This window comes from [Mycobacterium] stephanolepidis, assembly GCF_002356335.1.
Lineage (GTDB): Bacteria > Actinomycetota > Actinomycetes > Mycobacteriales > Mycobacteriaceae > Mycobacterium > Mycobacterium stephanolepidis.
The window spans coordinates 4517476-4630436 of sequence record NZ_AP018165.1 but is presented as its reverse complement, the minus strand read 5'-3'; the positions used below and the strand labels follow the sequence as shown (position 1 = coordinate 4630436).

Sequence of the window (112961 nt, the reverse complement as noted above, 5' to 3'; positions counted from 1 at the left end):
GCGCGTAACCAGCCGGCCCAGCCGTAGACCTCGTTGGGGTTGTCCTTCTGAAGCTGGTCGAAGTGGTCGATGACCTTCTTCTGGAAAGCGGGATCGTCGACCGTCTTACCCTCGGGGGCTGCGATGACGGCGACGACGTGGGTGGTTCGGTCGCGTCCGAGCGCGTCGTCGGCCATCACGGAGGCCTTCACCGACTCGCTGTTGTCCGCGAAGAAGCCACTCTGCGTCACGTGGTCGCCGAGCGTTATCCCGAAAAGCCCGGAACCCAGGCATATCGTGACGAACGCGGCAACGACGATGAACCGATACCGGTACACCATTCGGCCCCACCAGGCGAACACAGAATCTCCTAACTAGCGTCTCTCACGCGCCGGTTTTCATGTCCTGGACGTCAGCAACGCCGACAAGGGTCGGAATGGCTGCAACCAGGCGCCTTCGTCGGGGAGCGAATCTAGACCCACCCGCGGTAAGGCTCGGGGGAAAACTCCGGGTATGTCCTCGAGATCGACGAACTCCAGAGTATCCGAGGTTAGCGCCCAACTCGCATGTTCGCGAAATCCCAGCACACTGACGGGCACCCCGTCACCGGCGATTTTCTCCATCGGTTCCCGGAAAGCCTGACCATCCGCCGAGGCCACAAGTACCCCGGCCAGGCCTTCATCGGACCGCAGCTCGATATGAGCAAGCATGTCGACGTCGACGTCGCTGTCTTCGTCGATCTTGGGTTTGGCAAATACCGCAAACCCAACATTGCGCAGCGCCTCGACCCATGGGCGCACTACGTCGGCACTTCCCGGCGCGATATTGGTAAACACTGTGGCCTCGGGTTCGACGAGGCAATCGGGATGATCCGCCGAGTAAGCGGCCGTGCGTTCGAGCAGCCAACGGCCCAGAGCGTCGAATCGGGGCCGGTTCTCCGCAGAGGGGCGCCCGCCGATGATGGCGCCCAGGCCCATGTCGAGGTTGGGTGCGTCCCACACCAGCAGTACTCGCAGCACCTGGCGTCGGTGGGCCGTTTCGTCCACTGTGTTGGGGCGCTCCAAGTCCTCGGCGAGGCTCACAATCGCTCCCAGACGAAGTCGTTGATCGCACTGCCGACCGTGTGCGCTTTCCCCTCGAACTTAGTGGTGGGCCGGTTCACGGAGACGGGAATGCGGGAATCGTCGAGCTCAAGGCGCCGCAGCGTGGATTCGTTATCGCCCACCTCGGCGATGTGCTGGGCGTAATTCGCGTGGTCGGTGGCCACATGCAGGGTGCCGCCCGGCCGGAGGCGGTCCGAGAGTAGTGCCACGGTGCCTGGTTGGAGCAGTCGCCGCTTGTGGTGGCGGGCCTTGGGCCAGGGGTCTGGGAAGAACACCCGCGCCGCGGTCAGCGATCCCGAGGGCAGCAGGTACTCCAGCACGTCCAGGGCATCGCCGCGGATCAGCCGGATGTTCTCGATGCCCTCACGATCGATCGCCGACAGCAACTGTGCCAGGCCCTTGCGGTATACCTCCACCGCAAGCACGTCGAACTGCGGTTCTTCTAGTGCCATCGCGGCGGTGGATGTTCCTGTGCCGCAGCCGATTTCAAGAATCAGGGGTGCGGTGCGGCCAAACCAGGCCGCAGGTTCCAGCGGTGGGCAGGTGCCGTCGGCTTCCCGGGCGACGCGGCCGAAGGTTGGCCAGGATTTGTCCCAGGCCTTCTGCTGTCCGTCGGACAGCGATGATCCGCGTGAACGGAAGCTGGACACGCGACGGGGGTGATGGTCGCGGCCATCCGTACCGGCAGTGGAATCGACACCGCCGGTCCCAGGGAGCTCGTCGGTGGCTGTTTCAGATGCCACACAGCCCCGCTCCTGGCCGTCACAACGCATCTTCCCATGGTCACTCATGGGCGGCAGATCCCATAATCCCAGCGCATATTGATACTCAACAGTTGCCTACCAGGGTGGAACCCTCCATCGGATCAGGTGACAATGTGAGCATTTCCGTACGAGCGATGAGATTGGGTCTGCAAAGCAATGACGCGGGGGTTTGAGATCTTCCGGGGAGCGCTCGACCGGTTCGTCACGCGTCCTGAGGTCCGCCAGGTGCACGGAGGCCAGCGGATTCACGATCTCGCGGTGCGGTCGGGAGACCCCCTTCGGGTGACCGTCCGGGGCCGGGCCGGTGTGGGCGTCACCAGCGTGATCGGCGCGTTGGGACGCACCCTGCCGGCAGCGGACGGGCCCGGGCATGCGCTCATCGAAGTGCCGATCCCGTCGGAACCGATCACCGCGGACGTCGATGTGGTGGTGTTCGCAGAGGCGCTCAAGCCCGAGGACCGCGCCGTACTGGAGGCGTCCAACGCACCCAAAGTGCTGATTCTCAACAAGGCAGATCTGACCGATCCCGGCGCCGCTCGCGGCCCCTGGACCGCTGCGGTGGAGCGCTGCGCCCAGTACCGCGTCGAGACGCGGGTGCCGACACTGCCCTTATCGGCGCACGTTCCGTTGGCGGATATCGACGAGGGCATGGTCGAGGCCCTCAAACTGATGGTCGGTGACCCCGCGGACACCAGTTCCGTCGATGCCTTCGTCACCGGCCCACACCAGGTGCCGGTGCCGATGAGGCAGCGGTTGCTCCATGAGCTGGACCTGTACCCGATGGGGTGTGCGATCGGGGCGCTTCGGCAGGTTCCCACCCTGGCGGCCCCGGGACTCGCCGCACTACTGCGCGACCTGTCGGGCGTCGATGCGGTGGTGAACGCGATTCGCGCGGCCATTGCCCAGGGCTGGTACCGCCGCATGCGCTCGGTGCTCGCCGAACTCCGCAGGATCGGCGTGACGGGTGTGCTTCCGGTGCAGATCGACGCCTTTTTGACCAGTGACGACGTGGTGGTCGCCGCGATGCAATGCGCGGTGGACGCCGCCACGGCGGCGGGCCTGACGGTGGAGCTGAGCGATCATCCAGAAGATCACCGCTACCGCGCCGAACACTGGCAGCGGTTCGCCGCGGGACCGGTGAACGCCACATACGCCGCGATGGGTACGGACATTGTGCGGGGATCGCTGCGCTTGTGGCGGCTGGCCGGGGGCCGGGCGTGACAACTCCTACGGACAAGCTGGTCGACGAATTGGTGCTGGCGGTGGATCCCACGCTGGGTCCGCTCGGCGTGCAGGTGCACGACGCCGTGATGGTGACCGGCAGCTGGCTGGCAGGCGCGAGCACCCTGGCCACCGAGCTGTCCTCACGCATATCGGGAGTGCGCATCGTCGAGCCCGAGGAGCTGCAACACGGGCAGGCGCCCTCGGCGGTGGTTTTCGTATGCAGCGGGACCGCGCCGCTGACCCCGTCGGACTGCGGTTTGATTCAGCTGGCCGCTGCCAACACCGATGCCCTGGTCGCGGTGGTGTCCAAGATCGATGTGCACCAGTCCTGGCGCGAGGTCATGAACCGGAATCGGGAGATCCTGGCCGAGCACGACTCCCGGTTCAGCGGTGTCACCTGGCTGGGGGTCTCGACGCGTGGCACGGCGGCGGGACTCGACGACTTGGTGCGGGCGGTGCGCAAGGTTCGTGGGGAACCTGCCCTGGCTGAGCGAAACCGGTTGCGTGCCTGGGCGACTCGTCTGCAGGGGATGCTGAACGTACCGCCGGAAGCGGGTGAGGGTGCACGCGCGGACGAGCTGCGCAATCAGCGGCAGGCGGCGGTACGGCGGACGCGTTCGGGCAAGTCCGAACGGACCTTGGCGTTGCGCAACCGCATCGCGCAGGCGCGCATGACGCTGCTGTACTTCGCGCGCAAGCGAGTGGGCTCGGTGGCAGGCGAGCTGCGCGAGGACATCGCAGAACTGAAGCGCCGTGATGTGCCCGGCTTCGGTGATCGGGTGCGACGCCGGGCGGCCGAGGTGGTGGCCGAAGTAGAGCAGGGTACCGAGGAGCATCTGGCCGAGATCTCGGCCGAGGTGACCCAACGCTGGGTGGCGCCGCGCCCCAGCACGAATCGTCCGGTGTCGCCGGAAGCGGCCGATCCGTCGGTGCGATCACGTCGGCTGGAGACCCGGATGATGGCGCTGTTCGGGGTGTTCTTCGGTCTGGGTGCGGCATTGACGGTGTCCCGGTTGGTGGCATACGCCCGTCCCGGCCTGGCTCCGGCTGGATTGGCGGTGGGTCTCATCGCCGGCGCCTGTATCGCTGTGTGGTTGGTCGCGGTGCGGGGGCTCTTGCACGACCGGACGGTGCTGGACCGGTGGTTGGGAGACACCACGGGAGAGCTGCGCGCGTACTTGGAGCAGTGGGTCGCAGCGCGGGTGCTGGAGGTAGAGACCAGGCTCAACGCAGATCTGGTCGAGATCGACGAACGCGAGAACGACAAGCTGGCCGCCCGGGTCGGGCAAATCGACTCCGAGCTGCGCGAGGCCGCCATGAACACCGCACGCGCAACGGCGCTGCGCAAGCGCGACCTGCCCTCCGTACATAAAGCGTTAACGAAGGTCACCGAACGGCTGGACGCGATCGCGGGGACGGCCGAGAATGGATCGATAGGCCGCGTGCGCGAGGGTTAGGCAGAGACATGATCGATGGTTTTGACCAGGGTTTCCATGTGGGCCTTGGGGGGCCAGGTGAAGGAGTGCACGAGCCCGGCCATGCCCTCAGTCCCGACCTGCACGTCGATCACCACCTGTACCTGCCCACTGACGGTGGTCTGGTGGACCTCGGAACAGACCTCATCGACACCGACCATGACGGTATCGATGACACCGTCACTCTGCATGAACCCGACGGGTTATCGGTGGTGTCCGACGTCGACGAGGACGGTATCGCCGACAAAGTGACCACGTTCGGGGCGGACGGCACGTATGAGACCTGGGCCCGCGGTGCGGGTGCGCACTGGGAGCTCATCGAGCACGGTCGCGTTGGCGGTAAGTAAATGGGCTGGGGTTGTACCGCGGGGAGTACTGGCCGAAGCTCGCTTGTTATTGATGGATACGTACCAACCCCGTTTCACGCTGAATAGCGCCAGCGCTAACCTCATATATCTAGGTTCCGACCAGCGCCGGTGCGGCAACTGCGTACCTCACCCGGCTCAACGAGGAGATGCTCTCGATGACAGCAGCGACCATTCCCGGTCTTGACAACGCTCCGACGAAACACGCCGGATTGCTCGCTTGGGTCCGCGAGGTCGCTGAGCTGACACAACCTGATCGGGTCGTGTTCGCTGATGGTTCCGATGAGGAGTTCGAGCGCGTTTCTCAGCAACTGGTGGACGCCGGCACCTTCCAGCGGCTCAACTCCGAGAAGCACCCCAACTCGTTCCTGGCGCTGTCGGACCCGTCGGACGTCGCCCGGGTGGAATCGCGGACGTACATCTGCTCCGAGCGTGAAGAGGACGCCGGTCCCACCAACAACTGGGTGGACCCCACCGAGATGCGCGAGACCATGACCGAGCTGTTCCGGGGCAGCATGCGCGGACGGACCATGTGGGTGGTGCCGTTCTGCATGGGCCCGCTCGGTGCCGAGGACCCCAAGCTGGGTGTGGAGCTCACCGATTCGGAGTACGTCGTTGCCTCCATGCGGGTGATGACCCGTATGGGTGCCGCCGCTCTGGAGAAGCTGGGCGACGACGGATTCTTCGTCAAGGCGCTGCACTCGATCGGTGCGCCCCTGGAGCCCGGCCAGGAAGACGTGCCGTGGCCGTGCAACGACACCAAATACATCACCCACTTCCCCGAATCCCGTGAAATCTGGTCGTACGGTTCGGGTTACGGCGGTAACGCGCTGCTGGGCAAGAAGTGCTACTCGCTGCGTATCGCCTCGGCGATGGCCCATGACGAGGGCTGGCTCGCCGAGCACATGCTGATCCTCAAGCTCATCTCGCCGGAGAACAAGGCCTACTACGTGGCCGCCGCCTTCCCGTCGGCCTGCGGCAAGACGAACCTCGCCATGATTCAGCCGACCATCCCCGGGTGGCGCGCAGAGACTTTGGGTGACGACATCGCCTGGATGCGCTTCGGCAAGGACGGCCGCCTGTACGCCGTCAACCCGGAGTTCGGCTTCTTCGGTGTGGCACCCGGTACCAACTGGAGCTCGAACCCCAACGCCATGAAGACCATCGAGGCCGGTAACACCGTCTTCACCAACGTCGCGCGTACCGACGACAACGACGTGTGGTGGGAAGGTCTGGAGGGAGAGCCGGAGCACCTGATCGATTGGAAGGGTCAGGACTGGATTCTGCGCGAGACCGAGACCAAAGCGGCGCACCCGAATTCGCGTTACTGCACCCCGATGTCGCAGTGCCCCATCCTGGCTCCCGAGTGGGACGACCCGCAGGGCGTGCCGATCTCGGCCATCCTGTTCGGCGGCCGACGCAAGACGACCGTGCCGCTGGTGACCGAGGCCCGCGACTGGCAGCACGGTGTGTTCATCGGCGGCACACTGGGTTCGGAGCAGACCGCGGCCGCCGAGGGCAAGGTCGGCACCGTGCGCCGCGACCCGATGGCGATGCTGCCGTTCATGGGCTACCACGTGGGTGACTACCTGAACCACTGGATCAACGTGGGCAAGCAGGCCGACGAGTCCAAGCTGCCCAAGGTGTTCTTCGTGAACTGGTTCCGTCGTGGCGATGACGGCCGTTTCCTGTGGCCCGGATTCGGCGAGAACAGCCGGGTGCTCAAGTGGATCGTCGACCGGATCGAGCACCGTGCCAACGGTGTGTCCACCCCGATCGGAACCGTCCCGGGCGTCGAGGACCTGGACCTGGCCGGGCTGGACGTCGAGGAGGCCGACGTGGCCGAGGCGCTCGCGGTCCACAACGACGAGTGGCAGGCCGAACTGCCGCTCATCGAGGAGTGGTTCGAGTTCATCGGCGACAAGCTGCCCACCGGCGTCAAGGATGAGTTCGACGCTCTCAAGCAGCGGCTGGGATAGTTCGTATCTGGTCGACACTCCAGGTGAATCCTGCATAGGGTTGTGCAATGCGCTTCGCATTCAAGACATCTCCGCAGAACACCACCTGGGACGACATGCTGGCCATCTGGAAGGTGGCCGACGAGATCGACGTCTTCGAGTCCGGCTGGACCTTTGATCACTTCTATCCGATCTTCTCGGATTCCACCGGGCCGTGCCTGGAGGGCTGGATAACCCTCACCGCACTTGCGCAGGCCACCCGGCGGTTACGCGTCGGGGTGCTGGTGACCGGTATCCACTATCGGCATCCGGCCGTGCTGGCCAATATGGCCTCGGCGTTGGACATCGTGTCCGGTGGTCGCCTCGAACTCGGTATCGGCGCGGGCTGGAACGAGGAAGAATCCGGCGCCTACGGCATTGAACTGGGCAGCATCAAGGAGCGATTCGACCGGTTCGAAGAGGCCTGTGAGGTACTCACCGGTCTGCTGAGCCAGGAGACGACGAGCTTTGACGGCACGTTCTATCAGCTCAAAGACGCTCGCAACGAGCCCAAGGGGCCGCAGAAGCCGCACCCGCCCATCTGCATAGGCGGCAGCGGCGAGAAGCGGACGTTGCGGATCACCGCCAAGTACGCCCAGCACTGGAACTTCGTGGGCGGACCGCCCGAGGAGTTCGCGCGTAAGCGCGATGTGCTGGCCGCGCACTGCGCCGACATCGGCCGGGATCCGGCCGAGATCACGCTCTCGGCCCACATCCGGCTCGGCGAGGATCGCGATTACGCGAAGGTTGTCGATGAGGCAGCCGCGCTAGGGGCCGAAGGGCTCGACGTGGCGATCATCTACCTGCCCCCGCCGTATGACACAGCGGTGCTGGAGCCGTTGGCGGAGGCGCTACGCGGCTGACGACGAGAAGGCATCCACGTAGCCGCGGGCGTTCGTAGATGCCTTCTCGGTCAACGGTTTAACCGGTCTTGCTCTCCAAAGCAGCCAGCGCGGCAGCGACTGCGATGTACTTGTTGGTGCCCAGCTCGCGCACGGTCGAGATGTTCAGGGCTTCCTTGAGTGCGGCGTCATGCTTCTCGGTGAGGCCGGCGAGAGCAGACGGGGGAGCGTCGAGCACGTCCTTGAGGTCCTTGTTCTCATAGGCCTTGTCGAGTGCCTTCTCGAGATTGACGGATACAGCCATCAGTTCGTACCTTTCTTGCCGTGTTTCCCCGGCCCCGTCGCGCACCCTAGCTACCAAAGCTGTGAACCAATGCCGTTTGGCTAGCGGCGATCCGAACTGCCGATGAACGCCTGGTTCGATACCCGGATGGCCAGTTCATTCAAATATGCGCATAATATAATCAATGAATGATCCGAGGTGGTTCAGCGGGCTGACCACCATCCCCGCCGAGCCGCCGACAGTCTGGTCGCTGTTCGCCTGGAACCCGCCCGCCATTCCGGTGCTTCCCGTTGTCGCGGCGCTGCTGGCCGGGTGGTACCTGCTGAGCGTGCTCCGGCTACGCCGGATGGGCCGCAGCTGGCCGTGGTGGTCAACCGCATGCTTCCTGTCCGGATGCCTGATTCTGGGCGCGGTCATGGGATTGTCGATAGACCGCTACGGATTTCGATTGTTCAGCGCATTCATGTTCCAGCAGCTGACGCTGTCGATCCTGGTGCCGCCGTTGTTGGTGCTGGGCTCACCGGGGCGGCTGCTGTTGCGGTCGACGCCGCACCACGGGCCCGGCAGGTGGGTACTGGTGGCTGCGCTCGCCGGATTGCGCAGCCGCGCGGCCGCGCTGCTATTACATCCCGCCGTCACCATTCCGCTGTTTCTGTTCAGCTATTACGGCCTGTATTTATCCCAGCTGTTCGACACCATTGCCGTTACCTGGTTGGGGCATAACGGGTTAGAGATCTTCTTCTTGGCCAGCGGCCTGCTCTTCGTCATCCCTATCCTGTCCACCGACCCACTGCCGATCCGGCAGACCAACCTCGGCAGGATGTTCGACATCTTCGTGGAAATGCCGTTGCATGTGTTCATCGGCGTCATCCTCATGATGGCGCCCAGGCCGTTGATCGGCATCTTCGCCAATCCGCCCGCCGCGTGGTCCGTCGACCCGGTGAAGGACCAGGCGGTGGCGGGCGCGCTGGCCTGGTCCTACGGTGAGCCGATAGCACTCGCGACTACCTTGATCTTCGCCATCCGGTGGCGGCGTGAGGAACAGGTCGAAACCGAGGCGCGCGAGGCCGATGATGCCCGGCAAGAAGACGAATTGGCTTCGTACAACCGGTTTTTACAGCAATTACATGAAGAGCGGCCGGGTCACGGCTCGTAACCGCGCGCCGACCCGTCGGGTGTCGCGTACTTGACGATCAGCGAGCAGTCCTTGCCGCCCAGGCCCTCGTCGATGAGCTGTTGGAACTGCTCGGTCACCATGGTCGCGGCGGGCAGCTTCACGCCGGTGGCCTCGCCCGCGGCCAACGCCAGGCGTGCATCCTTGTGCGCCAGGTCGACCGTGAAGGTGGCATCGAAGTTCCGGTTTGCGGCGGCGGATTCGATGATGTCCGGCACCGGGTACCAGGTCTGCTGCGCCCATGATCGCGCCGAGGACACCGAGCAGATCTCCCAAAAAACCTTGGGATCCAGGCCGAGTCGCTCGGCCAGCTGTGAACCTTCCGAATTGGCCATCATGTCGATGAACAGCATCATGTTGTTGCAGATCTTCGCGGCCACGCCGGCGCCACCGTCTCCGGCGTGGATCACCCGACCGGCCATCGGCTTTATGTAATCGGTTGCCGCACCCGAGTTTTCCAAATCACCACCCAGCATGAAGCACAGCGTGCCGGCCTGCGCACCGCTGATTCCGCCGGACACCGGGGCGTCGACGAACCGGAACCCCCGGCGCTCCGATTCGGCGTGACAGTACCGGGAGGTTTCGATGTCGACGGTCGAGCTGTCTACCAGAAGCGTTGATGGCGAGGCGTTTTCCCAGATGCCGTAGGGGCCCTCGAACACCGAGCGGACATGCTCACCCTTGGGCAGCATGGTGAACACGACCTCGGCGCCCGCCAGCACCTCGGCGATCTCTTCCACCGCTGTCACACCGTTGGCCGCAGCGGCGGCCAGTGCATCACCCGAGAGATCGAAACCGCGCACCGTGTGCCCGGCAGCCACCAGATTCGCGGCCATCGGGCCGCCCATGTTCCCCAAACCGATCCAGCCATAGGTCGCCATGGGTCCAACCTAGCGTCAGGCGCGTGCCCTGTCGGCAGCATCCAGTGCATGCAGCGAGCTGCCCTTGGTCTCCGGCAGTGCCCAGACCGCAATGAGCGTGATGGGAGCAACGACGGCCAGGTAGATGGCCACCGGTACCCAGCTGTGGTACTTGCTCAGCAGTGCGGTGCCGATGACCGGGGCCAGTGATCCGGCGAAGATCGAGGTCACCTGGTAGCCCACCGAAACCCCGGAGTAGCGCATGCGGGTGGGGAACATCTCCGCCATGATGGCCGGCTGCCCCGCGAACATCAGCGAGTGCACCAGCAGACCGATCACGATGGCCGCCAGGATCACCCATTCGTCTCGGGTGTTGAACATCGGGAACGCGATGAAGCCCCACCCCGCTGCCAGCAGGGCCCCCAATGCGTACGGCGCACGTCGTCCCACGATGTCGGTGTACCGGCCCACGATCGGCAGGGCGATCGCCTGAACCGCGTGGGCAATTAAGAGCAGTAACAGGATTCGTCTGGTGTCCATGTGCAGCTCGATCTTGAGATAGGTGATCGAGAAGGTGACCACCATGTAGTAGAGGATGTTCTCGGCCACCCGCAGCCCCATGGCGGTGAAGACCCCGCGCGGATACCGGCGGAACACCTCGACGACGCCGTATGAGCCGGCCTTGTTCTCCTCGATCTCCTTGCGGGCCTCCTGGAAGATCGGCGCATCGGATATCCGGGTGCGGATGTAGTAGCCGATGGCCACGATGATGACCGACAGCCAGAATCCGACACGCCAGCCCCAGGCCAGGAAGGCCGCATCGGAGAGGGTCCACGACAACGTGAGCAGCACCAGGGTGGCCAGCAGATTGCCCAGCGGTACCGCCGCCTGCGGCCAGCTCGACCAGAACCCGCGTTGCGCATCGGGGGAGTGTTCGGCCACCAGCAGCACGGCGCCGCCCCATTCGCCGCCTACCGCGAAACCCTGCAGGAATCGCAGCGCCACCAGCAGGATCGGGGCCCCGTAGCCGATCTGCGCAAAGGTCGGCAGGCAGCCCATGAGGAAGGTGGACACGCCGACCAGCACGATCGCGATCTGCAGGAGGTGCTTGCGCCCGTAGCGATCCCCGAAGTGCCCGAACACGATTCCGCCGATGGGCCGGGCGACGAAACCGACCGCGTAGGTGAGGAACGCCTTGATGATGTTGTCGAGGTCGTTGCCCCCGGCCTGTACGGCGGGGAAGAAGACCTTGTTGAAGACGAGGGTGGCGGCGGTGGCGTAAAGGAAGAACTCGTACCACTCGACGACGGTGCCCGCCATTGACGCGGCGACCACCTTGCGCAGACCCGTTGGAGCAGCGTCGGCCTCGGCGGTGGTGGACACCGTCGAACCCTAGCGTCGAGTGCGAGCCTCACGCGGTTTTCAAGCAAGATTTCCGCGTGAGACTCGCACTCGATGGCTAGATCGATTCCAGGGTGTACCCCATCGGCAGCAGCACACTCTTGAGCTCGCAGTACTCCTCGATGCCCTCGGGCCCGTTCTCCCGGCCGATGCCGGACTGCTTGTAGCCGCCGAACGGGCAGCTGGGGTCGAAGGCGTACCAGTTGATGCCGTAGGTGCCGGTGCGGATCTGCGCGGCGACCTCCAGGCCCTTGGGCACGTCGGTGGTCCACACACTGCCGGCCAGACCGTAGTTGGAGTCGTTGGCGATCTTGATGGCCTCGTCCACGGAGTCATAGGCGATGATCGACAGCACGGGACCGAAGATCTCCTCCTGCGCGATGGTCATCGAGTTGTCGACATCGGCGAAAATCGTTGGCTGGACGAAGTATCCGCCGTCCAGACCCTCGGGACGCTTGCCGCCGTAAGCAAGCCGCGCGCCCTCTTCGATGCCCTTGGCGATGTAGCCCTCGACACGGGCGCGCTGCTTCTCGGTGATCAGCGGGCCCACCTGCGTGGCGGGATCGTCGGGCAGGCCCACGCCCATCAGCGAGACCATCCCCACAATGCCGTCGACAACCTCGTCGTACCGTGAGCGCGGTGCCAGCACCCGGGTCTGGTTGACGCAGCCCTGGCCCGCGTTCATCAGGCCCGCGAACACCAGCATCGGCAAGGCCGCCGCCAGGTCGGCATCCTCCAGCACGATGGCCGCCGACTTACCGCCCAGCTCAAGGGTGACCTTCTTGAGGTTCTTGGCCGCGATCTCGGCGATCTCCTTACCGACGGCGGTGCTGCCGGTGAAACTGAACACGTCGATGTCGGGGTTGTTGGTCAGCGCCCGACCGGTTTCGGCCCCGCCGGGCACCACTGACAGCACGCCCTCGGGCACGCCCGCGTCGGCGAACACCTCGGCCAGGATGAAGCTCGACAGCGGAGTCTCGGCAGCGGGTTTGAGTACCACCGTGCACCCCGCGAGGAACGCCGGGCCGATCTTGTTGAGCGCCAGGAACAGCGGCACATTCCAGGCTGCGATGGCGGCCACCACACCGGCGGGCTCCCGAGTCACCACCGTCTGACCGTAGGCGCCGTTGCGCAGTTCCTTCCACTTCACCGCGTCCGCCGCATTGGCGTAGTACTGGATGGCACCGAAACCGCCCAACCACTGCAATGTTTCGATGACCATGGGGGGAGCGCCGGTCTCGTCGGCGATGGCCTTGCAGATCTCGTCCTTACGGGCCTCCAGCCCGGCAACTGCCTTCTGCAATATCGCCTGGCGCTCGTGCGGAGTCAGCTTGGGCCACGGGCCGTCGTCAAAGGCGCGGCGGGCAGCACTTACCGCGGCCTCGACGTCGGCGGGGGACGCCAGCGGACACTGGCCCACCTTCTGCCCGGTGGCGGGCGAGATGACCTCGATCACCTGGTCGGTGGCAGGCTCGGTCCACACGCCGCCGATGAAGAGCTTGTCGTAATTCGTCATGAATCGCTGTCTCTTTCCTGATGTGTATCAACGAACCCGGTAAAACCGGAGGGTTTATGTGGGCCTATGGGCCCGAACTCGAACAGTCCACTGCCGAGGGCCTCCACGCCGTTCTCGACCAGGCGGAACGTTGCGAGATTGTCTACGGGGCATAGCAGTTTGAGCGTGGCGTCCAGTTCCGCGGTTTTGTACCGCTTGCCCTGCACGACGAGGTCGCCCTGCCACATGCCGTGGCGCCAGTCCGAATCCAGGCCGTATCCGGTGCCGAAGCCGAAGTAGTGCGGCAGCACGATCTCGGCGGTGATGGTGATGTCACCCAACGTGATGACCGCGGAACTCGCCTCGCGGGTGCCGGGAACCAAGGTGATGTCATGCGTGATGGGGCCGAGTTCCTCGATTCCCTTCGCCGGATCGCGCCATACCCGGCGAGCACCGCTGACCACCTTGGTGCCGTGCTCGTCCTCCTGGTTGATGAACACAATCGAGTATTCGGGGAACGAGATCACGTTGTAGAGCCAGAAGAAGCCGCCCGCAAGGGTGGCACGCCGCCCGGCGGGCTCGCCCTCGCCGACAGGCCGGATTCCCCAGGAGCGGTCCCGGTTGCCCGACCAGTTGACGCCGTCGAGTTCGTGGGTGGTGCCGTCGACCGTCAATTGACCTGCCCAGGTGCCGGTTTGGGCAAATCGCGAGGTATCGAACATGACACGGCCGAGCTGGCGCTGGTAGTGGCCCGGCTCCAGGGAGGCCGGTATCTCGCCGGTATAGGTGATGTCGAAGGCGAGGTCGTAGTCGTCGCCGGGTTCCAGGATCACCCGCACCTTCTTCAGGCCCTCGACAACCTCGATGCGGTACGGCCCGACCCTCAGATCGGCACGGTCGTCTCCCAGCGCGCGCGATGCGCGAAACACCACGACGTCCTCACCATTGCGTACCGATGCGAATGCATCGGTGACACCCAGGTTCGGGTAGACGCCCAAGCCGGTGATCAGATATGGCAGGTCGGCGCGTCCGCCGTGGCAACCGAAGTAATAGCGGTCGTAGAAGTTTCGGTCCGAGGTGCCGACATGGCGGACCACATCGGCGATCTGATGGATCGGGTAATCGTCGAAGGGAGACAGGCTCACGCGGAAACCTCGCTCCAGTACTTTCCGTCCAGCATTTTCTCCAGAGTGACCCTGTGCAGGATCAGGTCATCGGGGTCATTCGGCATCTCTGCCATACCAAAGGCCATGGCACGCATCTGAATGCGCACCATGATCACGGCGTGTTGCAATGCCGCATAGGTGGTGTAGAAGTCCAGATCGCTGGCATGGTGCCCGGTGAGGGCGGCGTACTCGGCGGCGATGTCTTCGCGCCGGCAGAAGCTGGGCAGCCCGGCGAGGCCCGCGATCTCGGCCAGGTCCTGGAAGAACCTGTGCAGGAAGATGATCCATCCCAGATCGAGCTCGCGCGGTCCGATGGTGGCCATCTCCCAGTCGAGCAGCGCCACCGGTTCGAAATCCTGGTAGATGACGTTTCCCGGGCGCGAATCTCCCCAGCTGACCGTGTCGGCCGCGCGCAGAGATTCGGTCGGCCAATTCGCCTGTAACCACTCGAATCCGCGGTCGATAAGCGGGATGGCGGGGCCGTCACCGCGTACCCACTCGTAGAGGTCTCGGGTCCGGCGTACATGGGCATCGAGGCCCGTCTCGCCCTCGCGGGCGTCATTGAGGAACGCGAACTCCTCGACGGGGGCGGAGTGAACCCGGGCGATCTGGTCGATGGTGAGCCGTTGCATCTTGCGGCGGTCGGCGTCGGAGGCCTCGGTCACCCAGGATCCGAACGTGTAGGGCATGCGGTCAGGTGGGACCTCCCCATCGACGCGCTTCATGACGAAGAACTCTCCGCCGAGCACCGAGGGGTCATCGCAATACCAGAGCACCGGGGGCACCACGGCGCTGGTGTGTTGGCCGAGCTTATCCATCACATCGAACTGGCGACGCATGTCATAGGTGGGAAACACGGGGCTCGAATCGGGCTGCGGTGCCGTCCTGATCACCAGGCGATGTGCGGCCCGCTCACCGTTCTCGGTCCACTGCGCATCGGCCAGAATCGTCTCGCTGGACATGCCGTTGGCGCTGGGCAGCTCCGCGTGGTCCACGCTCAGTGCGGCATCAGACGGCAATTGGGCCGAAATCCAACCGGCCAGGGCGCCGCGCAGGGTTTCCGGGTCCCGCTGTGATTCGGCGGGGCGTGCAACGTCCTCATGCGTCGCTGTCTGCTCAGTCAAGGTGTCGTGACTTCCGTTTCATGTCCGCCTCGTTGCGTGACGTACGCAACACTACCGGGCAGTCAAGGGAAGTGGAACCTGTTGCAATTCCTGATTCAGTGGGGGCGCAGCACAACCACCAAATTGCTCACCAGAACCTCCCGCACAGCGGGAACTTTGGTGATCCACCATGCCCATTTTGGGTGGTAGCGGGGAAATGCGGCGACCAGCGCGCCCGTCCCGTGGGCCCATTCGAGACCGTCGCGCACCGATACCGGAAAAAGTGACGACCCGTAGTTGTTCTTGGGTGGATGACCGTGTCTGCGGGTGTACCACCGGGCGGCCCGGGCGCCCCCGAAGTAGTGCGTCAGGCCCATTTCGTGGCCACCGAACGGGCCGAGCCAGACGGTGTAGGACAAGACGGCCAGCCCGCCCGGCCGGGTGACTCGCAACATCTCAGCGCCGAGCCGCCAGGGCTCAGGTACATGCTCGGCGACGTTCGAGGACAGGCAGATGTCGACGCTGTCGTCGGCTATCGGTAGAGCCATTCCGGACGCGCGCAGATAGGCCGCTCGTGGATCGTGGATACCCGCGGTTCCCTCGGGAGCCGAGTGCATCTCACGGGGGTCGGGTTCGACGCCGACGTACCGTGCTCCGGCGTCGGCAAAGGCCGAGGCGAAGTAGCCCGGTCCGCCTCCGACGTCCAGCACCGTGCGGCCCTGCAGCCCGATGTTCGTCGCCTGTCGCCACAAGTCGGTGATCAGGTGAACTGTGTCCTGCGCCACCGTGCCGTAAAACCTCTCTGGCGCACTCTGCTCAAAGCGAAAAGACGATAATAAGCTGGCAGAACGACGCAGATTCGCCCTTCGGGCAAATAGATCGGTGATTTCCGGCACTTGTTCTCGTTCTGCTCGGTCTCCTTATTAAGGGAGACGGAATTTCTGGAGGCCCACCCTAACGGCCTAGGGTGCATAACGGTGTTTAGCGAAGTGTCAGATCAGCCGGGCCTCCCACGGGAGGTCCTCATGTTGTGTTGGCGCGATACCGACCATCCGCAGGGCGGCGGCAGCGAAACCTATCTGCAGCGCATCGGCGCCGAACTGGCCGCATCCGGCGTGAAGGTGACGCTGCGATGCGCCGCCTACCCGGGCGCCCCCCGCCGCGAGGTGGTCAACGGAGTGCACATCTCGCGCGGTGGCGGGCGTTTCACGGTGTACCCGCGGGCACTGCTGTCGCTGCTGGCCAGCCGCTTGGGCCTGGGGGCATTGCGTGACGTGCGGCCCGATGTCGTCATCGACACCCAGAATGGCATCCCGTTTTTCGCAAGCACCGTGGTCAGTGCGCCCGTTGTAGTACTTGTCCATCACTGTCACCGCGAGCAGTGGCCCGTGGCAGGGCAGCTCATCGGCAGGCTGGGCTGGTGGCTGGAATCGCGGTTGTCTCCGCGGATGCATCGGCGCAACCAATATTTGACGGTCTCGCAACCGTCCGCGTCGGACCTGGTGTCGCTCGGTGTAGCGCCCGGGCGGATTGCGGTGGTACGCAACGGTATCGATGAGATTCCGGGCCTGCCCGTAATTGGCGCGCTGGACGGCGTGCGCAGTGAAACGCCCCGGGTCGTGGTGCTCTCGCGTCTGGTGCCGCATAAGCAGATCGAGCATGCGCTGACCACTCTTGCGCTGCTGCGCGATCACGTGTCCGATGTGCACCTCGATGTCGTCGGGGATGGCTGGTGGATGGATCCATTGGTGGAACATGCGGCCCGGCTGGGTATTTCCGACTCGGTGACATTCCACGGCTACCTCGGCGAGGAGGCCAAGCATCGGGTACTGCAACGCGCTTGGGTGCACCTGATGCCATCGCGCAAGGAGGGCTGGGGCCTGGCGGTCACCGAGGCCGCGCAGCACGGCGTACCCACGATCGGCTACCGCTCCTCCGGTGGGCTCACCGATTCGGTCACCGATGGCATCACCGGTCTGCTGGCACGCGATCAGGATGAGTTTGTTCGGCACACCGCGACTCTTTTGGCGGACAACAAACTTCGATACCGAATGGGCGAGGCGGCGCGGGCTCGTTGTGCCGATCTCTCGTGGCAGCGCAGCGCATCCGGTGTGTGGACCGTGCTCAAGGCTGCAGTGGTCGGCGTACCGATATCGGGGATCATCGGCGATGAACCGGTGGCGGCTCCGCAGGTTGAAATCCCCGCCTGATTACGGCGAGCGCCGTCGCCCACGCAGCCAACTGATCGCGGGGGCACTGCCCGCGGCCAGCAGCACAACCCACATCAGGTGCGCCGCGATGACGGTGACGCGTCGACCGGGCGACGCTCCGATGGATGACCACGGCCCGGGTACACGATAGAGCGCGATATCACCGTCACGGTAGACGGGCTCGAGCTGCGTCAGTGTTGCCGACGAAATATCTTGTTCGCCTGGAGTATTCGCCTGCACCACCACCCATCCGATGCCCTGCGCCGCGAGCTCGCGCGGTGTGGCCCCGGTGCGTAGCAGTTCCGCGACATGGCGTCCCCGGGTGCCGTCTCCGCGTACGTCGCGCCCGTCGACGCGCAGATCTCCACTGCTGACCGTGTCACCGCGGATCCAGCGCGGAAACGGATCCAGTACCGGGATCGCCGACGGGGTCCAGGGGAATTGCCGCACGGTTTCCGCGGGCAGCACCGCCACCGGATGCGGTTCGGCATTGATGCCGGCCGCGACGGCCGCCCATCCGGCCGGGTAGGTGACCGATTCGACGCGACCGCCGACTCCCCATGCCAGGTCTGGAAGTGTGAATATTAGTGCTGTGCAAGCTAATCCGGCAGCCACAAGTTGTGAGGAACGTTCGCGCAGCACGGTGACGGCCGCGGCGCCGGCCACCGCGTACCCCGGCACCGCCAATGCCACCCATTTCTGGCCGTCGCGCAGAATGCCCAGACCGGGCACTTCGGTGATGAGCCAGGTGGTCAGCGTCAACCCCGGACCAGTCGCCAGCAGTGCCGGAATGACCACGGCGGCACCGGCGATGCCGAGTAGCCCGAGCGCTGCCCGGGTGCGCCACAGCGCCACCACACCGACGGCCACCACGACGAGTAGTACCGCCGAGAAGGCCAACGCGAACAGTGTCGTCCGTGAGGCCGGTACCGCGGACGCGTTCCACATACCACCCAGCGAGGCCAGGCTTCCGAGTGTGCCCAATCCCGGTTCGGCGCGCGCCGCGAAGGCGTGGACCCCCGCCTCGTCTCCGGCAGGTATGGCGGTTCCCAGCCCCGAGGCCACCAGCCACGGCATCGCGGCCAGTACTGAGATCGTCAGTACGCCAAGCCGTGACCGCAGACCCGGTGCCACCGCAAGCCCGACGATCAGTGCGAGGACCGTTCCGGTGGGCGTCAATCCGGCCAAAGCGATCCAGAATGCGAGCGTGCACCAGGTGTCGATACCGGACGCCGAGCGTAGCCGGATTGTCGTCAGCGCGATCCACGGCAGGCAGCCATAGCCGACCAGCAGGCTCCAATGTCCTTGCAGAAGTCGTTCGGCCACATAGGGATTCCAGATTGCGATGGTGGCCGCTACCAGCTGACCGGGAGTACCGGCAGTGGGAACCAGGTGGGCGGCCAGGCGCGCCGCCCCCCATCCGGCAAGCCATAAACCCACTGCGAGAAGCATCTTGACGAGGAATCCGCCGTCGACAAGCGTTGTCACGGCAGCGATGAAGAAGTCCTGCGGTACGGCGCGCGGAGCTGCCTCACCGACCCCCAGGGCCGCGTCGGTCAGGTACGAGCGCGGTGTCGAGACGGCGTCGCGGATGAGCAGATAGCCGGGTGCGGCAAGTGGCGCGGTAATCGCCGCCGCCAAGCCCAGTGCGTACAGCGGCGCAATAAGGCCTGTGCGGCGCAAGACGTCCCGGCTAGAGGTGGTTTCGAGGCGACGGGAACTTGTCGGTGTCGGCCTCGCTGGCGGAGGGTTTCTCCGGGCTTCGGCGGCCGAAGAATCCGTGATCCACCGTGTCCAGACCGGGATCGATCAGTGCGGACTCGGCCCGCAGGCTGAACGAGCCCAGGAGGCCGCCGCCGACGAGCGCCACGACGCCCAGGGCCGCAAATGTGATGGGCAGGATGTTCGACCAGATGGAAAGGCTGTCGCGGGTATCGCGGGCCGCCTTCACCTGCTTCTCCACGGTCTCGTCGTTCGACTGCACGGTGTAGTCGACCATCGGAACCTCGGGCTTGAGCGCGTCACGCGAGTAGTAATGCAGCGCATGCTGTTTGCTCTTGACGATGATGCCGCTGACCGGGTCCACCCAGAACTCGCGCTGTGCCGCGTAGTAGCGAGTCATGGTGATCTCTTCGTCCTCGTGCTCGGCTTCCACACCCCACTGCACGGCGCGGGCCGTCACCTTGGAGTCCTCGTCCTTGTCGTACAGCGAGGGGTACGCGACCGGTTCCACCAGCTTGCCGTTGGCGTCGTAGCCCACGTTCTGGGTGAAGTGATAAGCGGTGAGGCCGTTGACATCTTCTTCGCCGGTGTAGTTGGCGTCGAAGGCGCGCTGGGCGACCACGTCGAAGTACTGATACGTCTTCTTCTCGGTGTCGAAGGGGAACCGGTAGCTCAACCCCTCGTGCTTGAGAGCGATAGTCGTCGGGGGCGTCTCGTCCTCGATGGCGCGCGGCTTCTGCACGCTGCCACCGGGGTTGTCTTCACTGGAGATCGCCTCGGCGGAGTGGCGGTCCACGGTGACGGTGTCGACGGTGGCCAGGACCAATCCGGCGTCGCCTTGCTTGTCGGTGCGCCGAAGAGTGATGCCGGCCTGCAGGCCGACCTTCGTGGCATCGGCGGGGCTGACGGTGGTGATCTGCTCCTGCAGCGCCAGCGGCTTATCCGGATCGGTAATGAACTTCTGTCCGGACAGCGACGCCGGGTCCAGGGCGCGGCCCTTGCCCTCGCTCACCAATGTGGCGTCCCAGTCGAGCGGAATCTTCGCAAGCCGGTTGCTGGTGTACGTACTGAGCAACAGCGCGGCGATGATAAGAGCCGAGCCGAGCCCCAGCAGTCCGCACGCTGCGATACGCATCATGACCCCGCGGTTCACAGTCGCCGAACCCTCCTTAACGTGCGGTAACCCTGGTCCCGGCGGTGGCCGGAGGACACTGCATGCCCAGGGCAAATCTGTCTGACCCTAACAGCCGCTGCCATCAGGTGGTCATTCGGCGATGTTACGGATTCACCGGTCTCGTTCTGGTCAAACGCCGCCGGATCGACTTAGAACCGTACCCTCGGCGGGGTGACAGCAGCGCAGGTATCGGCTCCGGCCGTCCATGCACGGGGCTTCGTCCCGGCATTGGAGGGCATGCGCGCGTGTGCCGCGATGGGGGTAGTCGTCACACATACCGCATTCCAAACCGGCCACAACGGTGGCGTCGATGGCCGCATTCTGGGCCGCTTTGACCTGGCAGTGGCAGTCTTCTTCGCGCTATCGGGATTCCTACTGTGGCGGCCACATGCGTTGGCGGCACACGGCGGGCCCGCGCCGCAGCCCACCGGGCGCTACTTCGCGTCGCGGTTCGTCCGCATCGTCCCGGCCTACCTGGCCGCCGTCTTCGTCATCCTGTTGCTGTTACCGGACGCCGCGGGGGCCGACTGGGTGGTCTGGGCCGCCAATCTGACGCTCACACAGCTGTACGTTCCGCTAACACTGACGGCGGGACTGACACAGATGTGGAGCCTGGCGGTGGAGGTCGCTTTCTACATCGCGCTGCCTGCCATCGCGCTCATCATGCGGCGGGCACCGCTGCGCCGGCGTGCCCCGGTGCTGGTGGTTGCCGCAGCCGCCAGTTTCGGGTGGGCGTTCATCCCTTTTCACACCACGGTCGGCATCAATCCGTTGACATGGCCGCCGGCCTTCTTCTCGTGGTTCGTGGCGGGCATGCTGCTCGCCGAGTGGAGTGCCGCGCCGCCCGCCTGGACGCTGCGCCTGGCGCGCCGACGGGTGCTGCTGGCCGTGGTGGCCCTCAGCGCATTCGCAGTGGCCGCTTCCCCGCTGGCCGGCCCGGAGGGCCTGACGCAGGCACCACCGCATCAGTACGCCGTCAAGATCGCGATGGGTGCCACGCTGGCGTGGGCACTGCTGCTCCCGTTGACGCTGGACAGCCCGGGCACGCCGCACCGGATACTGGGCAGCCCGCTGATGGTGACGCTCGGGCGGTGGTCCTACGGCCTGTTCATCTGGCATCTGGCGGCGCTGAACATGGTCTTCACCGTGATTGGTCACTTTCCGTTCAGCGGTCACTTCCCACTGGTACTGATTCTGACGTTGATATTCGGCTTCGCGATGGCCGCCGTCAGTTATGCGCTGGTGGAATCCCCGTCACGTGAGGCATTACGACGCTTCCAGGAACGGCGCACCAGTGCCCGGGAAGGGAGCCGTACCGCGGCGAGCGCCACCGTGGCTACGGAGATCAGCGCCAACAGCTGAATCCACCATGAGTGGCCGGTGTATCCGCCCACCGATCGCCACGGATGCCGTGAGAGAGCCGCCCCGGCCAGGAGAAGCGAGCCGCCCGATATGTATGCGCCGGCTGCCGTGAGCGCGCGCAGCGGCCACCGTGTTCCTACCTTGAACGCCAGTGTGGTCAGGCCCACCACGGCTCCGGTGATGCCGCTGATGGCCGTGAGGGCGGCCAGCACCGCGACACCCGCGACCGGGCCGGAACCCCAGGGGACCACCTGGGGCAGTTCGGTTTTTCGCCGCGCGGGGATGAGGGCCACAAGCGCCAGGACGGGAAGCAGCGCCAGCCCGCCGAAGAGCCCCGCGCGGTACCAGGTGTCGAGGCCGAAGGTCAGTGTGATCGGGCCGCCGACGCCGGCCGGAAGCACCCAGCCCTGCTGCCATCCGTTCACCCGTATCGGGTTGAGCGTGTGTCCTTGTCCGTCGCGGGCCACCCACCCGGGGTTGATGCTTTCGGGAACCACGAGCACCCGGTCCCGTGGTGCCGGATCCGCGGAGAGCTCGCGTCGTGCCGCGTCCCATCTGCCCTTGACTGCCGCTGTCGCGGTGGCGGCGGCCGGTGTCGTGCCCGGTGCGGTGAGCTGGACACCGTCGACGATGAACTGCTGGCGTGGGTTGACGGTGACGTCCTGAGGCCCTGCGCCCGTTTCGATAGGTGTTCTATCGCACGGAGTGGCCTGGATGGGACTGCCGTCCAATAGTTTCCGCACCGTGGTGGTTATGGACATGGGGATGAAGCGCCCGGCCAGCGCCAGCACCGGCCCATCAGCGCATCCGATCCTGATCACGCGGTTGTCGTTGGCGTTTGCGTCGGCGGGAGCGATCGGCCGACCGCTGGTGTCCAGTGCGACGAGCTCGGCAATACCGGGTGGTTTGTTCTGATCGGTTCCCAGCGCGGTCCGGTCGATGATGTCGGTCCAGTTCATCACCGTGACGGTGATGGTGTCGGTGACTCGCGGGTGCAAAGACAGCGTGGAGGTATCGGCCTTGGGGTCGATGGAGCGCACCTGCGGGCCGTCCCCGAGATCGATCGCTACCTGTTTGGGGTGTGCGGGGACCTCGGTGCTACTGGGGCGCAATCGAATACCCCCGACGGTGACCGGTTTGGGGAGTTTGATCACAAGAGAGGGAAGGTGCTCGCGAAGTACCGAGTTCTGTGGTGCCGTCCAGGCGGTGCCCGGATCGCCGTCGGTGGCCGCATAGGACGAGCCCCGCAGGTCGATCAGATCGGCACTGCCGGAGGCCGTGGTGGTGCCGGGCTGCGTGATCAAATCGCGCAGCTGCGGTCCGGAGCGGGCCCGTACCCAGAGCTCTGGTGTGAGTGAAAGAGGTTGGGGCACAGTCAGTGTACGGATGAAGGTGCCGGGTTCCTCGGGGGAGAGTGAGAGCGTCCCCGCGCAGCGCAGTCTTTCCGGCGACGGCATGCAGCCGGGCCGCCCCTCCAGCGGTGATCCCAGGTCCCAGCCAAGCACCGTGGTGCCCGCCGGAGGGGCGGGAATGATTGCGCTGTGGCGCAAATCGACGGAGTGGGCGTATCCGGCGGCATCGTATTGAGTGAGGGACAGCTCGGTGATCCCGAACTGCACGCCGGAGGTGCCGTCTTCGGTTCCGGTGGCCGTCACCTTGATCCAGTTGGTTTCCCCGGGCCGCAGTGCTATGTCCAGGGGTTTGCCCGGCTCATCGAACCGTACCGACGTGGTGCCGTTGTCGGTCTCGACCTCCAGCCGCCGCACCTGTGCTCCCAATGCGGTGGCGCTCGGTGTCACGGTGAGGATCGCATTGGTGATAGGCCGATCCAGATCCACTCGAATCCATTGCCCAAGAGCAGCTTCCAGTGAGCTGCTGACCCAGCTTGTCGCGTTGTCGCGATCGATGACGGCCGCCGTGCTGGTGCCGGGTGCCACATTGGGCAGTGCCGTGGAATCCGAGGCGGAACTGGACGCGGTGATGGTTCCGCCCGCCCACGTTCCGTTCACGAGGGGAACCCCGGTGGCGGGGTAGTCGGGCACCCGATTGAAGGTGCGGCGTTTGTCACCGGGTGCGCGGATGGCCGAGGAATGGTCGTCCACGCGCCCGTAGTCGGTCTCACGGGCCAGTGGAGTGTCGGTGACCATCGCCGGCCCGGGACGCACACCAGCTTGCGCCGCATCGGTGGCCAACAGGGACGGGCCCAGCGGTGGCTGGTTCAGCTGGCGACGTCGCTCACCCAAGCGCAGCAGGGCCTCGGGCCCGCCCGCCACCCGGGGCATGCTGTCTGTATCCGCGAAATACGGATCTCCGTAGGCCTTTTGTCGGCCCACCGCATAGATCTCGACCGCTGGATACTTTGGGCGTAGGTCACTGTCGGCGACAAAGCCCTCCACCGTCCCGGCCCCGACGGGGTCGCCGAACTGGGCGACCTTGGTCAGTCCGGGGGACCCTTCAATGGCGTGGTGCACCAGGATCGGACGGGCGGAACGGGACGTGTCGGGATCGAGGTCGTTGCGCACCACCAGGTACGAGATGCCCTGCTGCTCCAGGGTGTCGGCCAGCCCGTCCGAGGGACGGCCGGCGGCGAACAGCTGCTGCACGGAGTCGATGGCGCGAATGGTTTCCGGCGGTGTAAGCGGGATGGAATCGCGTACCCCCCAGGGAGTCTGGCCCAGCGCCTGCAGGGGTTCATCGCGGGTGAGGCCCCAGGTCTGGATCGCGAACGGGGCTCCCGGCACCACGAGCGCCCGTCCGCCGTCGTCATGATCGGCCAACCAGTGCGCCGTGTCCTGCCAGTAGCCGGGGATGGCATCGAAGCCGCCGCGGGGCACCAGCCGGCCCGTCCAGGCCAGCGAGGTGCTCGCGGCGAGTGCCACGAACAGTGCGATCCCCAAAGCGACCGCCCGATTGCGCTCCGGGCGCGCCAGCGCGCCGAGCCACTCCCGTACGGGCACGCTCGCGGGCAGTGGTATCCGCGACAAGGCATGTGCCAGGCCAAGAATCAGCGGTAGACGAATCAGCGGCTCGAGCTTGTGCACATTGCGCAGCGGCGTGCCGCCGTCGTCCAAGAAGAATTGAATCTGCTGGCCCACAGGCGATCCGAGTGCTCCGGTGTATCCGGCCGTCAGCAACACCAGGCCCACCAGAAGTATCGCGACCAGCCGTCCGCGAGCGGGCATGCCCCGCATGGCCAACCCCACCATGCCGGCGGCGGCGATCATCGCGGTGGCTATGACCATGGCCGACTGGGTGACCAGCGAGGATCCCGCTGTCGCGGTCGGGGCCACGAACGGTGTCCAGCTGTCGGTTCCGCGCAGCACCTCGGTGAGTGAGGTCCACTGCGTGGTGACACCGGAGGATTCGATGAAGTCGAGGAAACGCGGGCTGATCTTGCCGAAGATGAGCAGGGCTGCGATCCACCACGTGGTGGCCAGCGCCAGACAGGGAATCCACCATGCCGTGAATCGCCACCAGGTCCGGTTCGGTCTGTGGGCCAGCCACCAGATGAAGGCCACCCCGCAGGCCAGGGCGGTGGCGACGGCATTCACCGCACCCATCAACGCGACAGCGACGGCCGACAGTGCTGCGGCCCGGCGCGGTGACATCCGGCCCTGGAACACCAGGATGACGGGTAACAGCACCCACGGGGCCAGCATCATCGGCAGCGTTTCGGATGAGATAGCGCCCAGGGTCGTCAGCACCCGAGGGGACAGTGCGAACGCGACCGCCGCGATGATCCGGGAGCCGCGGGTGCCGATACCCAGCGCCTCGGCGACCCGGATGACTCCCCAGAACCCGGCCACGATGAGCAGTGCCCACCACAGCCGTTGCGTCACCCAGGCCGGCACCCCGAGCAGGTGACCGACCGAGAAGAAGGCGCCGTGGGGGAAGAGGTACCCGTACGCCTGGTTCTGTGCCTGCCCGAACGGCAGATCGCTGCTCCACAGGTTCAGGGCCCGCGCGGCGAACCGCAGCGGATTGATGGCCAGATCCAGCTTGGTATCCGGAGATATTTGTCCGGGTGATTGGGCGAAGGTCAGCAGTAGGGCGAGTGCCGATGCGACCGCGAGCCACCGCCGGCTCAGCGGGGAAGAGTCAAGGCGGTGCGTCACGGTTCAGGAAATGCGGCGCGGCGCTGCCGGGAGCCGCGCGATGTCAGCTCCGGTTGCCGTAATCGGGACGGTTGAGGATTGCCGTCGACGGATCGATACCGGTCACGACGGGCTTCTTGTCCTGTTCAACCGACAGCGTCAGACCGAACACGGCCGCGGCGCCCAGCAGCAGCCCGATCAGCACGCTCGCGGCGGCCGGCACCACAAATCTGGTCATCGGAGCTCCTCTGGGTCATGCAGATACCAGCGGCCAAACTAGCACGTCCGAAGATGCTGACGATTCTCCGGCGGACCACGCGGCGGGCCTGCGGATACTCGATCGGGGCGAGTGGGGAACATGGAGAACCATGAATAGACCGGCATGGCGGGTGGCTACCTGTGGTCCCCGACGCCCCTTCGTGCGGAATAATGGCCGCCCATGACCGGTCCATACAACTACGGACCGGCGCCGGACTACGACGCGGAGTTCGCCGCCGCGCACAACCCGGCGCTACCGCAGGATCAACTGCTGCGGCTGTGGCACACCCGCCCCGATCTGCGTGAGGCCCTGGCGCAGTTGCCCGTGTGCCCTCCCGCGCTGGCCGCGCAGGTGCAGTTCTCCGATCCGTGGCGTGATCCCAATGCGCGATCGCATCGCGGGATCATCATGGCCTTCGCGATGCTTGCGGGTCTGCTCGTGATCGTCGGGCTTGGCTACGTCGGATACATGGCGGTGCGCGGCGATGGATCCACCCAGCAGCAGACGCACGGAATGCTGCCGCCGAATGACCCGAAGGTGACGAGTAGCGCTGCGGCGCCCACCTCGACGGCGCCACCTGCTGCGCCCTCGAGTGCAGTTAAGCCGGTGGACGTGTCCACCAATTGCGTCCAGGCCGAGGACGGCACCGACAGCAACGGGGTGAAATACGTCTACGACCCCGCCAAGGCGTTCGATAACGACCCACTCACCGCGTGGCGGTGCCAGTGGAAGGAACAAGACGGTCAGTCGATCACGGCCAAGTTCGATCATCCGACACTCATCACCTCGGTTGGTTTGATTCCCGGATACGCCAAGACCGATATCGACGGGTCCGACCGCTTCGCCCAGAACCGCAAGATCACCCGGGTGCGTTGGGAATTCAGCGACGGCAGCTCGGTCAAGCAGCAGGTTCCGGTGAGTCGTGCGCTGGCGAGTATCAAGGTGAATGTGGTGACCGATTCGGTGACCATGGTCATCGAGGCCACCGAACCGGGGGTGTCGATCGTGAACAAGAGCGGCCAACGGCAGGACGCGTTCAACGGTCTGGTGTCGGTGAGCGAGATCGAGATCATGGGTACCCAGCCCCCGGCAGCCCCTGCGCCGACACCCGCTCCGGCACCGGCGCCCCTTGCGCCGCCACGTAGTTCGAATGCCGTTCCCGGCGCTCCCGCGGTTACGGCGCCGGCGACCCCGCCGCCGTCGGCGCCCGGCGCTCCCGCGCAGCCGTAGCGCGTCGTACCCAAAACTGGCAGGGTTCTTCACCGTTCATTGTCAGGAATTGCGGTTACGTTGGATTCATGGCCGAGCTCAATCGCAGAACAGTGCTTACCACCGGGGCAGTCGCGGCGGGTGCCGCCGCCGTAGGCTTCGGGGGATATGAACTACTCCGCAAGCCGGGGCGTACTGATTCGCCGACGGCAGGCGGGAACAAGCCGAACATCTTGGTGATCATCGTGGATCAGATGAGGGCCCCGCAGTGGTTCCCCGATATCCAGAAACTCACCAACCTCCTGCCGAGTCTTAGCCGATTACAAAGGGAAAGCGTTACTTTCGCATCGCACTACACCGCATCGAACATGTGCACCCCATCGCGAGGAGCCATGACGACGGGGCTGTACTCGCACCAGACCGGCTGCCTGTTCACCGGCGAAGGGCCCAGCGAATCGAGTCTGGCTCCGCAGTTCCCCACCTGGGGCACCATGCTGAGACAGCAGGGTTATCGCACCTGGTGGTGGGGTAAGTGGCATCTCGGAGACTGGAGCGATACCAATCCTGAAGGTCTTGATGCACACGGTTTCTCGGGTGGAACGTTCCCTTCGCCCAATGGGGCTCCCAACCAGGGTTTACAGAAGGACCCCGGGATCGTCGACCAGTTCGCGGGATGGTTCGACGCGGATGCGGGAAAGGGGCCCTGGTGCACCACGGTGTCGCTGGTCAATCCGCATGACATCTGCTGGTGGCCGAGAAACCCTCTTCCGGAAGATGTTCCGCACTGGTTCGATAACGTTCCCGCCAATTTTCAGACGCCCGATGAGCTGCGTCAGCATCGCAAGCCGCAGCTGCAGATCGATTACGCCAATTTCATGTCGCCGATCATGACCGGCGCGGTGCCCTATTCGGGTCCGGATATGGCCCGGCAATGGGCCCGCTGCCTGGACATGTACCTGTGGCTGCAACAGCAGGTGGACGCTCAGATCGGGCGGGTTCTCGACAAGCTGGCATCGCGTCCGGACGTCGACCGCAACACGGTGGTCGTCTTCACCTCCGATCACGGCGAATACGGGGGCTCTCACGGGTTGCGCGGTAAGGGGGCCACCGCGTACGAGGAGTCGATCCGGGTTCCCCTGTACATCCGCGATCCACACGGGGTGCTCACCCCGAAGCCGGGGGATACGCGCACGCAGCTGACCTCCAGCGTCGACCTGGCTCCGCTGCTGCTGACCATCGGCTCCGGCGGCAACGGGTGGCGTACCGACCCGCGTTTCTCCTACCTGGCTGCCCGCGCCGATATCGCCGATATCGCCAAAAACAATGCGGCAGGACGCAAGTGGATTGCACACGTCACCGATGACATGTCGGTGGAGGAGATGACCACGCTGATGAAATCTCCATACACGCAGAAGTTGATGGGCGAGATCGCAGCACCCAGCGAGATTCCCACCTCGGCGCCCAGCCACATCGTGGCGGTCCGCACCGCGGAAGCCAAGCTGACCAACTACTCGTACTGGAAACCCGGCGGCATGCAGGTCGACAGCACGCGGCCGTCTGATCGCGAATTCTACGATTATTCAACGCTTTCCGGGCAGCAAGAAATCGAGAACCAAGCCGGCCACGGCGGTAAAGAGGCCGAGCTGCAAGGTCTCATCGACAACGAGGTGCTACCCGAAGTGCAGGCCCCGCTGCCGACATTCCTGGGGCAGGCGCAGGAGCAGGGCCTGGCGGACATGCAGAAGCTGATGGTGCTGCGCGGCGGATAGCGGCCGGTGCGGCTACTTGGGTGGCAGTGAGCCGGCGTAGAGCAGAGCGCGCTTCACCCACGGCTCCAGCTGCCGCCGGGTGCGCACGCCCTCGGCCTCGATACTCAGCCAGCCGGCCATCTCGCGCCCGCCCATCACCATCCGGCTGACGTGGGTCTTGGCCAGCAGAGCTTCGGTCTCCGTGGGATCGCAGCGCGCCAATAGGCCGCCTTCGCGTTTCGCGGCGACGGTCATGTGCCCGTCGACCAGAAACGCGAGGCCGCCGAACATCCGTTTCTCGGTGACACCCTTGGTCGTGGCGATCACTTCACGGATGCGCTCCACCAGGTCCTCGTCGTAGGCCATGGGCCAATTGTGGCGCGCTGTCGATTTCGGCGCGACTCGTTCGCTTGTATCAACTTCTCCCAAAGGGGTTTTGATTGAAGCGTTCGTAATGGGCGTCCTCGTCATCGAGCGCTGCGTAGCGCTGTGGAGGTTGTTGCGTTGGGTAAACGACAGGCGGCTTTGCGGGAGGGCAATGGCTTGGTGATGGGGAAGAGTGCGGGGCCGGCAGGTGGCTGCTGAACATCTGACGGGCCTCAGGATGGATTGCCTCTGCTGCCTGCTGAAGTTCAGCGCGTGTCGCGAGAAGGCCCTCGAAAAATTGATGGGCAGCATCAGAGGCCCGATACGCCGCGGCCTGGGCGGTCTCGGCGATCAGCGTCCCAAGTCGCCCACGATCCATGCGCGCTGTCGCTTGGTGAAGCTGGATGCCGAGGACCATTCCGTTTGCGTTCACTCGGACACGGACCATCCGATCCATGGATTCGGCCTCGGCTTCTATCGCGTCGATCCTGCTCATCTGCGATTCCAGCTCCGCCACCTGGGCGCGCACACGCTCTGCGATTTCTTTGAGGTGATCGGGCTCGTCAGTCATTGGGTAGTCGTTCCATAGCGCGTCGGGCTGCCTTTCGAACCAGCGTATCCGGGTCGTGGACAAGAGGTTCGATGAGATGGCGAATGCCGGGCGCCTTCGCTTGAACGAGTGCTTTGATTGCGAATTCGCGTGCCGGCCCGTTGAGATATCTGATTAGCAATTGATGAGAGTCGCGTGTTTTCACTTTTCCTAGATATTGAATGACCGGAATGATTGGCGTACCCGCAGGCAGGTCGGGAATTAACGCAACGATCTTTGAGAAATCTTTTGGTCCGCAGGTTAGTTTGAGGCCACCGAGTGCCCAATCTATCTGCCGCAATGGTAGGGGTGGCTGATGTTGGACCTGGCTGATGAGTAGGTCAATTACCTGCTGATTTCCGCGTGCTGCTGGGTCGATGAGGTTGCGAATTAAACCGGAACGGATAATCGAGCGGTGACCATGATCTGGTTCCGGCCCGGGTATGCGTTCCTCTAAATGAGACAGCCAGTCTATGAAAACAGGAATGGCCTCAGGAATCGTTGCGGGGCCGTTGGCAAGCGCATCTAGTGTGTAAGCACGCACCCCAACCTCTGCCAGATCGTGCATTATGCGTGCATCAAACCCACGTTCTCCATGAACATACTGAGAGGGAATATTGTCCATCCAGTCGTCGCCCTGCGGCATGCCGATGTAATTAGAAGTATGCGTCATCAAGTTCCTTTCTAACTACTTGAATCTGCCCGTTGCTGACCATTTCTTGGATCTTCGGATCATTGATCACGGTGCGATGGTCGACGACAAGGGTCATCGTGTAGCCGTTCTGTCGCGCCCACTCGGCCTCCGCGAGAATCTGCACTCGATCAGGTCTGATCTCGTTGGTATTCTTAACCTCAATGACCTGTCGGTTTACGTCATCAATCCGATCAGGGACTACCTCGCGTCCCACGGGCCCGGAGCCGGTGTCGACGATGACTCGCACCTCTCGCTTGGGTGCCCTGGGATCGATTCCTGCCCGCCGCTCCCCTTCGTCGCCAGCGGCCTCATTTTCTTCTTTCGTGCGATTGCGAATGGGGTCCGTTTGCCTGGGAATTCTGTCCAGGAGATTTGACAGAAACTTGGCATCCGTTGTCGCAAGGTTGTTGATACCTTCGTTGGATTCGGCTGCTTGGTCTACCTTTTGGTTGATCGACTCCATGAGTTTGTCATTGGCTTTGGCGTATTCCCTTTTGTTGAATTCAATTAATCGATCGATACCTTTTCTTATCCGATCGCCAAAAGGAAGTCTGCGCGCCAGTACCTTGTCCACTTCATACGATAGGATAATGTAGTGCAGTATCGTAAGGGATTGCTGACCTAATTTCTTCATCTCGTCGGCCTTTGAGCCTACGGCCTCGCAGGCGACGCCCAGGTCAGAAGCGACCTCCCCCTTGAGTGCGCCACATACGTTGGCGATTTCAGTGACCATTTCATTGATCTCTGGATAGCCTTTTTGTCGATCATCAGTGAAGATCGCCGTGCAGGCGTTCCAGAGATCGGTTGCTTGCTTCTGGCTGTCTGTGCCGAAGGAACTGAAGGCGGATCCGGCCGCACGAATTCGACTCTCGTCGCAATCAGCCCATTCCTTTTTTACATAGTCGGCAATGAGAGACCAATGGTCTGGTTTGGAGTTGTTTCCGCCGACGGACAGCTGGCTGGGGTGCATGGCGTGGTTGATCTTGCTCCCCGAGGGCGGTGACGGAGTGCGTTCTTGAGGGCCCGTTGGACTCGACTCGTTCTCCGCTCTGGCCTCGTTGAGCCCTGCTTCGTGTACCAACTTTGAGAGGACCGTGGCTGCCATCACCCCAAGGGAGCCGACTTCGAACACATCGGACGCGGATTGGTCATAGCTGGAGCTCCAGCGCGGTCCACCGGTTGCGTAGCCACCCGCTGATCGAGAGACATTCAACTTCTGGTCAAGTGCGGTGAAGCGGGCTTCGAAGGAAGTGGCCGCCTCTGCAAGTTTGGTGGCGACGGAGTAGAACCATTCTGGATCGGCCTTTGTCATGAATACGCCCCCGGGAACATTTCGCGGTTCTTCGTCCTCGCATCGAGGTAGTTGCCGTGAGTGATCTTGATTCTGTCGCGCAGTGCCCCAAGTGATTCAAGATGCTGTGTGAATTTGGTTCGCCACTCAGCGTTTGCTTCCATGAACTTTTCTGCGCCTTGTCCCTCGTACTGAGACAGGACGCCCTCAGCTGTACGCTCAATATCTTTCGCCTGCTCGGTGAGCGATTCCATTTGTGCGGTCAGGAAGTCGATGTGTTCCTGCATCGCATCCAAGTCATACGAGCGTTCAGACATATCGGCTCCCGCTACATATCCGTTGAGGCGATGGCCTGCGTAGTCAGCTGTTCCTGATCACTGTGGAGCTTCGCGGTTTTCAACAGCAGCTCGGCATGCTCGGACAACACGTTCAGATGGGATGTGAGTGTCTTGCGAAGATCGTCCCATGCCGTTGCCGCGTCGTTTGCAGCTGAGCCAGTCCATACGCCCTGAAGTGTTTGAGCCCGCCGATGGATTTCGGCAACAGACGTCTCGATCATGCGATGATGCTGACGTAGCTCGCGTGCCCCTTGCTCGAGCGCGGTTGTCGACACACGCAGTCGTTGGTCTGCCATGAATCCCCTCCCTGCCCAACCCGCCAACAGCTCAAAGGATGTCCAATGGAATGGAGATCAACAGCATCGCCGCAAGCACAAGACGATGTGGACAAGCTGTTTGGTGATGCTATCAAGTTCGTCGCGGTAGAGCTTGCGCATGCCGATGACTTCGCACCATTCATGATGGTCATTGGACTGGCCGGTGATGTATCAGTCCGGCGGTCCGCGATAGCTGCAACGCCGCAGGATGAGTCTGGGATCATTGATGGACTGGAACTGCCCAGCGACAGGCAGCAGCTGCGAGCGCGGGCCGCAGTGCTGGACGTGACAGCCTTGGTTCCGGTTGCGGGAGATGCCATCAAGATCAAACTTGAGCATTCCGAGGGAGTTGCCATCGACATGCTTGTGCCCTACCGAATCGATTCGGAGGGTGCAACGATTGATGTTCATGCCGCCAACGCGGCCCGGGTCGACCCTGTGTTATGGAGTCCCGAGACCCCTGGAGCCGGTTAGCAGGTACTCCAGGCTACGAGCCGATCTGGAATCCTTGGAACATGACGTCGATATCGGCGCTGAACAAAGGCACATCGCCGATGCTCATCTGGTTGCGTAGCTGCACGGGGTAGTAGTCGTCGCCCACGTGGTAGACGATGTTGAGATAGTCGTACTGTTGAGCGCGCTCTCCTGCTGTGGCAATCAGCCGCGTTGCTCGGATACCGCAGATCTCAATGGTCTCATCATGAGTGATCTTCACCGGCCCGACGATCTTGGTAAGGCCGTCCAATTGCTCCGCCGCCTGCTCGTTGCTAGAGGCAGGATCCAAGGACATCAGCATGGTGAGGCTCCTGCTGATTCCGATCGTCTTAACGACCGCGAGCTTGTTATCTGTGCGTGCTGTCGCGGCCGGTTCCCAACCTGGGAGCTTGGGGATGGAAACGGTGAACGGTTCCTTGGGCGTACTTGCCCGCGTATAGATCTCGCCTGTCACTGCCTGTGCTTGGCATGAATAGGACGTCGGATGTTCCGCCGTGGGGGTGCCGGATCCTGGCTGCGAACACCCGGCGAGTATGAGTGCACCAGAAGTCATGGCACGGAAGATGTTCCGACGGAAGTCGTTGCGCATAGGCCGACTCTACGGTCCGATCTGCACGTTTCGGAAAATCACCTCGACGTCGGCACCGAACAGAGGAACATCGCCCGCGCCCATCTGATTGCGGAGTTGGACAGGATAGAAGACCCCGTTGGCCGGGTACGTGAGGTTCAGATAGTCGAACCGCAGGTCTCGATTTTCGGCAATGCCAACGAGTCTTGATGCCTTTAGGCTACAAACATTCACCGTCTCTTCTTGAATGATCGACACTGACGGGTCGAACCTAGTCAACATGCTCAGTTGCGCGGAAGCTTTGTCGCGATCCGGCTCCGGCCGCAGAATTGACAGCGCAACATAACTTTGGGTTGTCCCGATCGTTTTCGTAAGGGCGAGTTGGTTTTCCCTCAATGCAGTCGGAGCTGACCGCCAGCCGGGGAGTTCGGGGATAGAGACGGATAACGGCTGACCATTTGGGCGGAATTGGGTGTAGGCCCGCCCCGTTACGGATCGTGCCTGGCAGGAATACGTGGCGGCCGAGGTTGGTGTGCCTGGAACCTGATCCGTGCATGCCGCGAGCACGAGTGAACCAGCGACGCTCGCATACGCCGCGTATCGCCGCATACTGCCTCTCACGAATCGACAGTACGGGCGCGCGCTGTCGATTTCGGCGCGGCTCGTTCGTGGTGTCTGTACGGCACCCGACACCGGAGAGGCACCATTGACCCGTGGCGCACGACGAGATCAGCCGCATCTTCCGCGAGGAGTACGGCCGTACCGTGGCGACGTTGATCCGCTACTTCGGCAGCATCGACCTCGCCGAGGACGCCGTACAGGAGGCGTTCGAGGTGGCCATCGCGAAATGGCCGCGGGACGGTGTTCCGCCGAATCCGGGTGCGTGGATCACCACCACGGCCCGCAACCGCGGCGTCGACAAATTGCGGCGCGACCAGCGGCGCGACGAGTTGTCCAGAGAGGCAAACGCTCTGGAGGAGGAGCAGCCGGAGCCGCAGGAGGTGGGTCCGGTGCGGGATGATCGCCTGCGGCTCATCTTCACCTGCTGCCACCCGGCGCTGGCGCCGGAGGCGCAGGTCGCGCTGACGCTGCGCCTGCTCGGGGGGCTCACCACGGCGGAGATCGCCAACGCGTATCTGGTATCCGAATCGACCATGGCCGCACGCATCACGCGTGCCAAGAAGAAGATCGCGTCGGCAGGCATCCCGTACCGGGTGCCGGGGGACCACGATCTACCGGACCGGCTGTCGTCGGTGCTGGCCGCGCTCTACCTCGTCTACAACGAGGGTTATGCGGCGTCCTCGGGCGCCGAGCTCACCCGCGCGGACCTGTCCGCCGAGGCGATCAGACTGGCGCGGGTGCTTGCAGATCTCATGCCCGACGAGCCCGAGGTGCTCGGGCTGCTGGCATTGGTGTTGCTCACCGAGGCGCGCCCACCCGCCCGTACCGATGCCGGCGGAGCGCTGGTGCTGCTCGCCGATCAGGACCGCGCTCAGTGGAATCACGAGATGATCGGCGAGGGGCACCAGCTGGTGCGGCGGTGTCTGAGACGCAACGTCCCCGGGCCGTATCAGATCCAGGCCGCCATCAATGCCGTGCATGACGACGCGCCCTCGGCAGCACATACCGACTGGGGCCAGATCGTCGCGCTATACGACCAGCTGACGGTGTTCAGCCCCACTGCCGTGGTCGCGCTCAATCGCGCGGTGGCCATTGGCGAGCGCGACGGTGCGCAGGCCGGACTGGATGCCATCGAGCCGTTGCGGGAGGACCTCGACGCGTACTACCCGCTGCACGCGGCGCGCGCCGATCTGCTCACCAGACTCAGCCGGAATCGGGAAGCCGCGAATGCCTACCGAAAAGCGTTGGTATCCACGGACAATGAGGTGTTCCGTAGGTACCTCGGCGACCGGCTGGCCCGGCTGGACACCGGCGCATGACACGATGGCCTCATGAGAATGCGTGCAGGGGCAGTACTGACCGGTCTCGTTGTGGTGGCGCTGTCCGCCTGCGGTGGCAACACCTCGGAGCCGTCCAAGGAACCCTCGCCGTCGTCCTCGGGAAAGGCTCCCGTCACCGCTGCGCCCGCCGCTGACCTGGCCTGCCTGAGTACCCGTGACAGGTTGGCGCAGCTGCTCATGGTGGGTGTGAAAGACGCCGACGATGCCCGTGCGCTGGTGCGCGACCACCACGTCGGCGGCATCTTTGTCGGCAGCTGGACCAAGAAGGAGATGCTGACCGACGGCTCCCTGCACGATGTCGTCACCGCCGGACCGATCCCGGCGGCGGTGAGCGTCGATGAGGAGGGAGGGCGAGTGTCTCGCCTCAAAGACCTCATCGGTCCGTCCCCGTCCGCGCGGGAACTGGCCGCAACGCAGACTCCCGAACAGGTGCAGGCGCTCAGCCAGGAGCGTGGTCAGAAGATGAAGGACCTCGGCATCACCATCGACTTCGCCCCCGATGCCGACGTGACGGACGGCGATCCGGATGGCGCCATCGGGGACCGCTCGTACAGCGGCGACCCGCAGAAGGTTGCCGAGTACGCCGAGGCAGCGGTGCGGGGATATCAAGCCAGTGGTGTGCGCGCTGTGGTGAAGCACTTCCCGGGCCATGGCCACGCGTCGGGTGACTCTCATACCAATGGCGTGGTAACCCCGCCGTTGGAGCAGCTGAAGGACAACGATTTGGTGCCGTATCGATCGCTGGTAACCAGCGGTGCCGCCGTGATGATCGGCCACATGCAGGTCCCCGGACTGACCGGCGACGACCCATCCAGTCTGAGTCCCGCCGCAGTCGACTTGCTACGCAAGGGAACCGGCTACGGGGCGCCCGCCTATGACGGAGTGATCTTCACCGACGACCTGTCCTCGATGGCCGCCATCACCGACCGTTTCCCGATCGAGGAGGCGGTGCTGAAGTCGATCAAGGCCGGTGTCGACTGGGCGCTCTGGGTGAGCACCGAAAAGGTTGGCTCAGTCCTGGACCGCCTCGAATCGGCCTACAACGCAGGCGAACTGAACGGCGACGCGATCAATGCCTCGGTGCGCCGGGTGCTGGCCTTCAAGGGCGTCCCCGCCTGCGGCTAACGTCCCAGCGTCACGGGCAGGCTGCGCAGCCCGTGAATACCCATCCCGTCGAAGTACTTAGGGTCGCCGGCCAGCGCTAATCGTGGGAAGCGTTCGACGAGCGATTGCAACGCGATATGCAGCTCGACGCGCGCCAGCACCTGGCCCAGGCACACGTGAATTCCGGTGCCCAGCGTGATGTTTTCGCGCGCATTGGGCCGGGTGATATCGAAGATGTCAGGGTTCTCGAACACGGCAGGGTCGCGATTGGCTCCGCCGAGAAGTAGCAGAGCCGACTGACCTGCCTCGATGGTGTGTCCCTCGATCTCGACGGTTTCGGTGGCGACGCGGGCCGACCATTGGTTCGAGGTGTCGTAGCGCATGAGTTCCTCGACGGCGTTGGGCCACAGGCTCGGATCGGCACGCAGCGCCGCCAGCTGCTCGGGGTGGCGCAGCAGCGCGAGGATCGCCTTGCCCATCAGGTGTGTGGTGGTGACGAATCCCGCGCCCAGGAACACCGCGAAGAACATCTTGAGCTCGAAATGAGTCAGATCGCTGTTGAGAAGTCCTGTGGCCAGCTCACTTTCGGTGCCTTCACGGCGAAGACGGGCGACGTGTTTCTCAAGGTATTCGTCTATTTCCCGTAAAGCCGCTGTGCCGTCTTGATATTGGCGCCAGGACGGGGCCGTGGTCGCGATCAGCTGGATCGCGCGATTCATCGCGGTGTAGAGCAGCGAGTAATCCTGCGGCGGCACCGCGATCATCTCGCCGATCACGGCGATGGGGATTTTCGCGGTGAAATCGGGGATCAGATCCGGGTGCGGACGCTGTTCGAGCGCGTCCAGATGGCCGTTCGTCACGTCCTGGATGCGTCCGCGCAGGGCCTCGATGGCGCGGGGGGTGAACGGGGCGGCGACGAGACGTCGCAGCCGCCCGTGGTCGGGCGGATCGGTGATCAGAATGGATGGCGGCTCGGCGGGATTGAGCAGCTGCGGGTCGCTCCACGCCGCCAGGCGCTGAATGATCGGTGAGGAGGACCGGTGTTCAGGTTTGAAGGTGACGAACCGGTTGTCGCGGAAGATCGTTCGGACGATCTGCGCGTCGGCGGTGATCCAGCCGTCGCCCGCCTGCGAGATCCTTCCGCGGCCACGGATCTTGTCGATGATTCCGTAGATGCCTGCAGCCTGGGCGGTGTCGATTCCCAGCTGTGCGACGGGCTCACCGCGGCGGGCAGCCACTTTTAGGTATGCACGGGCTATTCCGTGCGTCACCGCCCAATGGGTGCGCTGTTTGATCCGGTCGTGCATCCGTCCGATCCCCGTGTCGGCTCGCTCGATGCCGAACGGACATCGCGCAACCTCGAGATTAACTGCTGGCTCGCACCCGGGCGCGGCCGAGGTTCACTGGCAGGCTTCCGAAGCCATGCAGATTGACATGCTTGCCGGGGGTGGGATCGGCTGCCAGCGCGAGCTCGGGGAAGCGTTCGAACAATGACTGCAGCGCCACCACACCTTCCATCCGCGCCAGGCTCGCGCCCAGGCAGACGTGGACGCCGCTGCCGAATGCCACGTGTTCGCGTGCGTTGGCGCGGCTCACGTCGAAGACGTCGGGCTCATCGAAAACGGCCGGGTCGCGGTTGGCTCCGCCGAGCAGTAGCACCGCCATCGATCCGGCAGGCAGTGTGTGGCCGTCGAATTCGACGGTTTCGGTGGCCACCCGGCCGGTGACCTGAACAGGGGAGTCGTACCGCAGGATCTCCTCGACGGCGTTCGGCCAGCCTTCCGGATTCTCCCGCAGGTACGCCAGCTGTTCGGAGTGACGTAGCAGGGCCACGATGCCATTCCCGATGAGGTTGACCGTCGTTTCGAATCCGGCGCCGAGCAGCAGTGCCATGGTGGCCTTGAGTTCGCGGTCGTTCAGATCGCCGTCGCGCACGATGCTCGCCAGGATGCCCTCGATGGTGGGGTCCTGCGCAAGCTCGCGGCGCAGCCGGATCAGGTGAGCGTCGAAGTAGCGGTCGATCTCGATGAGCGCCTGGGTGGCATCTCGATACGCAGACCAGGTCATGCCGATATCCAGCAGCGCCGCGCCGTGATTGCCCCATTCCAGGAGGAATGGAGCGTCTTCGCGTGGAACACCGAGCATCTCGGCGATGATCGCCACCGGCAATTGCGACGCATAGTCCTCGAGCAGGTCGGCTCGCTCCTTGCGCTCCAGGTTGTCGAGCAGCTCGAGTGTCACCTCACGGACGCGGTCCTCCAGCTTGTTCACCGCGCGTGGTGTGAACGCCCTCGACACCAGCTTGCGAAACCGGGTGTGTTCGGGTGGATCGACGGCCAGCATGGCGGGCGGCTCTACCGGGTTGGGTAGACCGGGCTCGGTCTTGTCGAAGATCCATCGGCTGAGCCCCTGGGGTAGCACGGGGGAGGGAATGTTGTTGGGTGCCATGGTGATGAATCGGTGGTCCCGCAGGATCTCGCGCGTCTGGGCCAGGCCGGTGAAGACGAGGCCGGTGGCACGGGCCGGAGCAATGGGGCCGACTGACCGGATCTCTTCGATGTACCGGTAGTGGTTGTCGGCGCGATCCGGGCTGAGGAACAACGCTGCCAGGGGCATCTTGCGTACCTGGGTGAGTAGTCCGACGCGGCTGATGCCGTGCATGGTCACCCACCGCGACCAGTACTTGATCAGATCCCTGGACCGCATATTCGCCTCCGACGCTGGATGCTATTTGTCACGAGTCTAATAGTGACTCGGCGGGAAGGGAATGCCCGAAAAGGTTCGGTTTCCCTGCGAACACGGAGTGGGCAACGGCGCATGTCTGGCCCAGTCCCGTCGTACCCGTCACATCGCCAGGGTGGGGTGTCAAAGCACACAGTGAACAATGTGCTTTCGGGCCTTTTTAGACACGGCGTCTGAGTGGGACTTCGAGTACCGTTTGCTACTGGTACGTCACGTACCATCTACGTTCGGTCGGGACCGTAGCAAAGCGTGATGGCTATTCGTTGCTGCTTGTTGTCGTCCGGCTGTCGTAGTTACGGCTACGCGGAGGTTGCGATGAGTGCGCTGGTGTCAGGGTTGCGTGTCGAGGAGTACCTGGACGAGACGGGCGCAATCTCCTTACCGGACGGCTACACCGTCAACCGTTATTTGGAGTGTGCCGTCGATGGCGAGCACGACACTTTTGCCTACCGCTATGTCGATTTCAGCAGCGACCCGGATGGCGCTCCGTCCGATCTGAACTGGCCCCAGCTGCGGGCTCGTTCTCGCGCGGTCGCGGCGAGGCTTCAGCAGGTGACCAAGCCCGGTGATCGGGTCGCGATCTTGGCGCCACAGGGCCTTGATTACGTCATCGGCTTCTTCGCCGCCATCGAGGCCGGGGCCATCGCGGTGCCTCTTTTCGCCCCGGAACTTCCGGGTCACGCCGAGCGGCTCGATGCGGTGCTTACCGATGCCCAACCGACGGTGGTGCTCACCAACGAGGCGGCCGCCGAATCTGTCAGCGGCTTCGTCCGAAGACTGCCGCGCGAGCGCCGGCCCCGAGTATTGGCCGTCGACGGCGTGCCCGACTCGGTAGGCGCGACGTATGTGAGGGTGACACCGGATACCGATGACATCGCTTATCTGCAATACACATCGGGGTCGACGAGGGTGCCCGCCGGTGTCGAGATCACCCACCGTGCGGTGATGACCAACGTGCTGCAGATGGTCATTTCCGTTGGTCTGGACGTGGATGTCCGCGGAGCGAGCTGGCTGCCGCTGTACCACGATATGGGCCTGCTCATGCTCATGTTCCCGCTGTGCGGGGGTCGGATGACGCTCATGTCGCCGATGTCGTTCGTGCGTCGGCCCGGCCGCTGGATCAAGGAACTCGCGGCCGCGTCTCACGTGGGCCGCACCTTTGGCGCCGCCCCCAACTTCGCCTTCGAGCTGGCCGCCGAGCGAGGCCTGCCGAAGGATGGTGAAGCCCTGGACCTGAGCAAGGTGGCGGGGCTGATCAATGGTTCCGAGCCGGTCAGCATCGCGTCGATCCGCAAGTTCAACGAGGCCTTCGGCCCTCACGGATTACCGTCCAACGCCATCAAACCGTCCTACGGCATGGCCGAGGCCACGCTGTTCGTCTCGTCGATCGCCCCCGAAGCGGAGCCGTCCGTCATCTATGTGGATCGCGAACAGCTGGGTGCCGGATATGCGGTGCGGGTGGATGCCGCCCATGAGAAGGCGGTGCCACAGGTCTCCTGCGGTCAGATCGCCCGCAGTCAGTGGGCGGTGATTGTCGACCCGGCTGCCGAGGGGGAGCTGCCAGACGGGCAGGTGGGTGAGATCTGGTTGCACGGCAACAACATCGGCCGCGGATACTGGGGCCGGCCCGAGGAGACGGACTTCTCCTTCCGCAACACGCTGCGGGTGCGCCTGGGAGAGGGCAGTCATGCCACCGGCGCCGAACCGGCGGCCGCCTGGTTCCGCACAGGCGATCTCGGCGTCTATCTTGACGGTGAGCTGTACATCACCGGTCGGGTCAAGGATCTGGTGATCGTCGACGGCCGCAACCACTACCCGCACGACATCGAGGCCACCGTCGAGGACGCCTCTCCGGTGGTGCGGCGCGGGTTCGTGGCGGCCTTCTCAGTGCCCACCAACGAACTGCCCGGGGGTGTCGACGCGGGTGAGGGTGCCGGAGAGAGGTTGGTCATCGTCGCCGAACGCGCGGCGGGAGCCGGACGGGCCGAACCCGGCCCCATCGTCGAAGCGATCCGGGCCGCTGTCTCTCGTCGGCACGCCCTGCCCATCGCCGATGTTCAGCTGGTTCAGGCCGGTGCGATCCCGCGTACCAGTAGCGGAAAGATCGCGCGCCGAGCCTGCCGCCAGGAGTACCTGGACAACAAGTTCGGGACGCACGGCTCATAGTTCGGCTGCCCCCGGCGAGATCCTCCGCGATTTCTTTCCGATTTACGCGATGAGGTGTCGATTTCGGGCAGGTCTATTCGTAGTGAGGTTGAAGGGAAGCCCGCCGGGCGTCCCGATCGCCAGAAGCGGATAGAAAGGACGACCATGAAGCAGTACCTACTCTCGGTCCACAGCTATGCGGAGAACGCGGCCGACTGGAGTGATGAGGATGTGCAGCGGCTGTACGCCCAGACCGGTGCGCTCAACGAGAGGATGAAAGAGGCCGGCGTCTGGGTGTTCGCGAACGGTCTGACCGAACCATCGGATGCGACCGTGGTCCGCAGTGCGGACGGCAAGGTCACCACCACGGACGGCCCCTATCTGGAGACCAAGGAACACCTCGGCGGTTTCTGGATCATCAACGCGCCCGATCTCGACGCGGCGTTGACATGGGCTGCCGAGGGGTCGGCGGCGTGCGAGGAGCCCGTCGAGGTGCGCCCCTTCCAGGACGAGGAGGCATGACATGAGCCGCTACCTGCTCTCGATTGTCTACCCGCCGGATGCGGTGCAGCCCGACGATGCCGCATTGGAAACCATCGGTGCCGATGTGCAGGCGGTCACCCGCCGCATGCACGACGCGGGGGTGTGGCTCTTCGCCGCCGGACTGCAGCCCGCCGCTACCGCGACCATGGTGAGTGCCAACGCCTCTGGGCATACCACCACCGACGGGCCGTACACCGAGACCAAGGAACAGCTCGGCGGCTTCAGCATCATCGAGGTGCCGACTCTGGCCGAAGCCCAGCAGTGGGCCGCCGAGGTATCCCGTGCGGTGTGGTGCCCCATCGAGGTTCGTGGCCTGGACCGGGGTTGCGGCGAGGTCGACTGAGGCTAGGCCGATGAGGCCGGGCGGTTGCGTTCCAGCACTGCCTCGGCCTCGTCGGCCTGTTGCAGCAGAATCGGGTCGACGGTGTCATCGAGAGCCCGTGCCAACAGTCGCGATGCCAGCGTGACGGTCAATTGTTTTGCCTTCGAGGCATTTTCAGCGATCTTGCCCCAGTCCTCGGACGCATAGCCGGACTCGACGAAGGGCTGCCACACGTCGGCCACGTAGGCGCCGAGCAACAGCTGCGCGATCTGATGTTGCAGCCGGTCGACTTCGCGCAGAGTCTCGGTGACGCGGGACATGGACATGCCCGCGGCGATCAGCAGCTCGATTGCGTCGAGGGTTTCGCAGTCGCGGACCGAGATCGTTTTCGCATCGACGTCAGATACCAGCCCCAGCTCGGTCAGTGCCGCGTCGGCACCCTCGCCGATGCGCGTGATGAGCTCGGCGCGCGGCATTACCACCGGGTCTCCCGTGGCGAATGGGCTGAGGGCTTCGGCCACCATCTTGCGGACGCTGTCCTCGGAGCCGCCGCCTGAGTCGATGACCCGGCGAATGACATCCAGCGGAAACCCCTGGGATTTCAAGTTCTTGACGTGATTGATGATCGCGACGTGGTCATCGGAGTAGATGCCGACGCGTCCCCGCTTCTCGGGTGGGGGTACCAGCCCGAGTGTCTGCCACTCGCGGATGTTGCGCGCCGTCATGGCTACGCGCTGTGCCAGCTGGTCGATAGTCAGGTCCATTAACCGTGAACTTTACTCCCTTGTCCGTTACGGAAGTCTCCGTTACGGTTATTTACGGAACTCAATGACGAGCGAGAGGTAGTTCGATGGTGGCGACCGCCGAGATTACGTATCCGAAGACGCGACGAATCCAATTCGGATTCGGAGAGACGCCCTCCGGGCCCAAGCACTTCGCGCAGGACGACATCGTTTTCAGCCACACCGTGGCCTTCCTGTCGGCCATATTTCCGCCGGGGGAGGACATCTTCGTGCGATCGGTGCGCCGGTACCGGGACAAGATCACCGATCCCGATCTCAAGAAAAGAGTAGCCGGGTTCATCGGTCAGGAGATGACGCACGGATTGCAGCATCGTGAGCTCAACGAGCAGCTTGCCGAAATGGGTTACCCCACAGCGTGGTTTGAATACCTGTTGCAGAGCACCGAGCGTATGGAGAAGTTTCTCGACAAGCAGTACCCCGATCCGGAGCGGTTGACCCGGCTGCGGCACCTATTCCTGGCGTTCACGGTGGGAGCCGAGCACTTCACCGCCGTGTTCGCGGAGAATGTCCTGGGGCGGCCGGATATCCAGAAATTGTTGTCCGACCCCGAAATCCGGAACATGCTCAATTGGCACGCGCTGGAAGAGCTGGAACACAAGTCGGTGGCCTTCGACGTCTATCGCGATATCGGCGCGTCCGAGCAGCTGCGCATCCGCATGATGCGGCTCCTCTCCACCATCGCGGTGCCGGCGATCGTGGCCTCGTCCTGGGTGTCCATCGTCACCACGGATCCGGTGGGTCGGCGCCAGCCGTTGCGGCTGCTGCGAGAGACCTTCGGGATGGTGCGCGGGCCGCTGTTCCGGGGCATCTATCGGGAGATGAAGCCGTTCATGCGCAAGGGATTCCACCCGGATGACATCGACACCAGTGCCCTCATGGTCGAATGGCAGGAAAGGCTCTTCGGCACCGAGGGTGAACTTGTCGGGCATCTGAAATGACCCTCAAACATGATGCACGGCTGGTCTACACCACCACCAAACCCGTTGTTCGGTCACTGATCACCAACGCGGCCACCGAGATGCGAGCCAAGGTTTCCGGCCGCCGATTTCCAGGCGTGCAGGAGACCGTTTTCGATCCGATGGACCCGGAGACCGCCGCCAATCCATACCCCGGATATCGCGCACTGCTGGCGGGTGGCCGGGTGCATTACAACCGAAAACGCAACGCCTTCATCCTATGTCGCTATGAGGATGTGCGCGCGGCAGCTCGTAATGACGCGCTGCTGTCCAACCGCGACGGCGTCGTACGGGCACGGTTCGAAGTTCCGGTGCTGCTGAACATGGACCGACCGCGACACACCGAACTGCGCCGTAAGGCGCTGCCCGGGTTCACCCGTGGAGCCCTGGAGGGTTGGGCGCCGACGGTCGACCGGATGGCCGCCGAGTTGGTGACGGGACTCCCGGGTGGCGTTGTTATGGGGTGCGGCCAACCGTGATCCGCGCGAGTTCGATGACCCGGATCGTTTTCTCGCGACTCGCCCGGTGACCCAGCACGTGGCGTTCGGTTCCGGTGTACATCTGTGCCTGGGGGCAGGGCTGGCCCGCATGGAAGGGCAGGCGGTGCTGCGAGAACTGGTTAACCGAGTGCAACGCGTCGAGGTCGAGGGCGCACCGAGGTGGACCACCAACAGCTCACTGCGTGGTCTTGAGGAGCTGCGGGTTCGGCTCGTGCCGCGTTAGCCGAGTCCGGCCGGGGTATCGCCGCCCTCGCCCGTCACGGGCTTTCGGGATAATCCGACCGAACCTGCGTCCGGACTCGTCGAGGTGGCCGCGGCAATCGCCACGGACTCGTCCACACCGGGGTAGCTGGGACGTAGGGCAACGGGACGCTGAGTCGTGTTGTCCTGTCGGGCCTTACGCGCGGCGGCCATCAGATTGAGGGCCTCGACCAGGATGGCGAACGCCATCGGGCCGTAGATCATCGCCTTGTCGATCTTGATACCGAAGCCGTCGGCGATGAGGAACACCCCGATGAGCAGCAGGAAGGACAGCGCGAGCATCTTGACGGTGGGATGGCGGTTGACGAAGGCGAAGACGAAGCGCGATGCGAAGAGCATGATCGCGAAGGACAGCACCACGACGGTGACGATGATGATCATATTGCTGGTCATGCCCACCGCCGTGATCACCGAGTCGAGCGAGAACACCAGGTCCAGCAGCAGGATCTGCACCAGCACGGATTTGAATGTCGTTACACCCGTGGAAGTTCCGCTTTCTTCGCCGGTGCCTTCGAGCTTGAGATGTATTTCGTGGACAGCCTTGTAGACCAGGAATAGCCCGCCGGCGATCAGGATGAAGTCCTTGATCGAGAACCCCTGGCCGAACAGTTCGAGAACGTCCTCTTTGAGCGTGATGATCCAGCCGGCCAAGAAGACCAACCCCACGCGCATCACCATTGCCAGGGTCAGCCCCAGATTGCGGGCCCGGGCCTGCTGCGCGCTGGGCAGCTTGCTGGCCAGGATGGAGATGAAGATGACGTTGTCGATGCCCAGGACCACCTCCAGCACGAACAGGGTCAGAAAGACGGCCACCAGGTCGGGGGTCAGCGCAAGGGTGAAGTCCACGTCGCGCATGGTACGGGGTGGGGGTATCGGGTGAGTGACGTTTGCGCGCCACCCCTGAGTCGGGCAGATAAACTCTCTTTGGACCCGCAGTTCTGGGGTGTGTGCAATAGTCGAACCACTCGGTAGCTTACTCTGGAGTAAGTTCGTGTTGACGTCCCAACCTCGGAGGCATCCATGGCCGGTGGTACCAAGCGGCTGCCCCGTGCTGTTCGGGAGCAGCAGATGCTGGACGCCGCCGTGGAGGAGTTCGCGCTCAACGGCTTCCGGGACACCTCGATGGACGCCATCGCCGCGGCGGCCAAGATTTCCAAGCCGATGCTCTATCTGTATTACGGCTCCAAGGAAGACCTCTTTGTCGCCTGCTTACGCCGCGAACTCGGCAGGTTCGTCGAGGCGGTGCGTGGCGATATCGACCTCACGAAATCGCCGCGAGACGTGTTGAGCACCACCGTCGTATCGTTTCTCAACTACGTCGACACCCACCGGGCTTCGTGGATCGTGATCTACGGACAGGCCACGAGTACGCAGCTGTTCGCCAAGCAAGTACGCGAGGGGCGCGACCGCATCATCGAACTGGTCGCACGGCTGATCAAGGCCGCTTCACCGGAGATCGACCCCGACACCGACTACGACGCGATGGCCGTCGCCCTCGTCGGCGGTGGCGAGGCCGTCGCCTCCCGGGTTGCGACAGGCGACATCAAGGTCGAAAGCGCCAAGGACACGCTGCTCAACCTCGGCTGGCGCGGTCTGCGTGGTCGTCCGCGCGATGAGCCGGTGGCCAAACGCGCCTAAGTCCTCACACCAGGTAGTAAAGCTTTTCCTGGTGTGCCGCCGGGTCCGAAGGTGTTTCGGCCAACCGCGTCTGCGCGTATCGCACAGCCTTCAGCGTCGCCGAGAATTCGCGGTCTTCCTCGGGGAACACCTGCTCGGCGGGGAGCCAATCGGTGAAGCCGACGTTGTGCAGCAGCGCGAGGGAATCTGGCCGCACTCCGGCGAGCAGGACGGTGACGCCCAGCTCTTGTTGCTCTCGAATGAAGTGCTCCAGGCGCTCGATGCAGACCACGTCGGGATGACGTACCCGCTTCAATCTCAGGATCACGACCTTCAGATTCTCGTCGCGGATCCGGGTGTGCAGCGCCTCGAGATAGCGGTCGAGTTCGGGTGCCGCGCCGAAGAACAGCTCGCCCTCCAGGTCGTAGATGACGGGGGACGACGCGCGTACCGAGCCGGCGGTGTCGGCGGGGTTGTCCTGGGGGTCCGCTCACGGATCACGCCCTCGTCGGTGACGATGAGCTCGGCAGCCTTGAGTTTGGCCGCACGCGGTACGAACAGCAGGATGGAGAGCACCACACCGACCAGCACCGCGGTGTCCAGGTTCAGGGCCACGCCGACCACCGCCGTGATGATGACCAGTCCGGCGTCGTACCGCGAGGCCTTCAGCGCGTACGAGAGGCGCCGGAAGTCCACCAGCCGCACCGCGGTGACCAACAACAGGCCGGCCAGTGCCGCCTGCGGGATATACCGGAGCAGGGGGGCGAACAGTAGTAGCGCGATGGTTACCGTTGCCGCACTGACGATTCCGGAGAATCTGGTTGCCGCGCCGGACTGGTAGTTGATGGCCGATCGGGACAATGAACCCGACCCGGGAAGGCTCTGGAAGAAGCCGCCGGTGAGGTTGGCCAGACCCTCGGCGAGGATCTGCCGGTTGTAATCGATCTGCTGTCCGGTGTGGTGTGCGATGGCCTTCGCAATCGACAACGCCTCGATCAGACCGATGAACGCAATGGCCAATGCGCCGTGCGATAGCTCGCCGAGGGTGCTCACCTGAACCTCGGGGATGTGGAATTCCGGAAGGCTCGCGGGGATCTTGCCGGAGATCTTCACATCGGTATGCCCGGTGCCGTCCGGCACCGACCAGCCGTAGGCGTACGCGATGACCGCCGTCACGATGAGCACCAGCAGCATGTCGATCTGCGGCAGGCCATAGCGTTGAACCAGGCGGCGCAGGAGTATCGCCAACACCACCGCCGTGACGCTCAGGACCAACGCGCGGTAGTTCACGGCATCGCCATGGAACAGCGTGAGCCAGGCGCGCTGCAGCACCTGCATGTGCCCATCTCCCTTGTCCCGCACGCCAATAGCATTGGCCAGCTGGCCAATGGCAAGCAGCAGAGCGGCACTTGCCATGAATCCGATGACGACGGACTCGGAGATGTACCGGGTGAGGTCGCCGAGCTTGAAGACGGCGATGAGGATCTGGAAGGCACCGACCAGCACACCCAGCAGGAACAGGGCTTCGAACAGTCCGGTGCGGTTCTCCGGATCCAGGAATGCCAGCGAGCTGAACACCAGCAGTGAGATGGCGCTTGTGGGTCCGTTGATCAGATGCGACGAGGACCCGAAGATCGACGCGATGGCCGTGACCACGATCGCGGAGTAGACACCGTACTTCGGGTCGACCCCGGCGATGAGCGCATAGGCCATGGCTTGGGGTAGGGATATCGCCGCCACCGTCAGGCCGGCGACGATGTCGCGACGGGCCTTGAGCGCGTCGTAGTTCTCGAATACTCCCAGTGCCGAGGGCATCTAGCGTCCTTGTCTGTCGGAGGCGAAGGTGGTGGTGCCCCGGTCGGTGGTGCGCGGGATGGTCTCGTAGATCCCGTTGTCCGAGAAGAACTTCTGTCGTGCGTCGTCCCAGCTGGTCGCGATTGCCGTGATGGGGAACAGATTTATCGCGGGCAGCGTATTGCTGTGGCGAGCAAGGATTTCGGGCTTGATCGGACGGTAGCCGCGCTGGGCGGCGACCTCCTGCGCCTCATCGGTGAACAGATACTCCAGATACGCCTTGGCGATCGGGGCGCGCTTGGTGTCGTGCAAGTTGGCGTCCACCCAGGCGACTGCGGGCTCTGCGCGGATGCTCACCGGCGGATAGATGATCTCGAGTTCGCCCTTGTTGGCGTTCACCTCGTTGATCGCCTCGTTCTCCCACGTCAGGTGCACGTCTCCGAGCCGTTGAACCGAGAATGTGTTGGTGGCACCTCGCGCTCCGCTGTCGAGCGCGGCCACGTTGCGGAACAGCGCCGTGAGGTAGGAACGTGCGTCCGCTTCGGTGCCTCCGCGCGTCACCACCGAGCCCCATGCCGCGAGCACGGAGAGCTGCCCGTTGCCGGAGGTGCGGGGGTTCGGCGTGATGACGGCGACGTTTTCCTTGGCGAGGTCGGGCCAGTCGTGGATATCGCGCGGGTTGCCCTTGCGCACGACGAACACGATGGTCGAGGTGTAGGGGATGGAGTTGTTGGGCAGCCGTTGACGCCAGTTGGGCGCGATCAGCCCGCGCAGGCTCAGCGTGTCCACATCGCTCACGGATGCCAGCGACACCACGTCGGCGCGCTGACTGCCGTCCAGGACACTGCGGGCTTGGCGCCCCGATCCGCCGTTGGTGCGCTTGATCTCAATCGTCTTGCCGGTCTTGTCCTTGTACTGCTTGGTGAAGGTGCCGTCGAGGACGTTGTAGAGCTCACGCGTCGGGTCATACGACACGTTGAGTAGCTGGTCGGTGCTGTGGTCGGGAAGATTCTTGACCACCACCAGGGTGGTCGCCACGAGGACGGCGACGACGCCGAGGATGTTCAACAAAGGGAGCTGTCGCAGCAGTGCGCGCCAGTCGACGGATGGCGCTTCTTGGTGATCCTCGTCCGCTGGCACCACGTACTCCTCGAATTTGCTGCATGAAATGACGAGCGATCGTAACGAGCGGTTCGCCGAAGTGCAGCTGTCGAGATCAGCGTGAGTATTACCCAAGGGGTCCGGCGAACGCAGAAGGCCCGCGACCGGATTTACCGGTCGCGGGCCTTCAACGAGGTGCTATCAGAGCGGGGTGATGGTTCCGTTCAGGTGCGGATCACCCTTCTTGGGATTGCGAACGGCGATGTCCCAGCCCTTGCCGTCCTTCTCGATCCACACGCCCACCGAGGCGGGCAGCAGAATAGGCTTGCCGAACTTGACGTCGTAACGCACAGCGTCGGGGATCTCGCCCTGAATGTTCCCCAGAACTGCTGCGGCGGTGAACATTCCGTGAGCGATTGCCTTCGGGAAGCCCAGCGCCTTCGCGCCGATCGACGAGGTGTGGATCGGGTTGTGATCCCCACCCACCGATGCGTACCGACGGATCTGTCCACCGCTGATCCGCAGTGTCGAGTTCGGCGGCGGCAGTTTGACTGCCTTGGGCGGTTCGGACTTGGGCCCGTCGGACAGGCTGGTGCGCTGCTGACGCAGGAACGTCATGGTCTGCTGCCACACGGTGTCGGTGCCGATCGTGATATCGGTCAGGACGTCCACCAGCAGGCCCTTGCGATGCTCGCGCAGGTTCTCGGTGCGCACCTCGATGTCGACGGTGTCGGTCGCGGTGATGGCGCGGTGCTGGGTGATGTGGTTCTCCAGGTGCACGGTGCCGATGGCCGGGAATGGGAAATCCAATCCCGTCACCAGTGCCATGACCGAGGGGAACTGCAGCGCGAACGGATAGGTCACCGGCACCTTGTCGGTGAAGCTCAAGCCGGTCACCTTGGCGTAGGCGGCGACGTGTGCGGGGTCGATTTGTACACCGTGGGTCCGAACAACCCTGCTGGGCAGGGTGGACGGACGGGGGATGAACGGCAGTGCACCCACTGCCGCCATCACCATGTTCTGGAGCCCGGACGGCTGAGCCATGGTTACGCCCCCAGCCAGGACTGGCCGCAGACCCGAACCACGTTGCCGGTCACCGCGTTCGAGGCGGGGCTGGCGAAGTAGGCGATGGTCTCGGCGACATCCACCGGCTCTCCACCCTGGTTCAGGGAGTTGATGCGGCGGCCGACCTCGCGGTTGGCCAGCGGGATGGCGGCGGTCATCTTGGTCTCGATGAAGCCCGGTGCGACGGCGTTGATGGTGATGCCCTTCTCGGCCAGCGACGGGGCCAGCGCCTGGGTGATGCCGATCATGCCGGCCTTGGTGGCGCCGTAGTTGGTCTGGCCGCGGTTACCGGCGATACCGGCGATGGAGGCCAGGCCGATGATGCGTCCGCCCTCTCCGATGGTGCCGTTGGCGATGAGGCCCTCGGTAAGACGCTGCGGGGCAAGCAGGTTCACTGCGATGACGGAGTCCCAGCGGGCGTCGTCCATGTTGGCCAGCAGCTTGTCGCGGGTGATGCCGGCGTTGTTGACCAGGATGTCGGCCTTGCCGCCGTGGTGCTCCTTGAGGTGCGCGGTGATCTGATCGATGGCGTCGGCCGCGGTGACGTCCAGGGCCAGCGAGGTGCCGCCGACCTTCTGGGCGACGGCGGTCAGGTCATCCGAGGGCATGTCGATCGCGACGACGGCGGCGCCGTCACGGGCGAACACCTCGGCGATGGTCTCGCCGATACCGCGGGCGGCGCCGGTGACGATGGCGACCTTCCCGGCCAGCGGCTTGTCCCAGTCGGCAGGCGGGGTGGAGTCCTCGGCGCCCACGTAGAACACCTGGCCGTCCACGTAGGTCGACTTGGACGACAGGATGAAGCGGACGGTCGACTCCAGGCCGGTGGCGGCGGTCTTGGCATCGGGATGCACGTAGACCAGCTGCACGGTGGCGCCGTTGCCGAACTCCTTGGCCAGCGAGCGGGTGAAGCCTTCCAGGGCGCGCTGGGCGATGCGCTCGTCGGTGGTGGCTGCCTTGTCCGGGGTGGTGCCGATGACCAGCAGACGGCCCGACTTGCCGACATTGCGCAGCAGTGGGGTGAAGAACTCGTGCAGTCCCTTGAGCTCGACCGGTGTGGTGATGCCGGTGGCGTCGAAGACCAGGGCGCCGAACTTGTCGGCCCAGCGACCGCCGAGGTTGTTGGACACCAGGTCGTAGTCCTCGGCCAGCGCGGCGCGCAGCGGCTCGGCGAGGCGGCCCTCGCCGCCGATCAGCACGGGCCCGGCCAGTGCGGGCTGGCTCTTCTTGTAGCGGCGCAGGTTCTCGGGCTGCGGGATACCCAGGCGGCCGGCGAGCAGGTTGCCGGGCCCGGAGTTGACCAGCAGCGCGTAGAGGTCGTCAGTGAGCTTGGGGGACATGTGCCGTTCCTTAGTGGTTGTCCGTGATTGGTCTAGGGTGAATTCGACAAAGAACTTACTCCAGAGTAAGAATGCTCGGTAATCCTGCCCCCTCAACAGTGGAGAGACAAGTGGCAACTAGCTCGGCACGCAAGTCAGACGCTTCGCAAGGTCGCCGCCGCGTCGCGGTTCTCGGTGGTAACCGCATCCCCTTCGCACGTTCGGACGGCGCCTATGCGAACGCCTCCAACCAGGACATGTTGACCGCCGCCATCACCGGCGCGTCCGATCGCTTCAACCTCAAGGGCGAGCGCCTGGGCGCCGTCATCGCCGGTGCGGTGCTCAAACTGAGCCGTGATTTCAATCTCACCCGTGAATCGGTGCTGGGTAGCCCGCTCTCTCCGTACTCGCAGGCGTTCGACCTGCAGCAGGCCTGTGGCACGGGTCTGCAGGCGGCCATCGTGGGTGCCGACGGCATTGCGCTGGGCCGTTACGAGTCGGTGCTGGCCGGCGGTGTGGACACCACCTCCGATGCGCCCATCAACTTCGGTGATGATCTTCGCCACACCCTGCTGGCGATCCGTCGCGCCAAGGACAACGTGACCCGGCTGAAGCTGCTGGGCAAGCTGCCCGCTGCGCTCGGTGTGGACATTCCGCAGAACGGCGAGCCCCGCACCGGGCTGTCCATGGGCGAGCATGCCGCCATCACCGCCAAGCAGATGGGTGTCAAGCGCACCGATCAGGACGCGCTGGCTGCCGCCAGCCACCAGAAGATGGCCGCTGCCTACGACCGTGGTTTCTTCGACGACCTGATCAGCCCGTTCCTGGGGCTGTACCGCGACGACAACCTGCGCCCGAAGTCGAGCGTGGAGAAGCTGGCGACGTTGAAGCCGGTGTTCGGTGTGAAGCACGGCGACGCCACCATGACCGCGGGTAACTCCACCCCGTTGACCGATGGCGCGTCGGTGGCGCTGCTGTCCAGCGAGGAGTGGGCCGCCGAGCGCGGTATCCCCGTGCTGGCCTACTTCGTCGACGGCGAGACCGCGGCGGTGGATTACATCAACGGTCCCGATGGTCTGCTGATGGCGCCGACCTATGCGGTGCCGCGTCTGCTGGCCCGCAACGGCCTGACCTTGCAGGACTTCGACTTCTACGAGATCCACGAGGCCTTCGCCTCGGTGGTGCTCGCGACACTGCAGGCGTGGGAGTCGGCGGATTACTGCAAGGAGCGACTCGGCCTCGATAAGCCACTGGGTGCCATCGACCGCTCCAAGCTCAACGTCAACGGCTCGTCGTTGGCGGCGGGGCACCCGTTCGCGGCCACCGGAGGCCGCATCGTGGCCCAGCTGGCCAAGCAGCTCGCCGAGAAGAAGAAGGAGAACGGCGGGACCGGCACGTACCGCGGACTCATCTCGGTCTGCGCCGCGGGCGGCCAGGGCGTGACCGCAATCCTGGAAGCCTGAGTGGCTTAAGCACTCATCGAGACCCCCGGTCATCGGCTCCATGCCTTTGACCGGGGGTTTGTCATTCTCGGAATCTGGTCAAAAAAAGTTTCAAGATTTTTCGGAGAGGCTGTAACGCTCTGGAAGTAGGTGTCGATACATGGGTAGCCTCGCGCCACCGTCCGACCCCCCGACCCGACGGCGGCGCGGGGCTACCTAATTTTTTGGGAGCCCTCCGGCACGGCTACGAAGTCAGCAGACCGTATGCCATTCGTGTGAGGCCCATCCGCAGTTGTTGGAGATCGATCGGACTGCGGTCGGTCTGGAAGAACATCAGCGTGGTGGTGATCGCCGAGTTGATGAAGAGCCACGCGATGGTCTCCGCTTCAAGATCGGCGTGGTACTGATCGCGATACTGCTGAACATGCAGGGTCATCATCGTCTGCATCAGTACCGGCATATTCGAGCTGGCCTCGACCTCCCGCGCGAACTCGGGATTCTCGTTGAGATAGCGCAGGGTCGGGGCGTTGTCGGTGGTGAATGCGATCAACATGTCGATCGCTGAGTCCATCATCTGATGTGGTGGCGTCAATGCGTTGGCCGCCAGCGCCGACCGGACACCCGGAAGCTGTCGGTCAGCGGCATCCCGGATCGCGGCCATGATGATGTCGTCTTTGGTGCTGAAGTACTGATAGATCGAGCCCTTGCCGATACCCGTGATGGCGGCAATGCGGTTGGTGGTGATGGCCTCGGGGCCTTCGGTGCGCAGCAGCTGGCCGGTCGCCGCCACGATTTTTGCGACCAGTTCCCGCGATCGCTGCTGCTGTGGCGCCTTGCGTAGCCGTGAACTGCGATTTTCCGATGCCATGACGTCTCCCAGATGAGACTTATATGCGACCTGGTGTTCACGTTAGCTTTTCGGGTAACGACACAAGGAGGTTTCGTTGTGACTGCACTGGTGGAGTCCCCGGCAACGCAGGACTCGGTATCGCGAGATTGGGCGCAGCCGGTGCCCGAGCTGTTCGATCCCCTCGGTCTGACCGCGTCCCTGGGCGGGCAATGGCTGTATCTGCCCGCGGTAGGTGCGGCTTTCATCATGCAGGGCATGCATCCGGTGATCGGGGACGTGACCGATCGGTATTCGGTGGCAGATCGAGACCCGGCGGGCCGGGCGATCCGTTCCTTCGATGCGGTACAGCAGTGGATCTTCGGGGGCAAGGCCGCGATCGAACAGGGCTATTGGTTGCGCACGATGCATAAGCCGCTGCAGATGCAGGGTGAGAGCGGCAGTAGGAGGGGCAAGCACATCAGCGCACTCGACCCCGAGGCGTACGCCTGGGTGATCGCGACGGCGTATGTGGCGGGCCGTCGGGTGACACCGCGATTCCTGGGACGGGACCTGACCGACGAGGAAGACGAGCAGCTCTTTCAGGACAATCGCCTACTGGCCCGCATCACTCAGGTGCCCGAGCGTGGGTATCCCAGGACCCGCGTGGAGTTCTGGGAGTACTACGACCGCATGGTCGAGCAGGCTCTGATCAATCATCCTGCGGTCGCGGAGAATCTGGGGAAGCTGGTTGATCCCTTGAGCGGCATCGAGGATTCACCGCTGGTGCGCCGGCTCCCGCGTTGGGTTCCCTCGAGTCTCGTGGTCGCGGCGTTAAAGCCCGTGCTGGCACCGATTTCCCGTGTCTTCTTCGTCCTGACCTTTGGGGCCATGGATCAGCGCGTGCGTGACATTCTCGGCGTCGCATGGACCCAGCGGGACGAGCGTCTGCTGCGTAGGTTCTTCACCGCTTATCGCGCCGCCGCTCGGGTGCTGCCCGAGCGTGTCACCTATTCGCCGCTTGCCTACCATGCCCGCGAACATCAGCGAGTGATCAACCGGATGCGCGGCCGTGAACTGGCCAACTTCGCGGCGCACGACAAGGGCGAACCGTCTGCCGTTCGGCGTGCCCAGCGGGCGAATGCATGACATCCTATCGTCGTTCGCATGCCTCGGTGATACGTAGCGTCCCAGGGGAATTCGAGCCCTGTGTGGTAGAGGTGGAAGATCCGCGGCCCGGCGAGATCATGGTCCGGATGGCGGCCGTCGGTCTGTGTCATTCTGACGATCACATCGCCACCGGAGACTTCCCGGTCGAGATGCTGCCGATGTGCGGAGGTCATGAGGGCGCCGGCGTTGTGGAGAAGGTCGGCGATGGCACAACACAATTCACCGTCGGAGACCATGTGGTGCTGACGTTTCTGCCCGCCTGCGGCCGCTGCCTGTGGTGTTCGCGCGGCATGCAGCAGCTCTGCGATGCCGGTGCCTATGCCCTCACCGGATCCAGATTCGACGACCCCACCAGTTACCGGCTGCGTCTCGACGGGCAGCCGTGTGGGCAGCAGTTGGGGCTCTCGGCGTTCAGCGAGTACACCACCGTCTCTGTTCAGTCCGCGTACAAGGTTCCCAAGGAGCTTCCGTTGAATCGGTTGTGTCTGTTGGGATGTGCGATGGGCACCGGATGGGGCACCGCCGTCAACGCCGCCGCGGTCAGGCCCGGGCAGACGGTGATCGTCATGGGATTGGGCGGAGTCGGTGCCGCTGCCGTCCAGGGGGCCGCGCACTCCGGAGCGGCGAATGTTCTCCTGGTCGACCCGGTCCCGTATAAACGTGAGGCGGCAAAAACATTCGGCGCGACCGAGGTGTTCGCGTCGATGGAGGAGGCCGCCGATCGGGCCCGCTCCTACACCAACGGTCAGGGCGCGGACGCCACCATGATCACGGTGGGCCGGATGGAGCCGGGCGATCTCAGCGCCGCCGTGGACTCCATCCGTAAGGGCGGCACGGTGGCGATGACCAGCATGGGCGCCTTCCGCCCCGAGGATGTGTCACTGGATCTGAGCATGGTCACGCTGATGCAGAAGACGATCAAGGGCGTCATCTACGGGAACTGGAGTCCGTTTGAGGCGGTGCCCACCATGTTGGCGCTCTATGCCGGCGGTGAACTCAGGACGGACGAGATGGTGACCCGCACCTATGCCCTTGACGAGATCGCTCAGGGATATCGGGACATGAAGCAGGGTAAGAATATTCGTAGCATTGTGGAGTTCGGGTAGTCAGGCCGCCACCGTCACAAGCCGTTTCGGATATCCCGCCGCCCCATCGGGTACGGGGGACGCGATCTGATCGGTCTGCACCGCTCCGGTGCCGTCGGTGGCGCGTGCGGTGATGATGTGTTCGCCCGGTGTCGCCTGCCAACCGAACCACCATTGCCGCCAGGTGTCGACCGAGTACTCGGGGGCAAGCGTTGCGGACTGCCAGGGGCCGTCATCGATCTGTACTTCCACCTTGGTGATGCCCCGGTGCTGCGCCCACGCCGTGCCCGCCACGATCTGGGTGCCTGTGCCCAGGCGGCCGCCCGTTCGGGGCGTGTCGATGCGACAGCCCGTTTTGATGGGACCCCGCGCCGACCAGCCGCGAACGGTCCAGTACGCCCGCGCGGTGTCGAATCGGGTGATCTCCCAGTCGACAACCCACTTGGTCGCGGACACGTAGCCGTACAGCCCGGGCACCACCTGCCGGACCGGGTATCCGTGCTCGACGGGAAGTGGTGTCCCGTTCATCGCAATGGCCAGGATGGCGTCGCGTCCGTCGGTGAGCACATCGAGGGGGGTGCCGGCCGTCCAGCCGTCGGCGCTTTTTGACAACAGCATGTCCGCATCACCGTGTACTCCAACGGATTCCAGGATCGCCTTGATGGGAAAGCCCGTCCACATCGCGTTGCCGATCAAGTCCCCGCCGATCTCGTTGGAGACGCAGGTCAAGGTGACGGCGCGTTCCGTTGCCGCCATGGCGTTCAGGTCGGCCCATGTCAGGGTGCGCGGACGGTCGACCATGCCGTGAATGTTCAGCTGCCACTCGGCGGTGGTCAGCTGGGGCACCCGCAGTGCCGTGTCGATGCGATAGAAGTCCGCGTTGCCGGTGATGTAAGGGGCCGCACCTTTGACGTCGATGCCGTCGGGCAGCGGCGGAGCGGGTGCGACGGGTGCGGGCAGTACGGCGTCTCGGCGTTCCTCGGCGACGACGGCACCTTTGCTCCAGCGGTTGCCGAGCCAGTAGGTCCCCGCTGATCCGAGGGCGAAAACCGCCGCTGCCCCGAAGAATTTGCGTCGGTCCGGCGCGTCCTGGTCATCGACACGGCCCACCAGGGCGCGCAGCACGAGCACTCCCGCCACGGCCGCGATCACCGATGGCCAGATCCAGGTGAAGGCTCCTGTCGGCCGGGTTGCGGCGGCCAATGCACCGATGACACCGAGCGCCGCGATGAGCGCCGAGCCATAGCGTCGTTCTCGCTCCACGAGACCGGCCGTGGCCGCGAGTAGGGCGATGATCGCGGACAGGCACGCGAACAACACCGCCTTGTCGGAGGTGCCGAAGACCCCGATCACCCATTCGCGTACGGCTGCCGGGGTGTGGTCGACGACCATGTTTCCGACCGCGAAGAAGGGTGCGGAGTCCGGTGCAATGGCCGCGGCTGTGAGTTGTCCGGCCGCCAGCGCGGCGCCCGCGGCGATAACGCCCGCGATGATTCGTCGTGCTGCCTGTTCCATCGTCACCTCCGTTGGGGTCCACTCTTCTCCTGCTTTCAACGAGCCGCCACCGCATATGGTTCAGATGTGGCGCGGGTGTTGGTGACGGGCATGTCGGGAACAGGGAAGAGCACGCTGCTCGCGGAGCTCGCGTGTCGCGGATTTCGGACAGTCGACACCGATTACGACGGCTGGACGCTGCCCGATGGCGGCTGGGACGCCGTCAGGATGGTGGCGCTGCTGAACCGGTATCCGGATGTCGTCGTGTCCGGAACCGTGGACAACCAGGTGGACTTTTACGACAGCTTCGGCCACGTGGTGCTGCTCAGAGTGCCGCTACAGGTTGCCATCGCGCGTGTGAGCTCTCGTACCAACAACCCGTACGGCCGAACCGAAATCGAGCGGGCCGAGATCGCGCGGTACACCGAAGAGGTGGAGCCGCTGCTGCGTCAGAGCGCTACCGTGGAATTGGATGGGCGCCTTTCCGTGGCCGAATTGGCCGAACGCGTCGGGGCACTGGCGCGGTGATGTGTGAAACAGGCCCGAAAGGCCGTTAGACGGGCACCTTTGCGGTATCTGTTGGCACCGAGTCCCTTTCGGAACTCTCTTCGGGAGCCGATAGCGACCACACGGTCAGGTAGGCCAGCCCGAAGAACGCGGCGACTGCCACGGCCACACCGGTGTGGGCCACAAACGCGAACGGCGCGCTGACCCATTCCAGGGTGCTCGCGGCGACGGCACCGGGACGGTGAGTCAAGTCCCAGGAGTTCCAGCGCTGGAAGCGGCCGATCACCACTCCGACGGCGCACAGCCCGACCGAGACGACGACGACTATCCACCCGGTGACAATGCCGAAATCACGCTGAATTCGCCGGTGCACCAATCGCAGTGAGACCACGCCGAGGATGATCCCGGTCCAGGCCGCGACGCCGTACTGCAGCACATGACGCCAGAACGCGATGCCGTCGATGAGGTGCACGAGATCGGTGACCAGATACGGGGCGTTGGGCAAGAACGCGAGCCATACCACCCCAATCGGTATCAGCCAGATCTTGTGCCGGACGGCAGAGAATGCCAGTGCCGCGAAGACGGGCAGCCACGCCAGGAACAGATTCCAGATGAGGAACCGGGTGGGGTAGAACAGGGGAGCCGCCGGATCGGTGACCCCGAGCAGGAAGGTCAACAGGCTGGTTGCGACCAGTGAGAGAACCAGCACGGCACGTCGGGCTTCGGTCATACGTCAAGTTTGCCCGAAGATCGACTGAAGTGGTCAGCCCGCGACGGCGCGGATGAATCCGACCGCCGCATCCTCCAGTTGCTTCAGTCCAGGATCCTCCAGCGGATAGTGCCCGGCCTGTTCTAGCGGCACCACGGTCACCGGAACCTTGGTGATGGGGTCCAGTACCGGCCGACTGAATTCGTAAGGGGTCCATCGGTCTTCGTCGGGCTGGGTGAGGATGATGGGGCAGACATCGAAATCGGCGGGCTCGATGGCGGGTGCGTAGCTCATGTACTCGGCCAGGAACTTCACGCTGACCCAGTTGGCGGCGGACGTGCGGTCCTTCATGAAGACCTTCATCGCTGCCCGGCTGTTGGCCAGTGTGCTCATCTTCGCGGCCAGCCACATGGGGTAGCGCACCCGCCGGGCCGGTGTCTTGGCGGCGAGCCGTAGAAAAGGCACCCCGACGCGTGCGGTGAGCAGGTCGTGGGCGGTGCCGTCGGCCACCTCACGCACTCGCTGATCCAGGAACGTCATGCCGATGATTCCGCGTACCGTGTCGCGCGGCGCCTTGGCCGCGACGTGGTAGGCGAGCATCCCTCCGGCGCTCAGCCCGTACAGCACGATGGGACGCACGTCGCGGCGGCGTTCGTATTCCAGATAGTCGACAACCAGGTCCACCCAGTCGCCGTATCCCGGTACCGAACCCGGTGCCACATCAGTGAGCCCATAGCCGAGGTTGTCGATCGCGATGGTCTCGAAGCCCCTGCCTGCCAAAGGCGCACCGAGGATCAGTGACATCTGACGGCCGTTGGTACCGACGCCGTGCAGCAGCACCACCTTCACCGGTGCCGCGGGATTGGGGTACCGGTCCAGGTGTACCTGGTTGCCGCGCCAGTCCCAGAACTCCTCGTGCGGTGCCGTCGACTCGTCGAGGCGCAGCCGCTCGGGAAGGAGCATCTGGAGGTCTTTCCACGCGTGCTGGTCACGGTAGTAACGAGGCATTCGACAACCTTAGGCTGGGTCTGATCACGGCGGTACCCCGGAATGCGGGAAGCCCTGCTTCCAGCGCCTCCCGACCCGACGGCAATGCGAGGACCTGATTTTCTGAGGAGCGAATCCGTGCGGGCGCCGACGGATACGATCTTGCGTGTGCTTGCCGCGCTATCCCGCGTGATCATCAGAGCGCCCAAGCGGGTGCTACTCGGCGTTGTCTTGTTGACCGTGCTCGCCGCGGGGTTCGGCGCCAACGTTGCCGAACATCTCGGTACCGCCGGCTTCCAAGACCCGCATTCTTCCTCCGCGCGCGGAATGAAGCTGCTCACCGAAAAGTTCGGTCAAGGCGATATGGACCTGATGCTCGTGGTCCGTGTCCCCGGCGATGTCCGGGACCCGGCGGTCGCGGCGGCGGGCGCGAACCTGGTGCGCACCGTGCGGGATTCCCCGCATATCGCCGCGGTCTTATCTCCCTGGGACACCTCGCCGCAGGCCGAGAGCTTGATCAGTGGGGACGGAAAGACGGCGTTGGTAGTCGCGCAGGTCCTTGGCGGGGAGAACAGCGCGCCGAAGTATGGAAATGCGGTGGCCCAGGAAGTTGTCGGTGAGCACGACGGTCTCACGGTGTTGGCCGGCGGCACGGCGATGGTGGCCTCGGAGATCAACGAGCAGTCGGAGAAGGACCTGGTCACGGCCGAGGCCATTGCCCTGCCATTGTCGTTCCTCGCACTCATCTGGGTGTTCGGTGGTCTGTTTGCCGCGCTGCTGCCGCTCGTCGTGGGTGTCATGGCAATCCTGAGCACCTTTGGATTGCTCAGGGGGATAACAATTTTCGCCGATGTATCCGTCTTTGCGCTCGAACTCACCACGGCCATGGGCTTGGCCCTTGCGATCGACTACACGTTGCTGCTCGTGAGTCGGTATCGAGAGGAACACATCCGGCTCGGGGATCGCGACGAAGCCTTACGCAACGCGGTGGCCACGGCCGGGCGCACGATCCTGTTTTCGGCCTGCACGGTTTTCCTCGCGGTGGGTGCGTTGGCGGTCTTCCCGATGTACTTCCTGCGGTCGATGGCGTATGCGGGCTGCGGTGTGGTTGCCCTTGCGGGCCTCTACGCTGTCGTCGTGGCGCCGACGTTGATCAAGCTCCTCGGTGACCGAATTGAATCGCTGAATATACGTAAACTTTTGCGGCACAAGGTAGAAACCAGGGAAGTCAAGCAAAGCTTCCTGTATTCGACTGCCTCTTTCGCGATGCGTCATGCGATTCCGTGCGCCCTGGTGGTCGTGGTGGTGCTGCTTGTTCTCGGGGCGCCGTTCGTTCGCGCGCGCTTCGGGCTACCCGACGATCGGGTGCTTCCGACGAGCGCGCAGTCGCGACAGGTCGGTGATCTACTGCGCACGGAGTTCCCTGGCAACGAGGCGATGGCCACGTCGGTTGTGATCCCGGACGCGCGGACCCTTGCCGCTGACGACATCGCCAGTTATGCCGCTGAGCTATCGAAAGTCTCTGGTGTCGTGGCGGTCTCGGCTCCCGGTGGCTCCTACGTCCAGGGGCGTGCCGCCGGTCCGCCGCAGTCCCCGACTGGGGTCAAGGACGACAGCGTATGGCTTTCGGTGGTGATCGAAGATCCGTCGTCCGACTCGAAGTCCCGACAAGAACTCGACCGGCTGAGGGCGGTTCCCGTACCGCGTGGTGCCGAGGCCCTGTTCACGGGTCCTCAACAGCTCAACCAGGATTCGGTGGACGAGATTGTCCGTCTCTTGCCGGTGGTGCTGATCCTCGTTGCGGCAACGACTTTCCTACTGATCTTCCTGCTCACCGGCAGTCTGCTGCTTCCGCTGAAGGCTCTGGTGCTCAATACGTTGTCGTTGTCGGCCACGCTTGGCGCGTTGGTGTGGGTGTTCCAGGAGGGGCATCTTGGGGGACTCGGAACCACGGCGACCGGCACGCTGGTAGCGGATGTGTTGGTGTTCTTGTTTGCGACAGCATTCGGTTTGTCCATGGACTACGAGGTGTTCCTGTTGTCTCGGATCCGCGAACACTGGCTCGCGTCGCCGCAGCGCACTGAGGACAACGCCGAGGCAGTAGCTCTCGGCATAGCGGGTGCTGGGCGGGTGATCACTGCGGCCGCCACCCTGATGGTGATCGTCTTCGTGGGGCTCAGTAGCGGTCAAGTGTCCTTCATGCGAATGATTGGAGTGGGCCTGGCGGTTGCGGTTGTCGTAGACGCGACGCTCGTCCGCATGGTGTTGGTGCCGGCAGTCATGAAGTTGGCAGGCAGGTGGAATTGGTGGGCTCCCGCGTCGCTGGTGAAACTCCATGCCAAGGTGGGCCTTAGAGAGGGTTGAGAACCGGCTCTATTCGGCGGTGAGGCTGATCTCGCCGCGGAGTTCGTGGTCAAGTAGGAACGCACCGGACTCGCGCATCGTCGGCGGGTGGAACGAGTAGGCCGAGATACACGAGGCGAGGTAGGCGATCTCGGGATCGGTGGCGAAGGCGACACCGCCCATCCTCGAGACGATGCGGGCCACACTCGGCTGAAGCTGGTCGCGCAGACCCAGGCGGATCCACAACAGGTCAGCGAACAACGCGTCGCTACGGTCTCCGGCGTCGTAGCGTTCACCGACCATGCGTAGCGCGCGCCAGACTCCTTCGATCGGCGAGAACAGCTCGACGAAATCAGCCTCGGTGAAGTCGCTGCGGTCGGCGAGTTTGAGCGCAAGGCGCGTCGCGGCCCCGACATAGCCCGCGGTGATGATGAGACCGAATAGGACGTAGCCCGACTTCTCGCTGCGGCCGTCCGGATCTTCCACATCGCTGACCATCATCAGTTCGTCGGGGACGAAGACGTCCTCGAAGATCACCGCGTGAGTTTGTGCTGCCGACAGCGGCGAACTCGTCCACAGCGGTGCGACGCTGAGGCCGGGGCTGCCGTTCCAAATGAGCGTGATCGCCCGCTGCCCGGTGTCATTGAGAAGCACGCTTGCCATGATGCAATCCATGCTGTCGGCGAGGCTGCACGGCTTCTTCTGTCCGGTGACGGTGTAGCCGCCGTCGGCCGGTGCGGCTTCCATTGTCGGACGGAACACGCTGCCCGCGATGGTGCCTTCTGAGAAACCTGAGGCGAACACGGTCCGGTTCTCGATCAGCGACTTGATCAGACCCACGGTCGCCTCGTCGGTTGTCGTGGCGAAGTCGGCCAGGCCCGCGACGGAGAGATAGTGCATGGTGGTCGCGGCGGCGAGCGACGGGCTCAGGTAACCGATACCGCGTTGCAGCTCAAGTGTTTCCACGCAGGTTGCACCCAGCCCGCCGAGGTCCTTGGGTGCGGTCAACCGAGGTCCGTCGTGTGTCTTCCAGATCTCGACGACGTTCGTTCCCGGTTCTTCGGCGGTTATGAGACCGAGCGACTCCAGCTTGTCCGCCAGTTCCGGGAGATGCCTGCGGACGGCGGTGACATGAGACAGTCGCGATTCGAGTGCGGTGCGGTCCATGCTGACATCCTCTTGGTCGATGGTGTGTGTGAATTACTTTGTAGGCGAGCGAGATACAGAGATGTACCGGTTCAGTGCCTCGGTGGAGGTCATGGTAGGTCGCCAGTCTGTGGTCGATTGCAATAAGCGGCAGTCGAGTAACGGGTCGCCCAGCGTCACCCAGTGACCGGAGAACGGAGCAAGACGCAACCGGAACATCAGGTCCGCGCCAATCTTCAAGAGAGGCAATGGACCAGAGATCAGCCGCGCCCCGCTCATGGAACAGATCTCTGTGACACTTGTGTGGTCTGTCGGGGCGACGTTGTATATGCCCGTCAATCCGTGTTTGAGGATGGTGGCGTAGGCGTCCACTAGATCGGTATCCCAAAGGAATTGGTAGAAGGAGCGTGCCGGCTCCGGGTAGAGCACCAGGTTGGCGAGGAGTGCCTTGAGGCCCGAGTTGGCGAAGTGCTCGCCCACTATGTACGAGGGCCGCACGACGGCCAGCTTTGTGTCTCCCTCGCCTGCGTTCGTCCAGTGCCAGTTCGCCAGGTTCTCCATGAGTGCTTTGTGAAAAAAGTAGTAGTGCTCGGGGTCGCTGTCCCCGGATGGATAGCTCTGCTCTGGGAACTGTGTGCCGGTGCCACAGGCCGTGACGCCCAGCGCATTGGCGCTTGAGGTCAGGATGAGTTGGCCGATGCCTACTCGATTCGCTTGTTCGAGCAGTGTCCGCGTGGCCGTCACATTCACCTGATAGGCCCGGCGCTTGTCCCGAGGCTCTTCGACGCAATACGCGAGGTGGACGAGTGCGTCGTACCCGGCGATCGGATCGAGGTCGATCTGACCGCTCAGGTCCAGAGGCATTTCGTGCAGCTTTGGGTGGTGCAGGCCCGTCGGTCGTCGGCCCAAGGCCATCACCTCGGCGATGTCTTCGTTGCGCAGTGCCCAGGAGAGGATGGCCCTGCCGAAATCTCCCGTCGCGCCGGTGATGGCGAGGCGGAAGTCTGCACTCATGCAGCAGCCAAAGCCCACGAGAGTTCTTTGGTAAGAACCTCTGCGCACCAGATGACTTCTTCTTCGCTCAGCTCCGAGGTCATGCACACGCGCAGAATCGGTTTGCCAAGTGGCACTGCTGGATAGATGGCTGGGGTGACGAAGACTCCCGCGTCCCTCAGCTTGTTCCAACTCAGTGCGGTCCGCAGCTCGTCGAATAATCGGATGGGAATGATGGGCGACCAGTCGGGACTGAGTTCGTCTGGGCGGTGCAAGACGACATTGAGGGGTTCGAGCGACCGACGCATGAGCCGGGCGTTGCGTTCGAGCCTTTCCCGACGTTCCCTGCCCTCTTCCCCGCGGATGACCTCGATCGCCGCGGTCGCGGCTGCCATGGACGCCGGCGTGCCGGAGGTGCTGAACCAGAAGGATCGCGCGCTGAGCCGGATCTCATCGACAATGTCCTGCGAGCTCGCGATAAATCCGCCCAGCCCGCCGATGGCCTTCGATAACGAACCCATCAGGATGTCTACGTCTTGTGCGACGCCGTTGCGTTCCGCCAGGCCCGCCCCCGTGGGGCCGAATACGCCGATTCCGTGCGCCTCGTCGACCATGAGCAGAGCACCGGCCTCCTTGCAGACCGCAACGATCTGTTCCAGCGGGGCGGTGGAGCCCTCCATGGAGTACAGCGAGTCGACAAGCACCAGTTTGCGCCGGAATGGTGTCTCGGCGTGACTGTGCAGGGCGGCAGCCAGAGATGCGACGTCGTTGTGGGCGAATTTGGCCTCTACCGCCTGGCTGAGCCGCACTCCGTCACGGATCGAAGCGTGGGCGTAGGAATCCACAACGGCGAGGCAATCGGGGCCGAGAAGTCCTTGAATCGCACCGACATTGGTTTGATAGCCGGTGGTGAACACCACCGCGTCCTCGCGGCCGAGCCACATCGCGAGCTGCTGTTCGAGAGCGACATGCACGGGATAGGTGCCGTTGAGCAGTCGGCTGCCGGTGGTCCCGGTGCCCAAATTCTGTGTCGCGGTGACAGCTGCGCCGATCACGCTGGGGTGACTCGAGAGACCGATGTAGGAGTTCGAGCCCAGGAGCACACACTCGTGGCCTCGGACGTCGACCCTCGGCGGGACGCCGGGGTCAATCTGCTGAAAGAACGGAAGCTGTCCGGTGGATGCGAAATGGCGCACCATGGCTATCCGTTGCCCAACGTCCTTCGCGATGTCGCCGGTTTCGGCATACTCCGTCGCGCTTTCGCCCTGAACCATCTACATCCAATCCTGGCTTGTAGCCATGCACGCTCGGCGCCGTTGCAGGCACACCTCTACTAACGATTCGTAGCTGTGCGCGGTTCAGATGGATGAGCCAAAGAATCTGTACGGGTCAATCAGTGAGGGCTCAGACCCATAGCTCCTGGCATCTCGACATGCACGAAGCCCCCGTCTCCGAGGGGAAACGGGGGCTTCGGCTGAGTGGATCAGAAGGCGGCTTCGTCGAGCTCCATGATGTCGTTGTCGACGTTCTCCAGGATGGCCCGGGTCGAGGTCAGCTGCGGCAGCATGTTCTTGGCGAAGAACGAGGCAACCGCGATCTTGCCCTCGTAGAAGGACTTCTCGGCACCGGTGGCGCCGGCATCCAGAGCCTCGATGGCCACGGCGGCCTGACGCTGCAGCAGCCAGCCGATCAGCAGGTCGCCGACGCTCATCAGGAAGCGCACGGAGGCCGTGCCGACCTTGTAGACCTGGGTGATCTCCTGCTGGGCGGCCATCAGGTTGGCGGTCATGGTCGCTGCCATGCCCTGCACGTCCTCCAAAGCCGTTGCGAGCAGCGCACGCTCGGCCTTCAGGCGGCCGTTGCCGGTCTCGCTCTTGACGAATTCTTCGATCTGACCGGAGATGAAGGCCAGCGACTTGCCCTGGTCCTTGACGATCTTGCGGAAGAAGAAGTCCTGGGCCTGGATCGCCGTGGTGCCCTCGTAGAGCGAGTCGATCTTGGCGTCACGGATGTACTGCTCGATCGGGTAGTCCTGCAGGAAGCCGGATCCACCGAAGGTCTGCAGGCTCTCGGTGAGCTTCTCGTAGGCACGCTCGGAGCCCACACCCTTGATGATCGGCAGCAGCAGATCGTTGAGCCGTACCGCTTCCTCGGCCTCGACACCGTTGATGGCCTTGGCGGCCACGGCGTCCTGGAAGGTGGTGGCATAGAGGTACAGCGCGCGCAGGCCCTCGGCGTAAGCCTTCTGGGTCAGCAGCGAGCGACGCACATCTGGGTGGTGCGTGATGGTGACGCGGGGAGCGGTCTTGTCGGTCAGCTGCGTCATGTCCGCACCCTGTACGCGGGTCTTGGCGTACTCGAGGGCGTTCAGGTAACCGGTCGACAGGGTCGCGATGGCCTTGGTGCCCACCATCATGCGGGCCTGCTCGATGACGTCGAACATCTGCGCGATGCCGTTGTGCACCTCGCCGACCAGCCAGCCCTTGGCGGGTACGCCGTGCTGGCCCAGGCTCAGCTCACAGGTGGCCGAAACCTTCAGGCCCATCTTGTGCTCGACGTTGGTGACGAAGACGCCGTTGCGCTCGCCCGGCTCGCCGGTCTCGAAGTCGGGGACGAACTTGGGCACGAAGAACAGGGACAGACCCTTGGTGCCGGGGCCGGCGCCTTCGGGGCGAGCCAGCACCAGATGCATGATGTTCTCGAACATGTCATCGGAGTCGGCCGAGGTGATGAAGCGCTTCACACCGTCGATGTGCCAGGAACCGTCCTCCTGCTTGACGGCCTTGGTGCGTCCGGCGCCCACGTCCGAACCGGCGTCGGGCTCGGTGAGCACCATGGTGGCGCCCCAGCCGCGCTCGGCGACGAATTCGGCCCACTTCTTCTGCTCGTCGGTGGCGACGTTGTAGAAGATCTGCGCGAAACCGGCACCGCCGCTGTACATCCAGACTGCGGGGTTGGCGCCGAGGATCATCTCCTGAATGGCCCACATCAGCGAGCGCGGAACCGGGCTGCCGCCGAGTTCCTCGATCAGACCGAGGCGATCCCAACCTGCGTCGGTGACTGCCTTGACGGACTTCTTGAAAGCCTCGGGGATGGCCACCGAGTGGGTCTCCGGGTCGAAGACCGGCGGGTTGCGGTCGCCCTCGGCGAACGAATCGGCGAGTGGCCCCTCGGCGAGGGTGCGCATCTCGGAAAGGAACGTGCGAGCGGTCTCTTCGTCCAGCTCGGGGAATTCCTCACCACCGAATACCTGCTGAATGTTGAAGAGCTCGAAGAGGTTGAACTCCAGGTCGCGGACGTTCGACTTGTAGTGGCCCATGTGCGTCATTGCTTTCTCTTGGGTCTGACCGTGGTCTCGTGGGGCTGTTCTGATATTCGGTTGGGTTCTTACTTCCGATTAAGTTACCCACCGGTAACAACTGAACTATACCGCTGAGTAGCGTGTGACAAAAGTCCTGGCCTTGTGGTTGTTGTCACAATTCGATATCGCAGGTCAGGAGGCATTTTTTACGGTTTCGGGGGAGTGATGTCAGACCAGTGGTGTTGGCTTGTGCGTGCCAGCTCACAGCCCTTGAGAGGAACCCCCGTATGCCTGCCATGCCTCCGCCCGTTTCCACCGAGTTGGACGGTCTGATCGAGTACATCGCTGCGCAGCAAGATGCTTTTCGGATTGTGGCCTTCGGGCTGACCGACGATCAGGCCCGTCTTACTCCGACGGCAGGCACGTTGTCGGTTGGTGGACTCATCAAGCACGTCACCAATATGCAGGCGGGCTGGACGGACAAAATTGTGGCCGCGCCCGAGTCGGGGCCTGACCGTCACCGAGCCGAGGACGAATTCACCTTACGTACGGACGAGACGCTCGCCGGAGTACTGGCCGCGTACTCCGCGCAGTGCGAAGCGACACTCGCCGCGATCAAGGACAAGGGGCTGGACACTCCGGTGCCGGTCCCGTCGGCGCCGTGGTTTCCCAAGGACGTCGACGCCTGGAGTGTGCGGTGGGTGGCGTTGCACCTCATCGAGGAGCTGGCCCGGCACGCCGGCCACGCCGACATCATTCGCGAGTTCGTTGATGGCGCAACGATGTACGAGCTGCTGGCGGCCGCAGAGGGTTGGGAACCCACGGATTGGCTCACACCCTGGTCTCCCAAGGACTAGCGGCCGTAGCGCAGGATCTTCATGGCGGTCGCGAAGTTCAGAGCGGTCGCACTGAGAGAGCCTGCCGCGTCGTTTCGGTTCGAAGCACCGCTGGCCAGGATGTACACCAGCAGGCCGCGTACGACATTGAACGACACGTGTTGTCGAATGCTGTTCGCCCCGGACGGAAACATGAAGCACGATTCCGTTGCGGTGAGCTCTTTTTGGCCATTCTGGACCGGTGCCGGCTCATCGAACTCGAACGAGCATCGCCACGTGGTACTCGCGCCGGGGATGGTGTACGCGACCGCGTCGCACCTCTTCAATGTGTCGGAGGCGCCGTCCGGGGAGAGGGCATCGGATGCCGGGACAACCCGGATCAGGATCTCCCTCTCGGGCTTCTTGCGATCGCGCAGATACAGCGTCGACGTCTCGCGGCCTTGAGCGCGCAACGCCCATACCGGATCAATGGTGTTGCAGCCCACTGGAGTTCCACCAATAATGGTGGCCGCACCGGGCGCCACGGCCGGATTGAACTCGCCCGACCTGAATGTCGGCGACGGGTTCTTCTCCCATCCGTCTGGGTAGTCGAACTGACCGGGCAGCAAGGTGTCCAGGATGGTGTTGGGCTGTCCGGCCAGCGATTCGCCCGGCTTCACCACCGCCGCGCTCGCGCCAGACGGGGGAGCGGGTTTACCCCCGCCGCCATGGCGGGGCCAGATCACAACGGCGACCACGGTCGATGCGGCCAGTAAGGCGACGGCGCCGACAATCGCCACAATGCGTCGGTGCTTGAGCAATGTCCGCGCGGGGTCTGTCGGTGCTGCGAGGGTCTGTACGAGAGGAGGCGCCGTAGTCGGTGTGGGCTGCGGTGACACAGTGGATACGGGTTGCGTCACGGTCTGCCGGTGCTGATGCGGATCGGCCAGAATCTGTTGCGCGGCCTGGGCGAACTCCCCGGCGCTTTGGTACCGATCGGCGGGATTCTTGGCCATCGCCTTGGCGATCAATGCGTCCATCGACTCGGGCACAGAGGTGAACTGGGAGATGCGGGGTGGCGGAGCCGAGAGGTGTGCATTGATGACCGCGGGCAGCGAGCCTCCGGAGCCAAACGGTGGCTGGCCCGCGAGCATCCGAAAGAGCGTGCAGCCCAAGGCGTACACATCGGCGTGGCCGTCGACGGCCGCGCCGGACAGCACCTCCGGTGCGGCGTATCCGATCGTGGCGGTCACGTTCCCCGCGGAGGTAACCGTGTTGTCGTCGAGTGCTCGAGTGACGCCGAAGTCTCCCAACATAATTCGCCGATCGCCTTCGGACAGCAAGATGTTGGCCGGCTTCACGTCGCGGTGTACCAGACCGCGGGCATGCAGATAGTCGAGCGCCTTGGCCACCTCGCTGATGATGTGAACGGCGCGGGTCAGCGACATGCGTCCGTTCATCGATTCCGAGTGCGCATCGCTGCCCTGGACGTATTGCATGGCGATCCACAGATCGCCCTCCGGCGTTTCGCCGCGGTTGTGCACCGTGACGATGTTGGGGTGATCCAGAGAGGCGGCCAGCGAGGCCTCGCGCATGAACCGTGCCCGGAATGCGGGGTCGCGGGAGGCCTGGGCGCTGAGGATCTTCAGAGCCTCGGGACGTTGCAGATTCGGATTTGCGGCCAGATACACGGTGCCCATGCCGCCGCGACCGAGGACGCGCTCCACCTGGTATCCGGATACGACCGTTCCCGGCGGTAGGTCTCCAGGTCGCTGGCTATCTGGACCCGACGGCGGCATCTCCGATGACGTCATTTCCCCTGTGCGTCCCTCTCGCCCGGCCGTGTGGTCATCGTACTTGTGATATTTCCTCATGGCGGTCAAGACGGTGGCCCCTGCTAGGCCGGACGGGGGACCATGTGGGCATGGCAGAGCTACCCGTCGTAGACCTTTCCGGCGACCCGGATCGGTTGCGCGCGGTGCTGCGCGAGGTCACCCATGAGGTCGGGTTCTTCTATCTCACCGGCCATGGTGTCTCGCCTCAGCTGGTCGACGAGGTGTTGACGGCCGCACGCAGGCTTTTCGCGCTGCCCGTGGAGGACAAGGACGCCATTGCCATGGTGCGCAGCCCGCATTTTCGTGGGTTCACCCGGCTGGGCGGCGAGCTGACCGGTGGACTGACCGATTGGCGCGAGCAGATCGATGTCGGGCCGGAACGTCGGGCGACTGCGCACGGACGGGATCTCGATTACCTGTGGTTGCAGGGGCCCAACCAATGGCCGCGGGCGGTGCCCGAACTCAGGGTGGCCCTCGGGCGCTGGGATGCGGCCCTGGCTGCAGTGGGGCGAAAACTACTGCGGGAGTGGGCCATTGCTCTCGGATCTGCGGGTGGGGTGTTCGACGAGGCTTTCGGCGCTGAACCTGCGACCCTGATCAAGGTCATCCGGTACCCCGCCAGCGGAACTACCGGCCAGGGCGTGGGTGCGCATCGCGACTCCGGTGTGCTCACCTTGCTGCTGGCCGAACCGGACGCGGGCGGACTGCAGGTCGAGGTGGACGGCACCTGGGTGGAGGCGCCAGGGCGTGCGGGCGCGTTCATCGTGAACATCGGTGAGCTGCTTGAGCGGGCGAGCGGCGGGTATCTGCGTGCGACTCGCCATCGCGTGACGCTGACGGGCACGCCCCGGATCTCGATCGCCTACTTCTTCAATCCCAGGCTTGACGCGCGTATCCCCACGCTGAATCTTCCACCGGAACTTCGGGAGCGGGCTCGAGGTGCGACGTCGGATCCGGACGATCCAATCCATGCGACCTACGGCGCGAACGCCTGGAAGAGCCGGCTGCGGGCGCATCCCGATGTAGCGGCTGCGCACGGACATCTGCACTAGCGATCTTCGGATTCCCCTCCGCGAACCTTTTGTTCTCGAAATACTCGGGTTGTGGCAAACTATTGCCAGATATCGAGGAGGAGGAGCTATGCGGACGATTTGTTCGGTAGTCGCAGGGGTTGGTGTGGTAGCGGTGCTGGTTTCGGCGTTCGCCGCACCCGTTGCTTCGGCGATGCCGGGGGAGGGTCCGGTTGCGGTTCAGTGTCAGGTCTATGCCAACAACAACTTCGGCCCACCTGGGTTTGGCCCGGGAAGCATGCCGGGTATGGGTTTCGGTATGAAGCAGTGGGCCGGCTCTGTGATCGGCCACGGAAGTAACGAGCCGGAAGCGCGGCAGGATGCGGAGCGCCAGATGTGGGGTCCGTACGGCATGGCGCCTGAGCTCCGTGACTGCGTACCTGCGGCCTAGCGAGCGAAACAAAGATCTCAGGAGCAAGGCCCGCATAGGCAACCTTCTATAGGAAGCTAGATGCTGCGGGCCTTGAACTCAGGTTCGGTCTTGTCGATGCCTGCCTTGCGTGCGATGGCGAAGTTAGGTCCACGCATGAGCCGCAGTTGCAGGCGCCGCTCCAGGCCAAACGCGCGGCGCGGCACCATCGACCATGCCTTGTCGAACAGGGTCTTGGTGGCCGCCACCGAATCGGGGGAGCGCGACAGAATCTGGTCGATGAGTTCGGCGGCGTCGGCCTCGGGGTCGGCGCTCACCTGGGTCACCAGCCCGATTTCCTTGGCGTAGAAGCCGTCGAACATCTCACCGGTCATGGTCAGCCGTTTGGCGGTGTCGATTCCGATCAATTGACTCAGCGTGACGCTTCCAGACATATCGGGGATCAGGCCCCACTTGGCTTCCAGGATCGAGAACTCGGCGTCGGGTGTGGTGAACCGGAAGTCGGCGGCAAGGGCCAGCTGGAGCCCGCCGCCGTAGCAACGGCCGTGGATGACGGCGATCACCGGGACGCGCAACCGGCGCCAGGCCCAGCACGCCTCCTGGAAACCATTGGTACCCAGCCAGGGGAGCGGAATGAAGTTCGCGACGACGCGCGCCGGGTCCTTCCCGGCGGCTGCGAAATCCAGCCCGGTAGAAAAGCCGTCCCCCTCACCGGACAGCACCACCACCCGGATCGAGGTATCTGAGGCAATATGGCGGGCGGCGGCAGTCAGCCCGTTGAGCATGTCGAGGGTGAGTCCGTTGAGCTTCTCGGGCCGGGACAAGGTGACGCGGGCTACCTCGCCGTCGACGCGTAGGGTCACATGTGACGTCATGAAGCAAGACTAGAGGTGACATCCAGTTATGACGAGCGATACCACTTTGGACGCGGCAACGCTGCGCGAGGCATTCGGGCACTTCCCGACCGGCGTGGTTGCCATTGCCGCCGAGATCGGTGGAACGCGAACCGGATTGGCCGCCAGCACGTTTGTGCCGGTGTCCTTGGATCCGCCGCTCGTGGCGTTCTGTGTTCAGAACTCTTCGACGACGTGGCCCAACCTGCGGGTGGCTCCGCGTCTGGGTATCAGTGTGCTGGGTGAGGCACATGACGATGCTGCCCGCACCCTTGCCGCCAAGACCGGCGATCGGTTCGCGGGCCTGGATACCTCGACCACCGAGAGCGGTGCCGTGTTCATCGGCGGCACCACCGCCTGGATCGAGACCTCCATCCAGTCCGAGGTGCCTGCCGGTGACCACGCAATCGTCATCCTCAACATTCACGGATTGACCGTGCATTCCGCAGTGGCTCCGATCGTGTTCCACCGCAGTAAGTTCCGCAAGCTGATCGGCTAGACGGGCGCCGGGTAGGGACTGCTCCGGTTGGTCCGGGCCCAGTCGCGTTCGGCGTCGGAGTTCATCGGCGGCGGCACCAGTCCGTTGATCATCCAGAGTTCCTCGCTGGTCTCGTCGATGTGGAACTCCCAGTGCAGGTCCGCCCGGTCCAGATGCGGCGCCAGGACGCGGCCGAGGTGCTGGGTGATGCGCTCGCGTCCGGCCTTGTCGGGCAGGGTGCGCGCGATGTGATCCACGACGATCCGTACCGCGTGCGTGGTTGGTTCTCCGCCGACGTAGAAGTCGGACGGTGTGATCTCCTTGAACACCGTGACCACGTAGAACCGTGGGAGCCCCACGGTGACGTACACCTCGGTGATGCTCGCGGCCAGATCGGCTTTTTCCTTGTCGGAAAACATGTTTGGTGTGTGGTAGATGGTCCAGAGGGGCATGTCGATCTTCTCCTGATGGATGCGAGGTCAGTGGCCGGGACGGTAGGCGAGATTCTCGACGGGGCCCGATAGCTGGGACTTGACCTGGGCGGTGAGCTCGTCGGTCAACACCTCGTTATCGCCCTTTTCCAGTGCGTCGATGATGCGTGCCGCGATCACACCGGGCGGTGTCTTCGGAACGTCGAGGGCGGACACCATGTCGGTGTCGATGAATCCCGCGTGTACGCCCAGCACGTGCGTGTGCTGTGGTTCCAGCTCCAGGCGCAGGGTGTTGGTCACCGACCAGATGGCCGCCTTCGACGCACCGTAGGCGCCGGCTCCGCCCAGCCAGGAGAGCACGGAGTGGATGTTGACGATCGCTCCGCCGCCGTTGGCCTTGAGGATCGGCGCGAACGCCCGGATGACTCGCAGCGGGCCGAATACGTTGGTCTGGAACGTGGCGTCCACCCGGTCGAGATCGCCGGTGAGCAGCGAATCGGGATGCAGCACACCGGCGTTGTTGACCACGATCTCGACGTCGGTGAGCTCACGTGCCAGCGCCTGCACCGATGACTCGGAGGCCACCTCGAGCTGTTGGGGAATCACCTGCTCGCGTGGGTCCTCGAATGGTTGGCGGGCGGTGCTGTACACCTTGCGAGCTCCGCGGTTCAGCACCTCGTCGACGATGGCGGCGCCCAGTCCGCGGCGCCCTCCGGTGACCAGTACGACCTTGTTCTCGATCATCCTTATCTCCTAACTAACGATTGCGTTAGTTAGGACGCTAGCGGGACTAGCTGAATAACGCAAGCGTTAGTTACAATGGGCCGGTGACCATGGAGTTCGAGCGGCTGCTGCAGGACCGCTCCCGCTGGAACACCGATGCGTGTTCGATCGGGAAGGCCCTGGATCTGTTGGGCACCAAGACCGCATTCCTGATCGTCCGCGAATGCTTCTACGGCTCAACCCGATTCGACGAGTTTTCGGAGCGCATCGGGGTATCCGCGCCGGCGGTATCGCGTGCACTCAAGCAGTTGGAGGCGGCGGGCGTCATCGAGAAGGTTCCCTACCGCGAACCCGGCCGGCGGGAGCGGGACGGGTACGTGCTGACTCGGATGGGCCAGGACCTGCTGCCGGTGCTGCTGTCCCTGCTCAAGTGGGGGGACGAGTACCTGCAGGATGGGCGTAAGCCGCTGGAATTGATCGACAAGAAAACCGGGCGGGAAATCGATGTGCAGGTGACTTCTCGGCCGGGTCAGCAGCTGAGTGCCGAAGGCATCGAGGTCAGGTGGGCGGGGCGTTAGACCGCTAGGGCAGGTGTCGATGCAGCGCGTCCAGGTGTTCGCCCCAGAAGTGCCGGTATGGGTCGATCCACTGGTCGATCTGGATCAGGCCGTCGGCGCGCAGCGCGTAGATCCGACGTTGTGCATCCGGCCGGGCCTCGACCAGGCCGGCCTCGCGCAGCACGCGAAGATGCCGCGAAACGGTGGGCTGCGTCAGGCCGGGCAGTGTCGCGACGAGTTCTCCGGCGGTCCATTCCCCGCCTGCCAGCGCATCGAGTAGAATCCGGCGGCTTGGCTCCGCGACCGCTTCGAAGACGTCCATGCTTCGAGTATTGCATTTTATCTATATAGACACAATGCTATATAAAGGCTCGCTGTGACCGTGTCCCGGCCGCTGATACGGCCTAGGGACGTTTGGCGAGTTCCTCCTGGTATCCGCGGATGCGATCACGGAGCTCGCGTGCGTCATCGGCGAGATCGGCGCGCAACGAAAGCTCCTTGATGGCAGTGCGGATATCCGCGACGCTCACAATGTCACCCATATTCCGATGCTGCCCGTAATGCCCCAATTGGGCATTGGCAACCAGCCACAAAGTCCTGCGCAACAACTTGGAGCTCAGCGACGCCCGATGATCGCGCGGAGCTTACCGATCTGCCACTTGGCCGCCGGACGCACGAGTGGTGCGGCCAGGCGCAGCGGGAGCCATCCCACCCATTTAGGGGTGCCGCCCACATGCCAGGTGAGTCGGGTGCCGCCGGTGCCGTTATCTGCCACCTCGAAGATCTCTGCGGCTGAATCCAGAACCAGCGGAACAGAACATGCGGTGATGGTCACTCCCAACATGCGGTTGGGCTCGTTGACGACGATCTGTTCGGCCAACACCCCGAAGGTGTTGACGAATGCGCGCTTGGTGCCCACCTCTCGCAATGCCGTGCCGGCGTAGTCCACACCCTTGGAGAACGGGACCCAGCTCATGAACCGCTCGTCGAGCAGGGCCTTGAACACGCGATCGGGAGGGTAGAAGAAGTCGCGCTGGACGGAGAGCGCGAAGGAGGCGTCGGAAGCCAGATACTCATGCAGCTGATCGGCGGCCACGGGGGTGAGGTTGAACCGAGCGGCTGAGATGCCCCCCGCGGCAAGGATTGCCAGCAGGATCAAGCCCACGACGACACCTGCGGCCGCCAGGCAGACAACGGCGATGACGATGACGAGCCAGGTTTCCATGCGCTTCTCCTGTGCAAAACCTGGCTAACGGCGGAACAGCTTGTTGCCCAACCAGACAATCGGGTCGTACTTGCGATCGGCGATCCGCTCCTTCATCGGGATCAGCGCGTTATCGGTGATGTGGATGCCCTCGGGGCATACCTCGGTGCAGCACTTGGTGATGTTGCAGTAGCCCAGGCCCAGTTCTTCCTGTGCCACCTCGCGGCGGTCGGCGACATCGAGTGGGTGCATCTCCAGCTCGGCCACCCGCATCAGATAGCGCGGTCCGGCGAACGCCTTCTTGTTCTCCTCATGGTCGCGCACCGCGTGACAGGTGTTCTGGCAGAGGAAACATTCGATGCACTTGCGGAACTCCTGTGACCGCTCTACGTCTTCCTGCTGCATCCGGTACTCGCCGGGCTTCAAGCCCTTTGGTGGGGTGAATGATTGGACTTCTCTGGCCTTTTGGTAGTTGAACGACACGTCGGTGACCAGGTCGCGAATCACGGGAAAGGCGCGCAGCGGCGTCACGGTGATGGTCTCGGACTCATCGAATGTCGACATCCGGGTCATGCACATGAGTCGCGGACGGCCATTGATCTCGGCCGAGCATGAGCCACACTTGCCGGCCTTACAGTTCCAGCGCACTGCCAGGTCCGAGGCCTGAGTGGCCTGGATGCGATGGATGATGTCGAGCACGACCTCGCCCTCACTCACCGGGACGGTGAAGTCGATGAGCTCACCGCCGTCGTCATCGCCGCGCCAGACCTGGAGGTGTGCGTCGTAGCTCACGTCAGGATGTCCTTCCCGAATGGTCTGCCAGTTCTTCCGGTGTGAAGTATTTTTCGAGCTCGCCGATCTCGAACAGCTCCAAAAGATCTGGGCGCAATGGGGTCTGTGACTCGGGGATGACGAGCACATCGGGAACCGCCGGATCTCCGCCGGTGGTGCTGCATACCAGGAGCGTCTTGCGCCAGGTGGCATCCATGTTCGGGTGGTCGTCACGGGTGTGCCCGCCGCGGCTCTCGGTGCGCAGCAGCGCAGCCTTGGCCACGCATTCACTGACGAGCAGCATGTTGCGCATGTCAATCGCCAGGTGCCAGCCCGGATTGAACTGCCGGTGCCCTTCAACCGCAACGTGTTTGAACCGCTCCTTGAGCTCATTCAGCTTGACCAGAGCCTGTTCGACCTCTTCTTCCTTGCGGATGATGCCGACCAGGTCGTTCATCGCCTGCTGCAGATCGGTATGCAGTGTGTAGGGATTTTCGGCACCCTCGGCCGCGGGGTCTCCGAAGGGTGCCAAGGCGAGCACGGCAGCCTTGTCGACATCGGCCTCGGAGATCTGTGGACGAGACGTGAGGCCCTTGACGTACTCGGCGGCACCCAGGCCGGCGCGTCGCCCGAATACGAGCAGATCTGATAGAGAGTTGCCGCCCAGTCGATTTGAGCCATGCATGCCGCCGGAGCATTCGCCCGCGGCGAAGAGACCCGGCACCGTCGCGGCGCCGGAATCGGGATCGACCTCGATGCCGCCCATCACGTAGTGGCAGGTCGGCCCGACTTCCATGTCGTCCTTGGTGATGTCCACCTCGGCCAGTTCCTTGAACTGGTGGTACATCGACGGCAGCCGCCTCTTGATCTCCTCGGTGGGGATGCGTGAAGCGATGTCCAGGTACACGCCGCCGTGCGGGGTGCCGCGGCCGGCCTTGACTTCGGAGTTGATGGCCCGGGCGACCTCGTCACGGGGAAGCAGGTCGGGAGTTCGCCGTGCCGAGTCGTTGTCCTTGAGCCACTGGTCGGCTTCTTCCTCGGTCTCGGCGTATTGACCCTTGAACACCGCGGGGATGTAGTCGAACATGAATCGCTTGCCCTCGGAGTTCTTGAGCACCCCGCCGTCGCCGCGCACGCCCTCGGTGACCAGGATGCCCTTGACCGAGGGCGGCCAGACCATTCCGGTCGGATGAAACTGAATGAACTCCATGTTGATCAGCGTGCCGCCGGCGCGCAGCGCCAGAGCGTGCCCGTCACCGGTGTACTCCCAGGAGTTCGACGACACCTTGAACGACTTGCCAATGCCGCCCGTGGCCAAAACCACTGCGGGAGCCTCGAAGAGGATGAACCGCCCCGATTCGCGCCAGTACCCGAACCCACCGGCGATCCGGTCCCCGTCCAGGAGCAGGTCGGTGATGGTGCACTCGGCGAAGATCTTGATACGTGCCTCGTAATCACCGGTTTCGGCAAAGTCTTCCTGCTGCAGCGAGACGATCTTCTGCTGCATGGTGCGGATGATCTCCAGACCGGTGCGGTCACCGACGTGCGCCAGCCGCGGATAGGTGTGGCCGCCGAAGTTGCGCTGGCTGATCCGGCCATCCTTGGTGCGATCGAACAACGCGCCATAGGTTTCCAGTTCCCAGACCCGGTCCGGGGCCTCCTTGGCGTGCAACTCGGCCATCCGCCAGTTGTTCAGGAACTTGCCGCCGCGCATGGTGTCACCGAAGTGCACCTGCCAGCTGTCCTTGTCGTTGGCATTGCCCATCGAGGCGGCGCAACCGCCTTCGGCCATCACGGTGTGTGCCTTGCCGAACAGGGACTTACAGACGACCGCGACCTTGAAACCCTGTTCCCGTGCCTCGATGACGGCGCGCAGTCCGGCGCCACCGGCACCGATCACGACCACGTCGTATTGGTGCCGTTCGAGTTCAGCCATTAATTAACCCCAGTTTGTTTGCGAGTATGAATATGAATGTGATTGCTAACCAACGAATCTCAGGTCAGGAATGGTGCCGCTGGCGACGAGCATGACGTATAGGTCGGTGAGGATCAGTGTGCCCAGCGTGATCCAGGCGAACAGCATGTGCCGGGTGTTGAGCTTGCTGACCTGTGTCCAGATCCAATATCGGACAGGGTGTTTGGAGAAGTGCTTGAGCCGCCCGCCGGTGACGTGCCGGCAGGAGTGGCAGGACAGCGTGTACACCCACAGCAGAACCACGTTGGTCACCAAGATCACGTTGCCCAGGCCGAATCCGAAACCGCCGGTCTTTTCCGAATGGAAGGCGACGATGGCGTCGTAGGTGTTGACGATCGAGATGATCGCCGCGGCGTAAAAGAAGTACCGGTGAATGTTCTGCATGATCAGCGGCAGCTTGGTCTCGCCGGAATACTTCGCGTGCGGCTCGGCCACCGCGCAGGCGGTCGGCGACTGCCAGACCGAGCGGTAGTAGGCCTTGCGGTAGTAATAGCAGGTCAGCCGGAAGGCGAGCAGGAACGGCAGCGAGATGAAGGCCATGGGGATGAACCACGGCAGATCGCCCACCCAATGCCCGAAATGGCTGGCCCCGGGGGCGCAGGCAGTGCTGACGCATGGTGAATAGAACGGCGTCAGATAGTGATACTGCGGCACCCAGTACGCGCTGCCCCAGAAAGCGCGCACGGTGGCGTAGATGACGAATGTCGCCAGCCCGAGGTTGGTGAGTAATGGTGCGAGCCACCACTTGTCAGTGCGTAGCGTGCGCTGCTGAATCTGGGCACGCGAAGGCGAGAAGACCCCGGTGGCTTGACTCATCTGTAGCCACCAACTCCTTCGTCGTCGATATCGCCCCAGAACTCCCGGTCGTACTCGGTGTCGGGGATTTGGATCTTCTCGTTGCTCGCGAGCCGGTGCTCATGAGGTGAGAGGTCCAGATCGGCGGCGTCGATATCCAGCCGCTCTACGTCGTTGACGATGCGGCGCACGGCCGGCAGGTCGCCATAACGAGACTGCAGAGAGTGGACACAGCGGCGCAGGCTGCCAAGTGCTTGGTTGAGCTCGGTGAGCTCCGTCTTCGTCGACATCGGACTCCTTGGGCTGAAGGTGTCGTGGATCACAGGCTACGACAACCATCTTGCCAGGACAGCCGAACGGAAAGTGACACAAGTCACTGATGTCGTCAGTTAATTCACGATCACCGAGCGGTTTCGGCGATTGCTGTGCCCAGCTGCTCGGTGGTGTCGCTACCTCCGAGATCGGGCGTACGAACGCGACCTTCCCCCAGTACCTGGTCGACGGCGAGACGAATCTTGTGTGCCGCATCGGGCTCGTTCAGATGGTCGAGAAGCATGGCGCCGGCCAGTATCTGTGCGACGGGGTTGGCGATGCCCTGGCCGGCTATGTCGGGCGCCGAACCGTGCACCGATTCGAACATGGAGATGGCGGTGCGTTCCGGGTTGATGTTTCCGGATGCCGCCAGTCCCAGACCTCCGGTAACCGCCGCCGCCAAGTCCGAGAGGATGTCGCCGAAGAGGTTGGACGCAACGATGACGTCCAGGCTGCCGGGATCGCTGATCATCCGGGCGGCAAGAGCGTCGACATGCATCGACACGGACGGAATCTGTGGGTACTCGGCTGCCACCAGGTTGAAGATGCTGTCCCAGTAAGGCATTGAATGAATGATGCCGTTCGATTTCGTGGCCGAGCAGACGCGGAATCCGGCAGATGCGGCCAGCTCGAATGCGTATCGGATGATGCGTTCGCATCCAATGCGCGTGAAAACCGATTCCTGCAAGGCAAATTCATTGTGGTTGCCGCGGTTGTGAATGCCGCCGATCGGCGAGTATTCACCCTCGGTGTTCTCGCGCACGATGACCATCGAGAGTGCATCGGCAGAAACTCCGGCCAGGGGTGAGGCGATACCGGGCAGCAGACGTACGGGTCGTAGGTTCACGTACTGGTTGAAGGCGCGCCGCAGCGGGATGAGCAGGCCCCGTAGCGAGACGTCGTCGGGCACGCCTGGATACCCCACGGCGCCAAGCAGAATCGCGTCGAATCCGGCCAGCGTCGCCGGTGGCGGCGTCCATGACCTTGACGGCCTCCCTGGTCACATCGACGCCGATCCCGTCACCCGGAATGGTCGCCACGCTCATTCGGGCGCTCATACGGCCGCACCGATGTACTTGGTCTCCAGGAACTCCTCGATTCCCGCGAAGCCCCCTTCACGCCCTATCCCGGATTGTTTGGCGCCCCCGAACGGAGCGGCGGGGGTGGATACGACGGGTCGGTTCAGGCCCACCATGCCGGTCTCCAATTCCTCGGAAACCCGCCATCCCCGTCGGGCATCGTTGGTGTACAGGTATGCCACCAAAACGAATTCGGAGTCATTGGCACGGGCAATTACCTCTTCCTCGGTGTCGAAGCTCGCTATTGCGGCCACCGGGGCAAAGATTTCGGTCCGCATCATGTCGCTGTCATCGGGCACGTCGGTCAGCAGCGAAGGAGGGTAGAAGTATCCGGCACCGTCGGGTATCTCGCCTCCCAATCGCACTGTGGCACCGCGCTTCCGGGCGTCCATGACCAGCCGGTCAGCCTTGGCCACCGCGTCTGGGGCGATCAGCGGACCGACGTCCACCCCGGGTTGGGTGCCGCGTCCCATATGCAGTGCGCCGAGCTTTGCGGTCAGCGCCTCGGTGAACGGACCGGCGATACCGCGCTGCACGTAAATCCTGTTGGCAGCGGTACAGGCCTGGCCGATGTTGCGCATCTTGGCAATCAGCGCGCCCGCGGCGGCCTCTTCGGGGTCGGCGTCGTCGAAGACGATGAACGGCGCGTTGCCGCCCAACTCCATCGAGGTGCGTTTGACGGTAGGTGCGCACTGCGCGAGCAGGTAGCGGCCCACTTCGGTGGATCCGGTGAAGGAGAGCTTGCGCACTCGGGGATCGGCAAGCAGGGGTGCCATGGTCGATCCGGGGTCGGCAGTGGTGATCACCGATACCACCCCGTCGGGAACCCCGGCTTCGCGCAGGATGCCGAGTAGGGCGAGCATCGACAGTGGTGTCTGTTCGGCGGGTTTGACCAGACAGGTGCAGCCCGCAGCCAACGCGGGGCCGATTTTTCGTGTGCCCATGGCCAGCGGGAAGTTCCACGGCGTGATCAGCAGGCAGGGGCCCACCGGGCGGTGCGTCACGATCAACCGCGATCCACCGTCGGGTGCCAGCATCACGCCCCCGTCCTGGCGCACTGCTTCGCCGGCAAACCAACGGAAAAACTCTGCCGCGTAGGTGACCTCGCCACGTGACTCGGCCAGGGGCTTGCCCATTTCCAGGGTCATGAGCAGGGCCAGGTCTTCGGTGCTCTCGATCATCAGTGTGTAGGCGCGCATCAGTATGTCGGCGCGCCGCTGCGGTGAGGTCGAGGCCCAGGAGCGTTGGACGGCAACCGCATTACTCAACGCGGTGAGTGCGGCGTGGCCGTCCATATTGGCGACGTCGGCCAGCGCCTCTTCGGTGGAGGGGTCCACGACGGGGAAGGTAGGACCGTGACGGAGCTGCTGGGAGAGTGCGGCGGCGATCACCGCGCTTTCGGTGGACAGGGGGGTAGACACTGCGCCTGGATGCATGCCACCATGCTAGGGAGATTGTCAACAATCGACAATGGTTCCGAGTGTGTCAGTGGAAGGGATGCCGTGACTGCGTTATCGCCCGTGCTCAAGCAGGCCACCTCGGTGGTGGCGGTGCGAGGCCAGGGTTGCTATCTGTACGACGAAAGCGACCGTGAATACCTGGATTTCACTGCGGGTATCGGTGTTGTGAGTACGGGTCACTGCCATCCGCGTGTGGTCGAGGCCGCGCAACGGCAGGTGGCCACGCTGATTCACGGCCAGTACACCACGGTGATGCATCGACCGTTGCAGAATCTGGTGCGCCGTCTTGGTGATGTGCTGCCCGCCGATCTGGATTCGTTGTTCTTCGCCAACTCGGGCAGTGAGGCCATCGAGGCCTCCGTGCGGTTGGCGCGGCAGGCCACCGGCCGCCCGAATATCGTTGTCTTCCAGGGTGGATTTCACGGACGTACCCTGGCCGCTGCCACCATGACCACCTCGGGCCCACGATTCTCGTCGGGAATCGGCCCCTTGATGGCCGGCGTGTACACGGCTCCTTTCCCGACGGCGTATCGGTATGGCTGGAGCGAGACCGAGGCCACCCGGTTCGCACTGCAGGAGCTGGACTACCTGTTCGCCACCGCGACGGCACCCAATCAGGTGGCGGCGCTGGTCATCGAGCCGGTGTTGGGCGAGGGCGGCTACGTTCCCGCCAACACCGAATTCCTCAACGGCGTCGCCGAACGCGCTCGTCAACACGGCATCCTGTTGGTGGTTGACGAGGTGCAGACCGGATTTGGCCGTACCGGAGAGTATTTCGGCCATCAGCACTTTGGTGTGGCGCCAGATATTCTGGTGATGGCTAAGGGAATCGCCAGCGGGTTCCCCATCTCGGGTATCGCGGCCTCTGCCGAGTTGATGGGGCGTGCCTGGCCCGGTTCGCAGGGCGGTACGTATGGCGCCAATGCCGTCGCCTGTGCGGCTGCGCTTGCGACCCTCGACGTGATCGACGAGGAACGGCTCGTCGAGAACGCTCGGGCGCGGGGCCGGGAACTTCTCGACGGTGCGCGAAAGATTGCTGCCGAGAGAGGGATTGACGGTGACGTGCGTGGTCTCGGATTGATGGTAGGTGCGGAGTTCAGTGCGGACGGCCGACCTGCGGCCCAGCTCGCCGCCCGGGCCCAGGCATTGGCGGCCGAGAAGGGGCTGCTCCTGCTGATGTGCGGTCCGCATATGAATGTGGTGCGGATGATTCCACCATTGGTAGTGACGGCCGATCAGATATCCGATGCCCTGGGCATCTGGAACACCGTGTTGGCGGAGCTGTGATGGATCGCTACATATCCATCACGTTGACCAAGCGGGGCGTCACCTGCCGTGCCCGGCTGCTCGACGCTGAGGCACCGAGAACCTGTGAAACGGTGTGGAATTCACTACCCGTGGTTGGGCAGGCATACCACGCGAAGTATGCGCGCAACGAGGTGTACACCCTGCTGCCGCCACTACTGCACGCACCCGGCCGGGAGAACCCAACCATTACCCCGATCCCCGGGGATGTGTGTTTCTTTGGGTTCGAGCCGTGGGAGATCGGCAACCCTGCCTACGGATACGAGCCGGGATCGGAAGCGCATTCGGCGCAGGGTGCCACCGATCTGGCGATCTTTTATGGCCGGAACAATCTGCTGATCAACGGAGATGCCGGGTGGGTGCCCGGGAATGTCTTCGCGACCATCGAAGAGGGTCTGGCCGATATCGCGGCCGCCTGCCAGGATCTGTGGCTTACCGGAGTTCAGGGCGAGCAGCTGGCCTTCGCACGGGCGTAGTTTGTGCCTAGCCCGCGAGCACTCGTTCAGCGAAATGGCCGACCGCCAGCACCAGATCGTCGCTGTGACGCGGGCCGATGATCTGCATGCCGACCGGCAGCCCCGTCGAGGTTCTGCCCACCGGAATCGACAGGGCCGGCTGCTGAGTCATGTTGAACGGGTAGGTGAATGGCGTCCACTGTGCCCACCAGCGCATCCCGGAGGTCGGTGGGACGTCGGCGCCCAACGGGAATGCGGGGATCGGCACCGTCGGAGTGATGAGCACGTTGTGAATCTCGTGGAAACCGCCCATGATGGCGCCCAGTTGCACGCAGGTGTTACGTGCCCCCAGATACTCGGTGGCAGACGTGTCGAGGCCGATGTCCCACATCTGGGCCAGCCCGGGATCTATGCCGTCGCGTACCTCGTTGAGGGTGCCATAGTTGTTGAGGCTGGCGGCTGCCCCTGCAGCCCATAGGATTTCGAAGGCATCGATGGGATCGGAGAACCCCGGATCTGCGTGGGTCACGGGCAGCCCGGCTTCATCGAGGGCGTTCACGGCGTTCTCGACGAGGTCGGCTACCTCGGGATCGACGTCGACGTAGCCGAGCGTGGGGGAGTACGCGATGTCCAGGCCCGTCATATCCCGGTAGACCTGCGAGCGGTAGGTGGTGAGGGTGGGCGGCTGCGAGGTGGGATCGCGATGGTCCGGCAGGCTGATGATGTCCATCAGCAGCGCAGCGTCTTCCACCGTGCGAGTTATCGGGCCACCGTGTGCCAGCGGTCCGAAGGGGCTGATCGGGTACATCGGCACTCGGCCGTGCGTGGGTTTGAAACCGACTACGCCGCAGAAGCTGGCGGGTATCCGGATGCTGCCTCCACCGTCGGTGCCGATGGACATCGGGGCCATGCCCGCGGCCACCGCGGCCGCACTGCCACCGGAAGACCCACCTGCCGTGCGACGCGGGTCGGCCGGGTTGTGGGTGGTTCCGCGCTGGCGGCTGTCGGTTACCCCCTTCCAGGCCAGCTCGGGCGTGGTGGTCTTGCCGACCATGACCATGCCGTCGGCCCGGATGCGATGTACAGCAGGGCTATCTGTATCCCATGGGCCGGCCGGATCGACCAAGCCCGAGCCTCGCAGGGTCGGCCAGTTCTGGGTGAGGAAGACATCCTTGATGGAGATCGGTACCCCGTCGAGCAGTCCACGGGTGTGGTGACCGTGCCGTCGCTCCTCGGATTGCGTGGCCGCCGCCAGGGCTGATTCTTCGTCGACGAGGCATTAAGCATTGATGGTGCTGTCGGTTTGGGTGATTTTGGACAACACCGCGGCTGTTGCCTCCACCGGGGACAGCTCGCCCGAGGTGTACGCGGCCACCAGCTCCAGAGCGGTCATCTCGGTGGGGTCGGTGGGTTCATGCATTGCGGTGCATCCTGTTCTTGTCGACGATATTCAGAAGTTCCGCGCCTCGCAGATAGCGGTCGAAGTTGGCGACGAACTGGTCCTGAAGACGGTCGGACCATCCGTGTACATCGCCACTGTTATGCGGGGTGATGTACGTATTGGGCGTGCGCCACAGAGGATGTCCCACCGGCAGTGGCTCGGGATCGGTGACATCCAATGCGGCCCCGGCGATGGCTCCCTGATTCAGTGCGGACACCAGATCCCACGTACCCACCAGTTCGCCACGTCCCACATTGATCAGCCGGGCCGTCGTCGGCATCGCCGAGAGCACGCGTGCGTTGACAATTCCGTGCGTGCGCGCGGTAAGCGGAGCGGCGAGCACCAGATACTCGACATCGGCGATATGGGCCGATAACTCGGCGGATTCGGTTCTGCCGAGCACGGTAACCCGCATGCCCACCGCGGCCAGTAGCGCAGCGATGGCCTGGCCGATCGGTCCGGTGCCCAGTACTGCTACGGGTACATCTTCGATGGACTCTGATTCGAAATGGCGCCAGCTCAGGGCTGCCTGGGCGCGTGTGGAGCGGCGAATATCCTTGGCGAAAGCCAGGATCTGTGCCAGCACATACTCGGCAATGGGGCGTTCGAACAGACCGCGGGAGTTGGTGAGCACCACCTCGCTCTCGACGAGTTCATCGAACAGCACCGGATCGGCGCCTGTGGCCGCGATCTGTACCCAGCGCAATGAGTCTGCGGCGGACCATGTTTCGCGCAGAGCCGAGGAACGAAAGTCGTAGATGAAGAGGATCTCGGCTCCGGGCAGCGCCGTGGCGAGTTGGTCCGATTCCACCAGTCGTAGCTCGGCGGACGCGGACACGGCGTCGAGTCGGTCCGGTACCGAATTAGGTGAGTGCTGCACGGCCACCACGGGTCTGCGCGCAAGCTGCTCATCCGCGACAATCGGGCGCGCGCTCACGTTGACACGGTATGGAGATATCGTATGATTGTCAACAATCTGAGTGATTGCTCGGAGCGCGGAGCGATGCTGCGAGTGTTAGGTCTTGCCGGTGGATTTCTCGTCTCTTCCCGATTTCTCGGAGTCGGCCGATCAGCGTGGCATCGGCATCATTGCGCCTTTCGACCTTGCGCTGGAACGTGAGCTGTGGCGCTGGGTTCCGGCCGAGGTGTCACTGCATCTGGCCCGTACCCCCTACGAGCCGGTACCGGTGAGCAGGGCCATGGCCGAGTTGGTCTCCAATACCGCTCACTTGCAGGCGGCCACCCGCGATGTCCTGCACGTGGAGCCGGAAGTCGTTGCATACCTGTGTACTTCAGGCAGTTTCATTCGCGGCGTCGAACACGAGCGATCGTTGGTTGAGGCCATCATGGGGGCCGGTGCCAAGTCTGCCGTCACCACCTCGGGCGCGCTGGCGGAGGCCGTGACCGCCTTGGGCATCGGCCGGATCAGCGTTATCACTCCCTACGATGCCGAGCTGACCGAGCTGCTCGCCAAGTTCCTGGGTGAGTTGGGTGTAACGGTGGTACGGACAGATCATCTGGGCCTGGGCGGGGGCATCTGGAAGGTCAACTACCGCACTGTCGCTGAGCGGATTCTCGCTGCCGACACCGATGATGCCGAAGCGATCTTCGTCAGTTGTACCAATCTGCGCACCTACGACGTGATCGAGCCGTTGGAGCGGCTGCTCGGCAAGCCGGTGTTGACGGCCAACCAACTGACCATCTGGGCCTGTCTGGACCGGATGAGTCTTCCCATGATGGGGCCCGGTAAGTGGCTCCGCGATGTCTTCGGAGGAGGTTCGAGTGAGTAATACGCGTCCGACGGTGGGATTCATCTACCCGGATCACGCGGCCGAGTCGGACTACCCCCTGGTGGCGCGCCAGCTGGATATGAACTTCCCCGTCGTGCACATCTACGGCACCGACCTGCATGCCGTGCCCGAACTGCTCGATCTGGGTAGTCCGGACAAACTCGCCGAGGGTGCTCGGCTGCTGCGCCCTCATGAACCGAGTGCTGTGGTGTGGGCGTGCACCTCGGGCAGCTTTGTCTACGGTCCGCAGGGAGCGGCGAATCAAGTGGCGCTACTGTCCGAATCCAGTGGCACTCCGGCGTCGAGCACGTCCTTCGCCTTCGTCAACGCCGCCGTGGCGTTGGGGATTTCGAAAGTGGCGGTGGCTGCAAGCTATCCGCGCGATATCGCCGAGCTGTTCGTCGCATTTCTGGCCGCGCACGATATCGAGGTGGTGTCGGTGGGCGAGGCGGGCATCGACACGGCAGCAGAGGTAGGCCGGCTTACCGCGGGCCAGGTCGACGAGCTGGCAGATGCCCACGACCATCCGGACGCCGAGGCGCTGTTGATTCCCGACACCGCCATGCACACGGTCGCGCACGTCGAGCGGCTCGAATCTCGGCTGGACAAGGTGGTATTGACCGCGAACCAGGTCACGGTGTGGGAAGGTTTGCGATTAATCAAAGAGGTGCCCGATTTTCCGGGTTTGGGGCGGCTTTTCAGGAGGCAGCAATGATGGTCTTCGCCCGAGTGGCTCATTCGCAATGACCACGCTCGTACCCGAGGAATTCGCGCCGCTGGAGCGGCAATCCACCGCAGAGCTGATCGCCGAGCGGTTGCGCATCGCGATCATGCGCGGTGTATTGGCGCCCGGCGCCCAGTTGGGTGAGGCGTCATTGGCCGCGCAGTTCGCGGTCTCCCGTGGACCGCTGCGCGAAGCCATGCAGCGCCTGGTATCGGAGGGTCTGCTGCGCAGCGAGCGCAATCGCGGCATCTTCGTCATCGAGCTGACCGACGAAGACGTCCACGATGTCTACCGGTCGCGGGCGGCCATCGAACGAGCGGCGTTGGAATGCATCATGTCCGGAGACACCGTCACCGCCTACCGGCGGCTGCTGGTGCCGGTGGCGGTGATGACCGAGGCCGCCGCTCGCGGCGATATCGTCGCGGTGACCGACGCCGATCAGGACTTTCACGAGGTGCTGGTGGACTCCTCGGGAAGCCCTCGGCTGCGCCGCGCCATGCGCACCCTGTTGTTGGAGACCCGGATGCTGCTGGGAGAACTGCAGGGCGCCTACCCGGACCTGACGGAACAGGTCCGTGAGCATGAGGTCCTGTGCGCGGCGATCGGCGCCGGCGATGCGCCTGCCGCGTATCGATTGATCGAGGAGCATATGCACGATGCGGTCGCGCGCCTCATGGCGCGCCGCGGCACCGCGAGCGCATCGGTGGAGTAAATCCGCGTGGGACGGGGTTGGATGTAGGCATGACCAACACCTCCGGTGATCTCGCCGCTAAGGCCGTTCTGCTGAAGTCACTTCATGTGCCGGGTGACCCGGTCTTCCTGCCGACGGTGTGGGATGCCTGGTCCGCGAAGCTCGCCGCCGATGCCGGTTTTGCGGCGTTGACGGTGGGCTCGCATCCGCTCGCCGATTCGGTGGGCAAGGCCGATGCGGAGGGCATGTCGTTTGAGGACGTGGTGGCACGGGTCTCGCAGATCACCGCCGCGGTAGACCTACCGGTGTCCGTGGACATCGAGTCCGGCTATGCGCAGACGCCACAGCGGCTCGTCGAGGGACTGATCGAGGCGGGTGCGGTCGGTCTGAACATCGAGGACTCGGTACATAGCGAAGGCGGCCGGATTCGTGAGCCGCAAGAACATGCCGATCTTGTTGGGGCACTGCGGGTTGCGGCCGATGAGTCGGGCGTGCCGGTGGTGATCAATGCGCGTACCGATATTCTCCTGCGCCAAATCGGGGACGAATCGGACCGGGTCGATCGGGCCATCGCGCGGCTCACGCTCGCCGCCGAGGCGGGTGCCGACTCGTTGTATCCGGTAGGCCGCCATGATCCGGATGTGCAGCGACGCTTGACATCTGAGCTTTCGCTTCCGGTGAACGCGATTGCGCTGCCCGATGTGGACGATCCGGCCTCGTTTGGTCCGTTGGGTGTCGGGCGGATCAGTTTCGGGCCGTTTCTGCAGCGCGCGCTCTCGGCCCGGGCCGAGGAAATCCTGGCCCGCTGGCGTTAGACCGCCTCGGCCAGGACCGGGTGTACGGCCGCGACAAGTTGGGTCAGCAGCCCGGCCAGCCGTCGGTAGGCGTCTTCCCGGCCGCTGATGGCCCGGTACACCAAGCCGATCCGACGACCCGGTACCGGCGCCGCGAAGGTGGCGGTGGCCAGTCCGCCGCTGGCGGTCTCGGCGGTGACGGCGGTGCCCGGGATGAGCGTGACTCCGAGGCCACCCTCGACACACTGCACGGCGGTGGCCAGCGAGGCCGCACGGGTGTGTCCGAGATCGGGCCGCACCCCCGCGAGTTGGCATACCTCCAGAGCCTGGTCGCGCAGGCAATGTCCCTCGTCCAGCAACAGCAGCGGCATATCCGCTAGATCGGCGGGCTCGATTTTCGTGCTGCCGGCAAGCGGATGTCCGGATGGCAGGGCGAGAACGAAATCTTCCCGGTACATGGGAATCTCCGCCATGCCGGGAGTTTGCGCGGGCAGCGCCATGACCGCCACATCCAGGGACCCATCTGCCAGGGACCGCAGCAGCCGTCCGGTCTGGTCCTCGGTGACCCGCAAGGACATGTCCGGGAACTCACGGGACAGTCCGCTGAGCACCATGGGCAGCACATAGGGGGCCACCGTGGGAATCAGGCCGAGTCGCAGCGTCTGCGCAAACGGATCGCGTACCCCGCTTGCGGCCGAGGTGAATTCGTCAACCGCATCCAGCGCGCCGGTGGCCTTCTCCAGTAGCGCCTCGCCCTCTGGAGTGAGCAGCACCTTGCGGGTGTTGCGCTCGACGAGCCGCACGCCCAGCCCCTCTTCGAGCATGGACAGAGCCTGCGACAGCGAGGGCTGACTCACGCCGAGCTCGGTGGCCGCGCTCCCGAAGTGCCGTTTACGTGCGATAGCCACGAAAGCGCGCAGTCCGACCAGTGTCGGCTGATAACTACGATCGGACATACCTATCAATATAGTGCCAACAATCACGTTTTGTTTTTGAAAGATTTCCGGCACGATGGTGCCAGTAAGCATTCAGCGAATACGTGAAGGAGAATCGTGACTCTGCGGACCATCGGCGATGAATTCCCGGCCTACAACCTGACTGCGGTCATCGGCGGCGATCTGTCGAAGGTGAACGCCCAGCAGCCTGACGACTACTTCACCACCGTCACCAGCGACGACCACCCCGGCAAGTGGCGTGTGATCTTCTTCTGGCCGAAGGACTTCACCTTCGTGTGCCCCACCGAGATCGCTGCCTTCGGCCGTCTGAACGACGAGTTCGCCGATCGCGACACCCAGGTGCTGGGCGCGTCGGTGGATAACGAGTTCGTGCACTTCCAGTGGCGGGCACAGCATGAGGACCTCAAGACCCTGCCGTTCCCGATCCTCAGCGATCTCAAGCGCGAGCTGGCCGAGGCGTCGGGCGTGCTGAACTCCGATGGTGTGGCCGACCGCGCCACCTTCATCGTCGACCCCGACAACATCATCCAGTTCGTCTCCGTCACCGCGGGCTCCGTTGGCCGCAACGTCGACGAGGTGCTCCGGGTGCTCGACGCACTGCAGTCCGACGAGCTGTGCGCCTGCAACTGGCGCAAGGGTGACCCGACGATCGATGCGGGCGAGCTGATGAGCGCGGGCGTCTGACATGGGTGTTGACAACCTGAAAGAGGCGCTGCCCGAGTACGCCAAGGATCTCAAGCTCAACCTGGGTACTGTCGCCCGCGGCACCGTACTGTCGCCGGCCCAGCTTTGGGGCACTCTCGTCGCGACAGCAGCGGCTACCCGGAACGACCAGGTGTTCAAGGAGATCCGCGAAGAGGCTGCCACCGTTCTGTCGCCCGAGGCACTCGACGCCGCACTCGGCGCCGCCTCGATCATGGCGATGACCAACGTGTTCTACCGCGGGCGGGGCTTCCTCGACGGCGCCTATGACGACCTGCGCCCGGGTCTGCGGATGAACATCATCGGTAACCCCGGCGTCGACAAGGCGGAGTTCGAACTGTGGTCCTTCGCGGTCTCGACCATCAACGGCTGTCACTTCTGTGTCGGCTCGCACGAGAAGGTGCTGCGTGAGGCCGGACTGACCCGCGAGCAGATTCTCGAGGCGCTTAAGATCGCGGCGATCGTCTCGGGCGTCGCCCAGGCGCTGGCCACCGTGCCGGCACTGGTCTAAGCACAAGACATAAGGCCGCTTGCGTGTGACGCAAGCGGCCTTTGTCGTGCCGTCAGCTGTTACGAATTATCAAGTGCCGCTATCGCTGACCGGGTGGTCAGTATTTTGGCCGTCCGCTCCGCGCACCAGGCGAGTGCCTGGTTGTGCCCCGTAGCGGTGTAGTCCGCCACGGCATCGGAGACGATGAATGCCTGAATGTCGTTCTGGACCGCGTCGGCGGATGTCACGGTGATTCCGGAGAAGGCGTAGACGCCGACGATGATCAGCTGATCGCGGTTGGCGTTACGCAGAATCTCCAGAAGCTCAGAGCGGAAGAACTCGCTGTACTTCCATTTCGTCAGCACGGTATCTGTGGTCATCGGCGCTATGGGATCGACAATCACACGCTCGGCGTCGTCGTCCGGCATGCCCGGCCCATAGAGCTGGCCGAAGAGTCCGCGCTGCTCCGGTGTCATACCGCCGGGCTGCGCTGAGTAGAGCACGGGCACGCCACGGGCATGCGCGACGTCGAGCAGGCTCTTGATGTTCTTCAGCACGGTGGCGATGGGATCGGCATGCGGCGCGTATGCCTTCACAAAGTAGTGCTGCATATCGTGGACCAGCAGCACGGCGCGGTTTGTTTCCAGGGTCCACGGCGCGCTTTTCGTAGGTACGTCAATGGTGCTGAACGGGTAGGCAATTGACCCGGTAGGGCGGACGTCGGCAGTGGCGCTCCCGGCTGTCGAGAGGCCCAGTGCGACGGCAGGCAATGCCACGGAGCTGGAACGGAGAAAGGTGCGTCTGCGCATCGGTTCACTCCCGCTTGAAGAGTCAGGGACCTTCAAGAAACACTACGTGGCGCTGAGGCCGGGCTTCGCGGCGCGGGAGCGTATGCCTCACTCCGTCCAGACGTCCTCCACGTAGCGATCGGCCTCCACCAGGCCGGTAAGCCAGTTCCGCGCCTGAGGTTCGGTGGCGCCGGTGTGCTTTCGGTAGATATCCAAGAATGCCTCCCGGACGGCTGGGGCCATCTTGCCGCCGTCGCCACAGACATACACATGCGTCTGTTTGGCCGGATCGCCGAGTAGATCCCAGACGTCGTCCGCGTCGGCGGCAATCCGGTCTTGTACGTACTTGATGCCGTTCTCGGATGCGCGAGAGAACGCCGGGCGCATGTGGACCACGCCCGACTGTTCGGCGACCGCGAACTCGTCCCGGAACAGATAGTCGACTTCCGGATGCCGGATGCCGAAGAAACAGAGTGCCGGAGCATACGGTTCGCCGGCGCGCTGTGCGGCCAGCCGGTCGCCGACAAATCCCCGGAACGGTGCGACTCCGGTACCGGCACTGACCAAGATGACATTGCGGGCGGGGTCGGCGCCGGCACGAAACGCCTGCCGGGCCTGGTCGACCCGTGCCCGGATCTGTTGTCCTGGTGCGATGTTGGCGAGATAGTTGGAGGCCACTCCTTGATAATCTCCGAACCCGGATCGGGCTGGGGCATCGAGCACGCTGACCACCAGCTCGACGATCCCCGGGCTCTGCCGGGCCGAGGACGCTATCGAGTAGTGCCGTGGCGTCATCGGCTCGAACAGTTCAAGAAGTTCGGCGCGCGACAGCGTGGTGGCGGGAAACTCCATGAGGCACCCCACGATACCGAGCGAGCGCGTCTCTGGATGCTCGGCGAGCGCCTCCAGCGCGGATCGCTCCGGTGGGCAGGGGTTCGCCGCGGCCAGCCGGAGCAGCTGCGTTCTGGTGGCCGGCTTGCGCAGTTCGACGAAGTGGGTGAGTAGCTCGCGCACGCTTACCTCACGGTCCAGCGCAATGGCCCGTCGGCTGTTGCGCCGGGTGTTGATGGAGATGCGCCGTTCCAGGATGAGGCCGAGCAACTCTCCGGCTTTGTCCACGACTTCGGGCTGGTTGTCCGCGAGGACGGTGAGGTGGTCCCCGGTGCGGTACTCGACGTCGGCGGGCAATGCCACCCGTACCAGCCGCTTGGCCTGTCCCAGTGGGTTGTTGGCGCCGACCAGTTCCCGGTTCTCCAGAACGGTCATGGGTATTACCTCGAACCGGGCATCGATTGCCGCCGTCACCGGCCCGTCGATGGCGCGCAGTTCGTAGAGGGGACCCTCGAGGGCGCCGGTCGGAGTATCCGGACCGGAAACTGCGCCCAACGAAGTCCAGAGTGCTTGCGAGAAGGACTCGACGCTGCCCGCGAAGTCACCGGAAGTGTCTGCCTCGCAACGGGAAACAATTGGCGTGCCACCGAGTGCGGCGAGGCGTTCATCGATTTTTCGAGACACCGCCTGGTACGTCTCGGCCCAGTTCCGGTCCCCGACGCCGAGTACCGCGTAGCGCAGCGCGCCGTCCGCACGCGCTTCTGCGCCATCGAGCCAGGTGAGAAACTGCCGGGCATCGTCCGTCGGCTGACCGTTGTAGGAGGAGGCGACGACGACCATGGCGCCCTCGCCGGGCAGGGCTTGTGTCGCTTCGTTCAGCGGGGCGACGGTCGTCCGGTAGCCAAGATCGGAGGCTTCCTCGGCCAGTTGGTGTGCCAGTGCTCGACAGGTGCCCAGGTTTGAGCCATGGAAGATGGTCAGCGACGATCCGGGTGCGGCGGTGACCGCCAGTTGCCGCGACTCCTGCGGTGCGGCGGTGGTCGTGTCCGCCGATTCATGCTGGCGGTCCTGGGAAGTACGTCGCGCCAAGCCAATCCGAAAGCCCACTGGTTTCCGGATGAGATCACTTTGGGTTCGCAACTGGTAGTGCTCGGAGTCGATGAAGCGGTATCTGTGTACCAGTGTCGCTATGGCCATCGTCGCTTCGTGCAGCGCGAACTGCCGTCCGATGCAGGATCGGGCGCCGGTGCCGAAAGGTTTGAACAGGTTCACCGGTCGCTTGGCCGATCGCTCCGGCGAGAACCGGTCTGGGTCGAAAGTCTCCACGTTGTCGCCCCATTGCGGCTGACGGTGCAGCGCGGTGGTGAGGACGGTGACGACTTCACCCTTGCGCACCGGGTAGCGCCCGGCGAGCAGGGTGTCTTCTGTTGCCATTCGGTCGAATTCGCGGACCGGGGGCGAAAGTCTGAGTGTCTCGTCCACGATTTGACGGATGTAGCGGAGCTTGCCGATTTCGTCGAACGTGGGGGTGTGTTCGTCTCCTGGCCCGAACAGCGCGTCAACCTCGGCCTGAGCCCGGTGCAGCACGGCAGGGTTTTTGACCAGGCTGTAGAGCGCAGTCGGCATCACCGTGGAGGTGGTGTCCTGGCCGGCGATCAGGAACGTCAGGACCTGAGAATGAACGCTGCTCAGCTCCAGTGCCGGGGTCTGCGGGGTGCCGGGCGCGAGCATCAGTCCGAGCAGGTTCTCGTGCTCGTCCGTACCGTCGTCGTGCCGGGCGATGAGCTCATCGATGAAGGTGTGCAGCTTGTGCTGTTCGGCCGCGAACAGGTCGCTGTTCTCGCCTCCCGGTGCCAGCATCTGGTGCAGTGCGACGGCGAAGCTCGCCGGAATGGCCGCAAGGCCCTCCCGCTGGTAGGAGTCGAACCTCGCCCCAAACCCGGCCAACCCGACGGTATCCATGGCGAGCTTGCCCAGATCCTCGGCCACGTCCACAAGATGCTCGCCGGCGCTCGCGTCCCACCGGGCAAGGAGTTGACGATTGATATCGAGCATGGCGGGGTGGTAGTTGCGTAGACCGCTGAAGCTGAAGCCGGGCAACAGAACATCGTGGGCCTTCTGCCAGTTCGGCTCGCCAGGGTAGGCGGTGAACAATCCGTCGCCCGCGAGCGGACGGAATCGGTCCAGCCGGTCGGTGATGCCCTTGATGAACCGGCCCTCGTCGCACAGTTCCTCGACCAGTGCCAGCGAGCAGGCATACAGCCGGCGCGAAACCCCGAAATCGGCATAGAAGAGCGGCCCGAGCTCCTCGACAAGCAGATCCGCGGGCAGCGCATAGGGGCGGCCCGGCACCGGGCCGGGGGGCAGCGGCCTTCCGTCCGCGCTGGGAATGTCCTCGATCTCCGGTGGGCGTGCGGGTGAGGTGTACTCGCCCGGCTCCACCACGCGAATATCGCTGCTCATGCGCTCGTCACCCTCCACTCCCGCCGGTGTAGTCATTCGTATACATCATGGCCATCCACGACTGTACACATGTGGCTACAACCCGCGCAATGCCGTGGTTGGGGTGGTTCGATTGTTCTGTGTCAGGCGGTCTCCGCATGCCGGAACCGGCAAAACGGGGCGCCTGCCTCTCGTTACGCGCTGGGTGCGCAGGTCGCGGAGGCGTCCGATGTCCGGCTGTCCGGGCAGCGATTTCCCAGTGCGGCGACCAGCCGCTGGACCACCGTCTCTGCCGCGCCGTCGGTGAGTTTGTCCTTGGCGTAGGTGGTGTGCGAGATGATGTCCCCGCCTTGCGGGTCGCAGAAGAAGTCACCCGGATTGCAGACGTCAATCACCTTGTGCAGCAGGTCTTCACGGATCGCAAGGTTGGCGTCCACGCCGGGTGGTCGAATGTTTTTGGGATCACCGAAGAGAACAATGGAGACGATGCGCTGCTCAAGCCCGGCGGGCAGGGGATTGGTGAAGGTGTAGGTACCCGGCGGCGTGTTACCCAGCAGCACGTCTACCACCGCAGCGCCCTGTGCATAGCCCCCGACGACGAATTTCATCTTCGGGCAGTCGGCAGCCGTCTTCTGGATGTGCTTGCTCAGATCGTCCGAGCCCTTGCCGGCCTGGATGAAATCGATACTTGCGGGATAGTCCACGCCGTAGGTGGAGATGGTCATCCCCTTGGCGCCCTGCAGCTGCTTCTTCACCGCATCGGTGAAGGACTTGCCGACGTCGCCGAGGCCCGCGGGCTCGTTGGTGCCGCGCGCGAAGGCCAGGTCAATGTCAGTGCAACTCGAGGCGTAGGCCGTCTGCGGGGATTGCAGCCCGTTCCCGCCGAGCAGGATCAAGAAGACGGTGGCGGCCGCTGCCGCGCGGCGCATCGCAGTTCGCACGGCTTTCAAAATACCGACCGGCTCGATGGCCTGCCCAGCGTGACGGCGGCCTCCTAGGAGGCCGGGACGGCCGGGGTTACGGCTGACTTGTTTCCGCTCACCACGCCGGAGGCGGCGATCAGGGCCAGGATCAGCCCTTCAGAGCTGTGGACCCAGTTGCCAACGGTATCGACGGCCATCACGCTGCACACGGTCATACCGCCCCCGATGCACACCGCCACCATTGCCCAGTAGACCAGTGCCACCACGGCCGCATAGCGGATGGCGCCAGTGCGGGTGCGGGCGCCAATCAGTAGGGCAATACCGGTGGCCAGGTGGAAGAAGGCGTGCCAGCCGTTGACGGCGACCGGGATGACGCCATACGCGTAGAACGACGCCCGGTACATCTCGTGCGTGGAGTGCAGCGGAAAGTCGTGATTGATCATCAGTCCAAGCGCCCAGTTGCTGACGAACCATGACCCCATGAGGAACGTGAAGAACTGAACGCGGCTTGCGCAGACGTCCTGGATGTAGCGAGAAAACGCAGCTCGAGACATGAGTCCTCCTCCATTGGAGATCGTGAGACAATTATCATCTCTTTGTTTCTGAAATATGGTCGGCATCCTGAGGGGCGACAAGGAGCGCGTAACGCAAGTGACTAAGGACACACTGCTCAATACGCTGGCCTCGGCGGATCCTGCTGCGCTGCGCCTACTCGACGATGTCGACGACCTCACTGAGCGGGTACTGGCCGCTGCCTTCGAACAGATCGCGGTGGTGGGCTGGCGCCGATCGACGGTTGACGACGTGGCCAAGCGTGCTGGGCTGAGCCGTGCGACGGTCTACCGGCGATTTCCGAACAAGAAGGCCCTCACCGAAGCGGTCGTATATGCGGAGCTGCGTAAATACATGAGCGGGGTGTCGGCACGTGTCGAGGGCCGAACGATGACGCTGGCCGATCGGATGGCTGAAAGCTCCTCTTACACGGTTGAATTCATCATCGATCACCCGCTTCTGCGGAGATTGTTGGAAACCGAGCCCGACTCGATATTGCCTGCGCTCACAGTGGAGGCCGGCCCGCTCATCGGGACGTTCCGTGAGTTTTGCGCGAGCCTCTGGAAGAACGAAATCTATGGTGACGCAGAGGTTTCTGAGCAGATGTTGGCTCACTTGCGTACGGTCGCCGAGCTGCATATACGCATAGCCCTGTCCTTGATTCTTACGAGGCAGACGGTGATAGGCCTGGAGACGCCGGAACAGGCGCGCCGGTTCGCGCTGGATTACCTGGCCCCGATGTTGGACACGGGCGGCGATTCTTCGATGTGAGGGCGATGCGACACGGCTCGATTAGTGATGTTGCTCTCACGGCGCTATGGTGCTGCCAAGCCGGTTCGAATATCGGGTCTGTGGCAAGCCGTTGCCCAGCTGTGGGGGCCGAAACAGGCATGGTTGCCCGTCCGGCGGTGTGGTCGGGGCGGACGTTGCAGGCAATCAGTCGTGACTGGCGGGCACATTAAGGCATTGCTCAGATAAGTTACCCTGTCCGTGGGCTCGGGGTTCCAACGCGAAAGACAAGGTGAAATGTCAAGAGAGTTGACCGACCTTGAGATGCTCAGCGAGTTGGAACCCGTTGCTGAAGCCAATCTCAACCGACATTTGTCGGTGGCTACGGAATGGCATCCGCACGACTATGTTCCCTGGGAGCGCGGCCGTAATTTTGCGCAAATGGGCGGCGACGACTGGGACCCGGAGCAGTCGCAGCTGAGCGAGGTTGCCAAGGCGGCGATGATCACCAACCTGCTCACCGAGGACAACCTGCCGTCCTATCACCGTCAAGCGGCTCAGTACTTCGGCCTCGATGGTGCGTGGGGAACCTGGGTGGGCCGTTGGACCGCCGAGGAGAACCGGCACGGCATCGTCATTCGCGACTACCTGGTTGTGACGCGAGGTGTAGATCCGGTGGCGTTGGAGCGAGCGCGCATGGAGCACATGACTGCCGGCTTCAACCCCACCGACGAGGAAGAGTCGGTACACAAAACCGACTTCCTGCTCTCGGTCGCGTACACCACCTTGCAGGAATTGGCGACCCGCGTCAGCCACCGCAACACCGGCAAGGTGTGCGACGACCCCGTCGCCGACCGGATGCTGCAACGCGTCGCTGCCGATGAGAACCTGCACATGATCTTCTATCGCAATATGTGCAGTGCTGCAATCGATCTCGTGCCAGATCAGGCGTTGGAGGCGATTGCCGCGGTGATCGAGAACTTCCGCATGCCCGGACAGGGCATGCCGAACTTCCGCCGTAACGGTGTGTTGATGGCCAAGCACGGCATTTACGATCCCCGTCAGCATCTCGAAGAGGTCGTCACGCCCAATCTACGGAAGTGGCAGATCTTCGATCGCAGTGATTTCAGTGCCAAGGGGGAACAGCGACGCGAGCAACTCGCCGCGTACGTGGAAGACCTTAAGCGCCAAGTCGTTAAGTTCGAAGAACAGCGCGACCGCATGCTGGCCCGTGAGGCGAAGAAAAGAGAAGCCCGCGCCGGATAGTGCGGACTTCCCTTCTCGGCCCGCCGATTACTTGGTGATCTCGATCTTCTGCGCCTCGGCGTTCGCGTAGGCGCCGACGACCTTCACGGTCAGGACGCCTGCGTCGTAGCTCGCCGAGATCGACTCGCCCGTCACGTGGGAGGGCAATGTGAAGATCCGCCGGAACTTGCCGTAGCGGACCTCGCGCAGTACGCGCCCTTCCGTCTGTTCGGCGCGTGCGTCACGGCGCTCACCGGATACCACCAACTTGCCGCGTTCCACCTCGACCGTGACGTCCTGCTCGACGTCGATGCCGGGCAGGTCCAGACGGACCAGAGCATCATCGCCGTCCTTGACCACCTCGGCGGACGGAACGAAACCGGGGGTGGGCCAGCTGGTGGCCGGGCCGAAGGACTGACGCGCCAGCGCGTCGAACTCGGCGAACGGGCTGCGGCGTGTCCAAACCAGATTGCTCATAGCGTGTCTCCTTCTATAGGGCCGGAATCTCAACCGGCCGTCACACGTACAAACTTGAGTGAGCCGCGCTGAAGTTCCGTTTTCTGTACGCCGACGGCGAACGCACGCGAGAGCTCATCGGCACTGCGCGCGAGCCCGCGATTCCCAGGTTCGTCACGTAGCCTCGCGCCGTGCCCGAGCAGACTGGCGAAACCCAGAAGTCTTCCGCGCGTGAGGTGTTGCGACAGGTCCTGGTCAGTGTCGGACCGTCGTTGGGCACCTACTACGCCCTGCGTGCCTGTGGCCAGCCCGAGATTCACGCGTTGATCGCTGCCACGGTGGTTTCCGGGATTCAGGTGTTGGTCAAGGTGATCAAGAACCGCAAGTTCGACGTCTTGTCTGGCTTCCTGATGTTCAACTTCGGGCTGAGTCTGGTCATCGCGCTCGTCACCTCTGATGCACGTATGGCCCAGGTATCCAACACGATTCCCGGGATTCTGCTCTCGCTGTTCTTCATCGGAAGTGCGCTGACCGGCAAGCCGCTCACCGAGCTGATGATCGCGAAGGCTCGGCCTGGACGAATCGAAGAGATTGCAGCCGAACATCATTGGACCCCGGAGAACTTCCGTTCGTATCACCGGATGCATGTCCACGTGAGTTTGTGGTGCGGTGTCATCAGTCTGGCGCTCTCCGCAATATCGATCGTCATCATCTACAGCTTCTCGGTTGATATCGCCCAGGCGGTCAACCAAATCTTCTCCCTGGTGACCACAATGGGGCTGATCATCGGCATCATTGTGGTTATCCGGCGCTACCTCCAGCGCATGACGTACGACTCGCCCGCGGCCTGACGACCGGATACAGTCGCGCGGTGTCCCTGTCCACCGAGCAGTCCGAGACCGAGAGCGGGATCTCGCCCCGTCAGCTCTTGATCGAGGGGCTGCTCAATGTCGGGCCCGCGCTATGCGCCTACTTCGGACTGCGTCTGGCCGGCTTCTCGGAGCTGCACGCGCTGATGGCCGCGACCGCGGTATCAGCCGCTCGGGCGTTGGTGAAGATGGCGTGGAAGCGGACCCTGGATCCGGTCTCACTGCTGGTGGTGCCCATCTTTGGAGTCAGTCTCATCATGGCGTGGCTCACCCGCGACCCACGCCTGTCGCAAGTCACCAACGAGGTGCCTGGCATGTTGCTGGCCACCTATTTTCTGGTGAGCGCGCTCATCGGTAAACCATTGACGGAGCTGCTGGTCACCAAACTGTGGCCCGGCGGCGTGGAGAAACTGGCCGAGGAACAGGGCTGGACCGATGAGGACCAACGCTCGTACCACCGGCTGCATGTGCTCGTCAGCTTCTGGTGCGGGATCTTCAGCCTGCTGTTCTGTGCCCTGATGGTGGTGATCATCTACAGCTTCTCCGTCGACGTGGTCCAGGCGGTGAACCCCGTGGTGTCGATGCTCACCACTGGGGGACTGATCGTGGGCGTTGTCGTCGCGATCCGGATGTACCTGCGCCGTAAGGAACGCGCCCTCTCTGGCCGGTAGCCCCGCTTTCTCAGGCTCTCTTAGATTGCGTCGGTACCGTCGCTGTGGTGAGTGGGTTGGGTAAGGGTGCAGGGAAATTCACACTCGGACACGCTTTGGTCAGTGCCGCGCTCGGCCTGGGAACGTACTACGGGATGCGTCTGCTGGGTGCCTCGGAGCTACACGCCCTGATGGCCGCGGCGGTGGTCTCGGCGGTGCGCGTTATCTACACGGCAGTACGAGACAAGCGCTTCGACATCGTCGCGGGATTCATCATGCTGATGCACGGCGCGACGCTTGCGGTCGCGCTGCTGACCAGTTCACCGCAGCTGGCCCAGCTCACCCACGTGGTCCCGGTGGTGCTGTTCGGCCTGTTCTATATCGGTAGCTGTCTGACGAAACGGCCTCTCACCGAAGTCATCATCGACCTGATCCGCCCGGGTTGGGTGGCACGTCATCACTGGGGCGATGCGGACTTGCGCGCCTATCACCGGATGCATGTGCGGCTCTGCGTGATTGTGGGCTCGCTGGAGTTGGTACAGGCTGCCGCGATGGCGGGAATCATCCTGCGGTACCCCGTGGACATCGCGCAGGTGGTCAACGGGCTACTGGCGACGGCGGGCAGTGCCGCGCGACTGGCGTTTGTGATCGCGGTGATCTGGGTGTTCCTGCGTCGCCGCGGTCATCACCAGGCGTCGCCGCCGCGCCAATCGCAGGTCAGCGAGCCGGAGGGGTCAACCCCGGAACTCATCGGCAGTACGTGCACGCCCTCATCCTCGGCGGGCACAATGCCGTCTGCTGTCATAGCGGGAGTGGATCCGAGCCAGGGGACCCAGCCGCGGGCCCGATAGAACGGTGCGACCTCGTCGTCGGCGCTCAACGCGCCCAGCTCGTAGGCGCCACGCAAGACCTGTTCGGCCGCGTCCATGATGGCGCACCCGAGCCCGTGGCCGCGCCAATCACTATCTACCGCAACGCCTTCCACGTACCCAGTGCGTAGTGCCCGCCCTTGATGGAGCAGTCGGCGCTGGATCACCGCGGCGTGGGCGATAAGTGTGCCGTGGTACCAGATCAGGGCATGCATACCGCCCAGGCAGTGTTCCCAGTCTTCCTCGGTGAACTCGCCCTCAAACGCTTCGACCAGTAATTCCCGTGCGGCGTAGCGTGTTTCGCTATCCAGGTCGGCGGTGTGGATGAGTCGCGCGGTGTGGGTCCGGATGACGGGAACGGTCGGCATCGTAGACACGGGTGCTCCTAGCTGAGGCGCGGTCTTGACCAGCGGAACCGAACGGTTTGTCCTGGCCGCACCTGGGCGGCCAGATCCACATCCTGATCGGTGATCACCCCGATGACCGGATAGCCTCCGGTCACCGGATGGTCAGGGCCCAGGATAACGGGCTGGCCGCCCGGTGGCACCTGGATTGCACCGCGGATCACGCCCTCGCTCGGCAGCTGCCTGGCGGGGTCGCGTAGTTCCAGGGGCTTACCGATGAGCCGGGTGCCCACCCGATCGCTGCGATCGGAGACGATCCAGCTTCCGTGTGTCAGCTCATCGGGATCGACGAACCAGTCGTCACGCGGACCGGGCACCACCTTGAGCTCGACGATGTCATCGGAAATGGTGGCCACCGGTGCTTGCTCGATCTCCGGGAAGGAAGGGGACCGTGGTCCGACGGGCAGCCTGTCCCCGGCCTGGAGCGGCTTGGGGCCTATGCCAGACAGGATGTCGAAGCTGCGCGAGCCCATCACCGGCGCCACGCTGACTCCACCGCGCACGGCGACGTAGCTGCGCAGGCCACTGAGCGGTGCGCCGAGTGACACCACATCGCCGTCTTGAACTTGGGTAATGCTGTTGGTGCCAAAGGGAATTCCATTGACGGACGGATCCGTGTCGGCACCGGTAACGGCCACCACCGCATCACCGCCGGAGATCCGAAATGACATGCCGCCCAGTGTCACCTCGATGGTCGCCAAGTGGTCGGGGTTGGCCACCAACCGGTTGGCCAGCGAATGTGATTTGCGATCGGCTGCCCCGGAGCGTCCGACACCCATGGCCGCCTTGCCGACGCGACCGAGGTCCTGGATGAGGGCGAGAGGGCCGGTGCGCATTACCTCGAGGGTGGGTCTCATGCGATCGTCCCTTGGGTGTGCACGTGGAACCGGACGCGGGTGCCGGGCGTGAGTAGCGCAGGCGGGTTGCGGTCGAGGTCCCAGATGACGGCGTCGGTGCTGCCGATCAGTTGCCAGCCGCCGGGAGATTCACGCGGGTAAATCCCGCTGAACTCGCCGGCGAGTGCGACGGCACCGGCAGGTACTTTGGTGCGCGGGTCGGCGCGACGGGGGATGGCCAGACGTGTGTCCCCGCCCACGAGGTACGCGAATCCTGGTGAGAATCCGCAGAATCCGACGGTCCACACCGTCCCGGTGTGTGCCGCGATGACACCATCGACACCGAGGCCCGTATGCTCGGCAACCTCTTCAAGATCGAGACCGTCGTACCGCACCGGGATGGTTACCGGCGGCGATTCGGTGCCCTCCGCCGCACCCGACGGTGCCGTGCGTTGTGTCAGCCGGTGGCGCACTATGGCCTGGTCGGCAGGGCTGTCGAGCTTGAGAAGTACGGTGCGGGACGCGGGAACGATATCGGTGACGCCGTCGATAGGGTCGGCATTCAGCGCCGACGTCCACGCCAGCACTTCCTGCACGGATGTGCACTCGAGCAACAACGCCCGATCCCCGTGATCCCGCACCTTCAAATCCGTTGCGGTACTCATATTTCGACGGTACTCCCGTGGCCACGCCTAGGGGTGCGTTTATCCGGCCTGTGTATAAGTCGGCTCGTGCTTCTTGATGTAGGCGATCACCCGATAAGTGATCGGCAGCATCACGATCTCCACCACGGACTTGAAGATCCAGCCCAGGGCCGTGTACGTCGCCAACTGACCGAAGGTGTGAATGCCGAGTGCGGTGGCCGCAATGGAACAGAACACCAGTGAATCGGCGAACTCACCGATGACCGTCGAACCCACCAGTCGCGCCCACAGGTGACGCTCCTTGGAGCGCTTCTTCATTCGCACCACCACGAGCGCGTTAAGTGTTTGTCCGACAAGGTATCCCGCGAGTCCTGCCACCATGAGTGTGGTGATGCTGGTGACGATGGTGGAAAAGGCCTCTTGGTTGGGATAGAAGTCGGCGGGCGGCAGGATCTTGGCCGTCCACAACACCATGCACGCCAGGAGCTCCATCGCGAACCCGAGCAAGATCACCCGGTTGGTGGCGCGATACCCGTAGACCTCACTGAGCACATCGCCGATCACATAGCTCAAGGGGAACAGCACAAACGCCCCGTCGGTGATCAGCGACCAATCGCCGACTACAGGGCCAAAGCCAATTGCCTTGGTGGCAGCCACGTTCGAGATAAGTACTACGCCGACAAAGACTGCTGACAGCAGTGGATAGTAGCTGCGGCCTACCTGGGCGAAGACCACATGATCCTGGGGGCTTGTCTCGACCTCGCTTGTCGCCATTCCGCGAAGTCTAGGGTGCGTGCTTGCAGTGGGGCGCGGGTGGATTTGTCGCACAGGGCGGAGGGCGGTTGGGCATGGTGGCGGCCGAGTAGATCAACAGTGTCACTGACGCGACATATACGACGAAGCCGATGGCGAAGGCGCGAAGCCATTGTCGGCGGGGGAGAGCCAACGGCAGGGTGCCTGCGGCCAGCAGTCCGAAGGGCACGGCGAGCACAATTCCCATGATCAGCCCGTAGCCGTGTGGGTCGGCGTACGGATTGGACGACAGCCGGGACGACAACACCATGTAGGCCGCCAGTCCGAAGATGCCAAGCGCGGTCGCGCCGACGAGGCCCCCAACCACGCGAACCACAACGTCAACCCAGTACGGCTGTGCGGGACGGGCGGCTGGGTAGCTCGTCACCCCAGTACTCGGGCCAGCTGGGGGACCAGGTTGTCCACCACGTACGTCAGACTCAGCGGCGAGCTGAAGTTGATGGCGCCGGCCAACTCCTTGCCGGCGAAGATGCTGCGGTTCAGCAGCGAGGAGCCCAGCTTGGTGATCACCGGGTCGGCCTGCAGTGCGGTGCTCTGCTCATCGGACTCGGTACCCCACAGCAGCACATCGGCCTGCCCGAGCACGCCGGCAAGCTGATCCGCCGGAAGATGTGCGAGCTGGTCGGCCTTGCCGTAGCTCTCCAACTCGGCGGGAATGACCAACCCGAGAGAGCTGAGGAATCCGGTGCGCGGTCCGGATCGGTATGCGATGGCCTGTCCGTCGAGTAGTTCGCCCTGGAGGTAGATGACCTTCTTGTCTTTGAAGCTGGGGTGTGCGGATGTGGCCGAAGCGAATCTGCTGTCGACGGCCTGCACCACGGCGTCCATCTCCGACGGCTTGAACACGGACTGCCCGATGGCCTTGGCCTGGTCCTTCCACGGCTCGAAGAACGCGTACCTGCCCGACTGCGCGATAGTCGGCGCGATACCAGACAACTTGTTATAGGTGTCCTGGTCCAGCCCGGCGTCGGTGGCCAGGATGAGGTCGGGTTTCAGGGATGCGATCTTGTCGACCATCAGCCCGTCGGTGAGGGTGAGCACCTCGGGTGTGGCGGTGCCGAGACGATCGGTGGCCCACGGCCACGTCGCGTAGGGGAAGCCGCCGTACCACTCGGTGACCGCGATAGGGACGATGCCCAGCGCCAGCAGATAGTCGTGTTCGGTGTACCCGGCGCTGACGATGCGTTTTGGCGGGGTCTTGACCTCGGTGGTACCGAACGCGTGCTTGATGACGGCGACGCCGTTGCGCTCAGAGGTGGGGGCAGAGTCCTTGGTGCAGGCGGCCAGCGCGGCGCCCGCGGCGAGCGTGGCACCGGCAGCGAGAAACCCGCGGCGGGTCAATATCGCGGACGGCACATATCGAGAGTAGCTGGCACAGGCAAGCAGGGGGTGGTGCGATTGGCGGCGAACTTCGTTAACCGGCCACCAACCGGCGTGCCGCCTCGGCGGCCGCAGCGCGGCGGTCCGCGAGCACCTCGTCACCGAGCGGTTCGCCGACAATCCGGTCGATACCGAATCCACTAGCCGCCATCGAGTAGGCGATATCGATCAGCATCATGAGCAGACAGGTGGGGTCCCAGGTCGGATCGATGAGCCCGGACCGCTGCCCCCGACGTACCTCGTCGAGTTTCGCGTGGAAGATGCGGCGCAGTACGTGGTTGTCGAACATCCCGTCGGGGGCTTCCAGCTCGATCCAGCGCTGCAACCGTGCGCCCTGGGGGTCGGCGACGATGTTGTCGAAGAGGCCCGCGACGTAGCCCGGCACGTCCTCGGCGCGCAGCGGCACCTTGTATGGCGCATCATTGATCCATTGCGCCACAACGGCTTCAAACAGCTGTTCCTTGCTCTCAAAGTAGCTGTACAGCCGTTCCTTACTTGCGTTCGCATTGGTGGCAATTCGGTTGAGTCGCGCACCGGCGAAGCCGTGCTCGGTGAATTCGGCCTTGGCCGCCGCCATGATCCGATCATGTGTGGCCTGCCCGGCCGCTCGCATGGCGCTCACCAGAGCAGCACCGGTTTGATCGCGGCTCCCGATCGCGCATCTGCGACGGCTCGATCGATATCGCGCGCCGGGTAGGTGCGGATCAGCGACTCGATCGGAAAGCGGCCCTGCGCGTGCATCCTCAACAGTTCCGGAATGAACTCCTGGGGATTGGCGTCGCCCTCGATGCATCCGCGGATCACCTTGCCTCCGAACATCAGATCGGTGAGATCGATTGTTCCGTGCGAGGCGCCCAGTCCGACCAGAACCAGTACGCCGCGCTGCCGCAGCAGGCCGAGCGCCGTAGCGATGACATCGGGGTTGGCGGTGGTGTCCAGGGCATGGGTGGCTCCGCGTGCGACGGTGGTCACGTCCTGGGCCGTGGGATCGACGGTATGAGTCGCGCCCAATTCGAAGGCTTTGTCTCGTCGTGAGGCGACCGGGTCCACGGCGAAGATCGTCTGCACGCCGACTGCCTTGGCGGCCATCACCGCTGCCAGTCCGACACCGCCCGCGCCGAACACCACGAGACGCGAATCTGGTTCGGGTGTAAGTACGTTGAGCACTGCGCCGGCACCGGTCTGCAGACCGCAGCCAAGGGGCGCGGCGGTAGTGAGGTCCGTGGAGGGGTCCACCACGACGGTGTTGTCGGCCGTTGCGAGTGCGTACTGGGCGAAGCTGGACTGTCCGAAGAACGAGCCGAACAGTCCGTTTCCGTTCTGCGACAGAGCCGTCGTGCCGTCGAGTCGGGTACCGGAGAGGTTGAGCCGGGCGGCGCGGGAGCAGTAGGCCCGCTCACCCGCATTGCACTGTCGGCACTCGCCGCAGCTGCGGTAGCTCAAGACCACCCGGTCTCCTGGCCGGATGCCGGTCACCTCGGTGCCCACCGCCTGCACGATCCCCGCGCCCTCATGGCCCAGCACCGCCGGGACCGGTACCTGTGATTTGAAGGTCAGGTCGGTGTGGCACAGGCCGGTGGCGTGAATCTTGACGAGCACCTCATCGGAGCGTGGCTCCTCGAGTTGGACCTCTTCGAGTGTGAATGAAGATTCTGCCGATCGGCTCAGTGCCGCGGTGACTTTCACTGATCGCGTTCGAGGATGAAGTAGAGGTAGTTGCCGCTGGCGCGCTGACGCTTGCCGTTCATGATGCCCATCAGCGTGTTCTCATCGACCCACTTGAAATGATCGAAGGTGGGCTGTCCGTCGTACACCATGGTGCCGGTGACCTCGCCGCGGAACTCGATATCCCACAGGGTTGCACCGCCCAGGCTCAAATCGTTGTTGGAGAACAACTTTCCGTCGTCGTCGTAGCAGACGATCGGCTCGACGTCGTTGATGGAGGTGAAGATCTTGCCGTACCAGCGGGCGGCGGCCAGCTGGCCGTTCATCTTGTGTCCGGTGTGGAACTCGTCGCCCTTCCAGCTGCCGAGCATGTCTTCGGGTCGGACGGTATCGAGCGCGGCCCAGATCTCGTCGAGGTCGGCGGGACTGACGTCCCGGTGGCCTCGAAGTTCGGCGAAGCGGGTTCGGGCCTTGTCGACATCCATTGTCTCTCCCAAGTCAGTTGGTTCGGGAAGGACGCTAACACCGAACCAAATGGTTCGGCAAGAGTGATCACACGATCAGCGAGAGGCCCAGTGCGATCATGGCGACGGCGATGAAGGCGTCGAGCGCGCGCCAGGTTCCGGGACGCTGGAACAGCCCGGCGAGATGGCGGGCGCCGAATCCGAGCCCGACGAACCAGACGACACTCGCGGTCAGGGCGCCCGCGCCGAACAGCCAGCGTGCATCCTGGTGCGCGTTGGCGAGCGACCCGAGCAGCACCACGGTGTCGAGATAGACATGCGGGTTCAAGAAGGTGATGGCCAGTGCGGTCATCAGAACCGCGCCGAGGCGAGCCGGATTGGATTCGGCGGGAACCAGAGTCCCGGGTCGCAATGCGCGGTGCGCGGCCAACAATCCGTAGCAGATCAGAAACGCGGCGCCGCCCACCTTGGCCACGGTGAGCAGACTCGGCGTAGCCGCGATCAGGCCACCGAGGCCACCGATGCCCGCGGTGATGAGTAGAAAGTCGCCGGTGATGCAGACGGCGACCACCGGCAGCACGTACTCACTGCGAATCCCTTGTCTGAGTACGAAGGCGTTCTGGGCACCGATGGCGGCAATGAGGGACATTCCGGTCAGAAAGCCGAGGAAGAGGACGGTCACAACATCGACGTTAGGCACGCGATGCGATGCAGTACAGCTAATGATTCTTACTCTGCATTAGAATTACTAATGTGAGTTTGGACTCGCAGCAGCTGGTCGCCTTCGCCGCCGTCATCGAAGAGGGCAGCTTTGATGCTGCTGCCCGGCGGCTTGTCATCACCCCCTCGGCGGTGAGTCAACGCGTCAAGGCCCTGGAGCAATCTGTGGGCCAGGTGCTGGTTCGCCGGGAGAAGCCCTGTGTGGCAACCGATGCGGGTGCATCGTTGATGCGGCTCGCAGCGCAGGTCGGCACGCTCGAGCGTGAGGCGTTGCGAGAGATGGGTGTCGATGGATCTCCGATCCGGGTCGCGATCGCGGTGAATGCCGACTCATTCGAAACCTGGATGGGGTCGGTGTTGGCGCAGATTCCCGACGGCGTGCTTATCGACATCCGCGTTGAGGATCAGGATCATTCCGCCGAGTTGTTGCGCGCAGGCGTGGTGATGGCAGCGGTGACCACAGAGCCGAAGCCCATCGCCGGATGCCGCTCCGAACCGCTTGGCTCCATGCGGTACTTCGGGATGGCGTCGCCGGGGTACGTTGCACGCTACCTCCCGGACGGTCTGCTCGACTCGGGGATCGAGGCCGTGCGGCGGGCGCCGATGATGCGGTGGGACAGGCGTGATGCACTCCAAGATCAGTTCTTGCGCAAGCTCTTTCGTCGGTACGTCGCTGTCCCGGAGCATTACGTGCCTACGACGAGTGGAAACACCGAGGCGCTGCGGGTCGGATTGGGCTGGGGAATGATGCTTGAGCAGTTGGATCGCAGCGGCCTTGTCGACCTGGCGCCGGGGCGGTATCTCGATGTGCCGTTGTATTGGCAACATTGGAAATTCGAATCCTCGACACTGCAGGCGATCACCTCGGCGGTACGCAAGGAGGCTTCCGTTCTGCGGCGCGAACGCTAGCGGCGCACGGTGCGGCTGAGCCGATGCGCGTGCCGCAGCAGGAGCTGTCCGAGAACTGGTTGGCGTTCGGTGTTGAACCGCGCCTCGATACCGGTCAATGTGAGCGCACCGATGGGGTTGTGGTTGGTGTCGAACACGGCGGCGGCCATGCCCCAGGACCCCTCGACCAACTGGCCGGGATTGAGGGACCAGCCGGTCTGTCGGGTGGCGGCGATCCGCTCCCAGACGGCGTCATTGCGAAACCCGTTGCCCCACTCGGACTGTAGGTCGGCTCTGTTCAAGTAGGCGTGGATCGCGTCGTCCGGAAGATAAGCGAGGACGACCATTCCGGACGAGACGATTCCGAGCGGGAATCGGGCGCCCTCGTACAGCACGTGCGAGCGGATCGGGAAATCGCCGTCCTCGCTGAGCAACACGACGGTGTGATCACCACGGCGCAGTGAGAAGAATGCACTCTCGCCGGTTTCCCGTGCCAGTGCTGCGACGTCTGCGGCCGCCTTCTCCGTGATGTTGTATCGGGGAGCCGAGGTGGCGCCGAGCACATAGATCTCCGGACCCAGGAACCACTGGCCGGAGCGTGCATCGCGTTCCACCAACCCTTCGGTGGCGAGCGATTCCAGCAGCCGGTGCGCGGTGGCTCGCGGGATGTCGGTGCGGCGGGCGAGTTCTGTGGTGCTGACGCCCGTTCCGGTGTCTGCCGAGACGGCGCGCAACAGGGCCGCCGTGCGGCGTACCACGCTGGGTGCCTCGGTCACCTGCTCACAATACGTGTCCACTGAATGGACGTTCAAGCATGAGTGTGTTCATCCGGTGAGAGCTTTCCGCGCCATCCTTGCCGTGCAGCTGGGTTTTCATCCAAGGTGTCGGTGCGCCTGGAGCGCCAACAAGTGGACGCCCTGTTGGGTTTGGAGGTGGTTGTGAGCGATAGACGTATCGTCGAGCAGCGCGGTCTGTGGTTCGAGGAATTCGAGTCCGATGTGCTGTACGTGCACCGACCCGGACGGACGATCACCGAGGCCGACAACGTTTTGTTCACCACGTTGACCATGAACACCCAGGCTTTGCATCTCGATGCGGCGTTCTCGGAGGCGCTCCCGCCGTTCAATCAGCGGCTGGTGAACTCGATGTTCACCCTCGCGACGTTGGTCGGGTTGTCGGTCGCGCAACTGACGCAGGGCACCATCGTCGGAAACCTGGGATTCTCCGATATCGCTTTTCCCAAACCGCTGTTCCACGGTGACACGCTGTATGCGGAGTCAGAGGTGATCGGCAAGCGCGAATCCACGAGCCGCCCGGGCGAGGGCATCGTGACCTTCGCGCATACCGGCAGAAATCAGCACGGCGACGTGGTGGCGACGGCATCGCGAAAGACCATGGTGCGTAAACGGCCCGGAGGGCAGCAGTCATGACACTCCTGGATGCCGGGCCGGGCTGGCTCTTCTGCCCGGCCGATCGCTGCGAACGCTTCGAAAAGGCCTCCGCAGCAGCAGATGTGGTGATTCTTGATCTTGAGGACGGGGTTGCCGCCGCCGACCGCCCCGCAGCCCGCGACGCCCTGATCAATACCCCACTGGATCCCGGTCGTACGGTGGTGCGCCTCAACCCGGCCAACACCGCCGATCATCGGCTGGACCTCGAGGCGCTCGCGCGGACCGAGTACAAAACCGTCATGCTGGCCAAGAGTGAACACGCGGATCAGGTCGCGGCGCTGGCGCCGTTGCGCGTGGTGGTCCTCGCCGAAACCCCACTGGGAGCCCTCAACGTCGCGGAGTTGGTGCGGCCCGAGAACGTTGTCGCGGCGATGTGGGGTGCCGAGGATCTCTTTGCCGCGACGTGGGGCACGAACAACCGTTGGCCAGACGGCAGCTACCGCGATGTGGCGCAGCATGTGCGCTCGCAAACTTTGTTGGCGGCAAAGGCATTCGGTCGGATGGCCCTGGACTCGGTGTACCTGGACATCAAGGGGCTTGATGGTCTGCGAGTGGAGGCAGATGACGCCGTGGCCGTCGGATTCGATGCCAAGGTGGCGATTCATCCCACGCAGGTAAGCGTCATTCGCTCGGCCTACCGGCCGGCCGCCGAGCGGGTGCGTTGGGCGGACGGCGTGCTCGAGTTGGCGGGCCGGGAACGCGGTGTCTTCCAGTTCGAGGGCGCCATGGTCGATGCGCCCGTACTCCGGCGAGCGGAGCGAATCATCCGACTGAGCACGGTGGCTGGCGGGAGGCACGGGTGAGAAGCGTTCGACGACAACGTGCGGAAACAGCGGGTGCAGGCTGGGATGAGTCGTTACATTCGTGTTCGGTCTATGTGGTGAAAGCGAGACGATGAAGTCCTATGACGCCGGGCCGTCGACGTCCCCGATCATCGAGGAGACGATCGGGGAGAACTTCGAGCGCATCGCCGGTACGTATCCCGACGCCGATGCCCTAGTCGATGTCGCGAGTGGACGCAGATGGACATACCGGGAGCTCGACGCCGACATCAATCGCATTGCGCGCGGCCTTATGTCACGTGGAATCGCCGCTGGGGACCGGGTGGGTATCTGGGCGCCGAACTGTCCCGAATGGGTCCTGGTGCAGTACGCGACGGCAAAGATCGGCGCGATACTGGTCAATATCAATCCGGCCTACCGAACCCATGAGCTGGCCTATGCGCTCAATCAGTCGGGGGTTCGCACGCTGATCTGTGCTACGGCGTTCAAGTCCTCCGATTACGTCACGATGGTGGACCAGGTTCGCCCCGAGGTGCCGTTG

General features: G+C 64.0%; 112 protein-coding genes and 5 pseudogenes (2 of these 117 only partly in view). 47 read left to right on the top strand and 70 right to left on the bottom strand.

All coding sequences use genetic code 11. The features are described 5' to 3' along the window. The 3 genes in view from MSTE_RS23005 to trmB are tightly spaced (at most 36 nt apart) and all read right to left on the bottom strand, a layout consistent with a single transcriptional unit that may run on beyond the window. Window positions 1–341, bottom strand: partial view of an MMPL family transporter gene (locus MSTE_RS23005; RefSeq protein ID WP_096504672.1) — the 5' portion only. The gene continues 2668 nt to the left of window position 1, outside the view; the window shows 341 of its 3009 coding nt (coding positions 1–341); its start codon is at window positions 339–341; the stop codon falls past the left edge of the window. Between the two features lie 36 nt (window positions 342–377). Continuing rightward, a complete protein-coding gene (locus MSTE_RS23000) occupies window positions 378–1043 on the bottom strand; it encodes an NYN domain-containing protein (protein ID WP_269458250.1) in 666 nt (221 codons plus the stop codon). A gap of 14 nt (window positions 1044–1057) precedes the next feature. After that, on the bottom strand, window positions 1058–1873 hold the full coding sequence (gene trmB, locus MSTE_RS22995; protein WP_193442045.1) for a tRNA (guanosine(46)-N7)-methyltransferase TrmB: 816 nt from the start codon (window positions 1871–1873) through the stop codon (window positions 1058–1060). A 129-nt stretch (window positions 1874–2002) separates the two neighbouring features. Between trmB and MSTE_RS22990 the strand changes: the two genes are divergently transcribed. The 5 genes from MSTE_RS22990 to MSTE_RS22970 all read left to right on the top strand — a co-directional run bounded on the left by MSTE_RS22990 (window position 2003) and on the right by MSTE_RS22970 (window position 7770). After that, window positions 2003–3067, top strand: coding sequence for a hypothetical protein (locus MSTE_RS22990; protein ID WP_096504670.1), 1065 nt, complete (start codon window positions 2003–2005; stop codon window positions 3065–3067). Next, on the top strand, window positions 3064–4527 hold the full coding sequence (locus tag MSTE_RS22985; RefSeq protein ID WP_096506295.1) for a hypothetical protein: 1464 nt from the start codon (window positions 3064–3066) through the stop codon (window positions 4525–4527). Before MSTE_RS22990 ends, MSTE_RS22985 begins: the two co-directional genes overlap by 4 nt. An 8-nt stretch (window positions 4528–4535) precedes the next feature. Beyond that, window positions 4536–4892, top strand: a complete 357-nt coding sequence (locus MSTE_RS22980) for a DUF6802 family protein (protein WP_096504669.1) — start codon at window positions 4536–4538, stop codon at window positions 4890–4892. Between the two features lie 176 nt (window positions 4893–5068). Then, the gene (locus tag MSTE_RS22975) at window positions 5069–6889 is read left to right on the top strand and encodes a phosphoenolpyruvate carboxykinase (GTP) (protein WP_096506293.1); all 1821 of its coding nucleotides are present in this window, start codon (window positions 5069–5071) and stop codon (window positions 6887–6889) included. Between the two features lie 47 nt (window positions 6890–6936). Next, window positions 6937–7770, top strand: coding sequence for an LLM class F420-dependent oxidoreductase (locus tag MSTE_RS22970; protein WP_057965497.1), 834 nt, complete (start codon window positions 6937–6939; stop codon window positions 7768–7770). A gap of 58 nt (window positions 7771–7828) precedes the next feature. On the opposite strand, the gene MSTE_RS22965 is transcribed toward MSTE_RS22970, so the two are convergent. Beyond that, a complete protein-coding gene (locus tag MSTE_RS22965) occupies window positions 7829–8053 on the bottom strand; it encodes a hypothetical protein (protein WP_046255125.1) in 225 nt (74 codons plus the stop codon). A gap of 163 nt (window positions 8054–8216) precedes the next feature. Here MSTE_RS22965 and MSTE_RS22960 point away from each other — a divergent pair, with 163 nt between their 5' ends. After that, window positions 8217–9188 (top strand): cytochrome c oxidase assembly protein, encoded by a 972-nt coding sequence (locus MSTE_RS22960; RefSeq protein ID WP_096504668.1) that lies wholly within the window; start codon window positions 8217–8219, stop codon window positions 9186–9188. Here the strand turns inward: MSTE_RS22960 and mmsB are convergent. From mmsB to MSTE_RS22930, 6 genes are all read right to left on the bottom strand, one after another. Continuing rightward, window positions 9176–10087: a 3-hydroxyisobutyrate dehydrogenase gene (gene mmsB / locus MSTE_RS22955; RefSeq protein ID WP_046255124.1), complete on the bottom strand. Its 912-nt coding sequence runs from the start codon at window positions 10085–10087 to the stop codon at window positions 9176–9178. The two genes, MSTE_RS22960 and mmsB, sit on opposite strands and share 13 nt — an antisense overlap. A 15-nt stretch (window positions 10088–10102) precedes the next feature. Beyond that, on the bottom strand, window positions 10103–11449 hold the full coding sequence (locus MSTE_RS22950) for an MFS transporter (RefSeq protein ID WP_096504667.1): 1347 nt from the start codon (window positions 11447–11449) through the stop codon (window positions 10103–10105). A 76-nt stretch (window positions 11450–11525) separates the two neighbouring features. Then, window positions 11526–12983 (bottom strand): aldehyde dehydrogenase, encoded by a 1458-nt coding sequence (locus MSTE_RS22945; protein ID WP_096504666.1) that lies wholly within the window; start codon window positions 12981–12983, stop codon window positions 11526–11528. Next, entirely contained in the window at window positions 12980–14107 is a 1128-nt protein-coding gene (locus tag MSTE_RS22940) for a hypothetical protein (protein ID WP_096504665.1), read from the bottom strand. The genes MSTE_RS22945 and MSTE_RS22940 overlap by 4 nt, the downstream gene beginning before the upstream one ends. Continuing rightward, window positions 14104–15252, bottom strand: coding sequence for a phosphotransferase family protein (locus MSTE_RS22935; protein WP_096504664.1), 1149 nt, complete (start codon window positions 15250–15252; stop codon window positions 14104–14106). The genes MSTE_RS22940 and MSTE_RS22935 overlap by 4 nt, the downstream gene beginning before the upstream one ends. 95 nt (window positions 15253–15347) lie before the next feature. Continuing rightward, window positions 15348–16127, bottom strand: a complete 780-nt coding sequence (locus MSTE_RS22930) for a class I SAM-dependent methyltransferase (RefSeq protein WP_096504663.1) — start codon at window positions 16125–16127, stop codon at window positions 15348–15350. An 81-nt stretch (window positions 16128–16208) separates the two neighbouring features. Between MSTE_RS22930 and MSTE_RS22925 the strand changes: the two genes are divergently transcribed. Further along, window positions 16209–17441, top strand: a complete 1233-nt coding sequence (locus MSTE_RS22925) for a glycosyltransferase family 4 protein (RefSeq protein ID WP_096504662.1) — start codon at window positions 16209–16211, stop codon at window positions 17439–17441. Here the strand turns inward: MSTE_RS22925 and MSTE_RS22920 are convergent, their stop codons facing one another. Beyond that, window positions 17442–19082: a hypothetical protein gene (locus MSTE_RS22920; RefSeq protein WP_162291726.1), complete on the bottom strand. Its 1641-nt coding sequence runs from the start codon at window positions 19080–19082 to the stop codon at window positions 17442–17444. Between the two features lie 52 nt (window positions 19083–19134). Then, window positions 19135–20316 (bottom strand): DUF3068 domain-containing protein, encoded by a 1182-nt coding sequence (locus MSTE_RS22915; RefSeq protein WP_096504660.1) that lies wholly within the window; start codon window positions 20314–20316, stop codon window positions 19135–19137. Window positions 20317–20508: 192 nt separating this feature from the next. On the opposite strand from MSTE_RS22915, the pseudogene MSTE_RS22910 reads away from it, so the two are divergent. Further along, window positions 20509–21657, top strand: a pseudogene (locus tag MSTE_RS22910) (acyltransferase family protein); the annotation flags it as partial. Here MSTE_RS22910 and MSTE_RS22905 read toward each other — a convergent pair. Then, window positions 21570–25814, bottom strand: a complete 4245-nt coding sequence (locus MSTE_RS22905; RefSeq protein WP_096504659.1) for an alpha-(1->3)-arabinofuranosyltransferase — start codon at window positions 25812–25814, stop codon at window positions 21570–21572. The pseudogene MSTE_RS22910 and the gene MSTE_RS22905 sit on opposite strands and share 88 nt — an antisense overlap. 43 nt (window positions 25815–25857) lie before the next feature. Beyond that, window positions 25858–26031 (bottom strand): DUF2613 domain-containing protein, encoded by a 174-nt coding sequence (locus MSTE_RS22900; RefSeq protein WP_005063958.1) that lies wholly within the window; start codon window positions 26029–26031, stop codon window positions 25858–25860. A gap of 201 nt (window positions 26032–26232) precedes the next feature. On the opposite strand from MSTE_RS22900, the gene MSTE_RS22895 reads away from it, so the two are divergent. Further along, window positions 26233–27282 (top strand): NADase-type glycan-binding domain-containing protein, encoded by a 1050-nt coding sequence (locus MSTE_RS22895; RefSeq protein WP_096504658.1) that lies wholly within the window; start codon window positions 26233–26235, stop codon window positions 27280–27282. A 68-nt stretch (window positions 27283–27350) separates the two neighbouring features. Then, a complete protein-coding gene (locus tag MSTE_RS22890) occupies window positions 27351–29030 on the top strand; it encodes a sulfatase-like hydrolase/transferase (RefSeq protein ID WP_096504657.1) in 1680 nt (559 codons plus the stop codon). A gap of 12 nt (window positions 29031–29042) precedes the next feature. On the opposite strand, the gene MSTE_RS22885 is transcribed toward MSTE_RS22890, so the two are convergent. From MSTE_RS22885 to MSTE_RS22860, 6 genes are read right to left on the bottom strand one after another with little or no spacing between them, the layout of a single operon-like run. Next, a complete protein-coding gene (locus tag MSTE_RS22885; RefSeq protein WP_096504656.1) occupies window positions 29043–29375 on the bottom strand; it encodes a TfoX/Sxy family protein in 333 nt (110 codons plus the stop codon). Window positions 29376–29424: 49 nt separating this feature from the next. Next, entirely contained in the window at window positions 29425–29946 is a 522-nt protein-coding gene (locus MSTE_RS22880) for a YbaB/EbfC family nucleoid-associated protein (RefSeq protein ID WP_096504655.1), read from the bottom strand. After that, window positions 29939–30589 carry a HEAT repeat domain-containing protein gene (locus MSTE_RS22875; protein ID WP_162291725.1) on the bottom strand — a complete coding sequence of 217 codons (651 nt, stop codon included), beginning with the start codon at window positions 30587–30589 and terminating at the stop codon, window positions 29939–29941. The genes MSTE_RS22880 and MSTE_RS22875 overlap by 8 nt, the downstream gene beginning before the upstream one ends. 31 nt (window positions 30590–30620) lie before the next feature. After that, on the bottom strand, window positions 30621–31970 hold the full coding sequence (locus MSTE_RS22870) for a putative toxin (protein ID WP_096504653.1): 1350 nt from the start codon (window positions 31968–31970) through the stop codon (window positions 30621–30623). Beyond that, complete coding sequence (locus tag MSTE_RS22865; protein ID WP_096504651.1) at window positions 31967–32266, bottom strand: WXG100 family type VII secretion target; 300 nt, start codon at window positions 32264–32266, stop codon at window positions 31967–31969. The genes MSTE_RS22870 and MSTE_RS22865 overlap by 4 nt, the downstream gene beginning before the upstream one ends. Window positions 32267–32277: 11 nt before the next feature. After that, complete coding sequence (locus MSTE_RS22860) at window positions 32278–32583, bottom strand: WXG100 family type VII secretion target (RefSeq protein WP_096504649.1); 306 nt, start codon at window positions 32581–32583, stop codon at window positions 32278–32280. Window positions 32584–32628: 45 nt separating this feature from the next. Here MSTE_RS22860 and MSTE_RS22855 point away from each other — a divergent pair, with 45 nt between their 5' ends. Beyond that, a complete protein-coding gene (locus MSTE_RS22855; protein ID WP_096504647.1) occupies window positions 32629–33078 on the top strand; it encodes a hypothetical protein in 450 nt (149 codons plus the stop codon). A 13-nt stretch (window positions 33079–33091) separates the two neighbouring features. Here the strand turns inward: MSTE_RS22855 and MSTE_RS22850 are convergent, their stop codons facing one another. Both MSTE_RS22850 and MSTE_RS25620 read right to left on the bottom strand, forming a co-directional pair. Then, window positions 33092–33400 carry a hypothetical protein gene (locus MSTE_RS22850; protein ID WP_096506291.1) on the bottom strand — a complete coding sequence of 103 codons (309 nt, stop codon included), beginning with the start codon at window positions 33398–33400 and terminating at the stop codon, window positions 33092–33094. 297 nt (window positions 33401–33697) lie between these two features. Continuing rightward, window positions 33698–34288: a hypothetical protein gene (locus tag MSTE_RS25620; RefSeq protein ID WP_231896947.1), complete on the bottom strand. Its 591-nt coding sequence runs from the start codon at window positions 34286–34288 to the stop codon at window positions 33698–33700. Window positions 34289–34380: 92 nt separating this feature from the next. Here MSTE_RS25620 and MSTE_RS22840 point away from each other — a divergent pair, with 92 nt between their 5' ends. Together MSTE_RS22840 and MSTE_RS22835 are read left to right on the top strand one after the other, a co-directional pair. Continuing rightward, window positions 34381–35607: an RNA polymerase sigma factor gene (locus MSTE_RS22840; protein WP_096504645.1), complete on the top strand. Its 1227-nt coding sequence runs from the start codon at window positions 34381–34383 to the stop codon at window positions 35605–35607. A gap of 18 nt (window positions 35608–35625) precedes the next feature. Continuing rightward, window positions 35626–36753 carry a glycoside hydrolase family 3 N-terminal domain-containing protein gene (locus MSTE_RS22835; RefSeq protein WP_096504643.1) on the top strand — a complete coding sequence of 376 codons (1128 nt, stop codon included), beginning with the start codon at window positions 35626–35628 and terminating at the stop codon, window positions 36751–36753. Here MSTE_RS22835 and MSTE_RS22830 read toward each other — a convergent pair. Both MSTE_RS22830 and MSTE_RS22825 read right to left on the bottom strand, forming a co-directional pair. Continuing rightward, window positions 36750–38039: a cytochrome P450 gene (locus MSTE_RS22830; protein ID WP_096504641.1), complete on the bottom strand. Its 1290-nt coding sequence runs from the start codon at window positions 38037–38039 to the stop codon at window positions 36750–36752. The two genes, MSTE_RS22835 and MSTE_RS22830, sit on opposite strands and share 4 nt — an antisense overlap. A 58-nt stretch (window positions 38040–38097) precedes the next feature. Next, on the bottom strand, window positions 38098–39438 hold the full coding sequence (locus MSTE_RS22825) for a cytochrome P450 (RefSeq protein ID WP_096504639.1): 1341 nt from the start codon (window positions 39436–39438) through the stop codon (window positions 38098–38100). Between the two features lie 351 nt (window positions 39439–39789). On the opposite strand from MSTE_RS22825, the gene MSTE_RS22820 reads away from it, so the two are divergent. The 3 genes from MSTE_RS22820 to MSTE_RS22810 all read left to right on the top strand — a co-directional run bounded on the left by MSTE_RS22820 (window position 39790) and on the right by MSTE_RS22810 (window position 42505). After that, a complete protein-coding gene (locus MSTE_RS22820; RefSeq protein ID WP_096504637.1) occupies window positions 39790–41640 on the top strand; it encodes a fatty acyl-AMP ligase in 1851 nt (616 codons plus the stop codon). Window positions 41641–41784: 144 nt separating this feature from the next. Next, window positions 41785–42141, top strand: a complete 357-nt coding sequence (locus MSTE_RS22815) for a YciI family protein (protein WP_096504635.1) — start codon at window positions 41785–41787, stop codon at window positions 42139–42141. A gap of 1 nt (window position 42142) precedes the next feature. Continuing rightward, a complete protein-coding gene (locus MSTE_RS22810; protein WP_096504633.1) occupies window positions 42143–42505 on the top strand; it encodes a YciI family protein in 363 nt (120 codons plus the stop codon). A 2-nt stretch (window positions 42506–42507) separates the two neighbouring features. Here the strand turns inward: MSTE_RS22810 and MSTE_RS22805 are convergent, their stop codons facing one another. Then, the gene (locus MSTE_RS22805; RefSeq protein WP_096504631.1) at window positions 42508–43248 is read right to left on the bottom strand and encodes a MerR family transcriptional regulator; all 741 of its coding nucleotides are present in this window, start codon (window positions 43246–43248) and stop codon (window positions 42508–42510) included. An 86-nt stretch (window positions 43249–43334) separates the two neighbouring features. Between MSTE_RS22805 and MSTE_RS22800 the strand changes: the two genes are divergently transcribed. From MSTE_RS22800 to MSTE_RS25615, 3 genes are read left to right on the top strand one after another with little or no spacing between them, the layout of a single operon-like run. Beyond that, on the top strand, window positions 43335–44225 hold the full coding sequence (locus MSTE_RS22800) for a metal-dependent hydrolase (protein ID WP_096504629.1): 891 nt from the start codon (window positions 43335–43337) through the stop codon (window positions 44223–44225). Then, window positions 44222–44722 (top strand): cytochrome P450, encoded by a 501-nt coding sequence (locus MSTE_RS22795; protein ID WP_231896946.1) that lies wholly within the window; start codon window positions 44222–44224, stop codon window positions 44720–44722. The genes MSTE_RS22800 and MSTE_RS22795 overlap by 4 nt, the downstream gene beginning before the upstream one ends. Beyond that, a complete protein-coding gene (locus tag MSTE_RS25615) occupies window positions 44691–44966 on the top strand; it encodes a cytochrome P450 (RefSeq protein WP_231896945.1) in 276 nt (91 codons plus the stop codon). The genes MSTE_RS22795 and MSTE_RS25615 overlap by 32 nt, the downstream gene beginning before the upstream one ends. Here the strand turns inward: MSTE_RS25615 and MSTE_RS22790 are convergent. Then, window positions 44963–45850 carry a TerC family protein gene (locus tag MSTE_RS22790; protein WP_096506287.1) on the bottom strand — a complete coding sequence of 296 codons (888 nt, stop codon included), beginning with the start codon at window positions 45848–45850 and terminating at the stop codon, window positions 44963–44965. The two genes, MSTE_RS25615 and MSTE_RS22790, sit on opposite strands and share 4 nt — an antisense overlap. Before the next feature lie 174 nt (window positions 45851–46024). Here MSTE_RS22790 and MSTE_RS22785 point away from each other — a divergent pair, with 174 nt between their 5' ends. After that, window positions 46025–46642, top strand: coding sequence for a TetR/AcrR family transcriptional regulator (locus MSTE_RS22785; protein ID WP_078300098.1), 618 nt, complete (start codon window positions 46025–46027; stop codon window positions 46640–46642). Window positions 46643–46646: 4 nt separating this feature from the next. Here the strand turns inward: MSTE_RS22785 and MSTE_RS22780 are convergent. The 4 genes and pseudogenes from MSTE_RS22780 to MSTE_RS22765 all read right to left on the bottom strand — a co-directional run bounded on the left by MSTE_RS22780 (window position 46647) and on the right by MSTE_RS22765 (window position 51921). After that, window positions 46647–48436, bottom strand: a pseudogene (locus tag MSTE_RS22780) (SulP family inorganic anion transporter). Beyond that, window positions 48437–49555, bottom strand: coding sequence for a sulfate ABC transporter substrate-binding protein (locus MSTE_RS22775; RefSeq protein ID WP_096506285.1), 1119 nt, complete (start codon window positions 49553–49555; stop codon window positions 48437–48439). Between the two features lie 162 nt (window positions 49556–49717). After that, window positions 49718–50560, bottom strand: coding sequence for a MaoC/PaaZ C-terminal domain-containing protein (locus MSTE_RS22770; RefSeq protein ID WP_030097303.1), 843 nt, complete (start codon window positions 50558–50560; stop codon window positions 49718–49720). A 2-nt stretch (window positions 50561–50562) separates the two neighbouring features. Continuing rightward, on the bottom strand, window positions 50563–51921 hold the full coding sequence (locus tag MSTE_RS22765) for a 3-oxoacyl-ACP reductase (RefSeq protein WP_096504627.1): 1359 nt from the start codon (window positions 51919–51921) through the stop codon (window positions 50563–50565). A 110-nt stretch (window positions 51922–52031) separates the two neighbouring features. On the opposite strand from MSTE_RS22765, the gene MSTE_RS22760 reads away from it, so the two are divergent. Next, window positions 52032–53363: an acetyl-CoA C-acetyltransferase gene (locus tag MSTE_RS22760; RefSeq protein WP_096504625.1), complete on the top strand. Its 1332-nt coding sequence runs from the start codon at window positions 52032–52034 to the stop codon at window positions 53361–53363. 223 nt (window positions 53364–53586) lie between these two features. Here the strand turns inward: MSTE_RS22760 and MSTE_RS22755 are convergent, their stop codons facing one another. Next, complete coding sequence (locus MSTE_RS22755; RefSeq protein ID WP_096504623.1) at window positions 53587–54210, bottom strand: TetR/AcrR family transcriptional regulator; 624 nt, start codon at window positions 54208–54210, stop codon at window positions 53587–53589. 78 nt (window positions 54211–54288) lie between these two features. On the opposite strand from MSTE_RS22755, the gene MSTE_RS22750 reads away from it, so the two are divergent. Both MSTE_RS22750 and MSTE_RS22745 read left to right on the top strand, forming a co-directional pair. Further along, complete coding sequence (locus MSTE_RS22750; protein WP_231896944.1) at window positions 54289–55317, top strand: oxygenase MpaB family protein; 1029 nt, start codon at window positions 54289–54291, stop codon at window positions 55315–55317. Beyond that, window positions 55314–56444: an NDMA-dependent alcohol dehydrogenase gene (locus tag MSTE_RS22745; protein WP_096504619.1), complete on the top strand. Its 1131-nt coding sequence runs from the start codon at window positions 55314–55316 to the stop codon at window positions 56442–56444. Before MSTE_RS22750 ends, MSTE_RS22745 begins: the two co-directional genes overlap by 4 nt. On the opposite strand, the gene MSTE_RS22740 is transcribed toward MSTE_RS22745, so the two are convergent. Further along, window positions 56445–57938 (bottom strand): molybdopterin-dependent oxidoreductase, encoded by a 1494-nt coding sequence (locus MSTE_RS22740; protein WP_096504617.1) that lies wholly within the window; start codon window positions 57936–57938, stop codon window positions 56445–56447. Between the two features lie 66 nt (window positions 57939–58004). Here MSTE_RS22740 and MSTE_RS22735 point away from each other — a divergent pair, with 66 nt between their 5' ends. After that, window positions 58005–58445, top strand: a complete 441-nt coding sequence (locus tag MSTE_RS22735; RefSeq protein WP_096504615.1) for an AAA family ATPase — start codon at window positions 58005–58007, stop codon at window positions 58443–58445. Window positions 58446–58470: 25 nt separating this feature from the next. Here the strand turns inward: MSTE_RS22735 and MSTE_RS22730 are convergent, their stop codons facing one another. Together MSTE_RS22730 and MSTE_RS22725 are read right to left on the bottom strand one after the other, a co-directional pair. Then, window positions 58471–59154 carry a DUF1361 domain-containing protein gene (locus MSTE_RS22730; protein WP_096504613.1) on the bottom strand — a complete coding sequence of 228 codons (684 nt, stop codon included), beginning with the start codon at window positions 59152–59154 and terminating at the stop codon, window positions 58471–58473. A gap of 33 nt (window positions 59155–59187) precedes the next feature. Next, window positions 59188–60141 (bottom strand): alpha/beta hydrolase, encoded by a 954-nt coding sequence (locus MSTE_RS22725; protein ID WP_096504611.1) that lies wholly within the window; start codon window positions 60139–60141, stop codon window positions 59188–59190. 117 nt (window positions 60142–60258) lie between these two features. On the opposite strand from MSTE_RS22725, the gene MSTE_RS22720 reads away from it, so the two are divergent. Further along, the gene (locus MSTE_RS22720) at window positions 60259–62484 is read left to right on the top strand and encodes an MMPL family transporter (protein ID WP_231896943.1); all 2226 of its coding nucleotides are present in this window, start codon (window positions 60259–60261) and stop codon (window positions 62482–62484) included. 9 nt (window positions 62485–62493) lie between these two features. Here the strand turns inward: MSTE_RS22720 and MSTE_RS22715 are convergent, their stop codons facing one another. The 4 genes from MSTE_RS22715 to MSTE_RS22700 form a co-directional block, all read right to left on the bottom strand. Beyond that, window positions 62494–63630, bottom strand: coding sequence for an acyl-CoA dehydrogenase family protein (locus tag MSTE_RS22715; RefSeq protein WP_096504609.1), 1137 nt, complete (start codon window positions 63628–63630; stop codon window positions 62494–62496). A gap of 33 nt (window positions 63631–63663) precedes the next feature. After that, window positions 63664–64623 (bottom strand): NAD-dependent epimerase/dehydratase family protein, encoded by a 960-nt coding sequence (locus tag MSTE_RS22710; RefSeq protein ID WP_096504607.1) that lies wholly within the window; start codon window positions 64621–64623, stop codon window positions 63664–63666. Further along, the gene (locus tag MSTE_RS22705) at window positions 64620–65876 is read right to left on the bottom strand and encodes an aminotransferase class I/II-fold pyridoxal phosphate-dependent enzyme (protein ID WP_096504605.1); all 1257 of its coding nucleotides are present in this window, start codon (window positions 65874–65876) and stop codon (window positions 64620–64622) included. The genes MSTE_RS22710 and MSTE_RS22705 overlap by 4 nt, the downstream gene beginning before the upstream one ends. A gap of 209 nt (window positions 65877–66085) precedes the next feature. Next, on the bottom strand, window positions 66086–67921 hold the full coding sequence (locus MSTE_RS22700; RefSeq protein ID WP_162291723.1) for an acyl-CoA dehydrogenase: 1836 nt from the start codon (window positions 67919–67921) through the stop codon (window positions 66086–66088). A 269-nt stretch (window positions 67922–68190) separates the two neighbouring features. On the opposite strand from MSTE_RS22700, the gene MSTE_RS22695 reads away from it, so the two are divergent. Then, window positions 68191–68760 carry a DinB family protein gene (locus MSTE_RS22695; RefSeq protein ID WP_096504601.1) on the top strand — a complete coding sequence of 190 codons (570 nt, stop codon included), beginning with the start codon at window positions 68191–68193 and terminating at the stop codon, window positions 68758–68760. On the opposite strand, the gene MSTE_RS22690 is transcribed toward MSTE_RS22695, so the two are convergent. Next, on the bottom strand, window positions 68757–70532 hold the full coding sequence (locus MSTE_RS22690; protein WP_096504599.1) for a serine/threonine-protein kinase: 1776 nt from the start codon (window positions 70530–70532) through the stop codon (window positions 68757–68759). The genes MSTE_RS22695 and MSTE_RS22690 overlap by 4 nt on opposite strands. 110 nt (window positions 70533–70642) lie before the next feature. Between MSTE_RS22690 and MSTE_RS22685 the strand changes: the two genes are divergently transcribed. Together MSTE_RS22685 and MSTE_RS22680 are read left to right on the top strand one after the other, a co-directional pair. Continuing rightward, window positions 70643–71605: an isopenicillin N synthase family dioxygenase gene (locus tag MSTE_RS22685; protein ID WP_096504597.1), complete on the top strand. Its 963-nt coding sequence runs from the start codon at window positions 70643–70645 to the stop codon at window positions 71603–71605. A gap of 88 nt (window positions 71606–71693) precedes the next feature. Then, window positions 71694–72014: a hypothetical protein gene (locus MSTE_RS22680; RefSeq protein ID WP_096504595.1), complete on the top strand. Its 321-nt coding sequence runs from the start codon at window positions 71694–71696 to the stop codon at window positions 72012–72014. 56 nt (window positions 72015–72070) lie between these two features. Here the strand turns inward: MSTE_RS22680 and MSTE_RS22675 are convergent, their stop codons facing one another. Then, the gene (locus MSTE_RS22675) at window positions 72071–72868 is read right to left on the bottom strand and encodes a crotonase/enoyl-CoA hydratase family protein (RefSeq protein ID WP_096504593.1); all 798 of its coding nucleotides are present in this window, start codon (window positions 72866–72868) and stop codon (window positions 72071–72073) included. A 28-nt stretch (window positions 72869–72896) separates the two neighbouring features. On the opposite strand from MSTE_RS22675, the gene MSTE_RS22670 reads away from it, so the two are divergent. Then, the gene (locus MSTE_RS22670) at window positions 72897–73385 is read left to right on the top strand and encodes a flavin reductase family protein (RefSeq protein WP_030097287.1); all 489 of its coding nucleotides are present in this window, start codon (window positions 72897–72899) and stop codon (window positions 73383–73385) included. Here the strand turns inward: MSTE_RS22670 and MSTE_RS22665 are convergent. Beyond that, complete coding sequence (locus MSTE_RS22665; RefSeq protein WP_096504591.1) at window positions 73382–73816, bottom strand: tautomerase family protein; 435 nt, start codon at window positions 73814–73816, stop codon at window positions 73382–73384. The two genes, MSTE_RS22670 and MSTE_RS22665, sit on opposite strands and share 4 nt — an antisense overlap. A 27-nt stretch (window positions 73817–73843) precedes the next feature. Continuing rightward, on the bottom strand, window positions 73844–74539 hold the full coding sequence (locus MSTE_RS22660) for an SDR family oxidoreductase (RefSeq protein ID WP_096504589.1): 696 nt from the start codon (window positions 74537–74539) through the stop codon (window positions 73844–73846). An 89-nt stretch (window positions 74540–74628) separates the two neighbouring features. On the opposite strand from MSTE_RS22660, the gene MSTE_RS22655 reads away from it, so the two are divergent. Continuing rightward, a complete protein-coding gene (locus MSTE_RS22655) occupies window positions 74629–75096 on the top strand; it encodes a winged helix-turn-helix transcriptional regulator (protein WP_096504587.1) in 468 nt (155 codons plus the stop codon). 4 nt (window positions 75097–75100) lie between these two features. On the opposite strand, the gene MSTE_RS22650 is transcribed toward MSTE_RS22655, so the two are convergent. The 9 genes and pseudogenes from MSTE_RS22650 to MSTE_RS22610 form a co-directional block, all read right to left on the bottom strand. Further along, entirely contained in the window at window positions 75101–75397 is a 297-nt protein-coding gene (locus MSTE_RS22650) for an ArsR/SmtB family transcription factor (RefSeq protein ID WP_096504585.1), read from the bottom strand. A gap of 82 nt (window positions 75398–75479) precedes the next feature. Beyond that, complete coding sequence (locus MSTE_RS25265; RefSeq protein WP_096504583.1) at window positions 75480–75617, bottom strand: hypothetical protein; 138 nt, start codon at window positions 75615–75617, stop codon at window positions 75480–75482. A 74-nt stretch (window positions 75618–75691) separates the two neighbouring features. Next, the gene (locus tag MSTE_RS22640; RefSeq protein WP_096504581.1) at window positions 75692–76300 is read right to left on the bottom strand and encodes an SRPBCC family protein; all 609 of its coding nucleotides are present in this window, start codon (window positions 76298–76300) and stop codon (window positions 75692–75694) included. Between the two features lie 24 nt (window positions 76301–76324). Further along, window positions 76325–77071: a succinate dehydrogenase/fumarate reductase iron-sulfur subunit gene (locus MSTE_RS22635; protein WP_096504579.1), complete on the bottom strand. Its 747-nt coding sequence runs from the start codon at window positions 77069–77071 to the stop codon at window positions 76325–76327. 1 nt (window position 77072) lies between these two features. Then, complete coding sequence (locus MSTE_RS22630; protein ID WP_096504577.1) at window positions 77073–78986, bottom strand: fumarate reductase/succinate dehydrogenase flavoprotein subunit; 1914 nt, start codon at window positions 78984–78986, stop codon at window positions 77073–77075. A 45-nt stretch (window positions 78987–79031) separates the two neighbouring features. After that, window positions 79032–79841, bottom strand: coding sequence for a hypothetical protein (locus MSTE_RS22625; RefSeq protein WP_096504575.1), 810 nt, complete (start codon window positions 79839–79841; stop codon window positions 79032–79034). Beyond that, window positions 79838–80110, bottom strand: a complete 273-nt coding sequence (locus MSTE_RS22620) for a hypothetical protein (RefSeq protein WP_030097278.1) — start codon at window positions 80108–80110, stop codon at window positions 79838–79840. The genes MSTE_RS22625 and MSTE_RS22620 overlap by 4 nt, the downstream gene beginning before the upstream one ends. A 110-nt stretch (window positions 80111–80220) precedes the next feature. Next, a pseudogene (locus tag MSTE_RS22615) lies at window positions 80221–81190 on the bottom strand (isocitrate/isopropylmalate dehydrogenase family protein). Then, window positions 81187–82647, bottom strand: coding sequence for an NAD-dependent succinate-semialdehyde dehydrogenase (locus MSTE_RS22610; protein ID WP_096504573.1), 1461 nt, complete (start codon window positions 82645–82647; stop codon window positions 81187–81189). The pseudogene MSTE_RS22615 and the gene MSTE_RS22610 overlap by 4 nt, the downstream one beginning before the upstream one ends. Before the next feature lie 6 nt (window positions 82648–82653). Here MSTE_RS22610 and MSTE_RS22605 point away from each other — a divergent pair, with 6 nt between their 5' ends. Continuing rightward, on the top strand, window positions 82654–83958 hold the full coding sequence (locus tag MSTE_RS22605; protein WP_408645829.1) for an aspartate aminotransferase family protein: 1305 nt from the start codon (window positions 82654–82656) through the stop codon (window positions 83956–83958). Continuing rightward, window positions 83958–84452 (top strand): DUF3830 family protein, encoded by a 495-nt coding sequence (locus MSTE_RS22600; protein ID WP_096504571.1) that lies wholly within the window; start codon window positions 83958–83960, stop codon window positions 84450–84452. Before MSTE_RS22605 ends, MSTE_RS22600 begins: the two co-directional genes overlap by 1 nt. A 7-nt stretch (window positions 84453–84459) precedes the next feature. Here the strand turns inward: MSTE_RS22600 and MSTE_RS22595 are convergent. Both MSTE_RS22595 and MSTE_RS22590 read right to left on the bottom strand, forming a co-directional pair. After that, a pseudogene (locus MSTE_RS22595) lies at window positions 84460–85851 on the bottom strand (amidase). Then, window positions 85844–86761, bottom strand: coding sequence for a D-2-hydroxyacid dehydrogenase (locus tag MSTE_RS22590; RefSeq protein ID WP_162291722.1), 918 nt, complete (start codon window positions 86759–86761; stop codon window positions 85844–85846). Before MSTE_RS22590 ends, MSTE_RS22595 begins: the two are co-directional and overlap by 8 nt. 139 nt (window positions 86762–86900) lie before the next feature. Between MSTE_RS22590 and MSTE_RS22585 the strand changes: the two genes are divergently transcribed. Genes MSTE_RS22585 through MSTE_RS22570 form a run of 4 tightly spaced genes read left to right on the top strand, consistent with a single transcriptional unit; the run spans window position 86901 to window position 89892 of the window. Further along, entirely contained in the window at window positions 86901–87662 is a 762-nt protein-coding gene (locus MSTE_RS22585) for a maleate cis-trans isomerase family protein (RefSeq protein WP_096504569.1), read from the top strand. Further along, window positions 87655–88377 carry a maleate cis-trans isomerase family protein gene (locus MSTE_RS22580; protein WP_096504567.1) on the top strand — a complete coding sequence of 241 codons (723 nt, stop codon included), beginning with the start codon at window positions 87655–87657 and terminating at the stop codon, window positions 88375–88377. The genes MSTE_RS22585 and MSTE_RS22580 overlap by 8 nt, the downstream gene beginning before the upstream one ends. A 28-nt stretch (window positions 88378–88405) precedes the next feature. Next, window positions 88406–89098 (top strand): GntR family transcriptional regulator, encoded by a 693-nt coding sequence (locus tag MSTE_RS22575; RefSeq protein WP_096504565.1) that lies wholly within the window; start codon window positions 88406–88408, stop codon window positions 89096–89098. 29 nt (window positions 89099–89127) lie between these two features. Next, entirely contained in the window at window positions 89128–89892 is a 765-nt protein-coding gene (locus MSTE_RS22570) for an isocitrate lyase/PEP mutase family protein (RefSeq protein ID WP_096504563.1), read from the top strand. Here the strand turns inward: MSTE_RS22570 and MSTE_RS22565 are convergent. Then, window positions 89889–90827 (bottom strand): hydrogen peroxide-inducible genes activator, encoded by a 939-nt coding sequence (locus tag MSTE_RS22565; RefSeq protein WP_096504561.1) that lies wholly within the window; start codon window positions 90825–90827, stop codon window positions 89889–89891. The two genes, MSTE_RS22570 and MSTE_RS22565, sit on opposite strands and share 4 nt — an antisense overlap. 96 nt (window positions 90828–90923) lie before the next feature. On the opposite strand from MSTE_RS22565, the gene MSTE_RS22560 reads away from it, so the two are divergent. Together MSTE_RS22560 and MSTE_RS22555 are read left to right on the top strand one after the other, a co-directional pair. Beyond that, a complete protein-coding gene (locus tag MSTE_RS22560; protein WP_046255069.1) occupies window positions 90924–91511 on the top strand; it encodes a peroxiredoxin in 588 nt (195 codons plus the stop codon). Between the two features lies 1 nt (window position 91512). Next, window positions 91513–92040, top strand: a complete 528-nt coding sequence (locus MSTE_RS22555; protein ID WP_046255068.1) for an alkyl hydroperoxide reductase — start codon at window positions 91513–91515, stop codon at window positions 92038–92040. 59 nt (window positions 92041–92099) lie between these two features. Here the strand turns inward: MSTE_RS22555 and MSTE_RS22550 are convergent, their stop codons facing one another. From MSTE_RS22550 to MSTE_RS22535, 4 genes are all read right to left on the bottom strand, one after another. Continuing rightward, a complete protein-coding gene (locus tag MSTE_RS22550; RefSeq protein ID WP_096504559.1) occupies window positions 92100–92828 on the bottom strand; it encodes an isochorismatase family protein in 729 nt (242 codons plus the stop codon). Between the two features lie 87 nt (window positions 92829–92915). Beyond that, window positions 92916–96137, bottom strand: a complete 3222-nt coding sequence (locus MSTE_RS22545) for a bifunctional cytochrome P450/NADPH--P450 reductase (RefSeq protein WP_231896942.1) — start codon at window positions 96135–96137, stop codon at window positions 92916–92918. Between the two features lie 137 nt (window positions 96138–96274). Next, window positions 96275–97009: a cutinase family protein gene (locus MSTE_RS22540; protein ID WP_096504557.1), complete on the bottom strand. Its 735-nt coding sequence runs from the start codon at window positions 97007–97009 to the stop codon at window positions 96275–96277. A 65-nt stretch (window positions 97010–97074) separates the two neighbouring features. Then, window positions 97075–97557, bottom strand: coding sequence for a DUF4383 domain-containing protein (locus MSTE_RS22535; protein WP_096504555.1), 483 nt, complete (start codon window positions 97555–97557; stop codon window positions 97075–97077). 97 nt (window positions 97558–97654) lie between these two features. On the opposite strand from MSTE_RS22535, the gene MSTE_RS22530 reads away from it, so the two are divergent. Together MSTE_RS22530 and MSTE_RS22525 are read left to right on the top strand one after the other, a co-directional pair. Beyond that, complete coding sequence (locus MSTE_RS22530) at window positions 97655–98326, top strand: TetR/AcrR family transcriptional regulator (protein ID WP_096506275.1); 672 nt, start codon at window positions 97655–97657, stop codon at window positions 98324–98326. Window positions 98327–98581: 255 nt separating this feature from the next. Then, the gene (locus tag MSTE_RS22525) at window positions 98582–99550 is read left to right on the top strand and encodes an acyl-ACP desaturase (RefSeq protein WP_096504553.1); all 969 of its coding nucleotides are present in this window, start codon (window positions 98582–98584) and stop codon (window positions 99548–99550) included. 27 nt (window positions 99551–99577) lie between these two features. On the opposite strand, the gene MSTE_RS22520 is transcribed toward MSTE_RS22525, so the two are convergent. Further along, a complete protein-coding gene (locus MSTE_RS22520) occupies window positions 99578–100006 on the bottom strand; it encodes an Hsp20/alpha crystallin family protein (RefSeq protein ID WP_096504551.1) in 429 nt (142 codons plus the stop codon). Between the two features lie 170 nt (window positions 100007–100176). Here MSTE_RS22520 and MSTE_RS22515 point away from each other — a divergent pair, with 170 nt between their 5' ends. The 3 genes and pseudogenes from MSTE_RS22515 to MSTE_RS25765 all read left to right on the top strand — a co-directional run. Continuing rightward, window positions 100177–100836, top strand: a complete 660-nt coding sequence (locus tag MSTE_RS22515) for a VC0807 family protein (RefSeq protein ID WP_096504549.1) — start codon at window positions 100177–100179, stop codon at window positions 100834–100836. Between the two features lie 20 nt (window positions 100837–100856). Continuing rightward, a complete protein-coding gene (locus MSTE_RS22510; RefSeq protein ID WP_096504547.1) occupies window positions 100857–101525 on the top strand; it encodes a VC0807 family protein in 669 nt (222 codons plus the stop codon). Between the two features lie 44 nt (window positions 101526–101569). After that, a pseudogene (locus MSTE_RS25765) lies at window positions 101570–102130 on the top strand (VC0807 family protein); the annotation flags it as partial. Window positions 102131–102189: 59 nt separating this feature from the next. On the opposite strand, the gene MSTE_RS22505 reads toward MSTE_RS25765, so the two are convergent. From MSTE_RS22505 to MSTE_RS22460, 10 genes are all read right to left on the bottom strand, one after another. Next, the gene (locus tag MSTE_RS22505) at window positions 102190–102741 is read right to left on the bottom strand and encodes a GNAT family N-acetyltransferase (RefSeq protein WP_096504545.1); all 552 of its coding nucleotides are present in this window, start codon (window positions 102739–102741) and stop codon (window positions 102190–102192) included. Window positions 102742–102758: 17 nt separating this feature from the next. Further along, entirely contained in the window at window positions 102759–103634 is an 876-nt protein-coding gene (locus MSTE_RS22500; protein ID WP_096504543.1) for a 5-oxoprolinase subunit C family protein, read from the bottom strand. Beyond that, the gene (locus tag MSTE_RS22495) at window positions 103631–104278 is read right to left on the bottom strand and encodes a 5-oxoprolinase subunit B family protein (RefSeq protein WP_096504541.1); all 648 of its coding nucleotides are present in this window, start codon (window positions 104276–104278) and stop codon (window positions 103631–103633) included. The genes MSTE_RS22500 and MSTE_RS22495 overlap by 4 nt, the downstream gene beginning before the upstream one ends. A gap of 39 nt (window positions 104279–104317) precedes the next feature. Continuing rightward, complete coding sequence (locus MSTE_RS22490) at window positions 104318–105031, bottom strand: queuosine precursor transporter (RefSeq protein ID WP_096504539.1); 714 nt, start codon at window positions 105029–105031, stop codon at window positions 104318–104320. A 10-nt stretch (window positions 105032–105041) separates the two neighbouring features. Continuing rightward, window positions 105042–105377 (bottom strand): hypothetical protein, encoded by a 336-nt coding sequence (locus MSTE_RS22485; RefSeq protein WP_096506273.1) that lies wholly within the window; start codon window positions 105375–105377, stop codon window positions 105042–105044. A 56-nt stretch (window positions 105378–105433) separates the two neighbouring features. Next, on the bottom strand, window positions 105434–106414 hold the full coding sequence (locus tag MSTE_RS22480) for an ABC transporter substrate-binding protein (protein ID WP_162291721.1): 981 nt from the start codon (window positions 106412–106414) through the stop codon (window positions 105434–105436). A gap of 70 nt (window positions 106415–106484) precedes the next feature. Beyond that, complete coding sequence (locus MSTE_RS22475) at window positions 106485–107027, bottom strand: TetR family transcriptional regulator (RefSeq protein WP_193442110.1); 543 nt, start codon at window positions 107025–107027, stop codon at window positions 106485–106487. A gap of 41 nt (window positions 107028–107068) precedes the next feature. Continuing rightward, window positions 107069–108136 (bottom strand): NAD(P)-dependent alcohol dehydrogenase, encoded by a 1068-nt coding sequence (locus MSTE_RS22470; RefSeq protein WP_096504533.1) that lies wholly within the window; start codon window positions 108134–108136, stop codon window positions 107069–107071. Then, the gene (locus MSTE_RS22465) at window positions 108133–108600 is read right to left on the bottom strand and encodes a DUF4334 domain-containing protein (protein ID WP_046255053.1); all 468 of its coding nucleotides are present in this window, start codon (window positions 108598–108600) and stop codon (window positions 108133–108135) included. Before MSTE_RS22465 ends, MSTE_RS22470 begins: the two co-directional genes overlap by 4 nt. Window positions 108601–108667: 67 nt before the next feature. Continuing rightward, a complete protein-coding gene (locus tag MSTE_RS22460; RefSeq protein ID WP_096504531.1) occupies window positions 108668–109261 on the bottom strand; it encodes a LysE/ArgO family amino acid transporter in 594 nt (197 codons plus the stop codon). A 71-nt stretch (window positions 109262–109332) separates the two neighbouring features. Here MSTE_RS22460 and MSTE_RS22455 point away from each other — a divergent pair, with 71 nt between their 5' ends. Further along, complete coding sequence (locus MSTE_RS22455) at window positions 109333–110208, top strand: LysR family transcriptional regulator ArgP (RefSeq protein WP_096504529.1); 876 nt, start codon at window positions 109333–109335, stop codon at window positions 110206–110208. Here the strand turns inward: MSTE_RS22455 and MSTE_RS22450 are convergent. Then, window positions 110205–110963, bottom strand: coding sequence for an IclR family transcriptional regulator (locus tag MSTE_RS22450; protein WP_408645828.1), 759 nt, complete (start codon window positions 110961–110963; stop codon window positions 110205–110207). The two genes, MSTE_RS22455 and MSTE_RS22450, sit on opposite strands and share 4 nt — an antisense overlap. Window positions 110964–111125: 162 nt before the next feature. Here MSTE_RS22450 and MSTE_RS22445 point away from each other — a divergent pair, with 162 nt between their 5' ends. The 3 genes from MSTE_RS22445 to MSTE_RS22435 all read left to right on the top strand — a co-directional run. Then, window positions 111126–111617: a MaoC family dehydratase gene (locus MSTE_RS22445; protein ID WP_096506271.1), complete on the top strand. Its 492-nt coding sequence runs from the start codon at window positions 111126–111128 to the stop codon at window positions 111615–111617. Then, the gene (locus MSTE_RS22440; RefSeq protein ID WP_096504525.1) at window positions 111614–112441 is read left to right on the top strand and encodes an HpcH/HpaI aldolase/citrate lyase family protein; all 828 of its coding nucleotides are present in this window, start codon (window positions 111614–111616) and stop codon (window positions 112439–112441) included. The genes MSTE_RS22445 and MSTE_RS22440 overlap by 4 nt, the downstream gene beginning before the upstream one ends. A 91-nt stretch (window positions 112442–112532) precedes the next feature. After that, window positions 112533–112961 carry the 5' portion of an AMP-binding protein gene (locus MSTE_RS22435; protein ID WP_096506269.1) on the top strand. It continues 1212 nt past the right edge of the window, so 429 of the gene's 1641 nt are visible here — the first part of the coding sequence; the start codon lies at window positions 112533–112535; its stop codon lies beyond the right edge, outside the window.

Excerpts from the sequence above, each read along its gene's own strand:
- MSTE_RS22830 (WP_096504641.1), bottom strand. The coding sequence starts at position 38,039 with ATGCACGACCGGATCAAACAGCGCACCCATTGGGCGGTGACGCACGGA.
- MSTE_RS22860 (WP_096504649.1), bottom strand. The coding sequence starts at position 32,583 with ATGGCAGACCAACGACTGCGTGTGTCGACAACCGCGCTCGAGCAAGGG.
- MSTE_RS22895 (WP_096504658.1), top strand. The coding sequence starts at position 26,233 with ATGACCGGTCCATACAACTACGGACCGGCGCCGGACTACGACGCGGAG.
- MSTE_RS22815 (WP_096504635.1), top strand. The coding sequence starts at position 41,785 with ATGAAGCAGTACCTACTCTCGGTCCACAGCTATGCGGAGAACGCGGCC.
- MSTE_RS22555 (WP_046255068.1), top strand. The coding sequence starts at position 91,513 with ATGGGTGTTGACAACCTGAAAGAGGCGCTGCCCGAGTACGCCAAGGAT.
- MSTE_RS22670 (WP_030097287.1), top strand. The coding sequence starts at position 72,897 with ATGACGAGCGATACCACTTTGGACGCGGCAACGCTGCGCGAGGCATTC.
- MSTE_RS22875 (WP_162291725.1), bottom strand. The coding sequence starts at position 30,589 with ATGGACAATATTCCCTCTCAGTATGTTCATGGAGAACGTGGGTTTGAT.
- MSTE_RS22575 (WP_096504565.1), top strand. The coding sequence starts at position 88,406 with ATGACCACGCTCGTACCCGAGGAATTCGCGCCGCTGGAGCGGCAATCC.
- MSTE_RS22500 (WP_096504543.1), bottom strand. The coding sequence starts at position 103,634 with ATGAGACCCACCCTCGAGGTAATGCGCACCGGCCCTCTCGCCCTCATC.
- MSTE_RS22700 (WP_162291723.1), bottom strand. The coding sequence starts at position 67,921 with ATGGGCCACTACAAGTCGAACGTCCGCGACCTGGAGTTCAACCTCTTC.
- MSTE_RS22890 (WP_096504657.1), top strand. The coding sequence starts at position 27,351 with ATGGCCGAGCTCAATCGCAGAACAGTGCTTACCACCGGGGCAGTCGCG.
- MSTE_RS22710 (WP_096504607.1), bottom strand. The coding sequence starts at position 64,623 with ATGAGTGCAGACTTCCGCCTCGCCATCACCGGCGCGACGGGAGATTTC.
- MSTE_RS22795 (WP_231896946.1), top strand. The coding sequence starts at position 44,222 with ATGACCCTCAAACATGATGCACGGCTGGTCTACACCACCACCAAACCC.
- MSTE_RS25265 (WP_096504583.1), bottom strand. The coding sequence starts at position 75,617 with ATGGGTGACATTGTGAGCGTCGCGGATATCCGCACTGCCATCAAGGAG.
- MSTE_RS22680 (WP_096504595.1), top strand. The coding sequence starts at position 71,694 with ATGCGGACGATTTGTTCGGTAGTCGCAGGGGTTGGTGTGGTAGCGGTG.
- MSTE_RS22990 (WP_096504670.1), top strand. The coding sequence starts at position 2,003 with ATGACGCGGGGGTTTGAGATCTTCCGGGGAGCGCTCGACCGGTTCGTC.
- MSTE_RS22605 (WP_408645829.1), top strand. The coding sequence starts at position 82,654 with ATGCTAGGGAGATTGTCAACAATCGACAATGGTTCCGAGTGTGTCAGT.
- MSTE_RS22475 (WP_193442110.1), bottom strand. The coding sequence starts at position 107,027 with ATGGCGGCGGCCAAGGCCGAATTCACCGAGCACGGCTTCGCCGGTGCG.
- MSTE_RS22440 (WP_096504525.1), top strand. The coding sequence starts at position 111,614 with ATGACACTCCTGGATGCCGGGCCGGGCTGGCTCTTCTGCCCGGCCGAT.
- MSTE_RS22570 (WP_096504563.1), top strand. The coding sequence starts at position 89,128 with ATGACCAACACCTCCGGTGATCTCGCCGCTAAGGCCGTTCTGCTGAAG.
- MSTE_RS22490 (WP_096504539.1), bottom strand. The coding sequence starts at position 105,031 with ATGGCGACAAGCGAGGTCGAGACAAGCCCCCAGGATCATGTGGTCTTC.
- MSTE_RS22535 (WP_096504555.1), bottom strand. The coding sequence starts at position 97,557 with ATGTCTCGAGCTGCGTTTTCTCGCTACATCCAGGACGTCTGCGCAAGC.
- MSTE_RS22980 (WP_096504669.1), top strand. The coding sequence starts at position 4,536 with ATGATCGATGGTTTTGACCAGGGTTTCCATGTGGGCCTTGGGGGGCCA.
- MSTE_RS22740 (WP_096504617.1), bottom strand. The coding sequence starts at position 57,938 with ATGGAACAGGCAGCACGACGAATCATCGCGGGCGTTATCGCCGCGGGC.
- MSTE_RS22730 (WP_096504613.1), bottom strand. The coding sequence starts at position 59,154 with ATGACCGAAGCCCGACGTGCCGTGCTGGTTCTCTCACTGGTCGCAACC.
- MSTE_RS22945 (WP_096504666.1), bottom strand. The coding sequence starts at position 12,983 with ATGACGAATTACGACAAGCTCTTCATCGGCGGCGTGTGGACCGAGCCT.
- MSTE_RS22970 (WP_057965497.1), top strand. The coding sequence starts at position 6,937 with ATGCGCTTCGCATTCAAGACATCTCCGCAGAACACCACCTGGGACGAC.
- MSTE_RS22805 (WP_096504631.1), bottom strand. The coding sequence starts at position 43,248 with ATGGACCTGACTATCGACCAGCTGGCACAGCGCGTAGCCATGACGGCG.
- MSTE_RS22685 (WP_096504597.1), top strand. The coding sequence starts at position 70,643 with ATGGCAGAGCTACCCGTCGTAGACCTTTCCGGCGACCCGGATCGGTTG.
- MSTE_RS22620 (WP_030097278.1), bottom strand. The coding sequence starts at position 80,110 with ATGTCGACGAAGACGGAGCTCACCGAGCTCAACCAAGCACTTGGCAGC.
- MSTE_RS22715 (WP_096504609.1), bottom strand. The coding sequence starts at position 63,630 with ATGGACCGCACCGCACTCGAATCGCGACTGTCTCATGTCACCGCCGTC.
- MSTE_RS22640 (WP_096504581.1), bottom strand. The coding sequence starts at position 76,300 with ATGGAAACCTGGCTCGTCATCGTCATCGCCGTTGTCTGCCTGGCGGCC.
- trmB (WP_193442045.1), bottom strand. The coding sequence starts at position 1,873 with ATGAGTGACCATGGGAAGATGCGTTGTGACGGCCAGGAGCGGGGCTGT.
- MSTE_RS22505 (WP_096504545.1), bottom strand. The coding sequence starts at position 102,741 with ATGCCGACCGTTCCCGTCATCCGGACCCACACCGCGCGACTCATCCAC.
- MSTE_RS22870 (WP_096504653.1), bottom strand. The coding sequence starts at position 31,970 with ATGACAAAGGCCGATCCAGAATGGTTCTACTCCGTCGCCACCAAACTT.
- MSTE_RS22600 (WP_096504571.1), top strand. The coding sequence starts at position 83,958 with ATGGATCGCTACATATCCATCACGTTGACCAAGCGGGGCGTCACCTGC.
- MSTE_RS22900 (WP_005063958.1), bottom strand. The coding sequence starts at position 26,031 with ATGACCAGATTTGTGGTGCCGGCCGCCGCGAGCGTGCTGATCGGGCTG.
- MSTE_RS22960 (WP_096504668.1), top strand. The coding sequence starts at position 8,217 with ATGAATGATCCGAGGTGGTTCAGCGGGCTGACCACCATCCCCGCCGAG.
- MSTE_RS22565 (WP_096504561.1), bottom strand. The coding sequence starts at position 90,827 with ATGTCCGATCGTAGTTATCAGCCGACACTGGTCGGACTGCGCGCTTTC.
- MSTE_RS22765 (WP_096504627.1), bottom strand. The coding sequence starts at position 51,921 with ATGTCCCCCAAGCTCACTGACGACCTCTACGCGCTGCTGGTCAACTCC.
- MSTE_RS22495 (WP_096504541.1), bottom strand. The coding sequence starts at position 104,278 with ATGAGTACCGCAACGGATTTGAAGGTGCGGGATCACGGGGATCGGGCG.
- MSTE_RS22610 (WP_096504573.1), bottom strand. The coding sequence starts at position 82,647 with ATGCATCCAGGCGCAGTGTCTACCCCCCTGTCCACCGAAAGCGCGGTG.
- MSTE_RS22690 (WP_096504599.1), bottom strand. The coding sequence starts at position 70,532 with ATGACGTCATCGGAGATGCCGCCGTCGGGTCCAGATAGCCAGCGACCT.
- MSTE_RS22725 (WP_096504611.1), bottom strand. The coding sequence starts at position 60,141 with ATGCCTCGTTACTACCGTGACCAGCACGCGTGGAAAGACCTCCAGATG.
- MSTE_RS22885 (WP_096504656.1), bottom strand. The coding sequence starts at position 29,375 with ATGGCCTACGACGAGGACCTGGTGGAGCGCATCCGTGAAGTGATCGCC.
- MSTE_RS22800 (WP_096504629.1), top strand. The coding sequence starts at position 43,335 with ATGGTGGCGACCGCCGAGATTACGTATCCGAAGACGCGACGAATCCAA.
- MSTE_RS22880 (WP_096504655.1), bottom strand. The coding sequence starts at position 29,946 with ATGACTGACGAGCCCGATCACCTCAAAGAAATCGCAGAGCGTGTGCGC.
- MSTE_RS22695 (WP_096504601.1), top strand. The coding sequence starts at position 68,191 with ATGCCTGCCATGCCTCCGCCCGTTTCCACCGAGTTGGACGGTCTGATC.
- MSTE_RS22550 (WP_096504559.1), bottom strand. The coding sequence starts at position 92,828 with ATGCGCAGACGCACCTTTCTCCGTTCCAGCTCCGTGGCATTGCCTGCC.
- mmsB (WP_046255124.1), bottom strand. The coding sequence starts at position 10,087 with ATGGCGACCTATGGCTGGATCGGTTTGGGGAACATGGGCGGCCCGATG.
- MSTE_RS22810 (WP_096504633.1), top strand. The coding sequence starts at position 42,143 with ATGAGCCGCTACCTGCTCTCGATTGTCTACCCGCCGGATGCGGTGCAG.
- MSTE_RS22865 (WP_096504651.1), bottom strand. The coding sequence starts at position 32,266 with ATGTCTGAACGCTCGTATGACTTGGATGCGATGCAGGAACACATCGAC.
- MSTE_RS22755 (WP_096504623.1), bottom strand. The coding sequence starts at position 54,210 with ATGGCATCGGAAAATCGCAGTTCACGGCTACGCAAGGCGCCACAGCAG.
- MSTE_RS22650 (WP_096504585.1), bottom strand. The coding sequence starts at position 75,397 with ATGGACGTCTTCGAAGCGGTCGCGGAGCCAAGCCGCCGGATTCTACTC.
- MSTE_RS22525 (WP_096504553.1), top strand. The coding sequence starts at position 98,582 with ATGTCAAGAGAGTTGACCGACCTTGAGATGCTCAGCGAGTTGGAACCC.
- MSTE_RS22770 (WP_030097303.1), bottom strand. The coding sequence starts at position 50,560 with ATGGCTCAGCCGTCCGGGCTCCAGAACATGGTGATGGCGGCAGTGGGT.
- MSTE_RS22820 (WP_096504637.1), top strand. The coding sequence starts at position 39,790 with ATGAGTGCGCTGGTGTCAGGGTTGCGTGTCGAGGAGTACCTGGACGAG.
- MSTE_RS22630 (WP_096504577.1), bottom strand. The coding sequence starts at position 78,986 with ATGGCTGAACTCGAACGGCACCAATACGACGTGGTCGTGATCGGTGCC.
- MSTE_RS22965 (WP_046255125.1), bottom strand. The coding sequence starts at position 8,053 with ATGGCTGTATCCGTCAATCTCGAGAAGGCACTCGACAAGGCCTATGAG.
- MSTE_RS22655 (WP_096504587.1), top strand. The coding sequence starts at position 74,629 with ATGGAGTTCGAGCGGCTGCTGCAGGACCGCTCCCGCTGGAACACCGAT.
- MSTE_RS22855 (WP_096504647.1), top strand. The coding sequence starts at position 32,629 with ATGGAATGGAGATCAACAGCATCGCCGCAAGCACAAGACGATGTGGAC.
- MSTE_RS22745 (WP_096504619.1), top strand. The coding sequence starts at position 55,314 with ATGACATCCTATCGTCGTTCGCATGCCTCGGTGATACGTAGCGTCCCA.
- MSTE_RS22545 (WP_231896942.1), bottom strand. The coding sequence starts at position 96,137 with ATGACTACACCGGCGGGAGTGGAGGGTGACGAGCGCATGAGCAGCGAT.
- MSTE_RS22825 (WP_096504639.1), bottom strand. The coding sequence starts at position 39,438 with ATGCGGTCCAGGGATCTGATCAAGTACTGGTCGCGGTGGGTGACCATG.
- MSTE_RS22675 (WP_096504593.1), bottom strand. The coding sequence starts at position 72,868 with ATGACGTCACATGTGACCCTACGCGTCGACGGCGAGGTAGCCCGCGTC.
- MSTE_RS22850 (WP_096506291.1), bottom strand. The coding sequence starts at position 33,400 with ATGCTGATGTCCTTGGATCCTGCCTCTAGCAACGAGCAGGCGGCGGAG.
- MSTE_RS22975 (WP_096506293.1), top strand. The coding sequence starts at position 5,069 with ATGACAGCAGCGACCATTCCCGGTCTTGACAACGCTCCGACGAAACAC.
- MSTE_RS22785 (WP_078300098.1), top strand. The coding sequence starts at position 46,025 with ATGGCCGGTGGTACCAAGCGGCTGCCCCGTGCTGTTCGGGAGCAGCAG.
- MSTE_RS22520 (WP_096504551.1), bottom strand. The coding sequence starts at position 100,006 with ATGAGCAATCTGGTTTGGACACGCCGCAGCCCGTTCGCCGAGTTCGAC.
- MSTE_RS22665 (WP_096504591.1), bottom strand. The coding sequence starts at position 73,816 with ATGCCCCTCTGGACCATCTACCACACACCAAACATGTTTTCCGACAAG.
- MSTE_RS22625 (WP_096504575.1), bottom strand. The coding sequence starts at position 79,841 with ATGAGTCAAGCCACCGGGGTCTTCTCGCCTTCGCGTGCCCAGATTCAG.
- MSTE_RS22465 (WP_046255053.1), bottom strand. The coding sequence starts at position 108,600 with ATGGATGTCGACAAGGCCCGAACCCGCTTCGCCGAACTTCGAGGCCAC.
- MSTE_RS22835 (WP_096504643.1), top strand. The coding sequence starts at position 35,626 with ATGCGTGCAGGGGCAGTACTGACCGGTCTCGTTGTGGTGGCGCTGTCC.
- MSTE_RS22540 (WP_096504557.1), bottom strand. The coding sequence starts at position 97,009 with ATGCGCCGCGCGGCAGCGGCCGCCACCGTCTTCTTGATCCTGCTCGGC.
- MSTE_RS22705 (WP_096504605.1), bottom strand. The coding sequence starts at position 65,876 with ATGGTTCAGGGCGAAAGCGCGACGGAGTATGCCGAAACCGGCGACATC.
- MSTE_RS22660 (WP_096504589.1), bottom strand. The coding sequence starts at position 74,539 with ATGATCGAGAACAAGGTCGTACTGGTCACCGGAGGGCGCCGCGGACTG.